A 110399-nucleotide genomic window follows, 5' to 3' on the forward strand; every position below is an offset into this window, starting at 1 on the left:
TGGACCGCCAGCTGATGCTCGACCAGGCTGCCGCCGAGCAGGCGAAGAAGACGATTTCGGAAGGCGTGGATATCGACGAGACGCGCCATATGGTGATCAATGGCGAGCGCCGCGCGATGCGTGTGCTGACCTTCCCGCTGTCGGGTGGGGCAGGGGCCATGGCCTTTGATGTCACCGCCCAGGAGGATGCCCGCGAGGAACTCAACCGCCACGTCCGCGCGCATGACGAGACGCTCAATCACGTTGCCGACGCGGTCGCGATCTTCGGAGCGGACCGGAAACTGACATTCTACAACAAGGCCTTCCGCGACATGTGGGATCTCGAAGAGAGCTTCCTGCTTGACCGGCCCAATCACGGCCAGCTGCTCGACCGCCTGCGCGAACGCAAGAAGCTGCCAGCCCGGACGAATTACGCCGAGTGGCGCGCCGAGGAATTGTCCTACTATCTCGATATTGACGGGGTGAAGGAAGACATCTGGTCGCTGCCCAATGACCGGACACTGTCTGTCACGCGCCAGCGCCACCCGATGGGCGGCCTGCTGCTGCTGTTCAAGGACATCACCGGCGAACTGGACCTCAAGACCAAGTTCAATGCGATCGTCAAGACGCAGACCTCGACGCTGGACAACCTGCATGAGGCGGTCCTGGTGTATGGCGGCGACGGGCGGCTGAAGCTGTTCAACCATGCCTTCGAGCGCCTCTGGGGCCTGTCTCACGACCTGCTGAAGGACCAGCCGGACTTTTCCACCGTGGTGGAGGCCTGCGTGCCGCTGTTCCACGACACCGAGATCTGGGATGCGATCAAGGGCCATGTCACGGACCCGTCGGCCAGGGCGCGGCAGTCGACAACAGGCGAGATGCGCCGCTCGGACGGGTCGATCCTGACCTACCTGACGCACCCCCTGCCGGACGGCAACACGCTGCTGGCCTTTGCCGATGTCACGGCGACGCGCCGGGTCGAATCCGCGCTGCGCGACCGCGCCGAAGCGTTCGAGGCGGCCGACCGGTTGAAGACCGAATTCGTGCGCAATGTGAGCTACCAGCTGCGCTCGCCGCTGACGGTGATCTTCGGCTATGCCGAGCTGCTGGAGACACAGCGCAATGGCGAGTTGACCGAACGCCAGTCAGACTATGTCAGCGCGATCCTGTCGGCGTCAGACCACTTGTCGAAACTGATCGAGAACATTCTCGACCTCGCAATGATCGAGGCCGGCCGGATGGATCTCGACCTCGAAGACGTCCACCTGCAGGACCTGATCGACGAGAGCATCGAAATGGTCGTCTCGAAGGCGGAAGACACGGAAGTCGCCGTGCGCGCCGAAGTGACCGGAAAGCTCGGCCTGATCCGCGCTGACCAGCGCCGGATCCGGCAGATCCTGTTCAACCTGATTTCCAACTCGCTGCGGTTCACCGAATCCGGCGGCGAGATCGTTGTCGCGGCGCAGCGGATCGGCGACATGGTGACCCTGTCGGTGCGCGACAATGGCAAGGGCCTGGTGGCGGAAAAACGTGCGACCAGCTTCGACAGTTTCGTTTCGGGCGACCAGCGCGGCGCCGGCCTGGGCCTGGCACTGGTCAAGCATTTCGTCGACCTGCATGGCGGCACGGTGGGCATGAAACCGGTCGATGGCGGCGGGCTGGAAGTCACCTGCTGGCTGCCGGCACAGGCGGTGGTGCATGCGAACGCACCGGACCTGATGCTGGCCGAAGGCGCACGGGCCTAGGCGGTCAGCCGGTCAGTGACAGGTCCGATCCGGTATCGACAATCGCCACATCGCCGCCGCGGACACGCTTGCGCGAAATCAGCGCATTGTCGGTTGCCACGAACATGTCGGATGCCGTCGCGAAAGAGGCAGAATAGAAGCCGACGCTGACACTGGACGGCGCCATCAGCGTGATGTCGCCATGGCTGTGAGGCGCGGCAAGGGCCTGCTTCAGGCCTGCTGCGAATTCGGCCACTTCGGCACCATCGAACGTGTCCCAGACCAGGAGCGCGAATTCGTCGCCGCCAAGACGGGCAGCGAGACCGGACCTGTCACCCAGCGAATTGCGGATTCGCATGGCGACCTGCCGCAGGACGGCGTCGCCGACATCGTGGCCGTGATCGTCGTTGATCTGCTTGAAATTGTCGAGATCGAACAGGATGAGCGTGAACGGCGCGCCGCCACGGACAGCCGTGCTGAACGCCTCCTCGAAAGACCGTTCGAACTTGCGACGATTGGCGAGCCCGGTCAGGAAGTCCGAATTGGCCAGCTCCGCCAGGCGCAGCTGGGCGACTTCGAGTTCCTGGTTCTTGTTGAGAACGTCTTCTGCATTGCGCGTCGCCATGCGATAGGCGCTGCGAAACTTGCGGGACAGGATGAGATTCTGGCGCAGGATGACCGAGTTGAACAGGAGCGCGGGACCGGCCACCAGTGTGCTCATGAGGACGCCGCTCAGCAAGGCCTTCCACAGCACGGTATCCAGGAGGCTCGCCATGACGAGCTCTCCGACCGCAACAATGGCGCCGATGAGCAGCGTGCCACCGATTGTGACGCGAATGACATCCGCGCGCGTTTCGAGGCGCGGGTTCATTCTTTCACCCACCCAGCGAACAATAATTCCCTTGCGCTCCAAGGTTCCCACCTCTCAGACCAGACAGGGGGGAATCTAGCTGATGTGCCTTCAAATGCGTTGAAGACATTGTCCGCGATTCCGCGACACCGGTTAAGCGACCGGAAAGCATGTCCCGGCGGACGCGGGGCTGCGGGGCGTCAGTTCTTTTCGAACTTCAGCAGGTAGCGGTCGGTCTTGCGGCGGATGGAGGGATCGAACACGTTGAGCGTGCCGTCATCGTCGGGATTGGCGAAGATGTCGCTCTCCTTGACGAGGCTGAATCCCGCCGCTTCGGCCAGGCCGACCGTGATGGCCCTGTCGAGCCGGTGCGTGGTGCCGCCTGTCGTTGCGGGGGAACCAGCCGGGGCGCTGTGCTCGAGGATCACGAGATGGCCACCCGGCCGGGTGACCCGCGCGATCTCGCTGAAGGTCGCTGTCGGATCGCCGAGCACGCCGGGCTCTGCGCCGTCCGGCGTGAACCAGAGTTCGTGCGGGCCGAGCAGCCAGGTGACGATATCCGCCGACGCATCCGGTATGTCTGACAGGTCGTCGAAGGCTTTCCGGACCTTGGTGACGTTGGCGAGCCGGCCGTCGACGCGCTTGGCAACGGAATCGCCGAGGAAGGCATCGAATTCCGGTGGGTTCTGCATGTACACGGTGCCGGTATCGCCGACGACGCGGGAGAACAGTTCAGTATAGAGACCGCCGCCCGCTTCGAGATCGACGACGGTCATGCCGGGAGTGACGCCGATGAATGCGAGGACCTGGCCGGACTTGCGGACGCCATAGTCGTCATAGTCGGCAGCGGGGCGGTCATCTGCGCCGAATACGGATGAATAATCGAACGCGGGCATTTCGGCGATCACCGGCGCGTCGAGGGACGCTGGTACCGGTGCTGCGCACGCGACCGCGATGGATCCAGCCAGGATGGCGCTGATGACATATTTCATGGTCGGTTCCTCCCGTGACCTGGTTCAGGCGTTTGCCAGCATTTTCTCGCTCATGTCCCAAAGACGCTCGGCCTTTTCATCGTCGCAGATCCACGGCCGCGCATGTTCCCAGCGCTGGCTGTCTGCCGTGGCCAGTTCGGCGATGTCGCAATTCTCGCAATAGACGCCGCCGCGGCCCTCGAGCGCCGGTGACGTGGCTGCCCAGACACTGGTGGCGGCACCCTGTTCCGGCGTCTTGAACATGGCCTGGACCTGCGGCGGGATTGTTCCGTCTTCGGCCTTCCAGCCGAGTGCGACCATTTCCTCGTCGGTGAGGTGGCGCTGGAGCGGGGTGAAGATGCCGCCGGGATGGACCGAGAAAGCCCGGACCCCGACATCGCGGCCACGATGGTCGACACCCAGCGCGAACAGGGCGTTGGCAGACTTGGCCTGCCCATAGGCATCCCATTTTTCATAGGGATGCTTGTTGAAGTGCGGATCGTCCCAATGCACGTCGGAACGGATATGCGCGGTCGATGACAGGGCGACGAGCCGGCTCGACTCGGCCCGCTGCATTGCCGGGGCGAGCGCGAGGCTCATTGCCATGTGGCCGAGATGGTTGACGCCGAACTGGCGCTCCCAGCCGGGGCCGACGCGGGCTTCCGGGCACGCCATGATGCCGGCATTGTTGATGAGGATGTCGAGACCGCGATTGGTGCTGTCATACGCGTGCGTGAATGCCTTCACGCTCTTCAGGTCCGCAAGGTCCATTTCCGCGATTTCGATGTCGCCGGGAATGTCGGCAAGCGCCGTTTCGGCGGCCTCCACGCGCCTTGCAGGAACCGTCACACGCGCGCCGGCACCAGCGAGCGCCCGGACGGTTTCGAGGCCAATTCCGGAATAGCCGCCGGTCACGATGACGTTCTTGCCCGACAGGTCTATCCCTTCGAGCACTTCGCGCGCGGTGGACTTGGCGTGAAAGCCAGACCCCAGAGGCAACTGATCTTTCGCGGCCATGGCACTTTACCTTCCGAATTGTCTGATTGAACTCGATCAGACTTTGCCCTTTGGGCGGAAGGCCCGCAAGGGCCGATGAAAATTCCTTGAGCAGTGGAACGGATGGACGCCTTCAGCGCTCAAGCCTATATTCAAAATGTTATATGTTATCACCCGGAGACTGTTCCATGCGCCTGATCACCAGCCTGCTTTGCCTCTCCATCCTCGGCTTCGCTGCAACGCCGTCTTTCGCGCAGTCCTCACGGGTGGAGCGGACACAGAACGAAATCCTTCTCCAGGACACCCAGAACAATCTTGAAGCCGACCGCGCCGCGCGGGCGGATGCGATCCGCCTGTGCGCCACGAAGGACTATGCCGCCTGCTGGCAACTCGGTGAATATTATCGCAAGGGCCGCGGCGGGCTGCAGGACTATTCTGCTGCAGTGAAAGCGTATCGCACGGCGTGCGACGGCCAGAATGCCGGCGCCTGCGCCGCGCTCGCCTATCTCGCCACCAAGGGCAACGGGATGGACCAGGACCTGAAAGAGGCGCGCCAGCTGTACAAGAGGTCATGTGACCTCGGCGAGGTCAGCGGCTGTGCGGGATACGGCAACATGCTGTTCACCGGCAAGGGCGGCGACAAGAATGTCGCGGAAGGCACGCGTGTGCTGCAGTCTGCCTGTGACGAGGGATACAAATGGGCCTGTGACCGGATTACCGGCCTTGCGGCCTATGATCCCAATGACAATACGTGGGAGCGCCTGAAGGACACTGCCGGTCGCTAGCCGTCAGAACCGGTCTTGCCCGGTGGAGTGAACATCGTGTTGACGAATGCCGGTATCGGTTCGGCGCCTGCCACGGGTGCCTGGTGCGTGGGCGCTGTTTCGACCGGAGACGCCCAGTCAGCCGGACGGGCCGGTGCGATCAGCAGGTCTGCAAGGACGCTGGCCCCTTCATCGATCCGCATGCTGGGCGCATAGGCGCGGCCTTCAAGGCGGCTACCCGGCCAGGCTTCGATGGTTTCGCTGGCGCTGACGGATCCCCTGATTTCGCCGTGAACGATGATCACGGTGCCGGAGACGTTGCCTTCGATGATGGCGTCGGCTTCGATGACCAGCAGGCTGTCAGTCGTAATCTCGCCCTTGAGGTGCGCCGAAACCATTGTTGGCCCCGAGAATGCGAGGGTGCCTTCAAGCACCGACCCCGCGGTGATGAAGCTGCCTTGCTGCGATCGGGCAGGGCGCGGAGGTGTGGGTTGATTGGCCAAGGTTGCGTCCCATGATGACTGTCATCCGGGAGATTCTGAGCAAAATACGTGCCACGCGAGAATTTTGCGCGGCGTAGTCACTTCTTGGGGATGCGGAACCGGAGCCGACGTGCCAGGCCGCGGCCGATGTCGTAGAAGACGGATTCCCCTGTCCTGGAAATGAATGATCCCTGCGTATCGGACCGAAAACCGGAGATGCCGAGGAAGAATGCTTTGAGGAATGTCGTATCCGGCGAATATCCCTAAGGTTGCAAGAATGGATTGCGGTTCTCAATCTATGGGACAACAGGTTGCATGCCTTGCGCGCAAAATGAGCCGCCATTTTGAATGAGCATCATGTTTGAAACAGTAGAGTTCATTACTGGATACGATTTTCGACATGACGCCGCCCAGATTGCGTGGCTCAATGGCGGCATGCGTCTGTGCATGTCCCTGCTTGCCTGCCTGTTCGTCGTGGCCGCGTGCCTGCCACGTGCGGACCCGGAGCCATCTGCGCGCGTCCTGCCGCCGGCGGCCGTGGGAATCGACCTGTCGCATCATAATGGCGCGGTGAACTGGAACGCGCTGGACGAGGAAGCGGTCGATTTCATCTACCTGAAGGCGACCGAGGGCCGCGACTGGACAGACCCGGATTTTCAGGACCACTGGATCGAGGCGACGCGGCGTGGCTATACGGTTGGCGCCTATCACTTCTACATCCTGTGCAAGCCGTGGGAGGCGCAGGCGGTCAATTTCATCCGGGCAGTCGAAGTGCGCAGCGGAACGCTGCCGCCGGCGGTGGACCTGGAGTACGCACACAATTGCGACCCCTTCAGGGACGAGGCAGGCACGAAGGCGGAGGTGCAGGCATTCCTCGACCGGCTCGAAGCCGAGTATGGTGCGGTGCCCGTACTCTACACGACGAAGGAATTCCATGCCGACTGGATCGCCGGATCATTCGACCGCTATCCGCTCTGGATACGCAGCATCGATGGCCCGCCGGGCATGCCTTATGCGATCTGGCAACATGACATGAAGGGGAAGATGGCGGGGATCGAAGGTGCGGTGGACCTGAATGTCGCTGCCGAGTGATGGATCAACCTGGTCCTGCGTGCCATTCGAAATCGACCAGAACGCCAAAGTGATCGCTTCTTGCCTTGCCCGATGCGTCCCGGCGGTCGAGCGCGCGAACATCAGTGGGCGATAGCGCGCCGCTGATCGCGACATGGTCGATCGTCATGGCGTCCAGTGGCGGCAGTGAGCCGCGCGTGACGATATCGAATCCTGTCATGGCTGCTTCCAGTTTCTCATATGAGCTGTGAGGGCCCCAGGACCTTGGCATGCGCCGATTGAAATCCCCGGCTACAATGAGGGGACGCAATCCATCAAGCGCCTGCAGCGCGGGACCGAGCTGTTCGAGGAACATTTCATGGCGCCTCCAGGGCCGGACCTTGTCGCGAGGTGGAGAGTCAGGCGCCATGTGCCAAGGGATGCAGAGGCCGAGACAGTGGACGTCGCGGCCCTCGACCCGTGTCCTCCCCAGAACTGCGCCGCCCAGGTCCGCGAGCGACTCCGGCAGGGGGATGTAGGTCCACGGTGTCCTGCTCCAGATCACCACGAGCTGTTCGCTGTCTGCCTTGGGGCCGCGGTTGTAACCGCGATGCGAAAGAATGTGGCCCCCCAGAGTGTCCAGTGAGGTTGTGTGAGCTTCCGTCAGGACCACGAGATCGGGGACGAGAGACCCGATCTCTGAAACAAGAGACGCGGCCTGCCATGTGTGCGGGCCGCGTCTCTCGATGTTCCAGTTTATCAGGCGCATTGTTGCCCGGAAGCTAGTTGCGGGCCTTGTCGACCAGACGGTCGTTCTGGGCCCAATGCATCATGCCGCGCAGTTTTTCGCCGATTTCCTCGATGAGGTGATCGTTCATGCGGGCGCGCTTGGCGTGGAAGCTGGGGGCACCAGCCTGGTTTTCCAGCACCCAGTTGCGGGCGAACGTGCCATCCTGGATGTCGGTCAGCACGCGCTTCATCTCGGCCTTGGTTTCCGCGTTCACGATGCGCGGGCCGGAAACGTATTCGCCATACTCGGCCGTGTTGGAGATCGAGTAGTTCATGTTGGCGATGCCGCCTTCATAGATCAGGTCGACGATCAGCTTGGTCTCGTGCAGGCATTCGAAATAGGCCATTTCCGGCGCATAGCCCGCTTCGACCAGGGTTTCGAAACCAGCCTTGATCAGCTCGACAATGCCGCCGCAGAGGACGGCCTGTTCGCCGAACAGGTCGGTTTCGGTTTCCTCGCGGAACGAAGTCTGGATGACCCCGGCGCGCGTGTTGCCGATGGCTTTCGAATAGGACAGGGCGACGGCCTCGGCGGTGCCGGACGCATCCTGGTGGACGGCGATCAGGCCCGGCAGGCCGAAGCCGCGCATGTACTGGTCGCGCAGGGTGTGGCCGGGGCCCTTGGGCGCGGAGAGGGAGACGTCCACGTCGGCGCGCGGGCGGATCAGGTTGTAGTGGATGTTGAAGCCGTGCCCGAACATCAGGTGCTGGCCGGCATGCAGGTGCGGTTCGATCTCGTTGGCGAATAGAACGGCCTGCTTCTCGTCGGGGACGAGGATCATCAGGACGTCAGCCCATTTGGCGGCCTCGACGACCGACGTGACTTCGAGATTCTCGGCTTCAGCCTTCTTGCGGCTGGCGGAACCTTCCTGCAGCGCGACCTTCAGCTGCTTGACGCCGCTGTCGCGCATGTTGAGGGCATGGGCGTGGCCCTGGCTGCCATAGCCGACGACGGCAACTTTCTTCTTCTGGATCAGGGAAAGGTCCGCGTCCTGCTCGTAATAAACTTTCATTGGCTTCAAAAAGCTCCGATTTGGGGTGGGGTGGAGGGGGGATATCAGTTGGTGTTGCAAACCCAGCCGTCGCTGACATTGGCAACACCGATAATCATCTGGTTGATGCCGGCGATTGCGTCTGACGCTTTTGCGTGACGCGAGAAATGCCGCGTCCCCTGGGTGGTTTCGATGGTGGTGATGATGTCGTGCGTGTCCAGCAGCAGGACGTGCCGCCGGGACCCGTCCGGATTGATCGAGACATCTTCGCGGGGGCCGTAATCCGGAATCGATTCAGATGCCGCAGTGGTCAAGGCCGACGTGACGCGGCTGGAAATGTCTTCGGGCAGGTTGGTGCCGAGCGAACAGATCGGTACGCGGCTGCGTTCCGATTCCTCGCCGGGCACGGTGTGCGCTGACAGCCAGTAGGACGGGCCGGTACCGATGACGTCATAGATGTAGGCCGCGCCGCTGGGCGAGGCCGTGTCGACAATGCGCATGACCGGTTTCGTCGTCGCCGGGGCCAGGCGCTCGGAGCGCTCGACCAGCTGGCTGGCGCGGTCGATGTCGCATTGCATCCGGGCCTGGTCGGCCTCGGCGGCCAGGGCAAGGGCTTCACCTGCCTTGGGACGGCAGCTTTCAGGCGGTTCTTCCGCTGTCGCCGTGGCGCCCGCCATGAGCAGGACGCCACAGGCAATGAGTGTGCGTGTCATCATCCCTGCTCCTTTCCGCGCTTGATCGACAGGACGCCGGTGCGGCTGACCTCGACGAGGCCGAGTGGACGCATCAGGTCGATGAACTGGCTGATCTTGTCGGACGTTCCCGTCAGTTCGAAAATGAAGCTCTCATTGGTTGTGTCGATCACCCGGGCCCGGAAGATCTCGGCGATGCGCAGGGCTTCGACGCGGACTTCGCCCGTGCCGGCGACCTTGACGAGCGACAGCTCGCGCTCGATGCCGCGCTTGGACTTGGTGATGTCGATGACTTCGCCGACCGGCACAATGCGCAGGAGTTGGGCCTCGATCTGTTCAAGAATGTGCGGCGTGCCCTGCGTGACGATGGTGATGCGCGACCGGTGCTGGCCGACATCGACTTCGGCGACCGTCAGGCTGTCAATGTTGTAGCCACGCCCCGAAAACAGGCCGACGACGCGGGCGAGGACGCCCGGCTCGTTGTCGACCAGAACGGCAAGTGTCCGCCGCTCGACCTCTTCGTCCGGGTGGGAGAGGAAATAGGCCGACTTCGGGCTGCCGGGGGGCTGGTCGTGGGATCCGTCGCTCATGATGCTTTTTCCGTGCTTGGGCGGGACGCCGGGGCGGGATCCAGGACAAGGCCTGGCCTGCGGGTCTGGAGCTGTGCTTTCAGGACCTGCGCGCGGTCAATCGCTTCGCGCCGGTTGCGGGCGCTCTGGTCGTCATACCGTTCTATGATCTTGTCGAGACGGCGCGGATCGAGGTGCGCCTGCAGTTCCGAGACCATCAGGCGCCGGCAATCGTCGATGAAATCCGCACTGCTGTCGCCCGTCGGGCCGGTGTCGCGGGTCATCGCGTTCAGTTCGAAATAGGCCCACATGATGGCATCGAGGATGGGGGGGCGGTGGCCGCGATAGGCGCCTTCCTTCTCGGCTCCCTTCATCTCGGCATCGACGTTGGGAAAGAACATGCGCCCGCGTTCGACCAGGGCCGACAGGCTGATCAGCAGCGATGTCTTGCCGCCGACAAAGGTGCCGTCATTGGCCTGAAGGTGGCGCGTGCGGGCAAACATGGCGGCCCGGCCAAGTGCTTCTATGGCCGTGGTGCCCCATTCGAGGCTGGCAGAATCAATCGTCTGGCGCAGGTGTTCGGTCTGCAGCCGCCGCTGGCGGCGGGTTTCGGCCCGCGACGCAACGGCGCTGACCAGCGCGACCAGGGCCGAGCTGATCGCCAGCACGACGTCGAGATGTTCGCGCATCAGGGCGAGGATGTCATTTGCCGTCATGTCGTCTCCCGGTCCTGAATCGAACGCCAGGCTGGCCATCAGACCAGACCTTTCCCCGCCTCATCGATTTCGTTACCAGTTATCTCGCCCAGGATCATCTCATTATGGGCAGAGCCTGATGGAATCATCGGCAGGCAGTTTTCGGCCTTCTCGACGCGGCAGTCGAACAGGACAGGGCCGTCATGATTGACCATTTCCATGATCTTCGCGTCCAGTTCGGCCGGCGAGTCGCACCGGATGCCGTAGCCACCGAGGGCTTCGGCCAGCTTCACGAAGTCCGGCAGGCTTTCGGAATAGGAGTGCGAATAGCGCTCGCCATGCAGCAATTCCTGCCACTGGCGCACCATGCCCATCCATTCATTGTTCAGGATGAACACCTTGACCGGCAGGTTATGCTGAACCGCGGTCGAGAATTCCTGCATCACCATCTGGATCGACGCCTCGCCGGCAATATCGATGACCAGGGCGTCCGGATGCGCCGTCTGCACGCCCACCGCGGCCGGCAGGCCGTAGCCCATCGTGCCGAGGCCGCCACTGGTCATCCAGTGGTTCGGTTCCTCGAAATGGTAGAACTGGGCGGCCCACATCTGGTGCTGGCCGACTTCGGTCGTGATGAACGTGTCCGGTCCCTTGGTCAGCTCGTACAGGCGCTGGACGGCGTGCTGCGGTTTGATGACCGTGTCGGAATTGGCATAGGCAAAGCAGTTGCGCCCGCGCCAGGCCGCGATTTCCCTTTTCCACTGGGCCAGGTCCGGCCGCTTGCCGCGCCGCCGGGCGAGTTCCTTCAGCAGGGCGTCCAGCGTTTCGGCGCAGTCGCCGATGACCGGGATGTCGACGCGGACGATCTTGTTGATCGAGGAAGCATCAATGTCGATGTGGACCTTTTTCGATTTCGGCGAGAAGGCGTCGATCCGGCCTGTCACGCGGTCGTCGAAGCGGGCGCCGAGGCAGATCATCAGGTCGCAATCATGCATGGCATTATTGGCTTCGAAACTGCCATGCATGCCGACCATGCCGAGCCAGTCGGGGTGCGATGCAGGGAAGGCACCAAGGCCCATCAGCGTCGACGTGACCGGAATGCCGGTGACGTCCTGCAGTTCGCGCAGCAGTGCGGAGGCGCGCGGACCGGAATTGATCACGCCACCACCGGTGTACAGCACCGGGCGCCAGGCCGTCATGATGAGGTCGGCGGTTGCCTTGATGGCGTCGGCATTGGGGATCGTGCGCGGCAGGTAGGTCGGCTTGTGCACACCCGCCTTGCCGACATAGGTGCCGGTTGCGAACTGCACGTCCTTTGGGATGTCGATGACGACCGGGCCGGGGCGTCCGGATGTCGCGATCAGGAAGGCCTCGTGGATGACTCGCGCCAGGTCGTTGACGTCGGTGACGAGGTAATTGTGCTTGGAGCAGCTGCGGGTGATGCCGGTCGTGTCGCATTCCTGGAACGCGTCCGTGCCGATCAGGTGGGTCGGGACCTGGCCGCACAGGACGACCATAGGAATGGAATCCATCATCGCGTCGGTGATCGGTGTCACCATGTTGGTCGCGCCGGGACCGGAGGTCACGAGCGCCACGCCGGGCCTGCCTGTCGAGCGGGCATAGCCTTCGGCCGCGTGGCCGGCGCCCTGTTCATGCCGGACCAGGATATGGCGGATGTCGGGCGCCCCGAAAAGCGCATCATAGATCGGCAGCACGGCGCCGCCCGGATAGCCGAACAGCGCGTCCACCCCCTGTTCGCGCAGGGCTTCGACGACCATTTGCGCGCCGGACATGGTGCGCGGTTCGGCTTTAGGCGCGGAACGGGACTTGGGCTTTGCTGTTGTGGTGGTCATCGGGGAACTCGGGATCTGGATTGATTGGGACAGGGTTGGAATTGAAAAAGGGCCCCCTTGAGGAGACCCTTTTGTGCGCGCACCCGCAACTGGCGATATGATCAGCCAGTCACGGGTGCCTAATTACGAGTACTTCAAGATTGCGCACTGTGCGTTTCCTCCAACGTCGACCTTAGGAATAATCTGCCTCTTTGCCCCTGTCAATCTCTCTATATAGGGCATGAATCACCCTTAGGCGCTGTTCTGCCTCGGGCGAGGGAATGCGTGGCCAGAATGGGAACTGCCGCCCGATCCAGGTAAATTGCCGCTTTGCATAGCGCCGCGTATCGCGTTTGGCGTTTTCGGCGGCCAGCTCCGCGCTGATCTCGCCGCGCGCGAAGGCGGTGAGCCAGGGCATGCCGTGCGCCTTCATGGCTGGCAGTTCCGGGTCGAGATCGCGTTCCATCAGGGCGCGCGCCTCGTCCATCGCGCCCTGCATCAGCATGCCTTCGAAGCGCCGGTCGATCCGCTGGTAGAGGCGCGACCGGGGCGGGGTAAGGGCGAAGCCGATCCATTCACCCTCCTTGAGCACGGGCGGCTGGCGGACCTCGTGAAAGTCTCCGAGCCGCCGGCCGGTTGCCAGCCAGACCTCGTAGGCGCGGGCGAGGCGTTGCCGGTCGCCGGTGCCGAGGCGCTCGGCGGTGTCGGGGTCAACCGGAGCGAGCCGGTCACGCAGGCCTTCGGCGCCTTCGGATTCGGCGATGGCGCGCACATCGGCGCGGACGTCTTCGGGAACCGGGGGGATATTGGACAGGCCCTGCGTCAGGGCCAGCAGGTAGAGGCCGGTGCCGCCGACAAGGATGGCGCGCTTGCCGCTGCGTTCGAGTCGTGTGATCTCGGCGCGGGCGTCTTCGAGCCATTCGCCAGTGGAATAACGGGTCGCCGCATCGACATGACCGAACAGGTGGTGCTGCACGCCGTCCATCTCTTCGTCATCGGGCCGCGCGCTGATGACTTTGAGATCGCGGTAGACCTGCATGGAATCGGCATTTATCACCTCGCCACCGAGGCGCTTGGCGAGACTTATGGCGAGGGCCGTCTTGCCGCTGGCCGTAGGGCCGTGAATGAGGATTGCCGGATGCATGGAGTAAGACCTAGAGGCTTGCCGCCGAAGTTGAAAGACATGATGGGATTGAAAGCATGAACCACGTACCGGATAAATCCCGCAATATCATGGCCGTTACAGCGGTGGCGGCGCCATCGCGCACCCGTCTTGCCGCAGAATTGGGGGACATCCTGTCGCGGGCTGGGCTGCAGGCTGGCGAGGTGCGCCAGCTGTGCGACGGCGCGCCGTGGCAGGCGTGCGAGTACCTGTGCGAAGCGGATGGTGAGGGTGCGGCAGAGGCGGTGCGCGATGCGGTGAAGGGGCTGGACGCGGATGTCGCTGTCCTGCCGGCAGCGGGCCGGCGCAAACGGCTGCTGATCTCCGACATGGATTCCACGATCATCGGCCAGGAATGCCTCGACGAACTGGCCGCCTATGCCGGCCTGAAGGCGGAAGTGTCCGCGATCACCGAGCGGGCAATGCGCGGCGAGCTTGATTTCGAGGGGGCCCTGACGACGCGGGTGGCGATGCTGAAGGACCTGCCCCTGGGCGCGCTGGAGGCGGCCTATCATGAGCGCATCCACCTGACGCCGGGCGCGCGTGTGCTGACCGCGACGATGCGGGCGCATGGTGCCTACCTCGTACTGGTGTCGGGCGGCTTCACGTTCTTCACGTCACGCGTGGCGGACGCTGCCGGTTTTGACGCGCACCGGGGCAATACGCTGATCGATGATGGCACGGTGCTGACCGGCGAGGTCGGCCGGCCGATCCTTGGGCGGGAGGCGAAACTTGACGCGCTGGACGAGACGGCCGCCGCGCGCGGCCTGACCCGCGCCGATGCGCTGGCCCTGGGCGACGGGGCGAACGATCTCGACATGATCCGGGCAGCTGGCCTGGGCATTGCCTATCACGCCAAGCCGGTTGTCGCCGCGCAGGCACATGCGGCGATCGTTCATACCGATCTCACGGCGGCGCTGTTCTTCCAGGGCTATTCGGCGGACGCGTTTGCGCCGGTCTGAGCGGTCTATTTCGACAACTGGACCGAGATGAACTGGTCGAACCAGCCGGCGTCACCGCGCCGCTTGACGCGCAGCAGAAGGGGCTGTTTGGGCGTCTTCATCGCGGTTTCGACCTTTGCGACCGTATCAGTCACGGTCGAGACCTTTGCGAAGTTCACCTCGATGATGACATCGCCGCGGCTGAGCTTGCCGAATGACCGGCCACGGGCACTGACACTGGTGACGACAACACCGTCGACGTCCTTCGGAATACCGAAGCGGCGGCGGATATCGTCATCCAGCGAGGAGAGTTCCGCGCCGAGATCGTTGCTGCTGGCAGGCAGGTCGGGCAGGGCGTTGGCGGCGGCCGCCGGATCCTCGTCCTGCAATTCGCCCAGCGTGACCGAGATGGTGCGCGGCTTGCCGTTGCGGATGATCGCCAGGGGCACGGTCTTGCCGATCGCGGCTTCGGAAATCAGCCGGGTCATCTCACGAACGCTTTCTATCCGCTGGCCGTCGAAGCTGAGGATGAGATCGCCGACTTCGAGACTGGCCTTGGCCGCCGGGCCGTCATCGGTGATGCGGGTGATGATCACGCCGCCCTTGCCGGTGGCCTTGTAGGCCTTGACCAGGGCCTCGTCGGCATCCTGCACGTTCACGCCGAGCCATGACCGGCGCACCTTGCCGTGGGCGATCAGCTGGCTGGAGATGCGCTTGACCAGATTGGACGGCACCGAGAAGCCGATGCCGACCGATCCGCCGGTGGGTGAAATGATGGCCGTGTTCACGCCGACGACTTCACCGCCGAGATTGAACAGCGGGCCGCCGGAATTGCCGCGGTTGATGGCTGCGTCGGTCTGGATGAAGTCATCCGAGCGGCCGGAATTGAGATCGCGGTTGCGCGCCGAGATGATGCCGGCCGAGACAGAGCCGCCAAACCCGAACGGGTTGCCGATCGCGATCACCCAGTCGCCGACTTCGGCGTGGTCGCTGTCAGCCAGGTCGACAAAGGGCAGGGGCGTGCGGCTGTCGACCTTCAGGACGGCCAGGTCGGTGTCGCGGTCACGGCCGACGAGCGTCGCTTCGAGCACGCGGCCATCGGAGAAATTGACCTCGATCTCGTCGGCATTGTCGATGACGTGATTGTTGGTGATGATGATGCCGTCCGGGCTGATCACGAAGCCCGAACCAAGCGAGCCCTGGCGCTGGAAGCCGTCTTCATCGCGGCCGAAGAATTCGTTGAAGCGCTCCATCGGCGAGCCTTCCGGGAAAGTCGGCAGGCCATTGGGGGCAATTGTCTGCTGCGTCGAGATGTTCACGACGGCCGGCATCAGGCGTTTCGACAGGTCGCGAAGGCTTTGAGGCTGGACTTTCTGGTCGATGGCCGTAACTGCCCGCGACAGGCTTTCCTGTGCCGAAACCGGCAGGGCAATGGCAGAAACAAGGGCAAGGGCGGCGAGTGCCGAAGTGCGCATGGGGCAGGGGGCTCCTGAGGGGCAGGTATTGCGTGTAGCCCGATCAGTATGGCGCTTTGGCCCCGTGTTGCAACAGGTTCAGGCCCCTCTGACTGCAAAGACAACCAGCACCGCGCCGATGACGGCGGAGGCCAGTCCCGCGAAAGCCACTTCGCGGCTGGACATGGCAGCAAGCCGAAGGGCCATCCGGCGCATGAAATCGGGGGCGACCGCGTAGATCGCCCCCTCAATGAAGAGCCACAGCCCGGCGCCAGCCAGCATCAGGCAGAGCATTGACACCCCGTCCGCCTAGCGTGCGCCGCCATTGACGCGGGCACTCTCGATGAACTCATCGCAAATGCCGAGGTTTTCCGGGCTGACAATGATTTGCGTGCCCTGCTGGATCGCCTTGTCGCACGCGATCAATGCCCGCTGGAAACGGAAGAATTCCGGGTCCTTGTTATAGGCATTGGCGTAGACTTCGGTCGACTTCGCATCGCCTTCACCACGGATGATCTCGGCCTGTTCACGGGCCTGGGCCTCGATCACGGTTTTCTCGCGGCTGGCCTGGGCACGGATCAGGCGGGCCTTCTCCTCACCCTCGGCACGGATGCGCTGGGCTTCCTGGAGACGGGCCGACTGCATCCGGCTGTAGACGCCTTCGGCCACTTCGCGCGGCAGGTCGGCCTGACGGATACGGACATCGATGATGTCGATGCCGTCATCGGTCAGGCGCTGGTTCACGTTGACCCGAATGCGGTCCATCAGTTGCGAGCGCTGGCCGGAAATGATTTCCGGAACAGGCACGTCACCGAGGGCTTCGCGGATTGTCGAGTTGGTGATCTGGTTGAGCTGGCGGGCTGCCGCCGTCTCGGTCCGGAAACGCTGGTAGAATTTCAGCGGGTCCTTGATCCGCCAACGCACGAAGGCGTCAACTGTCAGGCGGCGTTGGTCGGATGCCAGAACTTCAATGTTCTCGATATCAAGCCCGATATTCTTCTTGTCGAGCTTTTCCACCTGCTGCAGCAGCGGGATCTTGAAGTAGAGGCCGGCCTGATCCTGGCCGGGTGCATTGTAGACCTGCTTCGGTTCGCCGACCTGAAGCATCAGGGCCTGCTCGTCCTGACGGACAACGAAGAAGGAATTCAGGATTGCCATCAGGGCGATGCCCGCGATGACGACGATAAGCCATGCAAATGTGCGCATTATTGTTGCCCTCCACGGGGTTTCGGTGCGGTCCGTTCAAGCGGCAGGTAGGGCACGGCGCCAGAGTCCTGGTCCATGATCAGCTTGTCCGCACGCTCGAGCACCCGTTCCATGGTTTCGAGATACATGCGCTCCCGGGTCACGCGCGGTGCCTTGCGGTATTCGGCGTAGATCTGTTCGAAGCGCGAGGCTTCACCCTGCGCGTCGGCGAGAACCTGGTCACGATAGGCTTCGGCTTCCTGCAGGATGCGCTGGCCGGTACCGCGTGCTTGCGGAACCACCTCGTTGGCGAACTGGGTCGCCTGGTTGATGTTGGTCTCGGCGTCCTGTTCAGCGACGTTCACGTCGTTGAACGCTTCGATCACCTGTTGTGGCGGATCGGACCGGTCGATCGTGACAGCCAGGATCTCGATGCCGGCACGGTAGTCGTTGAGCAGGGCCTGGACTTGCTTGGCCACTTCCTGCTGCACGGTATCACGTCCGGTCGTGATGACGCTTTGCAGCGGCGTCTTGCCGACCACTTCGCGCATCACGGATTCAGATACCTGTTCGACAGCCTCGGCCGGGTTCTTCACGTTGAGGATGAAGTTCTCCGGATGTTCGGAATCCACCTTCCAGAAGATCGAGAACTGGATGTCGACGATATTTTCGTCCTGCGTCAGCATCAGGCTCTCTTCGAGATTCTTGCCGATCCGGGTTTCCTTGCGGTTCTCGACCTCGACCAGGTCGTGTTCCTCGAACGGGGCTGGCAGGTGGAAATGCAGGCCGGGGCCGAAATTCGTCTGCCACTTGCCGAAGCGGAATACGGCAGCCTGCTGGGTCGGGTCGACCATAACGACACTTGTCGACAGCCAGGCGAGCAGCGCGATGGCGATGATGACAATAATGCCGAGCGGGCCGAAATTGGCGCCGGAGCCACCGCGGCGACGTCCGCCACCGCCTCCACCGCCGCCACCGGAACGCTTGCGGAAGCGTTCCTGCATGCGGCGCATCTGCGACTCAAGGTCGCCGTTTCCATTGCCGGATCCACCGGGCCCGCCGGGTCCGCCGGTTGGACGGTTCCAGGGCGATCCCCCATTGTCCTTGTCGGAATCATCGTCCGATCCGCCGCCCCATGGGCCGCTGGACTTTGTCTTGTCATCCCAGGGCATGGCCCCTCCTGTGTTGATTTCTATGCTTCTATATAGGTGTTGGGGTGATATGTGCATGCCTCACGCAGTGCTTCAAGGACGTAGGAGTAGCAACGGGTGTTTGGGTCGAAAGAGAAATCGCGGAAAAAGCTCGCGGATCAGGTGCGCGAGGCGCTCGGATCGCCGGACTGGCTTGAATCCGTGACAGTCGACGAATCCGGCCGGGCGATCCTTGTCTTGCTCGCTGATCCGGCCGATCCGGCGGCCGCCGAAGCCCGGCGCATCGAATCGGAAGGCCGGGCAGAACTGGTGGCCGGCGTGCAGGCGGTGACCAGCATCCTGACAGCCCAGGCAGGGCAGGCGGCTCCTGCAGTGCCGGCAAAGACCAAGATCAACCTGATTCCGCAACGGACGCCCGCGCAGGTGCGCCCTGCGGACGGGGCGGCGAAAAAGGGCGGATCGCTGCACGCCTCGGGAGTTCCGCGCCGGGTATCCAAGGGTGCGCGCCTGTCCGACGAGGCCATGCTGCAGGGCGCGCCGTCGCAGGCCTCGGAGATTCCACCGATTCCGGGAATTGCGCGCATCCTGGTCGTGGCGAGCGCCAAGGGCGGCGTCGGCAAGTCGACCATCGCGGTGAACCTTGCCGCCGCGATGGCGAAGGCGGGCATGAAAGTTGGCTTGCTGGACGCTGATGTGTACGGCCCGTCCATCCCCACAATGCTGGGCATGCAGGACGCCCAGCCGAAGACGGCGGCCTCCAAGAAACTGTTGCCGGTCGAGGCGCATGGCCTGAAGACGCTGTCGATCGGGTACCTGTCCGATCCGGACGCGCCGATGATCTGGCGCGGGCCGATCGTGATGTCGGCGATCTCGCAGATGCTGAACGATGCCGAATGGGGCACCCCGGACGACCCGCTGGACATCCTGATCATCGACACGCCGCCCGGAACGGGTGACGCGCAACTCGCGCTCGCACAGCGTGTGCCGGTGACGGCGGCCCTGATTGTCACCACGCCGCAGGAAGTGGCGCTGGCCGACGTGCGCCGGGGCGCGGCGATGTTTGCGAAGACAGCCGTGCCGGTCCTGGGCATCGTCGAGACCATGAGCTGGTTCGAGGATCCGTCGGGCGAGCGGCACTACCTGATGGGCGAGGGCGGCGGGACGGCCATGGCGATAAAGCTCGGCCTGCCGCTGATGGCCGAGGTGCCGATGTTGCAGGCGATCCGCGAAGGTGGGGATGCGGGCACCCCGGCCGCGCTCGGCGGCGGCGAGCCGGAGCGCATCTTCCGCGCGCTGGCCCGCACGGTGGCCATCGGGCTCGACGCGCTGGAAACCAAGCCCGCCCCGCAAATCGTCTTCGAGGACTAGGCGCCTAGTCGAGCCGGGACCGTTTCATCTTCGACCCGTCGGCCGGCAGCGAGAAGACCATGCCGTCTTCGCCGAGGACAATCGGACCATCAAACGCCTTGTCGGTGCCTTTCAGGAACGCCGGATAGAGCGCCCGCGAAGGCAGGACCGGAATGATGTGTGTGAACACCAGGGCCTTGGCGCCGGCTTCCTGCGCGCTGGACGCGGCATCGACCGGGCTCGTGTGATAGGACGGGATATCCGCCATGATCTGCGCGATTTTCGGGCTACCGACCGCTGCCAGGTCAGCGCCGATGATGCCCACCATTTCCGTGTTCAGGGCTTCGTGGACGAGGATGTCGCTGTCGCGGGCAAGCGCGATCAGCGATTCACTGCGGGCGGTGTCGCCGCTGATCGTGACCGACCGGCCGGCATAATCGAACCTGTAGCCGACAGCCGGTTCGGCGGGCTGGTGGTGGACCGGAACTGCGGTGATGATCAGGCCATCTTCGTCAAGCACGCGCACCGTGCCGGCCGAAGCGTCAAACGGCATCGCCGTTGCGCCCTGGCCCGACGGGTTCATCACGACCGGGCCATGGTGCGCAATGCGATAGACGGTGTCCTGCGCATAGGATTCCTTCAGGCCACTGACGACCTGCTCAACACCGGTCGGGCCATACACCGGCAGTGGCGTCTCGCGTCCGCCGCCGCCCCAGGCCTGGAGGATCAGTTCGCCAAGCCCGTCGATATGATCCGAATGGAAATGCGTCAGCAGGGTTGCCTCGACCTTGTTCAGGGGCAGGCCGAGTTCCTGCATCTTGCGCACCGCTCCGCCGCCGGCGTCGATGACGAAGATCCGGTCGCCCGCAATCACGGCGGTCATCGGCCCGGCGCGGGTCGGGTCGGCCAGCGGAGATCCTGTCCCGACGAGGACTACGTGCAGGCCGTCCGGCAGGCGGGCGAGCTTGTCCTGGCTGATCGTGCGCTCGGCGACCCGCTTGAACAGGGCCATGCCGATCTGTTCGGCAAAGGCGGTGCGGATGACAGCGACCGCGAGCAACAGCGCGAGGCCGATGATGAGACCAATTCTCACAATCTTCATGGGCAAACCTTCAGGCGTTGAAATTCAGGACGAGGCCGGGCTCCGGCCACCGGCACTTGATCAGCTGCCCGGTGCTCGACAGCGTCAGCCAGGCATCCATCATGTCAGCGCCGCCAAAGGCGATATTGGTGACCAGGAGGTCCGGGAATGCCGTATGGCTGAACGCACCTTCCGGTGTGATCGTTGTGATCCCGCCATTCAGGATTGTCGCGACACAGACATTTCCCGCTGCCGTCATGGCCAGGCTGTCGAAATATTGAAGGCCCGGCATGGTGGCGACCACGCGGCCACCATTGAAGGGCGAGGCCGGCTTGATCTCGCCGGGCGCCGCCAGGTCGAATGCCCACATGCGTCCGGTCATGGTGTCGGCCATGAACACGGTCTGTTCGTCAGGCGACAGGCCGACGCCATTGGGCGAGGAATAGTGGAAGTCCAATTCCGTGGCTTCGGAGGCGCCCTTCGCGAGGAAATAGAGGCCGCCGAAGTCACGATGGCGGGAATAGACCTTGCCGTGATCGGTGAAATACAGGTTGCCGGCCTTGTCGAACACGAGGTCGTTCGGCCCCTTGAGCGGATGGCCGTCGACCGTGTCGAGGACACGCTCGACCTTGCCTGTGGAAAGGTCGATCCGTTCGATCCGGCCGCCGGAATAATCGTCTGCGGCATTTCCCGGAATCGTCAGTCCGTCGACCGAGGACCAGTTGAATCCGCCATTGTTGCAGCACCACAGGGCGCCGTCCGGACCGATGGCCAGCCCGTTGGGGCCGCCGCCGGGAATGGCGACAATTTCGCTCTTTCCGCCGCCCCAGTGACGCGAGATCACGCCTTTCTGGATTTCCACGACGATAACACTGCCGTCAGACATGACGACCGGACCTTCGGGAAACCCGAGTCCGCTGGAAATGAGTTCAAACTCCATGAGCGCCTCCCTGCCTTGGGGGCACCCTATGCACGTCCCGGCGGGCCTGCAACGTCTAACGCAACGTGAGGGCGAGTTTCAGGGGCGGGTGCTGGTGGCGCTGGCGTGGACACGGTCAAGCTGGCGGATCGTGAAGGCGTGGTTGTTGCCGTCACCCACGCCGAATGCCTCTGCCGTGCTTTCATGCCACTCCTGTGCATCGAGTGGCGGAAAATAGGCATCGCCTTCTGGCGCGGCATCGACATCGGTGAGGTAGACGCGGTCAGCCAGCGGCAGCGCGAGCGTGTAGATCGCTTCGCCGCCGATCACGAAGACTTCGCGCTTGCCGGTGCGCTTGGCGACGGCCTTGGCGGCATTCATCGCTGCCGGGAAGCTGGAATAGACCCGCGCGCCGGGCGCGTCATAGGTCCAGTCGCGCGTCATGACGATGTTCTCGCGGCCGGGCAGCGGGTGCTTCGGCAGGCTTTCCCATGTCTTGCGGCCCATGATGATCGGGTGGTCCATCGTGACCCGCTTGAAGAACATCATGTCGCTCTTCAGGCGCCACGGCAATTGCCCTGCCACGCCGATCACGTTATTGCGCCCTCGGGCGACAATCAGGCTGAGTTTGACTTCACTATGCATCGGACACGGCACCCGCCATTCAGGAAATTGTTTTCGCGAAACACTTTTTGTCTCGCCTTGCGGCTCGTTTGGAACACATTGTTCCCAGGACGACGCAACCTGAATTGTCAGTCCAGGCGTAACAATCACACTCTCGCAGGGATTCAACGTGTTCGATAGCTTCATTTCAATACTTACCAACGGTAATCCCGGCCTGCTCCTGCAAGTCGTGGTTGCGCTCGCACTGACTTTTGCGGCGATCTACCTTCTGAAGGGACGCAGCTGGGCGCTGATGTATGTCGCCTTGATACCTTTCCTGAACTGGTCGTTCGGGGTGATTCCGGAATTCGAGTTGGTCGGAAAAGACGCGACGTGGACACACGGAATTTCGCTGCATCCGATGACAATCATCACGGGCATGGTGTTCGTGATCCGTGATTTCGTTCAGCGCGAGATGGGCCACCGTGTGCTGGCCGTGATGGCGATGGCTGTGGCCTGGTCGTTTTTCTACGCCTGGCCGGTGATCGCGCTGGCCAGTGGCATCGCCTTCGCGATTTCCGAAGGTGTCGACTGGCTGATGTTCACATTCACCAAGTACCGCCTGTCGACGCGGATCCTGTTGTCGAGTGCGCTGGCCGCACCGGTCGACACGACGGTGTTCCTGTATGGCGCAGACCTTGCCAAGCAGATCGAGTTCGGCGCCGAGCCGGGCAATTCATTGCATATCGCGAACTGGGTCGTGTTCGTGATCGGCAAGATGGTCGGCGCGGTTGCCGTGTCGATGATCATGCGGCGGCGTGAAGACCTCGGCCAGTTGGACCCGGCCGAGGCCTGACGGGCCGCTAGGCGGCATCCTTCTCGAGGAAGCCGATGCGCGCTTTCATGCCGGCAAGGCCGGCACCGACAAGCGGGGCGATCAGGAACAGCCAGAGCTGTTCGATCGCGTGGCCGCCGACAAACAGCGCGGGCCCGAAACTGCGGGCCGGATTGACCGACACGCCGGTCACCTGGATGCCGAGAATGTGGATCGCCGTCAGTGTCAGGCCGATTGAAAGGCCTGCCATCGCGGTGGGCGCAGCGGCATGTGTCGAGCCGAGGATCACGACCACGAACAGGAATGTCGCGACGACTTCGAACACGAGGGCGGCGAGAAGGCTGTATTCGCCGAGATAGCCCGCGCCCCATCCGTTCTGGCCCAGTCCGTTGACGTCAATGTCGTAGCCGGCCTTTCCGCTGGCGATAAGGAACAGGATCGCGGCACCGATCGTTGCGCCGACAAACTGTGCCAGCCAATAGGTCAGCATCATCTTGCCCGTCATGCGGCCGGCGATGAATACACCGAAACTGACGGCGGGATTCACGTGGCACCCGGAAATGCTGCCAATGCCGTAAGCCATGGCGACAATCGCAAGGCCAAAGGCAAACGCGATGCCGAGTTGGCCGACAAATTCTCCGGCGAGCACGGCTGCACCGCATCCGAAAAGCACAAGCGTAAGTGTACCGACAAGTTCGGCGGCAAAGACTTTCATGTTCATTCCCTCCCAGTAAAAGACGACAGCATGCCGCCCCGCTGAAAATCTGGGCCAGTTTTCCGACTGAGGCAATTGACATGTTCCGACTGCCAGCTAAAACGCACTGCCGTTACAGTATAACATCCACAAGGTTCCTCCCATGAAATACCTGCTCCTCGCTGTCGCTGCGGCGCCACTCCTGTCGGGCATCGCTTCCGCCGAAACGGAAGACGCCGTCAAACGGGAAGCACCGGTCATTGTCACCCTGCCGGGGCCGCAACGCTCGGCTGGCGAACTGGTCAGCAATGTCGGCGCACTGGACCGCAACGCCATCGTTGCAAACCTGTCCGCGACGCTGGGCGATACGCTGGACAGCCAGCCGGGTGTCGCGTCCACGGCATTCGGGCAGGGCGCCAGCCGGCCCATCCTGCGCGGCCTGGGCGCCGAGCGGGTGCAGGTGCTGACCAACGGGATCGGGGTTATCGATGTCTCGGCGGCCAGTCCCGACCACCAGGTGGCGGCGGACGGGATCGATGCCCAGAAAGTGGAGATCCTGCGCGGCCCGGCAGCGCTCGTCTATGGCGGCCAGGCGATTGGCGGCGTGGTCAACGTGATCGACGGCCTGATCGTTGAAGACCTGCCGCAGCGCCCGTTTTCCGGCGAAGCCTACGCAGCCAGCAACAGCGTCAATGACGGCACAGAGGGCGGCGTTCGTGTGCAGGCCGTGACAGGCCCGCTTGTCCTGACCCTGACAGCATCGCAGCGAAACTTTGACGATTACGACTTTCCCGGCATGGCGGAGTCGGATCGCCTGCATGCGCTGGAGGAAGCCGGGGAAGGCGAAGAGCACGAAGAGGAGGCGCATGCCAGCGGGACCATGGAGAACTCCTTCGTCGACACAAACACCTATGCAGGCGGCCTGTCCTGGATCGGTGAGAACGCGTTTATCGGCGTAGCGGTGCGCCGGGCTGAATCACAGTATGGCCTGCCGGGCTCTTCGCATGACCATGAGCATGAGGAGGAAGAGCATGACGGCGCGGAGGAGCACGAAGAGGATCTGCCTTTCATTGACATGGAGCAGACGCGCTATGACTTGCGGGGCGGTATCTCGGTAAATCGCGGCTTCTTGACGGACCTGACCGTGTCGGCGTCCAAGGTGGACTATACGCACACGGAATTCGAAGGACCGGGTGAGCCGGGCACTGTTTTCGAGTCAGACGGCTTTGAAGGTCGGATTGAGGCCGGGCATGTGCTGGGTCCGCTGGAGGGCGAGTTCGGCATCCAATACGCGGACACGTCGCTGGATGCGATTGGCGATGAGGCGTTCATCACGCCAACCGATACGACAAGCGTCGGCGTGTTCCTGTATGAAACGAAGGATTGGGACAATGGTTTCGGTATAGAAGGCGGTATCCGGGCCGAGCAGGTCGATCTCGACAATCGCGACAATGGCTCGGTGAGTTTTGACCTGTTCAGCGCATCGGCCGGTGTGCACCGGCACTGGGCGTCGGGCTGGTTCGTTGGTGCGCAGGCCTCATGGGCGGAGCGTGCGCCGAATTCGAGCGAACTGTTCGCCGACGGGCCGCATCTGGCGACTGTGCAGTACGAAGTGGGGGATGTGACGCTTGGCAAGGAGCGCGGGCTGAACCTGGAAGGGACAGCGCGTTGGGAAAACGAGACGATGAGCGTCGGAGTCAACCTGTTCGTCACCGATTTCGCCGACTTCATCTACCTGACCCCCACGGGTGCGGAACTGGACGACTTGCCAGTCTTCGCGTTTAGCCAGCAGGACGCGCAGTTCACGGGCGGTGAAGCCTTTGCGGAATATCAATTGCTCGGCGGCCCGCTCAAGGCCGACTGGAAATTCGATGCCGGGCTCGATTTCGTCTCCGCTGAATTCGATGATGGCAGCGATGTGCCCTATATACCGCCGGTAACGCTGAATGCTGGGGCGGAGGCCGACTGGGGCGCGCTGGCCCTTGGTGCGAAGCTGACCTGGGCCGGCGATCAGGACTCACCGGGCACAGGCCTGCTGGAAACCGACGGCTACGTCACGGCCGACCTGCATGCCAATTTTGACATTGCGCGCTATGGCTTCGGTCGGCAGGGGACGAAACTGTTCCTTGAGGCCCGCAATGTGACTGACGAGGAGGTGCGTCCGGCCACATCCGTGCTGAAGGACATCGTACCATTGCCCGGCCGCAATATCCGCGCGGGTATCCGGTTCTTGTTCTAGCGGGGCCATTCGCAGCCGATCCCGTTATTGTTCCCGTCGAGGTGGGGACCGTAGCCGGACGCAGCGCCGGCCGTGAGGGAGGGACTGCGCTGCGGCTGCCAGTGGCCAGGCGGTAGCGAGTGACAGGGTGCAAAAAGGCCTGAGCATGGCGTCGGGTCTCCCGCGCTCCAGAACGGGAGGGCGGGATTAAACCTGCTTCAGCTTTGCACCAAACTTGCGCTGATCAGACCGCGACAGGCGCCTTGATGTGCGCGTGGGGCGTGTAGTTCTCGACCTTGAAATCCTCGTACTCCCAGCCGAACAGGTCGGTCTTTGCGGGATTGAGGGTGATCGAGGGCAGCGCGCGCGGGTCGCGGCTGAGCTGCAGCCTGGCCTGCTCGACATGGTTAAGGTAGAGGTGTGCATCGCCGAACGTATGGACGAATTCGCCGGCCTCGAGCCCGGTCGCGCGCGCCATCATCAGCGTTAACAGGGCGTAAGAGGCAATATTGAAGGGAACGCCGAGGAAGATATCGGCAGACCGCTGGTAAAGCTGGCAGTTGAGTTTGCCGTCCATGACATTGAACTGGAACAGGCAGTGGCAGGGCGGCAGGGCCATGTCGTTCACGTCGGCCGGATTCCAGGCCGACACGATCAGGCGCCGGGAATTCGGATTGGTGCGAATTTCGTTCAGCACCCACGCGATCTGGTCGATCACGCGGCCGTCGGGCGCTGCCCAGCTGCGCCACTGCTTGCCATAGACCGGCCCGAGGTCGCCATTCGCGTCAGCCCAATCATCCCAGATGGATACGCCGTTATCCTTGAGATAGCGGATATTCGTGTCGCCCTTCAGGAACCAGAGCAGCTCGATGATGATCGACCTGAGGTGCAGCTTCTTGGTGGTGACCATCGGGAAGCCGTCGGCGAGATTGAACCGCAACTGACGGCCGAACACGGCGCGCGTGCCCGTGCCGGTGCGGTCGGCGCGTTCGAACCCGTTGTCCAGGATGTCCGCCAGAAGGTCGAGATATTGTTTCATATCGGCCGATTTGCCCCGATTCGTTGGTTAAAACCATTAACGTAAGCTTGCGCGTTGGGCACAAAAATTGCGGCAACGGACAACCCATTCTTATGCTTATTGTGGGACCTTCCCCTTCGAACATCAAAGGTAAAATCCACCCGGGGGATCCGAAATTGACACGCAACGTAATCAGAACACTGGCCGGACAGTGGCGCAAAGAAGAGCGCGGCAACATCGCCATGATCACCGCCCTGTCGATCATTCCGATCCTTTCGATCGTCGGCGTGGCGATCGATGCACAGGTTACGATGACGCAGAAATCCAAGGTGCAGTCGATTATCGACAGCGCCGTCATCTTCGGATCGCGGGCAATGCAGGCCGGATCGCCCCGCACAGAGGTCGCCACCGACGTGAACGCCTATGTGAGGGCGCTCTTGAGAGAGCAGAGCACCAGCTTGAGCTGTACCGGCGTGACGCTGGAATTCACCGATGGCACGCAGGATCTTGACGCGAACATCTTTTGTTCGCAGCCGACCACCCTGTCGAACCTGTTCGGTCAGACGAAAATGGATTTCCGGGTCAGTTCCGGGTCGACCTACGGTATCGGCAAGGTCGAAATCGCGTTCATATTCGACGTGTCGGGCTCGATGGGCAGCAGCGGCAAGATGGGCGACCTGAAAGACGCGGCCCGCGAAGCGGTCGATACCCTGATGCCGGACAATTCCAACCTTGCGAATCCCGACGACGTCCGTATCGCGATGGTATCCTATGACACGATGGTCAACGCCGGCGATTATTTCACCGCCGTGACGGGCAAGAACAAGAAGCGGACTGAAACCGCGACCAAGACAGAATGGCAGCAGGTTTGCCAAGGTTGGAACAGGAAAGGCACCAAATGCAATGGTGGCTACAAATGGGAAGAGGTGGAAGTCAGCGATTCAGTCCAGGCCAACAATACATGCGTGCAGGAGCGGATTGGCGATGAGGCCTTTACCGATGCCGCACCGGGCGCTGGCCAATGGCTGGAATCAGGCGGGGCCGACCTCAACAGGTACGGCAATGCGTCGGCACGCTCGTGCAACAGCATCGGCCCGCTGCCACTGACGAGCAGAAAGAGCGATCTCGAAGACTATATCGACGATCTCAATGACTACAGCTCGACCGCGGGTCACATGGGTGTTGCGTGGGGCTGGTACCTGCTGGCACCGACCTGGAGTTCAGTCTGGCCTGCGGGCTCGAAGCCGCTGCCTTATGACGAGCCAGATGCTGCCAAGGCAATGATCCTGATGACGGATGGCGAATTCAACAAGGCCTTCGCCCCCAGTTCACAGGGCAACTCCTTCGAGCAGGCCCAGAAGCAGTGCGATGCGGTCAAGGCCACGGGCATCGTGATCTACACGGTTGCCTTCAAGGCGCCGCAACAGGGCAAGGATATCCTGAACTATTGTGCGACGAGCGCTGCACATGCGTTCAATCCCGAGAACGGCCAGGAACTGACCGAAGCGTACAGCCTGATCGCGCAGTCGATCTCTGACCTGCGGATCACCTACTAGCGCCGCGCTTGCCAGCTGCCGCAATTTGCGATTGATCCAGGTTAATCGTTTATTGCGGCGACTGGGCGAACTTTCCCGGCGCCCCTAACACCAAAAAAAACAATCTGTGCGATCCTGTCTGATGGGAGCAGCCAAATCGGCTGCCGTAGAGGCGACAGGGACATGTCACGCAACTTGGTGGGCCAGCTCGGCAAGAGATTCAACAGCGATAACAGCGGCAACATCGCCATGATTACGGCGTTGGCGATCATTCCGCTCATTTGTGTGGCCGGGGTGGCGATTGATGCCCAGATCACGGTCACCCGGAAGAGCAAGGTCCAGGCGATCGTCGACAGCGCGGTCATTGCCGGATCGAAATCCATGCAGTCCGGCAAGTCGCAGGCAGAAATCAAGACCGAAGTGAACAATTACGTCACCGCTTTCCTGCAGGACGGGAACGCCGGGCTTACCTGCCTGCCGGTCCAGCTCGACTTCCCGGTGGATTCCGAGGACATCGAAGCCACGATCAGCTGTTCGCAGAAAACGACCCTGTCGCAGGTCATGATGCGCGACAAGATGGACTTCAAGGTAACGTCCGGCACGACCTATGGTGTCGGTAATGTCGACGTGGCCTTCATCTTCGACGTATCCGGTTCGATGAACTCCAACAGCCGTCTCGACAACCTGAAGGATTCGGCCAAGGTGGCGTTTGACGAACTGCTGCCGGACTCGCGTCCGCGCGACGGCAGTGTCCGGATTGCGCTGACCACATACAATTCGAACGTCAATGCCGGCCCGTATTTCGACAAGGTGACGCGCAAGATCACGCTGGGAACGGATTCCGCCAGCGGTGCGAATTCTGCCAAGTCGCGGTACGACGCCTACAATAACCGTGTGCTGATAGACCAGGCGACCGGCAAGCGCTTTTTCTATTACGAAGATGCAGACTGCAGCAAGAACTGCAGCAAAAGCAGCAACTGGACGATCACGCCGAAGCGCCGCTGGTTCGAAACCAATATCGGCACGAATACGTGCGTGTCGGAGCGGGTTGGGGCAAACGCGTTCACCGATGCCGCCGGCGGAACCGGCGCGGCCGATTCCATGATTCCCGGCAACCCGCTGTGGAACTGGAATGACAGCAACAATGACAAGAAGAACGGCGCCAACGAGATCGAAAACGGCGGCGCGAACAGTTCGTCGGGCGCGTTCAACGTGATGCCCACGCAATGCGAGAATTCCTCGCCCCTGCCGCTGACCGAGAACAAGGCTGCGCTGAAGCAGTATGTCAACAACCTCCATGCCGGCGGCGGTACGGCAGGACATCTCGGGATCGCCTGGGGCTGGTACCTCATCTCGCCGAGCTGGGATTCGCTCTGGCCGGCAACGTCGCGTCCCTGGGACTGGGACGAGCCGGATACCGCCAAGGCCATCATCCTGATGACCGATGGTGAGTTCAACCAGTCCCACCCGTCGATCAGCCAGAATTCGATCGAACTGGCCATGCAGTTCTGCGACGCGATGAAGGCCAAGCCCTATGAAGTGCAGATCTACACGGTGGGCTTCCAGGTTCCCAATGGCGTGGCAACAACGCCGGGGGGCAAGACCATCCTCGATTACTGCGCGACCGATGCCGGGCATGCGTTCCTGCCAAGCAATGGCGAGGAACTGACCGATGCCTATACAGCGATCGCCCAATCGATTTCCGACTTGCGTATCACGCGCTGACGTCGCCCTCGCGGGCGCATCTTCCGGGGTAACACGATGACAAAGACATCCATTCAGGCGTTGCGAGACGACCAGCGGGGCAATGTCTTGATGATGAGCGCATTCATCATCCCGGTCATCATTGCGCTGGCGGGCATGGCGATTGACCTTCAGTTCACGCACCGCCAGCAGGCGCGTGCCCAGCACGCGATCGATTCTGCCGTGCTGGCTGGCGCACTGTCGCGCCAGGCTGGCGAGAGTGAAGAGGACGTGACTGCCGATGTGCGGGCGTATGCCAATGCGCTGATCGCAGAGCAGGGCGGCGATCTCGATTGCCGCGAAATCACCGTTACGTTCAACGCCTACAACAAGGACATCAGCGCCAATACGCGGTGCGACCAGCCGACGTTCATTTCCAGCCTTGTCGGCATGGACAAGCTGAGTTTCTCGGTGGATTCCACATCGACCTATTCCATCAACAACGCGGATGTGGCGTTCGTTTTCGACGTGTCCGGTTCGATGAACAGCTACAACCGACTGAGCCTGCTGAAGTCGGCGGCCGAAGTGGCGTTCGACGAATTGCTGCCGGACGACCGGCCGGACAATGGCAAGGTGCGTCTCGCGATTGCGACCTACAACAACGCCGTCAATGCCGGTTCGGTGTTCGAAAGTGTGACGCGCCGGCAGGAACTGATCCCCGATACCAGCAATGCCGAAGCCCAGGGGCGCTACAACAGCTATAACGGTGCCCGCATGATCGACGCGACGACCGGCAAGCGGTTCTTCTATTATGAGCAGGAATATTGCCCGGGGAGCGGCTGCACGGGGACGTGGAATGCCAAGCGGCGCAATATGGAGGATGCCGCCATCGGCGACACCTGCGTCTACGAGCGTACGGGTGGTGAGGCGGCAAGCGACGCTGCGCCGGGCTCGCTGGCCTGGATCGGCGCCGGCAATCCGCGCTGGGACTGGTCGACAAGCACCAACAGGAAACGTCAGGGTCAGGACGAGGTCGAGGATAGCTGGGGCAATTCCTCGAGAGGCGCGTATGATCCAAGCTTTGGCGGTTGCCGGGCGTCCGGGCCTGTGCCGCTGACATCCGACAAGACCGCGCTGAAGGCGCATGTCCAGTCGCTGACCGCAAATGGCGGCACGGCCGGCCACATCGGACTGGCCTGGGGCTGGTATCTCGTGTCGCCGAACTGGTCGGCCATCTGGCCGGAAGACTCCGAACCGCTGCCTTATGACAAGAAGCGCAACGTCAAGGCGGTGATCCTGATGACCGACGGCGATTTCAATACCAATCACCCGACGGCCGCCAAGAGCTCGTTCCGGCAGGCACAGGACCTGTGTGACACGATGAAGGCGGCGCCTTCCAATGTCCTCGTCTACACTGTCGGCTTCCAGGTGCCGAGTTCGGTCCAGAAGACCGGCGACGGTCGCACGATCCTCGAATACTGCGCCACCAGCCCGGCCTACGCGTTCAATGCCGACAATGGCGAGGAACTGGCCGAAGCCTATCGCACCATCGCGCAGTCGATTTCAGAGTTGCGAATCAAGCAATAGGGCCGGCAGGCGCTGCGATGTCCTGCGCCGGCTGGTCCAGCGGATAGGTCATCGCCACGTTGCACCGTTCGTAGCGCTTGCCGAACGTGGCAAGAATCCCGGCATCGTGCCGGAACCCCAGCTTTTCGTAGAGATGGATCGCCGATTCGCATTTGCGGCTGGTCAGCAGGAACAGCGTTTCCATGTCCATCGACCGCGCGCGGTCGAGCGTGGCGGCGAGCAGGTATTCCCCGGCCTTGCGGCCACGGGCCGTCTTCAGGACGCCCATCTTGGTCAGTTCGAACGTACCGTCTGCAACCGGCATCAGCGCGCAGGTGCCGACAATGCCGAGGCCGCCGGTACTGACAAACAGGATGGCGCCCCCCTTGTCGATGATGGCTTCACGCGGATGACTGAGGACATGGCGGTCTTCAGGTTCCAGCGAGAACATCTCGGTGATCCATTCCGCGTTGATCGTGTAGAAGGCGTCGGCCAGGTCGTCGGAATAGTCGACAATCGCGTGGCCGTCGCGGGCCCGCTCCGAAAGGGATCGTTCATCGAGCGCCGCTTCGACGCGCGCCAGCTGGTCCAGCAGGCCGGCATCCGGTCCTGCGGCCAGTTCCTCTGCGGCGCGGGCGACATGCGGCCAGACGTCCCGCTTCATCCGGGCAATTGCCGCAATCCCGTCCGGCGTCAGCGAGATCGACTTCTGACGCCGGTCCGTTTCGGAAACCGTCGTTTCAGCCAGGCCGAGATCGATGAGGCCAAGCAGGCTTCGCGTCACAGCCGGCTGGCTGACACCCAGAGCCGCGACGGCCTCGCCGACGGTTAACGGCCCATAGCGGTCGAGTGCTGCCAGGAGCGGGAAATGGCTCGGCTGGGTGACGAAACAGTTCTGTTCGAACACTTGCGTGGCGTCTGCCTGAAGGCGCTCGGCGAGCCGTTTCAGGCGGCTGCCCAGGGCCAGGTAGCCCAGATCCTGCAAAATGTCGGGCATGGCGTGCTCCCAGATATACATAACGTGTTATGTATATCCTCGGTATTGTCAATATGCCTGTGCGGAAAACAGGGTGATCGGCGCAAAAGCCTTTCATCCTGAGACAAACATCCCTATATTGGTCCTGTCTTCGGACTATGGCGATAAACGTACGTGTAATAAGCGGTTCGGACCCGGGGGCGGTACCCGGCGACTCCACCACAAGCAGGCTCAGGCACTCCTTGCCTGTTTCTGACGGGGTCGAAATAGGATCGACGGACGTCTAAAGACGATACTTTCGCCCGCATGAGCCCCGTCAGAAGCTCATATCAACATAGTTGCAAATGACAACTTTGCTGAAGGTGAACTGCTCGCAGCGTAGCTGTGCGTAGTATACCGAATTAACTCCTAGGGATTCAGCTCCCTAGGCGGGGCCCGGAGGCGCCTGGCAACAGAAGCCTCCACTTTCTCCTTCCAGTGCCGGCCTTCCCGCCTAGTCGCGGTAATCGAGCGGCGGGTCGCGGTCGCCCAGCAGCGACGTGTAGACATAGTTCTCGCCGCGCGCGGCCTCGAACTCTGCCCGCGCCGCCTCGCGCAGGTCGGCATTCTCGTACAGTTCGATGGCGGCCAGGGTCAGCGTCTTGGCCGCATTCTGTGCCCCCTTGAACCCGATCGACATGCCGCTGGCGGCGACGGCCTGCCAGCTGTGGGCGGCTGTGCCGGGAACCCATGTCGCCGTGCGCAGGCCGACTGTCGGCACGGCATAGGAGACATCGCCGACATCGGTCGAGCCATAGCCGAGCGACACGTCATAGGGCTGGACCTGCGTCTGGCTGCCGAGCGGCAGGCCGGGCTTGTCGAAGCTCTTGTAGATCTCCTCGGCGAAGGCTTCTTCCTCCGGCGTATAGGTCACGCCGCCAACTTCGCGCAGCTTCGCATCCATCATCTTTGCCAGCGTCTCGTTGACCAGCAGCGGGTTGTTGCCATGGATGACTTCCCAGTCGACCGTCGTGCCCGTGCCGAGCGCGGCGCCGCGGGCGGCGTCTTCCATGCGCGCCCAGATGTCCTCGACGCCCGCTGCGCTCGGATGGCGGGCATAATAGAACACTTCCGCAAAGTCCGGCACGACATTCGGGGCGATGCCGCCGGACGTGATGACATAGTGGATGCGTGCGTCCTGGGGAATGTGCTCGCGCATCATGTTGACCATCATGTCAAAGGCCTCGACGCCATCGAGGGCCGAGCGTCCGCGTTCCGGTGCAGCGGCGGCATGCGCCGAGACGCCGTGGAAGCGGAACTTGGCCGAGCGGTTGGCAAGCGACGTCGCGGCGGCCGCCGAGTTCTCGTCGTCGCCATGCCAATGGAGCGCGATGTCGACATCATCGAACAGGCCCTCGCGCACCATGTAGACCTTGCCGCTGCCACCTTCCTCGGCGGGCGTGCCGTAGAGGCGGATCGTTCCCGGCGTACCGGTCTGCTCCAGCCAGTCGCGGATGGCCAGTGCCGCGCCGACCGAGCCTGCGCCGAACAGGTTGTGGCCACAGGCATGGCCGGCATGCTTGCCTTCGATCGGCGAGCGGTCGGAGCTGGCATCCTGGTTGATGCCGGGCAGGGCGTCGAATTCGGCCAGCACCGCGATCACCGGGCCGCCATCACCATAGCTCGCCACGAACGCCGTCGGGATGCCGGCAACGCCCGCCTCCACCGTGAAGCCGGCATCGCTCAGTTTCGTCTGCAGCAGGCCGGACGACTTGTCTTCCTTGTAGCCGACCTCTGCCCAGTCCCAGATCTGTTTCGCCATCGCCGCCGTCTCGTCATAGCGTGCGTCGATACTGGCGAGCACCGCCTGGTCAGTCGGCGTCTGCGCATGGACGCAGGCGGACACGGCGAGGGCGGCAAGGCTGGTGGCAAGAAGGCGCATGGGGCAGGACTCCGAAGCAGGGGGATTCGTCTGCCCGGAGACTGCAACACCGCCACGGATGGCACAAGGCAGGGTGGAAAGCGGCGCTGGCCGCATCAGGCATCAGCGGCCGGGCGCAGTCAGAAGTTTCCGCGATAGTATTTGGACGCCGTGTCGCGGGACATGCAGGTACGGTAGGTGGAATTGCCCTGCCCATAGACGGTGCCGCAGACCGTGCCGCCTCCAGATTGGGTTGGTAGAGGCGGCGATTATACCGGGCCATGAGAATTAGCCATACGCTGTCTCAGGCAAATTTCTGACCGGCGAAGAGGCCAATCGCCTGACCTGGCAGCAGCTGACCGATTGGCGCGATATCGCAACCACGGCGTATTTCGACCAGTCCCATTTCATCCGGGAGTTCAAGCAATTCAACGGGCGAACCCCGAGCGAATTCATCAAGGGCGCGCACCTGCTCGTGCGCCTGACGCTGCAGGAGCGCCTGCAGATCGTTCACGACTCGCCCTTCAGCCTTGTCGGCTGATGTGTCAGCCGCGGCCCGTGGGAAGGCTTGCGTCCCGGCCTGGTTCGGGGCTCGTCAAAACGGCGATTTCGGCAGGGACAGCTGGAAGATGATGGCCAGGGCGCGGAGGGTGAAGGCGGCGGCGAGGCCGCCGATGAAGGCGGTGGTTTCGGCCAGGCCATAGGTGGCGAGCCCGAAATAAACCCCCGCGCCGAGCAGGGCAGCGGTGGCGTAGATGTCCTTCTTCAGCAGCAGCGGCTCCTCATTGGCGACAACGTCGCGCATCAGGCCGCCGGCGCTGGCGGTGAGGGCCCCCATGATCAGCACGACGGCCAGCCCGTGATCGAGGCTCATCGCCGTGGCTGCGCCGGTCACCGCGAACAGCGACATGCCAAACGCATCGGCCCAGCGCAGCGGGCGGAAGTTTTCCAGGAAGCGGTGAAACACGAACGCGGTCAGCCCGCCCGCGATGGCGAGCAGGAGGGTCGGCGTGTCGGACAGCCAGAACACGGGCTGGCCAAGGATCAGGTCGCGCAGCGTGCCGCCGCCAATTGCGGGCAGGAAGGCCAGCACGATGACGCCGAACAGGTCCATGTCCTTGCGCACGGCCACGATGCCGCCGGAAATCGCGAAGACGAACACGCCGACGCGGTCGAACAGGGTGAGGATGAGTTCGGCGGACATGGCGCCCCTTGCTGTGTTTGGTTATGCGACCTGCCTTAGCGGTCAGGTCACTTCACGGAAACCCTGTCCTGTTCCGTTTCCAGGCTGAGGATGTCTTCGGCCGCATCGCGGAACACGTCGGTCAGGATGGTCATGCGGTCGGCGATGTTGGAGGTGGGGCGCCAGATGAGCGCGATCTTGCGCCGGGCCGAGGGATGGTCGATGCGACGGATCATCAGGCCGGGGTCACGGCGGCGTTCGGTCAGGGCATAGAGACTGGGCAGCACGGCCACGCCCGCGCCCATCTCGGCCATCTGGCGCGCGGAATCGAGGCTGGAACCGTCATACTCGGCGCTGACATGCGCTTTGGCATCCCTGGCGATGGACTGGATCATCAGGTTCAGGCGGTGCCAATGGCCAAGGCTGAGCAGGGTGCGCCCTTTCAGGTCAGCCAGCTTGACGGGCCCCCGGGGATGGGCCAGCGGATTGTCGGAGGCCGTGCAGATCCACAGGTTCTCCTCGAACAGTGTTGCGGTCGCCATGCCCTCATGCGCATCGGGCACGGAGATGATGAAGTCGAACATGCCTTCGTTGAGGTGGCCGTAAAGATCGATTGTGCGCTCTTCACGGACATTGAAGCGCAGGTCAGGGAAGCGACCGTGCAGCTGGCGTGTCGCGTTGGGCAGCAGGTAGGGCCCGATCGTGGGCAGGACGCCGACGCGCATGCGCCCGGACAGGCCATCCGTGTCACGCCGGGCAACGGTCTTGAAGTCTTCCATGTCCTGCAGGATCAGGCGGGCGCGCCGCACGAGTTCCACCCCGATGGGGGTAAGCAGGGCGCCATGCCGGCCACGTTCGATGAGGGTTGCGCCGAGTTCCGTTTCCATCTCGGCAACCTGCGCCGACAGGCTGGGCTGGCTCACATTGACGCGCTTTGCAGCGTCACCGAACTTTCCCGTGTCGGCGATGGCGACGAGGTATTGCAGCTGGCGGAGCGTAGGCCTCATTCCATAGCCTTTAACTATCAATGTCAGACAAAATTTGGATTGGAACTATCTTATACGACGGCCCAACTCAAGCAGGAACACGCGGTTCACATCCAAACCGAAAGGAGGCCAATCGATGTATGCATTATCAGATATTCCGATTCTTATCCCCTCTGCTCCGGTGGTCATGCGGCGCACACGCCAGCTGGCGCGGATGACCCGTTTCGTTCCGCCGGAACGTCGCAAGGTACAGGCCTCGTGGCGGAGAGCTGGATGATGAATGAAGGCATATTCTCGCATCGCGGGCGGTTGCTTGATGAGCTTCGCCGCCGCGGCAACGAGATCGAATCCCAGATTTCCGAAGAGAGCCGCCGGGCCCGCCCAGACAAGCAATTGCTGCGGGCTCTCCTGGCCAAAAAGTTGGCTGTGAAGGACCTGATTACGCGCCGTTCGCGGCGCTGAACCTTCACGACCCCTGCCAGCCGGTCCAAGTGCGCCCCCCGCGTGGTGGCCCGGCTGGCAGAAATTTTTCCGCCACGTTTCAGATTGGACAGACATGACCGCCATGAATTTGCCCGGCGCGTACACACGCCCACCGGTCCACCTTATCGACAGCGAGTACGATGCGCTCAACGCGCTCGCCCAAGCGCTTGAATACAAGCACCCGCAGGTGTCGGCCCTGCTTCTGGCAGAGCTTGACCGCGCGCAGGTGCACGAGGCGGCCGACCTGCCGGAAGGCGTCGTCTCCATGAACGGTTGGGTCGAATTCATCGATGAACGCAGCGGGACACAGAGCAAGGTCCAGCTGGTCTATCCGCATCAGGCCGACATCGCCTTCGGGCGGATTTCGATCACCACGCCGGTGGGCGCATCACTGATCGGCCTGTCAGCGGGCGACGCGATCATGTGCCGCTATCATGACGGGCAACAACGCCTTCTGCGAATCGTCAGCGTTGAACGGTCGGGAGCCGAACAACGCGACGCCGCCGTGCGCTAGAAAGGGCGCCAATGGCCAGCCCTCACCCCACCCAGCGCCTCTCAGCGGGGGGTGAGGGCGTTGGCCTCAGGCCTGCGCTTCCAGCTTGTCCTGCGTCTTCGTATCGAAGTCGCTGGCGTCGTGGCGTTCGTGGAGTTGCGATTCCGGCTTGCCGAAGGTGCGGTTGACCATCTTGCCACGCTCGACGGCGGGGCGGGCACCGACCTGTTTCATCCAGCGGATGACGTTGGTGTATTCATGCACCTGCAGGAACTCGCCGGCATCATAGACCGCGCCGGTGACCAGCGCGCCATACCAGGGCCAGATTGCCATGTCGGCAATCGAGTATTCGTCGCCCGCCATGTAGTCATTTTCCGCGAGATGACGGTCGAGCACGTCGAGCTGGCGCTTCACTTCCATCGCATAGCGATTGATCGGGTATTCGTATTTCTCGGGCGCATAGGCATAGAAATGGCCGAAGCCGCCGCCGAGGAAGGGCGCGCTGCCCATCTGCCACATCAGCCAGGAAATCACTTCGGTGCGCTTGGCATGGTCGGTTGGCAGGAAGGCGCCGAACTTTTCCGCGAGATAGAGCAGCATCGAGCCGGATTCGAAGATGCGGGTCGGCGGATTGGTGGAATGGTCCATCAGGGCCGGGATCTTGGAGTTCGGGTTGACGGCGACAAAGCCGGAGCTGAATTGCGCGCCCTCGCCGATATTGATCAGCCAGGCGTCATATTCGGCGCCCTTGTGGCCGGCGGCCAGCAGCTCCTCAAACATGATCGTGACCTTCACACCGTTTGGTGTGCCCAGCGAGTAGAGCTGGAAGGGATGCTTGCCGACGGGCAATTCCTTGTCATGGGTCGGGCCGGCAATCGGGCGATTGATGGCTGCGAACCGGCCCCCGCTTTCCTTGTCCCATGTCCAGACTTTCGGCGGGGTGTAGGTTGGGTCCGTCATTTGCAATCTTCCTTACCTGTAGCGTGTCTCGGTCCGCTACATGTAGGGCCGCGCCATGAATATTGAACCGACAATATCGTGATCAGGCGTCCAGGCGCCTCAGCCGTTGCGGAATTCGGCCTATTCGATCGGCGGGACAGGCTGTGGCGGTGCATCCGGATCCAGTTCGTGCACTTCCAGGGTGCCGCGCCCGAGATGGCTGTGGCGGCGGCTGTACAGGAAGTAGACGAGAAGGCCGATCGACCCCCAGACCGGCAGCACCATCTTCGCGACGAATGGCAGGTTGAGGTACAGGCCCAGGCACCCCAGCGCGGCGATGGGCGCGATGATCCAGATCAGCGGCGTCCGGAAGGGGCGATGCCGTTCAGGGTCGGTCTTGCGCAGGATCATCACCGCCAGTGCGACCATGAAAAACGCAAACAGCGTGCCCGAGTTCGAGATGTCGGCGAGCTGGCCAACCGGAAAGAATGCGCCGGCGATGGCCACGCAGACACCGGTGAAGATCGTCATTTTCCAGGGCGTGCGGTATTTCGGGTGAACGTCCGCCATGCTTTCCGGCAGCAGGCCGTCGCGCGCCATCACGAAGAAGATGCGTGTCTGGCCGTAGATCATCATCAGGATCACCGAAGGAAGGGCGATCGAGGCTGCCAGGCCGACAAGGTTGCCGATCAGCGGGAAATTGATCCGCCGCAGCGTTTCGGCCAGTGCTTCCTTGGAGCAGACAATCGGGGCGACACCCTCCGCCGCCAGCGCCGCGCAGCGATTGGCAAATCCCACACCGTCCGGTGCCAGCACCATGCCGGCGGCATCCCGCACGGGTTGGGCCCCGACTGTTCCGACGACGCCTGCGGCAACCAGCAGGTAGAATATCGTACAGATCGCCAGCGACCCGATCAGGCCGATCGGAACGTTGCGTTGCGGATTCTTGGTCTCTTCCGCCGCCGTCGAGACAGCGTCAAAGCCGACATAGGCAAAGAAGATCGATGCCGCCGCACCAATCACCCCCAGTCCGTCATGACCGAGAATTCCGGTCGGCAGGAGCGGCGAGAAGTTTTCCCCCTTCAGAAGGGGCAGGCTGAGCGCGATGAACGCCGTCAGCGCAACGATCTTGATGGCCACCAGCACGGCATTCACCGTGGCGCTTTCACTCGTGCCCAGGACCAGCAGCCAGGTGACGGCGCCGGCCACGATGATGGCTGGCAGGTTGATGACGCCATGACTGAAATCCACCACCGGCATGAAGCCGTTCAGGCCCCAGGCCGGGCCGCTATTGAGGAATTCCGGTAATCCCAGCCCCGTCGTGCTGTGTATCAGGCCCATCACGTAGCCCGACCACCCGACGCAGACGGCCGAGGCGGCCACCGCATATTCAAGGATCAGCGCCCACCCGACCATCCAGGCCAGCAACTCGCCCATCACCGCGTAGGTATATGTGTAGGCCGATCCGGAAACCGGAACCATCGACGCCAGTTCGGAATAGCAGAGCGCCGCGACGGCGCACACGAACCCAGCAATCATGAAGGAAAACATCATCCCCGGCCCGGCCTTCTGCGCCGCGGCGGCCGTCAGCACGAAAATACCCGTGCCGATAATTGCGCCAATGCCCAGCATGGTCAGCTGGAAGGCGCCCAAGGAACGATGAAGTGATTTTTTCTCGGCCGTCGCCAAAATGGCGTCCAGCGATTTCACTCGGTCAAAGATCATGTCCGGAAATCTTTCTGGCCCCATGCCAATTCTGCGAGAATAGAAACATTCCGGAACGAGGCAAGCCAGATTTTTTGCGGGCCCCCGATCAGCAGCCGGGACGCCCTTGCGGCGGGCCCCAATCTCGCCGCTCGCAAATCCTGTGCGAACGCACTAGGGTCCCGCCTCCACCCCTTATCGGAGCCAGTTCATCATGCCCATCGTCAAGGCCAACGGCATCGACATCGCCTATGAAACGCACGGCCCGGACGACGGTCCGGTCGTCCTGCTCATCATGGGCCTGGGCGGGCAGTTGGCGATGTGGCCCGCCGCGTTCGTTGAGGACCTGGTCGGTGCAGGCTATCGCGTCGTGCGCTTTGACAATCGCGACATCGGCCTGTCGACCAAGTTCGAGGGCGAACGGACTCCGCCCATCGTGCCGCAAATGCTGCTGCGGCGCATCGGTGTGAAGCTGAAGACACCCTACCATGTGGCGGACATGGCCGACGACGCCGCCGCGCTGATGGAGGCGCTGGACATCGACTCGGCTCATGTCGTGGGCGTATCCATGGGCGGCATGATCGGCCAGTTCCTGGCCGCCAACCACCCGGCACGTGTCACCAGCTTCACCGCCATCATGTCATCGACGGGCAATCCGAAACTGCCGCGGCCCCAGCGCGAGGTGCTCAATGCCTTGCTCCGGCGCGGGCCGCCACCTGCAACGCGGGAGGATATCATCGACCAGACGGTGGCCGCCTTCACGGTCATCGGCACGCCCGGCGAGGACCAGAACACCAACGGGATGCGCGACATCATCGCGACCTGCGTTGACCGCGATCATACGCCGTCAGGCCGCGTTCGCCAGACGGCGGCCATCGTGGCGGCCGGTGACTTCCGGCATGTCACGCGCCGGGTCGCCGCGCCCACGATGGTTATCCACGGTTCGGCAGATCCGCTCGTCTCTCCGGAAGGCGGCCGCGACATTGCCCAGACCGTTCCGAACGCCCGCTTCGAGATCATTGACGGCATGGGCCACGACCTGCCGCCGCGCTTCCTGCCCCGCATCACCGAGCTGGTACTCGGGCACCTGGAACCCGCCTGAGACGGAAGACGCTGCCGGAAACGCCTACGCAGCCGCCGCAAAGGCGGCAATCGCTTCGGCGTTCACCTGGTTGTCCCTGGAATACATCTTGTGGAACTTGGCGACAAAGTTCCGTTGGCCATCAATGATCTTGATGTTGGTGAACAGGCCCGCCGAAGACGTCTTCACCTGCGCCCCGGCCAGTTCCTGACTGCTGAAACGCATCGCCTTCCTGACCGCCAGGTTCGTCATGCCCTTGATCTGCAGCACCGTCACGCCTGCCGCTGACTGGCCGATCAGGTAATGCTTCGTCATCACGACGACAACGATCAGGCCGGGCAGAATACCGGCCAGCATCAACAGCACAATCAGCAGGATATGCGGCTGCTTGATGCCATAGGCTGCGTGCGTGATCACCTCGCCGGCAGGTATGTGCGGCGTGAACGCGGTTTTCATCTCTGCGAGTGTCGGCTTGGCCATTTGTGTCGTCCCCTCTGGTTTGTCAGTCTAACCAGAGAGGCGCAGGAACCGCCGAATACGGATCAGAAGAGTTTAGCTGTACCGCGCCTCGACCTTCTCGCCGGCCGTCCCGCCGGCAACCGCTTTCACGCTCGCTTCAAGGTCGGCCAGGTAATCATCGACGACCTCGGCATGCTTGGGTGACAGCATCAGGTGCAGGCTCGGCGGCTCCTTGGTGACCGAGGTGAACCACCCGCGCCGGTAGATTTCGCCATAGATGGCAAAGGCATGATGGTCCGGGTGGCGGAAGGCCATCAGTCCCAGCATCGGATTGCCGAGCACCTCGAAACCGAGCCGCTTCACGCCTTCCTCCATCCGCTCGCGCGTGGCGCAGACGAGGCCCTGCTTTTCACGGTATCCATCGACGCCCAACGTGTTCATCACCGCCCAGGCCGCTGAAATGGCGCCGCCGGGGCGCGTGCCGGCCAGTGTCGGCGTCTTCATCGGTGCGCCAGACCAGCCGGCCATGTCGAACGGCATGTAATTGTAGAGGTCTTCGGACCGGAACAGCACGGTCGAGGCGCCCTTGGCGCAATAGCCGTACTTGTGCAGGTCGGCGCTCATCGAGTGGACCTGCGGCACTTCGAAATCGAAGGGCGGTACAGGCACGCCGTTCATCCGCGCGAAGGGGGCGAAATAGCCGCCGACGCAGGCGTCGACATGCAGCCAGACGTTCTTCTTCGCAGCGACATCCCCCAGGGCCGCAATGGGGTCGATGATGCCATGCGGGAAGTTCGGCGCAGAGCCGACCATCATGATGGTCGCTGCATCAACCGCCTCGCCCATCGCGTCCGGGTCGGCCTCGTACGAGCCGTCTTCCTTCAGTGGCACGCGGCGGATTTCGATATCCATCAGGTGCGCCGCCTTGTCGAAGGCGAGATGGGCCGACTGGGCCAGCACGATGTTGGCGCCCTCGCGCGGCTTGCCATTGGCGCGGGCATAATCGCGCGCCGTCTTGATCGCCATCGTGATCGAATCGGTGCCGCCGGACGTCATCGCCCCGGTCGCGCCCTCCGGCCCGTGCAGCAGGGACAGCCCCATGCCGATGACTTCCTTTTCCATCTTGGCCAGCGACGGGAAGGCGAGGGGCCCCAGGCCGTTCTCTGCCATGTAGAGACCATAGGCCTCGTGCTGGACCCTGGAGATGTCCGCGCCGGCATTGAAGACGTAGACGGCCGTGCGGCCGTCGCGCCAGGCGGCATCGCCTCCGCCGCGCGCCACCATCTCGGCCCGCAGGTCTTCCCAGTCGCGTCCATGCGCCGGCATTTCCATCATATGTCTCCCTTCGGCATCACTCCGGATTTTCCCGCAAGCCTATACACACGATTGCGTGAAGGCCAGCGCCAGGTATCCCACCTGCCTGCTGCTTGAGCGACTGCAGAAGGCGCAGCGGCAACATCACCCGGGAGGCGACAAGGCGAGGTGTAAAATAATCCTCGCCTGCTATGCGAAGCCCGTTGCGGCAGCCAAGCACGAGGCATAGTGTACGCGAAGATAACCAACAGCAGTTTCGAGGGGCAGGCGAGCCACATGACGGACTATATCGGATATGATGCGCTGACCCAGGCCGCGATGCGCGGTGTCGTGCGTGAGGCGCTGAAGCGGGCCCTGGCCAATGGCGGCCTCCCCGGCGACCACCATTTCTACCTGACTTTCCGCACCAAGGCACCCGGCGTCAAAGTGGCCGATTACCTGACCGAGCGCTTCCCCGAAGACATGACGATCGTCATCCAGCACCAGTTCTGGGACCTGGAAGTGGGCGAGGGGCATTTCGAGATCATCCTGAAATTCTCCGGCGTGCCACAGCACCTGTTCGTGCCCTATGCGGCGATCACGCGATTCGTCGATCCGTCAGTGAATTTCGGCCTGACGTTCGAGAGCCCGACCAAGGACGAGGCCGTCATCGCTCCGGCAGCGGATTTCTCCGAAGGCCAGCAAGGCCAGGCAGCGAACGCCGAAGGCACGGTGGTGAACCTCGACGCCTTCCGGCGCAAATAGGCCGCCGGACACTTGGCCGAGACTGAAAAACCCCGCATCAGCGATGCTGACATGCTGGCCCGTTTCCAGGGCTCGAAGAAGCGGCCGCCCTGTTCGGACACGCTCGGCATGACGCTCACCGAAGTCGAGCAGGACGCGATGCGCATCCGCATGGATTTCGACGTGCCGGGTATGTTTGCCAACCCGACCGGCGCCGTGCAGGGCGGTTTCATTTCCGCCATGCTGGACGAGGCGATGAGCACCTGCGTCATCATCGCCTCCAACGTGACAATGACTGCGCCAACGCTGGAAATGAAAACCAGTTTCCTGCGCCGCCTGATGCCGGGTAAGGCCCATGTCGAGGCGCGCATCCTGCGGCTCGGCAAGTCGGCGGCCTTCATGGAAGCCGACTGTTTCGGGCCTGACGGCGAACTCGTCGCAAAGGCGACCGCCACGGCCATCCCGATGCCGTTCAAGCGGCTCGGCTGACGCAAGGGTATCAGCGCAAATTTCGCTGGCCTGTGGTATTCTCCGGAAAACAGGGATTCCGGGAGGAACCAGATGGCAGACGACCAGAGCGCGGTGCCCGTGCCGCAGGGCATCATCGAAGTCACGGCATTCATGCCCGATGCCCGCAATGATCCGCACCCCAAGCTGAAGGCCCTGCGCGAGGAATGCCCCGTCATGCGTGATGACCTGGCCAAGGCGTGGTTCCTCACGCGCTACGGCGACATCCGCGAAACGGTCAACGACCGCACTTTTGTGCGCCATCCGCTGAGAGCGGAGGACGGCTCGATTTCCCGCCAGCTGGTCGACGATGAGGAAAATCCGCGCCGCACGAGCATCCTGTTCCTGGACGAGCCGGACCATTCCCGTGTCCGGCCGCCACTGGCCAGGGCGTTCTACACCCGCATCCAGAAGATGAAGCCGCAGATCGAAGCCATCATCGACGACACGATCAATGCCGCACCTGCCTCGGGACTCTTTGACCTGATGGCAGAGATCGCCGTGCCCATTCCGGTCCTCGTCATCGCCCGCATCCTTGGTGTCGACGAGCACCGCCTGCCGGAATTCCGCCAATGGTCGGAAGACGTGATCCTCGGCCTCAATCCCGTCCGCACCGCAGAGGAAACCGCCCGCATGGAATCCGGCTCGATTGCGCTGGATGGCTATTTCAACGAACTGATGGCGGCCCGCCGCACCACCCCGGGCGACGACCTGATCACCGACATGGTGCAGCTGCAGGCGAGAGGCGATGCGCCGTTGACGGACGATGAGATCGTCATCAATCTCGGCGCCCTTCTGGTCGGTGGCAACCTCACAACGACTGACCTTATCGGCAATGGCGTCTGGCTGTTCCTGAAGCACCCCGACCAGCTCGCCGCGCTGAAGGCTGATCCCGGCCTCGCCTCACAGGCCGTCGAGGAAGTGCTGCGCTACGAGGCGCCGGTCTCGGCCACGTCTCGCATCCTGGAACATGACCGCGATGTGGCCGGGTGTCCGATGAAGCAGCGCCAGGTCGTGTTCTGCTCGCTCGCCGCGGCCAACCGAGACCCGGAGACGTTCGCGGCGCCGGAAGCCTTCGACATCACGCAGAAACGCGCCAGCCACATCGCCTTCGGTGGCGGCCCGCACATCTGCATCGGCGCGCCGCTCGCCCGCATCGAGGCCCGCCGCGTCTACCTGAAACTGTTCGAACGCTATCCGGGCCTCGCCCTGCCGGAGCAGGACTTCACCTGGCGCGCGTTGCCCTTCTTCCGGGGACTCGAAACACTGATGGTGGAAGCCTAGAGCCGGGCCGTGTCACTCCATCGCTGCGGCGCTCAGCCAGATGCCCTCGCGTTCGCCGACCCGCCGTTCGACCAGCAGGCGGGCGACCTGGTGGTCGTCCTCGAACACGTTCCCCGTCAGTGAATCGAGCAGGGCCTTGGCCAGGTTGTCGAGGTCCATCCACGGTGCCTCGCCGGTATATTCCATCACGATGTGAACGCTGTAATCGCCAAAGCCGGGGCGCAGGGGCGGGAAGTCCTTGCGGAAGAATTCCTTGAGCAGGCCCTTGTAATATTTCGTCTGGGTAGTCAGGCCGTGGCAGCGCACTTCCAGTGCACCCGTATCGGTGATGCGGGCGCGGACCTTTCCGGCCGTGATCCAGGTGTCACTCAATGCCGCGTCATCCCGCGCGCGGCCATACGTGCCTCGATGGCGTCCTTGGACACTTTCAGGCCAAGGCCGGTCGCCTCTCGCAACAGCCTGATCGCGGCAATCTTCCGGCGCGCGTCGATCTCGGCGTCGATCTCGATCCATTTCGAAGCGGTAACGCGCTTGACCGCCTCGGCGATCTCCGCGTCTGTTGGCGGGGTAGGGGACAGCGAATTGCGTCCGCTGCCCCGGAACATGAACCCGAGCGCGAAGGCCAAGGCGAGGGCAAACAGGACAGTCGGGTCAGACAGCTTTTCCATCATGCCGGCATGTTAGGGTGCGTCGCCCGGTTTGGCATCCGATTTCGCAGAGGCTGACAACTGGCTGGACAGGTCTGCGGGGGCAACCCGCCGGACGAATTCCACCACGTCCTGGAAATCGACGCTGATCTGGCCCTTGGCGATGACGATGTCCATCCACGCGAACACCCGCCCCGTACTGGCACCCAGCACGAGATCCGGCGCCGGGCTGACCCGCAGCGACCGGGAACGCCCTTTCGTGTCGAGGCGCAGGGCGACGACATCGTCCCATGACAGCAATTGCTCGCGCCCGCCCATGCGCACCAGGATGCCCTGTGCGTCAATCACCATTTCCGGTACCGGCGACAGCATGCGCTGGACCCGCCAGTAGATCAGCGCCAGCAGGCCGACCAGCCCCATGCCGAGGCAGGCCTTCAGGAACCCGCCGACCAGCAGGGTCTGCTCGGCGTCCTTTTCATAGCTGACCAGCAACTCGCCGAAGTCGCGGGCGCCGACGCGGGCGAGCACCACCAGCCCGGTGAGGACCGCCGTGCCCAGCACGAAAAGGATCACCCCGTCGGCGTAACGCTTTTTGCGGATCTCGAGACGTTCGTTCATCAGTCTGGCCACCTTGCCCAACGCGGCCTGCATGCTAAACCGCGCCCAGCAACAATCCAGCGAATTTCACGGAGCCCGCATCATGGCCAAGACCCCCACCCGTACTGAAACCGACACAATGGGGCCGGTCGAGGTCGCCTCTGACCGTTACTGGGGGGCACAGGCCGAGCGCAGCCTCGGCAATTTCAAGATCGGCTGGGAAAAGCAGCCGGAGCCGATCATCCGCGCCCTCGGCATCGTCAAGAAAGCCGCCGCTGAGGCCAATATGGACCTCGGCAAGCTCGACAAGGCCCTCGGCAAGACCATCATCGCGGCGGCCGAGGAAGTGATCGACGGCAAGCTGGATGACCATTTCCCGCTCGTCGTCTGGCAGACGGGCTCGGGCACGCAGTCCAACATGAACGCCAATGAGGTGATCTCGAACCGTGCCATCGAGATGCTTGGCGGCGAGATGGGCTCGAAGAAGCCCGTCCACCCGAACGACCATGTCAACATGAGCCAGTCGTCGAACGACTGCTTCCCGACCGCCATGCACATCGCCGCCGCCGAGGAAGTGACGCATCGCCTGCTGCCCGCTCTGAAGCACCTGCACGCTGCGCTCGACACCAAGGCCAAGGCCTGGGCCGACATCATCAAGATCGGCCGCACGCACACGCAGGACGCAACGCCGGTGACGCTCGGCCAGGAATTTTCCGGCTATGCCCAGCAGGTCGAGAACGGTATCGCGCGGATCGAATCCACGCTGCCCATGCTGATGCAACTGGCCCAGGGCGGCACGGCCGTCGGCACCGGCCTCGCCTCGCCGGTCGGCTTTGCCGACAAGGTGGCCGAAAAGATCGCTGCCATCACGGGCCTCAAGTTCACCTCGGCGCCGAACAAGTTCGAAGCCCTCGCCGCGCATGACGCGATGGTGTTCACGCATGGCGCCATCAACACCGTGGCGATGAGCTGCTTCAAGATCGCCAATGATATCCGCTTCCTCGGCTCCGGCCCGCGCTCCGGCCTCGGCGAGCTGGCCCTGCCGGAAAACGAACCCGGTTCGTCCATCATGCCCGGCAAGGTCAACCCGACCCAGTGTGAGGCACTGACCCAGGTCTGCGCGCATATCCACGGCAACAATGCCGCCATCGGCTTTGCCGGCAGCCAGGGCCATTTCGAGCTCAACGTGTTCAACCCGATGATGGCCTACAATTTCCTCCAGTCGACGCGCCTCCTCGCCGACGCCGCAGTCAGCTTCACCGACAATTGCGTTGTCGGCATCGAGCCGCGCCTCGAGAACATCGAGAAGGGCCTGAAGAACTCGCTGATGCTGGTGACGCCGCTGAAGGAAAAATTCGGCTACGACCGCGCCGCCAAGATCGCCAAGACCGCCCACAAGAACGGCACGACCCTGCGCGAGGAAGCGATCAAGGACGGCATCCCGGCCGAAGACTTCGACATGATCGTCGACCCGAGCAAGATGATCTCGCCGGGGTGATCCCGGACCAAGGATGGAAACATGGCCGATACCGATCGCCTGGCGCGCCAAGTCGCGGACCTGATGGCGCGCGAAGCCATTCGCGATTGCCTGTTTCGCTATTGCCGGGGCATCGACCGCGCCGATGAAGCGATGCTGCGCTCCGCCTACTGGCCCGATGGTACGGACCATCACGGCCCATAGCAGGGCAGTGCAAGCGGGTTCGTTGACTGGGCCATGAAAGTGCTGCCGCATATCGAGCGCGGGATTCACCAGATTCACAACATCCTGATCGAATTCCGCGACGATGGCGCTGCCGTCGAGAGCTATTTCACGGCGTTCCAGCGCCAGCCCACCCAAAGTGGCGAGGTGGAGCAGGTCGACATGAAGGGGCGTTATCTCGACTGGTTCGTGCGGCGGGACGACGAGTGGCGCATCCTGAATCGCGTGGTGGTTTTTGATTGGGTAGAGAACATGCCCTTGCCCCCGGGCACCGAAGCCGAACGGTTTGGCAACAAGACACCCATTGGCGCTCCCTGTCCGAACGATCCCGTCTATACCGTGTTCTAGACGGATTTTTCTTGCTGTTGCGTGGCCGCTCCCGCACTAATAATGCCAAGATAGAAGCAGGAGATATTTCGTGAGCATGGATTTCAGCAATTTGTTTTCGGTGGCCGGCAAGACGGTCGTCATCACGGGCGGGTCGCGCGGCATCGGCGAGATGATCGCGGCGGGATTCCTGTCCAGCGGTGCGAAGGTCATCATCTCGTCGCGCAAGGCGAAGGCCTGCGAGGAAACGGTTGAACGCCTGAAGGCCCAGTATGGCGGCGAAATCTACGCCATTCCGTCGGACGTTTCCAATATGGACGGTGTCAACCATCTCGCCGGCGAAATCGCCAAGCGGGAAGACAAGGTCGACGTCCTGATCAACAATGCCGGCGTGGCCTGGGGGGCGACCCTGGAAGACTTCCCGGAAGTTGGCTGGGACAAGGTGATGGACGTCAACGTCAAGGGCCTGTTCTTCCTTACACAGAAGCTGATGCCGCTGTTGCGCAAGTCCGCCAGCGCCGCTGATCCCGCCCGCGTCATCAACATCGCCTCGATTGACGGCATGCACACATCGCCGATGAGCGGTTTTGCCTATGGCACGTCGAAGGCCGCCGTGATCCATCTGACGCGCTTCATGGGCGCACACCTCGCCGGCGAGCATATCCTGGTCAACGCCATCGCGCCGGGGCCATTCCCGACCTGGATGCTGTCGACCGGTGTTGGCTTCAAGGGCGAGACCGACGGTGTCGACTGGCAGTCGATCGGCGACCGTAACCCGTCCGGCCGTGTCGGCGCGCCGAGCGACATTGCCGGCCTCTCCATCTTCCTGTCCTCGAAGGCGGCGGCCTACATCACCGGCCACACGATTCCGTGCGATGGCGGTATCGTCGCATCGAGCTGAATCTGAGGGATGTCCGGCAAACGACCTGCCGGACATCATTCATGTCTGCAGGAAAGGCTGACGGCGCGCACGCGACGCACTATTGTCGCGCCAGAGAATCACTTCCGCCCAGAAAGGCAGACTTCCATGTCCAAACCTCCCGTCGGCTCCAAGGATAACCCGTCCCAGTTTGATGTGATCGGCAAGCTCGCCGATGACGAACCCTATTTCGTCATCCGTGCGCATGACCCGCTGTCATCCGCGCTGGTCGAACTGCACGCCTATATCGGGGCTGGCCAGTCGGGCGCCGCGCACAACAAGCTGGCCGAAATCATGGCGATGACGTCGGCCCGCGCGCCGCGGCCTGCCTCCAGCCCGAAATACCGCGAGACCTTCGCAATTTCGCTGGCCATGGAACAATGGCGGGACAATCACAAGGAATGAAGCTCGCGCCGGTGACCCTGGCGGACCCGCATGTCCGCCTTGTGCCCTTCGATGCAGCCCTGCACGGCGCCGACCTGCGCAGCATGGCGGAAGCGGCTGGCGACGAGCTGAAACACTGGCCGTATCGCGGGCCGGGTGACTGGATCGCCAACTGGCTCGCGAGTATCGCGCAGCGCACCGGCACCGGCCAGATGATCCCGTTCGCGGTGCTCAGCCCCGCTGATGGGGCGTTTCTGGGCCTGACCGCCTACCTGTCTCCAGACAGCCAGTCCCGTTCGGTCGAGATCGGCATGACGGTCTACGCCCCGTCGGTGCATGGAACGGCGATCAATCCCGCCGCCAAGCGCCTGCTCCTCGGCCATGCGTTCGAACAGGGCGCGATCCGGGTGCAGTTCAATATCGACGCCCGCAACAAGCGGTCGCAGGCGGCTGTCCGCAAGCTCGGTGCGGTGCAGGAAGGCGTCCTGCGCGACAATCGCATCCTGCCCGACAACTTCCTGCGCTCGACGGTGGTCTTCTCGATTCTCGGCCGCGAGTGGCCCGAAGTGAAAGCCCGCCTCGACGCTCGACTGGCGGCCTTGGGCTGACTATGTTTGCCCGATGACGACGCCGATCAATCTCAACAAGGCCCGCAAGGCAAAGGCGCGAGCCGAGAAGACGCAGAAAGCGTCCGAGAACCGGGCAAAGTTCGGCCGCACGAAAAGCGAGCGCCAGATGGCGGAGGCCCGCGCTGAAAAGCTCGCCCGGCTGACCGAAGGCCATCGCCTGGAGCCCGGCCCGGACGACCAGGGTTAACGACACCTTTCCGAGCGGCCCCCCGTTTGCACCTTGCCCTGGCAACGTGTTTCAAACCGGGAGAACCGTCAGATGAAGAATATCCTGTACAAGCTTGTGTTCTGCTCCATCGCATTTGCCGGCGGCATCGCCTGGGGCATTGCGGCAGAAGCCTCCGAATCCGGCGTCACGCTGGCTACCATGTTCGGCGGCTGATCGCTCAGGACCCTTCCGGCGCCATCATTCCGTCGATCACGGTCTGATCGACGCGGCGGCCCGAAACCCGCTCCAGGGCATCGAAGATCGGCCTGGCCTGCTTGGGTTTCAGCAGGGGAACGCCGCCCACCAGTTCTGCCGCGCGGGCATAACGGGCCTGCGCCGTTTCCATGTCGCCGCGCGCCTCCGCGCAGGCTCCCTGATTGTGCAGCACGGCCGGTGCGCGCGGGTATTCGCGGGCGATCGCGTCCCATTGCGTGCACGCGGCAATGAAATTGCCCTGCTTGGTCGCTTCAACCGCCAGCGCGAAGCGCGCATCATTCTGTTCTTCCGGCACCAGGCCATCGGTCATGATCTCGGCCCGGACCGTCTTGTTGTAGGGGGCGATATCGTAACGGAACCGGCGCACGGCCTCGGTCACCGCATCCTGCACCATGCCGATCGGCGCATTGTACGGATTATAGTTCGACTGGCGCGGGTCACGGTAGACGCCTTCAGGGCGGCCATCATCCGGGTACTCGGCAATGTCGATGCAGGTTTCCCGCGCGGCGCCGCCCGGCTGGCTCGCCGTGAACACGGTGCGATTGCTGGTGAGGTCGATCAATCGGGTGGTCACCGTCACCTCGACCGTCCCGGTCGTGCATTCGGTTTCCACCATTGCGTGCCGCTTGCAGTCGAACACGCCTTTGTGTTTCACGCAGCGGCGCTCGCGTTCGTACCGGACGTCCTCGTTCCAGGCATCGATCGACACGTCGCCCTCATAGACACTGTCCGGCCCGTCCGGCGATGCGGTGAACCAGGGCATCCCGTCGAGGCGCACGTCCGCCAGCATCGCGTCGAACTCGGCTTCTGCAACATCGCCTGCCGGGCCGCGGAACCGCCCGACAGCGGGGTCGCGATAGTCGGCGGCCTGCGGAAAGTTGGGGGCGATCCGGGCTTCGTATTCATAGCCCGGCGTGGCGCAGGCCACCAGCAGGCCCAGTCCCGCAAGGACAACAAGGTTACGCATCCGGATTCCTCTTCACACGTTGCATCGGTCACAGACTGGCAGGCATAGCTGAATACGCGGTGAACCGCCACTACAGCGGGAGACGCGACGTAAACGGTTGACGCAGGCGGGTGCTGTGGCCACTTCAGACCCTGTTTGCAACGGAGCCTGATGCATGACCCGCCCGCTATTTTCCCCCCTCAAGATCAAGTCCCTCAACCTGCCGAACCGGATCGTGATGGCGCCGATGACCCGCAGCTTCTCGCCCGGCGGCGTTCCCGGCGAGAATGTCGCCGAGTATTATGCCCGGCGGGCTGAAGGCGGCGTCGGCCTGATCATCACCGAGGGAACAACCGTCAAGCGGGGCGGTGCGTCGAATGACGTGAATGTACCGAACTTCCACCGGCCGGATTCGCTCGCCGGCTGGAAGCGTGTGGCCGACAGGGTTCACGCCAGCAACGGCCTCATCGCGCCGCAGCTCTGGCACCAGGGCATGTTGCGCAAGCCCGGTTCAGGCCCGGAGCCGGATGCGCCGTCTGACAGCCCGGCGGGCGTGACTCATACCGGCAAGAAGGTCGCCGAGGAACCGACCAGTGCCGAAGTCGACGACATGGTCATGGCCTATGCCAATGCCGCCGGCGAAGCTGCTCGCCTCGGGTTCGACGCGATCGAAATCCACGGCGCACACGGCTACCTGATCGACGAATTCTTCTGGGACGTGATGAACAAGCGCAATGACAGGTTCGGCGGGTCGCTGCCCGAGCGCGCCACGTTCGCTGCCGACATCATCCGCGAGACCCGCAAGCAGGTCGGCCCGGACATGCCCATCATCCTGCGTTATTCCCAGTGGAAGCAGCAAGACTATGATGCCCGGCTGGCGCAGAACCCGACAGACCTCGAAGCTTTCCTGAAAGTGTTTGTCGATGCAGGCGTCGACGTGCTGCACGTGTCCCAGCGCCGCTACTGGGAACCTGAATTCCCGGACGTCGACGGGGAAAACGGTCTCAACGGCGCCGGCTGGGCGAAGAAGCTGACGGGCCTGCCGACCATCACGGTCGGGTCGGTCGGCCTGTCGAGCGACTTCATTGGTGCCTTCCGCGGCGAAGATTCAAGCGTGCGCACGCTCGACGACCTGGAGGATCGCCTCAGTCGCGGTGAGTTCGACATGGTGGCGGTTGGACGTGCCCTGCTTCAGGACCCCGACTGGGTCGCCAAGATCCGCGACGGCCGCACCGACGAGCTGGCCAGCTATGATGCGAAGTCCCTGACCACCCTCTACTAGGCGGGGAGCTATCTTGAAATTCCTGCCAGAGTGTGCAAGGAAACAAGGCACGACGTAACGCTCGATTATCCGGCTGGGGTGGAAGAATTTCCGCTCCAGTCAGGCTCTCTATCCGGGATGCGCCACACCCGTATCCCCTTGACCCCGCAGGCACGCGCCGGTCCAATCCCGGCCTGTTCCTTCGGGGTTATTTTTGTTGTCGGGGCGCTGGCCGTCAGGCCCGTGCATAGGCCGCCTTCAGCCACGCCTTCACGTCAGCATCGACATCGGCCACCGTTTCCAGCCTGACCTTGTGCGTGCACATCGACCCCGGTTTTTCCGCCAGCAGGCGGTCTGTCCCGGGCTCGCCCTTCAGGTTGATGCCGAGGTCGATCCGGGTCTTTGTCGCCGGCACGATGACGGCGAAATTCTTGGAGCGGCGCAACGCCACGCTGGTCTTCTTCGGGTCGATGCTGACATCCTTGCCCAACGAAGCGGCATGTTTCACCAGCGCATCGTGAATGGGCCGCAGCGCCTCCTTGCCCTTGTACTGGGCCTCCAGCATCTCGCCCGGATCGGCATCCATCCGGCCCTTGGCAACCTGGCAGACGAAATTGGCGTGCCCGTGGCCCAGACCGTGCGCCGTCTTCAGCATGTTGACCTGTTCGCCATGCTTCTCGATGCCGCTTGCCTGGACAGTCTTGACCCAATGCGCCAGCGGCTTGCCGGTCTTTGCGAGCAGGCCCGCTTTCATGCTTTCGATCATGTCTTCGGTGGATTTTGCCATCTGTCCCCTCCGTCCTTCAGTTTTCAAGCGGCCAGTTTTCGCTGCGGCACTGCTTCGGCATCAGCGGCGTCATCAGGCTCATCATGCCCAGCATCAACTGGCTGGAAAAGGTGGCCTTGCCGGTTTCGGCAACCGACTTGATGTTCTTGAGGATGAAATCCGTGCCCTGTGCCATGCTTTTTTCCATCTTCGTGCCGACCGGTACGTTTTCGGTGATCAGCGAGAATTCGGTCCCTTCCGTCACTTCCTTCAACTCGTAGGACACTACGCAGGCGGGGTCGTCGTGCAGCGTGAACTGCAGCGTGTGGGAATAGCGGTTCGGCGGGCTGAACTCGAGCACCTTGCCAACCACGCTGGTGAACTTGCCGTTCGGCGTGCGCATCGCATAGGGCTGGCCCGGCGCAAGCCGCTCGCCGGTCGTCTTGCAATGGGCGCCGAAGAAGAACGGCAATGCCTCGTCCGTCTTCACCAGCGTATTCCATACCGTTTCGATCGGCGCGTTGATGACGACCCTGTAGATCTGCTTCTCGGCAAATGCCTGCGGTTTGGCCCCAGCCTCAACCATTGTCCTTGTCCTTCTGTTGGACGGCCGCTTCGGCCATCTGTTTCAGGGACGTCAGGCGCCCCGCGAATTGTTCGCTGTAGTCATCCATCCAGCGTTCCTGGATCATGCGGATCGGCACGGCGTTCAGGTACAGGTGCCGCGTGCGACCCCGCTTCTCGCTGGTCACGAGACCGGCCTTCTCCAGCACGGCCAGGTGGTTCATCACCGCGATCCGGCTGACATCGAACTGGCGTGCAATTTCGCCGACCGGGCAGCCCGGACTGGCCTTCAGGATATCCAGTATCTGACGCCGGCTCTCGTGGGCGAGGGCGTGGAACACGGCGGACATGGCTTCATCAGTAAACATGTAATTACATAATTACCTATTTGGGCATGAGTCAATCCCAAAGTTCCGGAAAGCGGTCATTCAGCCTAACACGCGGCCAACTTCCTGCTATATGTTCCCCATGAGTTCCAATCCGAATCGCCTGTCCATCAGCCAGATGGCTGCCGCGCGGCCGCCAGCGGCGGCAGGCGACGCCGCCTATCTGGCTGGCCTCAACCCCGAACAGCGCGAAGCCGTGCTGCACACCGACGGCCCGCTGCTCGTGCTGGCTGGCGCCGGCACTGGCAAGACGCGCGTGCTGACCACGCGCCTCGCCCACATCATCGCCACCAAGAAGGCCTGGCCCAGCCAGACCCTGACCGTGACCTTCACCAACAAGGCCGCCCGCGAAATGCGCGAACGGGCGCTGAAACTGATCGGGCCGGAGGGCGAGGGCCTGCGCTGGCTCGGCACGTTCCACTCGATCAGCGCGCAGATCCTGCGCAAGCACGCCGAACTGGTCGGCCTGAAATCCAGCTTCACCATCCTCGATACCGACGACCAGGTGCGCCTCTGCAAGCAGATCATCCAGGCCGAGAATATCGATCCCAAGCGCTGGACGCCGCGTTTCCTGGCCAGCCTCATCGACGGCTGGAAGAACCGCGCCCTGACGCCGGACCGCGTGCCGTCCGAAGATGCCCACCAGTTTGCCGACGGCATGGGCATCAAATGCTACGAAATCTACCAGAACCGGCTCAAGGTCCTGAACGCCTGCGACTTCGGCGACCTGCTCGTCCACAACATCACGCTCTTCCGCGACAACCCTGATGTCCTGAAGGATTATCACGCGCGCTTCAAATACATCCTCGTCGACGAATACCAGGATACCAACGTCGCGCAGTATCTCTGGCTGCGCATGCTGGCCCAGGGCAGCCACAATATCTGCTGCGTCGGCGATGACGACCAGTCGATCTATGGCTGGCGCGGTGCGGAAGTGGACAACATCCTGCGTTTCGAGAAGGATTTCGCCGGCGCCAAGGTCATCCGCCTCGAACGCAATTACCGCTCGACCCGCCACATCCTCGCCGCCGCCTCCAGCGTCATCAGCCACAATCGCGGCCGCCTCGGCAAGACGCTCTATGTCGGCGATGACAGCGCCGCCGACAGCGCCGATGCCGACAAGGTCAAGGTGCGCGGCCTGTGGGACGGGGAGGCCGAAAGCCGCCTCATCGCCGATGATATCGAAAGCTGGGTCCGCGATGGCGGCAAGCATGACGACTGCGCCGTGCTGGTGCGGGCCTCATGGCAGATGCGCGCCTTCGAGGAACGCTTCATCATGCTCGGCATCCCGTACCGCGTGATCGGCGGCCCGCGCTTCTTCGAGCGCGCCGAGATCCGCGATGCCATGGCCTACCTGCGCCTGATCCGGTCGCCCGACGACGATCTCGCCTTCGAACGCGTGGTCAACGAGCCGAAACGCGGTGTTGGCAACACGACACTGGCCAAGCTGCAGGCCTATGCCCGCGCCGATGGCCGCAGCCTCTACACATTGACGCCGATGGTCCTGCAGACCGACGAGATCAAGGGCGGCGCCAAGCGCGGCCTCACCGTCTTCATCGACCATCTCAACATGTGGCGCGACAAGCATGCCAATGGCCTGCCGCACACCGAACTGGCCGAGGTCATCCTCGAGGAGTCCGGCTATACCGACATGCTGCAGAAGGATCGCAGCCCGCAGGCCCAGACGCGGCTCGACAACCTCAAGGAACTCGTGCGCGCGATGAGCGAGTTCGACACGCTGGCGGGCTTCCTCGAACATGTCGAACTGGTGATGGATGCCTCCAGCGGCGGGGCAGGCGAGGACCAGGTCCAGATCCTGACCCTGCACGGCGCCAAGGGCCTCGAATGGCCGATGGTCTTCCTGCCGGGCTGGGAGGAGGAAATCTTCCCGTCGCGCCGCAGTCTCGACGAAAGCGGCCTGAAAGGCCTCGAGGAAGAGCGTCGCCTCGCTTATGTCGGCATCACGCGGGCGCGCCAGCGCGCCTATATCTCCTTCGTCGCCAACCGCCAGATCTATGGCCGCTGGCAGAATGTCATGCCCAGCCGTTTCGTCGATGAACTGCCCCACGACCATGTCGATGCCATGAGCGAGACCGGCTTTTCCGGCCTGCCGGGCGGCGAAGAGGCATTCAGCGGCACGATGGAAGACCTCGGCGCCCGCTCGTCCTATTCCAGCCCCGGCTGGAAGCGCCTGCAGGAGAATGCCTCGCGCACCCCCTCACGGCCCCCCGGCGAAGCTGGTCCGCTCAACGCCACATCCGGCGGCCCGGACACGTTCAAGACCGGGTCGCGGGTGTTCCATGACAAGTTCGGCTACGGCAAGGTCGCCTTTTCCGAGGGCAACAAGCTGACCGTCGATTTCGAGAAGACAGGCCGCAAGAAGGTCATTGCCACCTTCGTCACGGCCGCCTGAGGGAAACAAGCAGCACCGGCAGGAGGAGCCTGTCAGGGGCATGGCCAGGCGTCCAGCGCGGGTTTCAGGAGGTGCGCTTCCTATGGGGCCGTACCGGTGCTGCAAGCGGATAATCATCCCCACGCGCCGAACGGAGTCCGAACGCCGCATTCATCTTGCGCTCATCTTCGCGGCCCCGGATCGACGCATCCGGCCCGAAAAAATGCGTTCCCGGCGGGAATCGGGCGTGAAATTCTTGCCGCTGGAACCCCCACTTTCCTAACGCGCGAAAGAAATCGGTTTACCAAATCGGAACGCATCGTACCGTTAGATCGCCCTGATCGCTGCAGGTCTGATGGTAAATCCCAGTGAATATCGACTGTTTTCAATGACTGAACGGTTCGTACCGTTCATCTGCCGTGCACCGCTTGCATTAAACGGGCGTTAACGGCACATGAGGTATGGGGCTGTGTATAGAATTGCACAATTGTAACGGACGGAGAGTCCGTTGCGCATCAGAAAGAGCTCGTAGACGTCATGATTGGTAGCCTTCTCGGCATGTTGTCCACGGACATGGCCATCGACCTCGGTACGGCGAACACGCTGGTCTATGTCAAAGGTCAGGGCGTCAAGCTCGATGAGCCCTCGGTCGTTGCGTACATGACGCAAGGCGGGCGAAAGATCGTCTATGCGGTCGGCGAGCAGGCCAAGAACATGCTTGGCAAGACACCCGTCAACATGGAAGCCATCCGCCCGATGCGCGATGGCGTGATCGCCGACTTCGAAGTCGCCGAGGAAATGATAAAGCACTTCATCCGGAAGGTTCACAACCGCCGGGCGTTCGTGTCTCCCCTCATCATCATCTGCGTGCCCAGCTCCGCCACCAGCGTCGAGCGCCGCGCCATCCACCAGTCGGCCCTCGCTGCCGGCGCCCGCCAGGTCGAGCTGATCGAAGAGCCCATGGCAGCCGCCATCGGCGCCGGCCTGCCGATTGACGAGCCGGCCGGCTCGATGGTCGTCGATATTGGCGGCGGCACGTCCGAAGTGGCCGTCCTGTCGCTCGGCGGCATCGTCTATTCGCGCTCCGTGCGCGTCGGCGGCGACAAGATGGACCAGGCCATCGTCAACTACCTGCGCCGCGAACAGAAGATCCTGATCGGTGAAATGTCCGCCGAGCGGATCAAGAAAGAGATCGGCACCGCCATGGCGCCGGAAAACGGGGCCGGCATGGCACTGACCGTCCGTGGCCGCGGCACGCTGGACGGCGTGCCCAAGGAAACCGAGATTTCCGAGGCCATGATCGCCGAAGCCCTGCGCGAACCGGTGACCGACATCATCGACGCCGTGAAGATCGCGCTCGAGGCCATGCCGCCAGAACTGGCCGCCGACATTGTCGACCGGGGCATCGTGCTGACCGGTGGTGGTGCCCTGTTGCGCAACCTCGACACGGTCATCCGTCAACAGGCGCAATTGCCTGTGATGATTGCAGATGATCCGCTGAAATGCGTCGTGAACGGCTGCGGTTATGTGCTAGAAAACTACTCGAAAATGAGAACGGTCCTGTCTCCGGAAGTGTAGGAAAAGCGGGCCCCAGAAAACGGCAAGGAAACAAGGCGAATGGCGCGCCTCAGCCGATCAGGACAGAAAACGGGGAAACGCTCAGCCAAGCGTCTGATTCTCTTTGTGCTCATTTTTGGCGCGGCCGCTCTCGTGGTTTCGCAGTCTGCGCCCCAGATCCGGCGCGTTTTCGACCCCGTCCGCACCACTGCAGGCGACCGGCTCGGCGGTGGCAATGATATCAGCCTGTGGGCCCGGATGTCCGGCCAGGTCGCCCGCGAGCGGCGGATTCGCGATCTCGAGGCCGAAGTGCGCGAACTGTCCCGCTACAAGGCCGCCGCCATTTCGATGGCCGAGCGGCTCGAAGCCTACGAAAACATCCTCAACCTGGTGGGCGAACCGCCCGTGCGCGGCGTCACCGCCCGCGTGACGGCTGAAAGTGATGGCCCGTTCTCCCAGACACTCCTGGCCAATGCCGGCCGTTCGCAGGGGGTCGAGCCCGGCGCAATCGCGGTCAATGAAGGCGGCCTCGTCGGCCGGGTCATCCAGTTGGGCGAGCATTCCGCCCGTGTCCTGCTGGTGACGGACTTCAACAGCCGCGTGCCGGTGATGGGCGAAGTCAGTGGCGTGCGCGCGATCCTGTATGGTGGCCGCGACGGCATGGGCAGCCTGACCGACCTTCCCGAACGCAGCGAGTTCATCGAAGGCGAACGGATCCTGACATCGGCCGAGGGCGGCGCCTTTCCGCGCGGCCTGGTCGTCGGCGAGGCCCTCCGGTCCGGCGACGACTGGCGGGTGCGCTTTGCGATGGCCGAACGCGATGGCGGATATGTCCAGATGGTGCCGCCGCCCGTGATCGAAATTCCGGAGCCGATCGAGGAAATCCCCGCAGCCGGTGAAACAGGGAATCCGGTACAGGCCAGTGCTGCCCAGGGGGTGCGCCAGTAATGGCCAGCCGCAAGTCAGGCCGCCAGCGCAAGAGCCTCTGGTCCCAGACCGGCCCGACACTGCGCCTGCTGTTCGGCGCATTCGCGATTGCCGCGATCGGGCTGCTCGGCCTGACACCGAAAACCCTGTTCGGCCTGTCCATCGCCTGGCCCTATGCTGCCCTCTGGGGCGCCATCGGCTGGGGGCGGGTCGGCCTGTCGATCCGGCCCATGGTCATTCTCATCGTGTTCGGCCTGATCCAGGATATCAGTTTCAATGCGCCGCTCGGCTGTTTCGTGATCGTCAACCTGATCGTCTACGGCCTCAGCGCGGCGATTGCCGAAACCTTTGACGTGATGAACGAGCCGCTCGTGGCGGTTGTCTCGCCCGTGCTTCTCTTCATCGCCGGGTTTCTTGTCCTGTGGCTGCTTGCCAGCAGCCTCGAAGACCATGCCGTGCGGGCCACGCCGCTGTTTGCGGCCTTCCTGACCACCGGCCTGATCTACGCCCTCGGGCACAAGGTGTTCGACCTCGGGCGGGCACCCGGCCAGTCTGCGGGGCAGGGCGCATGACCCAGGACCGCTCGATCGAGGACGATTTCACCCGCCGCATGCTCATCGCGGCCGGCGCGGGCGGTGTCGTCTGGGCCGGGCTCGTTGCACGCCTGTTCCAGCTTCAGGTCGTCGAGCGCGAGAAGTACGAGGCCGCCGCCGAAGACAACCATATCAAGCTCGCCCTCGCCCCGCCCCAGCGTGGCAGCATCCTCGACCGGTTCGGCAAGCCGCTCGCCTCGCACCGCCGCGCAGGCCGCGTGTCGATCATTCCGGAACAGACCCGCGATGCAGCCGACACGCTCGCCAGGATCGCCGCGCTGATTGATGTCCCCGACGAACGCCTCGCCCGGCTCACGCGGGAAATCAGCACCAGCCGCCGGCGCAACGCAGCCTTCGTGCCGATCATCGTTGCGCATGAACTGACCTATGAAGACTTCGCGCGCATGAATGTGCACGCGGCCGAGATTCCCGGCGTTCAGGTCGAAATGGCCTCCACCCGGTCCTATCCCCGCGGGCGCGATTTCGCCCACGTGCTCGGCTATGTCGCACGCGCCAGCCAGGACGACCTGCACCGCCTGTCCAACGGCATGCCGGCGGACGAGGCCAAGCGTCTGGAAAACCTGTTTCGCCACCCGGACATGCGCACCGGCCGCCAGGGCATGGAGCGGTTCGCCGAGGAATGGCTGCGCGGCAAGCCCGGTTTCCGCAAACTGGTCACCAATGCGGCTGGCCGCGTGATCGAGGAAATTCCGGACGACAAGTTCGCGCCGGTTCCCGGCAAGGACGTCTACGTCACGATCGATTCCGAGCTCCAGCGCGCAGCCATCGAGCGGTTCGGCGACGAGAGCGGCGCAGCCGTCGTGCTCGATGTCGAGACCGGCGACGTCCTCGCCATGGTGTCGACCCCGGCCTTCGATCCGAACGATTTCGTCAACGGCATTTCCGGCGCCGACTACGCCCTGCTGCGCGACAATCCGCGCTCGCCGCTCTACCCGCGCGCGCATGGCGGCGTGTACCCGCCGGGCTCCACCTTCAAGATGGTCGTCGCCACCGCCGCGCTCGAATCCGGCGCCGTGAAGCCGACCGACCGGGTGCATTGCAACGGCTACTACCGTTTCGGCAACCGCACCTGGCACTGCTGGAAGAAGGGCGGCCACGGCTCGGTCGACATGCACAATGGCATCAAGGGGTCGTGCGACGTCTATTTCTACGAGACGGCCCGGCGCACCGGCGTCGAGGCGATTGCCGCGACGGCCCGCAAGTTCGGCTTCGGCGAGGCCTGGACGCTCGGCATGACCGGTGCCCGCGGCGGCCTCGTGCCGGACAGTGCCTGGAAGCAGCGTGTCATGGGCGAGCAATGGTACGAGGGCGAAACGCTCAATTTCGGCATCGGCCAGGGCCAGCTCGGCGTCACCCCGCTCCAGCTTGCCCTGATGACGGCGCGGATCGCCTCCGAAGGGCACAGCTACAAGCCGAGACTGGTCGGCCTCGGCCCGAAATCGGACGAAGACGGCGTGCTCGACGCCCCGCTCGATGCCGAGATCATGAAGCGCATGAAGGCCGGCATGTACGGCGTCACCTCCGAGGCTGGCGGCACGGCCTACCGGTCCGGCGACCTTGGCCTTGGCGGCCCGCGCCTGGCTGGCAAGACCGGCACCGCGCAGGTCCGCCGCATCACCATGGCCGAACGCGACAAGGGGGTCCGCAAGGGCCTCAATATCGAGCGCGAGCTGCGCGACCACGCCCTGTTCGTGGCTTATGCGCCGTCCGACGATCCGAAATACGCCATCGCCGTCGTCGTCGAGCACGGGGAAGGCGGCTCGTCCACGGCCGCGCCACTGGCCCGCGACATCCTCCACTTCGCGCTCAAGAATGACAGCCGCCGCAAGCCAGCCTATTCCCAGACCGCCTCGGTCGCGCCAGCCACCGCCGGTGAGCCGACATGAGCCGCGACGGGTATACCGGTTTCAGCCGGGGCGAGGCGCGCACCCGCACCGCCACGTCACTCTCGTTCGAGACGATGGGGCCGCTGCGCAAGCTGGCGAAACTGCCCTGGGGCTTCATCCTGCTGATCGTCGCCATGGCGCTGACCGGCGCGGCGATGCTGTATTCCTCGGCGCACACCAATCCCGGCGAATCGGACCTCTGGTTCCTCCAGCTGTCGCGCTTCGGGCTGACCTTCGTGATGATGCTCGTCATGGCGCTGTTCCCGCTGTCGCTGTGGCGCACGCTCGCGCTGCCGGCCTACGCGTTCACCGTGCTGCTGCTTGTCCTGGTCGAAGTGGTCGGTGTCACCGGCGGCGGCGCCCAGCGCTGGCTTCAGGTCGGCCCCGTCGCGGTCCAGCCGTCGGAATTCGCCAAGCTCGCCGTCACGCTGGCGCTGGCCTGGTATTATGACCGCGTGATCACGCCGCGGTCCGGCCGCTTCGTGATCCATCTCGGTGCGCTGGTCATCATCCTCATTCCCGCCGTGCTGATCTTCAAGCAGCCGGATTTCGGCACCACCCTCGCGCTGATCGCCTCCGGCGGCGTGGTGATCTTCCTCGCCGGCATGTCAATGCGCGTGATCCTCGGCGGCGTCGTCGCCGGGATTGCCGCCATCCCCGCCATCTATTTCAGCCTCGCCGCCTACCAGCGCGAGCGGGTCGACACATTCCTTTCCCAGCTGTCGGGCGATGCCACCAATGCGCTGGGCGAAAGCTACCAGATCGAACAGGCCAAGATCGCCATCGGGTCCGGCGGATGGAACGGCAAGGGCTATCTCGCCGGCATCCAGTCCCAGCAGGACTATGTGCCGGAACAGCATACCGACTTCATCCTGACGGTGATTGCCGAGGAATTCGGCTTTCTCGGCACGACAGCGCTGCTGCTCGGTTTCGCGGTGATTCTCGGCTGGGCGTTCTATTCGGCGTCGCAGTCGCGCAGCTGGTTCGGGCGACTCGCCGGGGCGGGTGCGACGGCGACCGTCGCGTTCTATATCGTGTTCAATGTCGGCATGGTGATCGGGCTCCTGCCCGTCGTCGGCATGCCGCTTCCGCTGATTTCGTATGGCGGCACCGCCCTGCTGACGACGATGGCCTGTTTCGGCCTCATCCTGTCGGCGCATATGCACCGCGACGACAAATTATCGTCGACGGGGCTCATCTGACCCGCTAGCAGGGCCCACAATTGATTTTTATGCCGCGCCCGCTAGGGTCGCGCGAAATGAATCACCCGGGGAGGGGCAACATATGGCAGGCGTCGGTCGCAAGACAGATACGTGGAGTTCGCGTTTTGGATTCATCATGGCCGCGGTCGGCTCGTCCGTCGGTCTCGGCAATTTCTGGCGGTTTCCCTATACCGCAGGCGAAGAGGGCGGTGGCGCCTTCATCATGATCTACCTGTTCTGTGTCCTCCTGATCGGCCTGCCGCTCTTGATGGCGGAATATGCCATGGGCCGGAAATCCGGCATGTCGGCCATTGAAGGGTTCCAGTCGCTCGCCCGCGCCGAAAGCAAGAGCCAGAACTGGGGCATCGCGACCTGGATCGGCACGCTGACGGCCTTCTTCATCAGTACATTCTATGTCGTGATCTCGGCCTGGCTCCTGGCCTTTTTCGTCCAGTCCTTTGGCGGCTATTCCGGCATGGATGCAGCTGCGTCCGGCCAGAACTTCAACGACATGATCGGGCAGGGAGAACATCCGCTTCGTTCGAAATGGTATATTCTCTTCCTCCTGGCCTGTTTCATTGGCGCAAATGTTTTCGTGGTCGGGCGCGGGGTCAAAGGCGGCATCGAGCGCGCTTCGACGATCCTGATGCCGGCCTTCTTCGTGATGCTTGTCATCGTCGTCGGGTTTGCAGTGATGAATGGTGACACGGCCCGTGCCGCTGCCTTCATCCTTGAACCGAAATGGGAAGATGTCGGCTTCGGCACATTCCTCGCCGCCCTCGGTCAGGCCTTCTTCTCGATTGGTGTCGGTGTCGGCCTGATGGTCACCTACGGCGCCTACCTGTCGCGGGACACCAATATCCCGCGCTCCTCGCTGATCATTGTCGGGTCCGACACGCTGGTCGCGATGATTGCCGGCTTCGCCATCTTCCCGATCGTGTTTGCTGCCGGGCTTGATCCGGCGGGCGGGCCCAGCCTGTTCTTCGTGTCGATGCCGGTCGCGTTCGGTGCCATTCCGGGCGGAGGAATATTCGCCACGGTGTTCTTTGCGCTCGCCCTTTTCGCGGCGTTCACATCGGCGATTTCGCTGATGGAAGTCAGCGTCTCATGGCTCGAGGAACGCCAGGGCGTCACACGCTTCGGCGCGGCGCTCGGCATCGGTTTCTCGATGTTCATGATCGGCGCGGCCTATGTCTTCTCGCTCGAATATCTCGACTTCATGGACTTCATGACCGAAGGCCTGCTGTTGCCGCTGGGCGGCTTGCTGACGGCAACTTTTGCCGGCTGGGTTCTCAGCCGGGAAATGCTCACGTCAGAACTTGGTGAAAGCACCCTGATGAACGCATGGCGATTTACCATGCGCTGGGTGGTGCCGCCATTCATCGCGATCATCCTGGTCTTCGGGTTCATGGACAAGATCCAGGACCAGTACCATGTGCCGCTTCCCGGCGTGATGACCAAGCTGCTCGGTCCGAACTGGATTCCGCCGGTCGACTAGCCGCTCTCGGCGGTCCGCTTATCCAACCCCTCCGGCATTCGGCGTATACTGACGCCGATGCCAGCCTTCTCCCTCCTCACCCCCATGCAGGGGCTGCCCTGGTACCTGTTGCCGCTCTGGCCACTGATCTTCTGGCGCATCCAGCGCCTGAAGGCATGGTTCAGGGCGGCGGGGCATCCCGGTGCGCAGATGCTGTGGGGCGTGATGTGGAACGGGCGGGTCGTGCTCATCCGGCTGTCTGACGACATGTCCGTGCAGCGTTCGGGCTGTTTCCGTGCACCTGTGTCGGATCGGCTGCGGCTTGCCCTCACAGACATCCAATGCCCGCGCCCTCGGTTCACTCCGGGGCTGCGAAGGGACCAGCAATCGCATTGCGATTGCCCCGCAGCAGGCCCAAGCGCAGGGCTGGTCCGGATCGGCCCCATCCCCGACACCTGACCCGAACGCCCGACTCGAAAATCTGGTTTCACCCACAAGCGCCCTCACAGGCGCCGCAGGTGCTGGAATCAGGCCTTCACGGTTGGCAGGAACTGTTCGGCGAACATGTCGGTCGCCGCGATCAGCCGGTCGACAATGCCGGGCTCCATCGAGGAATGGCCGGCATCCGGGATGATGTGCAACTCGGCTTTCGGCCAGGCTTTCGACAGCGCCCAGGCCGTGGAAAGCGGCGTCACGACATCATATCGTCCGTGGACGATCACGCCGGGGATGGACTGCAAGGTGCGCTCGGCTTCCTCGAGCAGCCAGGAATCGTGCGCGAAAAACCCGCGATTGATGAAATAGTGGCACTCGATCCGCGCGAAGGCGTCGACGAAATCATCCTCGTTGAAGCGCGGCGGCGTGGTCACCGGGCCCTTGATCGAAAGGGTCTCGCCCTCCCACCGTGCCCAGGCGCGGGCCGCTTCGATGCGGGCATTCTTGTCGCTGCCGATCAGGCGCTTGTGGAAGGCATTCAGCAGGTCGCCGCGCTCGGCCTCGGGAATCGGCGCGATGTAACGGTCGTAGGAATCCGGGAACAGACGGCTCGCGCCGGATTGGTAGAACCAGCTGATCTCCGATTTCGAGACAAGGAAGATGCCGCGCAGCACCAGGCCCAGCACGCGGTCCGGATGGGTCACGGCATAGGCCAGCGACAGGGTCGACCCCCAGGAGCCGCCGAAAACGACCCATTGGTTCACCCCGACATGCTCGCGCAGGGCCTCGATATCGTCGACCAGGTCCCAGGTCGTGTTCTCGCGCAGTTCGGAATGCGGGGTCGACCGGCCACAGCCGCGCTGGTCGCACAGGAAGATGCGATAGCGCGCCGGATCGAAGAATCGCCGCATTTCGGGGTTGGAGCCGCCCCCCGGCCCACCGTGCAGGGCAATCACCGGAACACCGTCCGGATTGCCGGATTCCTCCCAGAATATCTCGTGAATGTCTGAAACACGAAGGCGACCGGTGCGCCTGGCCTCGTGGCGGGGATACAAAGTACGGCGATTTTGGCGTTTATTCATTGGGTCTTCACTATTTGTCAGTCAAATCGGGAACTACTACTGGACTTGGCATAGTACCATTCGTAGAACTTATTACGGGTGGGGACCCAAACAGGTTTTGCAGGTGGCCGTTTGATGCGTAGCGTAGTTCTGGGTTTATCCCTAAGTCTTCTCGCCGGTTGTGCAACCGTTTCGATGGTGCCCGGTGAAGCGACGGTTGAAAGCGGCCTCTCGCACAACCAGTCGGTCCTGCGCAAGGTTTCTGCTGAATATTGTGATGGCGCCGTTGAGGCTGGATGGGTTGAAGCGTCAGGCGGTCTCGCAGGTCTCGCCAGCGCCCTGATCAATGGCCGGGCAGAGCCGGGTGAGAACTATGCCGCCCGCATCGGCGCTGCCACAGACGCCCCCGCCCTCGTCCTGTCCCGCATTTCGTCAGACGCCCAGGCCGCCAGGGCCGGCCTCGCCGGTGTCAGCGATGAAGCCCGTACAGTCCTGTCCAGCGATGACAAGAATGCCGCCACCCGCACCGATGTCATGAGCTACGAGCGTGCGCTGGTGCGTGCGCAGATGGCCTATCGCAGCTTCCAGGCCGCGCTCAGCGAAGTCTCTGCGCGCGATGACATGGATGTCGATACGGCCCCGGTGGACCTGGAACTCGAAAGCTTTGCCGGCACGATCGACGACGCCCGCAAGACTGCCGACGGCCTGGCCGACAAGTACGCCTCGCTGAATACCAAGGCGTCCTAGCGCCGAGTCGCGCCTGCCGCGACCAGTGCCCACCCTGCCAGAAACATGAGGCCGCCCAGCGGCACGACTGCGCCCAGCCAGCGCGGTGCGCCCAGCGCCATCGCGTAGAGGCAGCCTGAAAAGACCAGAGCCCCCAGAATAAAGGCCCATCCGCCCCGGCGCACCAGCCCGGCGCGATCAGACAGGGCAACCGCCAGCGCCGCGACCGCATGCACCAGTGCATACAGAGTCGCTGTCTGCCACCAGCCGGCGGCCTCTGCGTCGAGGTTCAGGCCATGCGCGCCGAACGCGCCCAGGGCGACGCCGGTAAAGCCCGTGAGGCCCGCCGCCAGCGCCAGCCGGTTCATGCCGCACGTCCATCCGGCTTGCGGGGCAGGGCGTACGTCACCACCGCGTGGCTTGCCGGCTTGTCGGCACCCTCGATCCGCACATCGACATCCATTACGGCCAGGGCCTGCCCGATTTTCATCACCCGGGCATCGGCGACGACAACATCGCCAATGCAGGGCCTGAGGAAATTGATGCTCAGATTGCTCGTCACCGTCATCGGCTCGTGCCCGGTATACGTCATCACCGCCATGTAGGCTGCCGAGTCGACAAGGCTCATCTGGGTCGGTCCCGAAATGTAGCCACCCGGACGCAGGTGCGTCGCGTCGGCCACCAGCCGCATCACGGCCCGGCCTTCTTCCATCAGCGTCACCTCGCTGCGGCGTCCGGTGCCGACGAATGCGGCCGACAGGAATGTATTGGCTTCGTCCGCTGTCATGCGTGTGGTCAATTGATGGCCTCCCTTGGCGTCACCCCTTGATGGGCTTCGCGGCATCGTTCAACCTACTTGGCAGATGTCGCCCGCCAAGAGGTGACGCCAAGGAAGGACCTGCCATGCTGAGCGCCGGAGACGAATACCCGATCCACCAGACGCCCGAACCTGTTGCCTATTCCGGGTCCGACCGGAATTTCTACGACCGGTATTTCTTCAATGGCTACAGCGCGGACGGGGCGACCTTCTTCGCCGCGGCGATGGGGGTCTATCCTCACCTCAACATCATCGATGCGTCTGTCTCGATCCTGCGCGACGGCAAGCAGTCCAGCGTCTATTTCTCGCGCCCGCTCAACATGGAGCGCATGGACACCCATGTCGGCCCGTTCTCGGTTGAAGTCCTGGAGCCGCTGAAACGAATCCGCCTGCGCCTCGAGGAAACCGAGGGCCTGGCGCTCGACCTTGAATTCGAAGGCCGGGCTTTCCCGATCGAGGAACCTCGCTTCACCCGTCGCCAGGGCCCGCGCATGATGATGGACCTGACCCGGATGACTCAGAACGGCCGCTGGTCCGGCAGCCTGCGGATAGACGACACCCGGGTCGAGGTCCGGCCGGATGACTTCACCGGCACGCGTGACCGGTCCTGGGGCGTCCGTCCGATTGGCGCGCCGGATGCGCAGCCGCTGAACCCGCCGCTGCCGCCGCAATTCTACTGGATCTGGACGCCGACCAATTTCCCGAACCTGTCGATGTTCTATCACGTCAACCACGACGAGACCGGCACGCCCTGGAACACGCGTGCTGTGATCGTTCCGGACGGGGTCGCGCAGGGCGGCGGCCTCCACCTGTCCAATGCCAGCATGAACATTACCTATGCGCCCGGCACACGCCGGATGGCGGCTGCGCAGCTTGATGTCGAAGACAGCGGCGGGCGGCCCCACAAGGTGACGTTCGAACCGATCGGCACCTTCCTGATGAAGGGGATCGGCTACGGCCATCCCAAATGGCGCCACGGTGCGCATCATGGCGACCAACTGGCCTTTGCCCGTGAAGACTTCGATCCCAATGCGTCATGGCAGGAACTGGAAAACCTGCACATCCAGGAAATTGTCCGCGCACGGCACGAAGGCCCCGATGGCCTCGGGTCGGAAGGCATCGGCACGTTCGAGCAGCTTTTCCTCGGCCCCCACGCGCCGAGCGGCTTCAAGGATATCCTTGACCCGGCGAAATAGGCGGCCGCCTCAGCTGTTGAGTCCCTGCCACGCCTGCATGGCCAGGGTGATCGCCCGCATGTCGCCGGTCGTCGTGCCCTGCATCAGGTTCATGGTGTAGGACATGGTCGTGTGCGCCTGCATGTCGATCAGGGCGATCGACCCGCCATAGCCGCCCCAGAACATGGAATGCTCGTTCAGTGCTGGCGACATCGGGCCGGACAGGCCGAAGCCGAGGCCATAGCGGACCGGCATGCCAAGGATCAGGTCGGTGCCCTGGATCTGTTCTTCCAGCGCCTTGCGGCACCCGGCCTCGCTCATGAACCGCTTGCCCTTTGCCATGCCGCCATTGGCGAGGATCGTGTGAATTTCGGCCACCGCCCGCGCATTGCCGGTGCCGCCCGCTGCCGGGATTTCCGCGCCGCGCCATGCCCGCGTCCGCGTTGCGCTGACATCGACGACCGGGTTCGTCAGCGTCAGTTTCTTGATGTCGGTCATTGTCGGATCGGCCGAAATGCTGGCATCGGCCGGCGGTTTCAGGTCGGCGACGCGGTGATCTTCGGAGGCAGGCAGGCCGATATGGAAATCGGCGCCAAGCGGCCCTGCAATCTCTTCCCGGAACACGGTGCCCAGCGACTTGCCGGCGATGCGGCGAACCACTTCACCGACAAGGAAGCCTTGCGTGATGGCGTGATAGCCGGCCGCAGACCCTGGCGCCCATAGCGGCTCCTGCGCGGCGAGATGGCTGGTCACCTTTTCCCAGTCATACATGTCTTCGGTGGTCATCGGATCACGCCAGCCTGACAGCCCGGCCGAATGGCTCATCAGGTGGCTGACCTTGACGTCTGCCTTTCCGCCGGCCGCGAAGTCCGGCCAGTAATGGGAAACCTTCTCGTCAAAATCGAGTTCGCCCCGGTCCGCGAGCAACAGCGCCGTCAGGGCGGTCATCGTCTTTGTCGTCGAATAGACGTTGACGATCGTGTCCTTTTCCCAGGGCCGCGTGCGGTCGACGTCGGCATGGCCGCCCCACAGGTCCACGACCGTTTCGCCATCCTTGGTCACGCAGAATGCTGCCCCGATGTCGGCGCCTGTGTCGAGATGTGTCTGGAACTGGTCCCTGACGCCTTCAAGTTTGTCGTGCACGAATCCCTGCACCTCGGCTTTCGCCATGCGATATCCTCCCGCTTGTCTTGCTGCGCCAACCCTAGGTGGTCGCTCGCAGGTCGGCAACGGGCGGAATTAGAGACGGACAGGCATCGTCACCGTATCGGGCACAGGCACGCGGGGCGAATCGACGAACACGCTCGGCTTCAGCCAGGACTTGATGTTCCGCGTCAATGCCGGCTCGCCCTGGACATAAAGGTCACCCGACCTGATCGCGTCCTGATAGGTCCGCTCTCCCATCCACACATCATGCATCGTTCGCACGGTGCAGGTGAGGTAGACATCGACGTCCTTGCCGGGGTCTTTCAGGCAGAGATCGACGGTGTCGTGCTTGACCAGCAGCCACCAGTCGCGCTGTTCCTCAAGGTCCGTGAACTTGAACCGGATCACGCTCTCATTGCCGATCAGCTTGGTCGGGTCGATGCTGCGCTCGAGATAGAACATCAGGAACTCGACGTCGAAATCCGCGTCGAGCACGGTATGCCGCGCCCAGCACAATCCCCATTCACCCAGTGAAATCAGGACCGGCAGCAGCGCCCGGCAGGCTTCCGTGGGATAATATTCATATCCCTTCTGACCGGAGATCTTCTTGCGCGCCAGCATGCCCTGTTCTTCGAGCGATTTGAGGCGGCTGGTCAGCAGGGCAGGGGAGATATCGCCAAGCCCCCGCTGCAATTCATTGAATCGGCGGCGCTCCATGAGAAGCTCGCGGATGATGAGGATTGTCCATTTTTCGCCGAGTATTTCCGTCGCCTTGGCGATCGGACAAAATTGACCGTATTGCATGTGACACCTCCCAAGGTGCTGTCAGACGGGCATGATGGCTTCTGAAGTGGGTTACTTTACATTCTGAAGTGGTCCGCTTCAACGCCTGAACTATGAGGAGAGACAAAACAATCGCATTGATTGCCCGTCGCCGGATCATCCGGCCACAATCAAAAACGGAGAAATGCAATGCCACTCGTCACGATTGATCTCATCAAGGATGTCTTTTCGCCCGCCCAGAAAGCGGACATTATCAGCAAGGTTACCGAAACCATGGTTGCCATCGAAGGTGAGGCGCTGCGGTCGGTCACCTGGGTGCGTATCCATGAAGTGGAACAGGGCGACTGGGGCATTGGCGGCCAGTTGCTGAGGGCCGCGGATGTGCACGCCATGGCAGCTGCCGGCGCGAAGGCCCCCGAGCCTGCATGAATTTCAACAGGAGGCGCCGCATCATGCGGCGTCTCCGGCCCCGCTCCCGTGGAGGTGAGCCATGCCTTTCCACCCGCTGCTGAAAGGCGTCGGCAGGCTTTGCCTGCAGGCAGATCCCGTGCCTATACTGATGAAAGGATATCATCAGGGAGGGGCAGACAATGATGTACCGGATCGGAGCGGTGTTCTACGGCCTGTGGGGGGTGCTGCACCTGCTCGCGGCGCTGGATGGGTTCCGGCTGGCCATGAGCGTGGAGGCCGGCCTGGTCCAGGGCCGATTGATGCAGAATTCGTGGAACCTTGCCTTCGTCTCGCTCGTGGCGATTGGCGTTGCTGCGTTCATGAACTGGCGCAACAGCCAGACCGGCTACTGGATCAACCTCGTCGCAGTTGCGCTCGCCGATATCGGGTTCATCATATTCATCCTGGTGCCGGGCCTGATCCCGCTCTGGCCGGCAATGCTCGGGCCGGTGCTGTGGCTACTGGCGGCACTCTTCTCGACGCTTGGCCTGCGTTCAGCGCTGAAAGGTGGCTGAACGCAGGCGTCAGGCGTCGTCTTGCGGGCCTATTCCTCGGTCACGGTTTCGAGGAAGCTGATAATGGCCGCGCGATCTTCCGGCTTGCGGACGCGAAAGCCCATCGAGGTGCCTTTCGCGACCGCGCTGGGGTTTTCCAGCCACGTGTCCAGCGTCTCCGCGGTCCAGACCAGATCCAGCTTTTGCAAGGCCGGGCTGTAGCGGAAGTCGGGCACACCGCCCGCCTTGCGGCCGACAACCCCACGATGCAGTGGGCCGACCCTGTTCTGGTCCAGCGAGTGGCAGGCACCACATTGCGCCTTGTACAGCTTCTCGCCACGTTCGGCGTCTGCTGCCTGGGAGGGTCCAGTCCCGGCCGCCCTTTGGACGGGGTCTGCACGTGTCGCTCCTGAGGGGGATACAAGAGGTGCAGTGGGCGTGGCTTGAATAGCCGGGACTGGATTCGGTGATGCGGTACTGTCCTGTGGGCTACAGGCCCACAGGAGAGCCGCAGCGCTGGCGAAGCAGGCAATGCTGCCCCACCTGCGCGATATTTGCGTCTTCATTGGTCTAGCCGAAGATCAGTGCGTTCTTCGGGATTGGCTCGCCGAGCGCGTTCGCCAGGATTGCGGCGTGGAAGGCTTCGTCGCCAGCCATGCGTGCAGCAACCTGGTGGAAGTCGACGCCAAGGGACGGGATCAGGCCGAGATAGGCGTTAGCGGCGCCACGCTCGAGACCGAGAGCGAGTTTCAGGACGTCTGTCTGGTTGGTCAGCGAAGCGGCGTTCAGCGACTTGGCATAGTCGTCGAGCGACTTTTCCTCGACCGGCGTTCCGCCGAGCGTGCGGACAGCTTTCACCAGCTCGTCACGGTGGCCTTTGTGGTGCCCCTGGAACGTGACGCCAATGTCAACGACAGCCGGGTCAAGCAGGCCGCTTGTGGCAGCAATCTGATAGGCGGCGATGCCCTCATGTTCCAGCGCAATCGCGGCGTTCAGGATCTGCACATCGCTGGAGAGTTCCTCAGCCGAAGCACGCATGATGCGGGGGGCGTATCCGCCGACCATCATGGCAACGCCGGCGATCGAAAGCGTCTTTCCGGCACTTCCGAGCAGGGCTCGGCGGGAAGGGAGTGGAACGGTCTTGTCAGTCATTGGGAGTTTGTCCTTTCAGGGTCAATTCAGGGTTAGTCCAAGAGAATCGAGGATACGGGCCGTCATCGCGTCGCAATCTGCGCCGGCGAATGCGATGGAGTCGGAAAACAGGTCGGTCAGGTCTGGCTCGAGCGCCTCGCGCAACAGGCGCCGGGCGCGGAACAGGCGGGTCTTCACACTGGCTTCGCTCATGTTGAGCGCGTCGGCCGTTTCCCGGACCGACATGTCTTCCACATCGCGCAGGACGAAGACGCTGCGATAACCGTCCGGCAATCCGGCAACAGCCTCTTTCAGGGTGCGTGACAGTTCGGCGCGCGCCACCTGCCGTTCCGGAGACTCGGCACTGCGGCTTGCTGCGCGGTGATCCTCAATCATCGAGATATTTTCCTGTGACAGGGCTGCCCGACGGCGATCGGCAGACCGCTTGTGATCAAAGGCAGTATTCAGCACGATCCGGGTGAGCCAGGTCGACAGGCTCGATTGACCGGAGAAGGTGCCGATCGCGGCAAATGCCTTCAGATAGGCATTCTGCACGATGTCTTCGGCATCGGCGTGACTGTGCACGACGCTCCATGCCGCGCGGAACAGGCGCTGGTTGTTGCGTGTGGTGATGGTGCGAATGGCATAGGCATCGCGTGCCGCGGCGAGTTCGGCCAGGGCGATATCCGGCAGGGTTTCGTAAGCGGCTTTGGCGGCGTGCATCTTTCCATCCTTTCTGCCCGATTGGACGGCAGGACCGGAGAAAGGTTACAACAATTTTCAAATTTTGTTTTGAGGCCCTGCCGGATCAGCCCCAAAGCGCTGTCGACGGCGGCTCGACCCAGCCATCGCGATAGGCGAGTCCGTCGGCCACATCATCGGTCAGCCATAGCGGTCCATCAAGGTCGGCGGCCTCGCAGGCACCTGCCAGCAATACCGCAGGCGCCATCGAGATCGAACCGGCCACCATGCAGCCGACCATCACACCGAGACCGCAGGCATGTGCGGCCTGCACCATTTTCAGTGCCTCCGTCAGGCCGCCCGCCTTGTCGAGCTTGACGTTCACTGCATCATAGCGCTGGGCAAGGTCCTGCATGTCGGCGGATGTGTGCGCACTCTCGTCGGCGCAAATCGCGACCGGGCCGGGGCGCCGGATCAGCGCGTCGTCCTTCAGGGCCGCGAAGGGCTGTTCGATCAGGACGACACCAAGATCGGCCGCCGCCCGGGAAATGGCCGGAAATTCCGCAACGACGAGCCCTTCATTCGCGTCGACAATCAGGCGTGCATCCGGCCGGGCCGCATGCACCGCCTCGATCCGCTTCAGGTCCTCGGCGCCGCCAAGTTTCAGTTTCAGCAATCGTCCCTGTATTCGCTTCGCCGCTTCCGCCATCGCTTCCGGCGTATCGAGGCTGACGGTGACCGCCGTTTCCACGGCGCGTGGCGCCGGCAGGCCGGCAAGTTGCCAGACAGGTGTGCCGCTGAGCTTGGCTTCAAGGTCCCACAGGGCGCAGTCGACGGCGCAGCGGGCGGCACCCGCGGGCAGCTTTTCCTGCAATGCGGCGCGTGTCAGCCCGGCCTCGATCGCGTCACGCACGGAGTCGATGGCCGCGATGACGCTTTCCACGGTCTCACCATACCGGGCATAGGGAACGCACTCGCCCCGCCCCATCGCGCCCGCCTTGCGCACCGTTACCAGCACCGTGTCGGCGCAGGTCTTCGATCCCCGTGAAATCGCGAACGCGGCCTTCAGGGGCGATGATACGGCGGTGACTGCAAGCTGCGTGTTGCCCATGGGTGATCCTGGTCGGTCAAATTTGATCTATTCCACTGCTCTTGCCTTAAGCATGTTTTGCTAGGCAAGTCAGGTAGTTACACACGCATGGCAGACACATTTCCCCCCGAGTTCGCGCTGGAAGACAGCGACGAATTTTCCACGCTCCGCCTCGCGGGCGACTGGACCGTCGCACATGTGCAGGACGTTGACGAGGCATTGCGCCAACTCGCCCCGGCCAAGCCCATGCGGATCGATGTATCCGGTCTCGGCCGCATCGACACGGCCGGCGCCTTTGTCATCGACCGCACGTTGCGGGCCGCCGCATCCGGCGCCGGCAGCGACGCCGTGATTGTCGGCGAGCATGCGACAGCCGGCCGCCTCATCGCACAGATCCATGCAGTCTCCGAACCGGTGCCAGCGCCACCTGCACATGAAGGCGGTGTCTATGCCTTGCTGGAGCGGACCGGGAAGGGGTTCATGGGCATCCTCGCGGAAAGCGTCGCGACACTCGCTTTCCTCGGAGAAACGCTGATCACCTGTGTCCGGCTTCTCAGCCAGCCCTGGAAACTGCGCTGGACCAGCATTGTGGCCGTCATGGAAGAGGCCGGCCTCGACGCCTTGCCGATCATCGCCTTCCTCTCCTTCTTTGTCGGCATGGTCGTTGCCTTCATCGGCGCCACCACGCTCAGCGACTTCGATCTCGAAATCTACACGGTCGAACTGATCGGCTATTCGGAGTTGCGCGAATTCGGCGTCGTGCTGACCGGCATCGTCCTCGCCGGCCGCACCAATTCGTCGTTTACCGCGCAGATCGGTACGATGAAGATGCGCCAGGAAATCGATGCCATGAAGACACTCGGCCTGAAACCGATGGAAGTGATCGTGGCACCGCGCGTTATCGCGATGGTGGTGATGACACCCGTGCTCGCCTTCGTCGCCACGCTGGCCGGCATTGCGGGTGGCATCATGGTTGGCTGGCTCGCGCTCGACATCAATCCCGCCGTCTTCATCGAGCGCCTGCGCAATTCCGTGCCGATCGACCAGTTCTGGGTCGGCATGTCGAAGGCGCCCGTGTTCGGCCTGGTCTGCGTCCTCATCGCCTGCCGGCAGGGCCTGAATGTCGGGGGCAGTGTCCAGTCCCTCGGCCGCGCCACGACGACCTCCGTCGTGCAGGCCCTGTTTTCGATCATCGCCATCGATGCGCTGTTTGCGGTCTTCTACATGGAACTCGGCATATGAGCGCCGAACCCATCATCCGCATCCGGGACCTGAAAACCGCCTATGGCAGTCACGTGGTCCACGAACACCTCGACCTCGATATCCGGCGCGGTGAGATCATCGGCATCATCGGCCCGTCGGGCTGTGGCAAGTCCGTTCTGCTGCGTGCGATCGTGGGCCTGAAGCAACCGGCCGCCGGCAGTATCGAAGTCTTTGGCGAGCGCCTTGAAAAACTCGATCCTGACGAACGCCGCACCCTCGAGCGCCGCTGGGGCGTGATGTTCCAGGATGGCGCGCTGTTCTCGAACCTGACGGTGCGCGAAAACGTCATGGTGCCGATGAAGGAACACACCTCGCTCGGCCCGCAATTGCGCACGGAACTGGCGGACATGAAGATCCGCCTCGCAGGCCTGGAGCCGGACGCCGGTTTGAAATATCCCTCCGACCTGTCGGGCGGCATGCGCAAGCGCGCCGCGCTCGCCCGGGCGCTGGCGCTTGACCCCGAGCTGCTCTTCCTGGACGAACCGACAGCCGGTCTCGACCCGATCACGGCGGCCGGGTTCGACACGCTCGTACGCCAGCTGCAGAAATCACTTGGCCTCACGGTCTTCCTAGTCACGCATGATGTGGATACGTTGTATGCGACCTGCGACCGGATTGCCGTGCTCGGCGAGAAGCACGTGCTGGCAGTTGGCACGATCGATGAACTACGAAAAGTCGATCACCCCTGGGTGCAGGAATATTTTGGCGGGCCGCGCGGGCGGGCCGCTACGGGACACTAGAATGGAGGCCCGTCATGGAAACGCGCGCTAATTATGCCCTGATAGGGGCATTCGTCCTGCTCGCAGTCGTGGCGATTGCCGGCTTCGTCATGTGGCTGGGCCAATCCCAGTTCCGGCAGGACTTCAAGACCTATGACATCGTGTTCGACGGGCCGGTCTCGCTCGAAGAAGGTTCGCAGGTCCGCTATATCGGTATCAAGGTGGGTGAAGTGTCGACCGTCCGGATCGACCGTGCCGATCCATCCAAGGTCCGTGCCCGGATTCGCATCGACCGCGAGACGCCCGTGCGGACCGACTCGACGGCTTCGATCCAGCTTGCGGGCATCACCGGCATCACCTTCGTCCAGATCACGGCCGGCACGGGCCAGCCGCTTGAAGCGCGGCCCGGTGAACCAGTGCCGGTCATCCGGGCCGAGCGGACACAGCTCGACCAGTTGTTCTCCGGCGGCGCTGAAGTGCTCGGCAATGCCAACCGCGCCATCGAGCGGGTGAACCTCCTCCTGACGGACGAAAACATCGCATACTTCACAACCACGCTTCGTAACGTGGAGACAGTCAGCGGCAAGCTGGCGCGCGACGACGGACTGATCGACCAGGCCTCCATCACGCTCGCCAATGTGTCGGACGCCAGTGTCCGGCTGGCGGCCGCCTCGTCTTCCTTCGAGCATTTCAGCAATTCAGCCGACGCGCGCATCGCCGAATTCGCCGAACAGATAAATGGCCTGGTGGGCGATGTCCGGGGCGTCACGCAATCGGCTCACGAAACGATTGCGCAGAGCACGCGCGCTGCCACCGCCGCCGCCGATGCGATCGAAGGCCCGGCGACCGACGTCATGGAAGATGCCCGCCTCGTCAGCCAGGACCTGCGCGTGCTGATCAACCGGCTTGACCGGCTTACTCGCGAGTTCGAGCGGAACCCCAAAGGTTTCGTCGTTGGCGACCCTATTCCCTATGAAAGCAAGTAATCATGATCCGGTCCCTGATCCTGGCCCTTTCGGCCGCCACCCTCGTCGCCTGCGTCTCGATCCTGCCTGAGCCGAAGGCGCCGGAGGGGCTCTACCGGTTCGGCCCGATGGACGCGATGTATCGCCTCGAGGCGTCGATCGTTGTGCGCGAGCCTGAAGCGTCGCGCCTGATCGGCGGGCGCGCGATCGCCGCTGAAGACGGCGACGGCGCACTGCACCTGGTGCGGAATGTCGAATGGGCCGAGAGCGCAACGCGGATGATGCAGATGGCCCTGCTGGACACGCTCGGCGGTGGCAATGCCGGCATGGCGGTGGCCTCAGAGACCGGCGCCCCGACGGATTTCGAGCTCGTCTGGCGTGTGTCCGACTTCACCTTGTCTGGTACGATGGCCCGCTGCCGGATGGAGGCGACCCTCTTGCAGGGGCGCACGCGCAAGGTGCTCGCGCAGGTCAACGTCTCCACGACAGCGCTCGCCCTGACGCCCAGGAACGCGTCGCGTGCCAAGGCGCTGACCGATGCCGGCCGCGCCTGCATCAGTGATGTCGCCGCCTTTGTCGCCGAGAAGACAGCGGCCGTTCCCGAACCCGACGCCTGATCCTATTCCTGGCGTGTCGGGGCTGGCGACCGCGCGGCGCGCAGGACTGCGGCAAAGGCCACGATGCCAGCCAGAACGACCGTCGAGAACGGCAGGAATGGCGTCACCAGGCTTGCCCCGGCGGCCAGCGGCAGGATCGCGGCATCCCGGAAGGGCAGGTTGAACTGGTCCCGCACCAGCCATAGTCCCCCCAGGTAGATCGCAACCGGCACCGCGATGGCAATATTGCCAACGAAGGCAGACACATGGGCATGGTGGCTCAGGATTTCGGTCATCACGGCAAACCCTGCGCCCGTCGCTGCGCCGGCCGCGAATATGAAGACGTGCCCATAGCCCCAGAGGAATGTGCGATGGGGTGCCCGGGATTGCAGGTGGTCTTCGCGCGAGAAGTAGAGACTCCAGAGCGAGAAGGTTATCACCGCAGCGCTGGCCGCAAGCTGGATGATCTCGGCGTTCATCGTCCCGCCTGAAATCGCGGCGTAGATCGCATGGGCAATCGCCAGCAGCATTTCGCCCATCACGATGATGTTGAGCAGGCCGTAACGCTCGATCATGTGATGGCGGTGCCATGGTGTCGGATTGGCCTTCTCAGCCCAGTAGGGCACGCCCAACTCGATCAGGATGCCGAGACAGAACAGGCCGATCATCACGCCTGTCCACTGCCAGAGGACGATTCCGATAGCGATCCAGTAAATCTGGGCGAGGCCGATACCAACGGCATAGCGGCGGCACGTGGCGCCATGGGTGGCATTGTCCCTGGCCGCCGACAGCCACAGCCACACCATCGCCAGCCGCATGATGACATAGCCTGTCACCACCAGCGTCAGTGTGTGGGTGTCCATGAATTCCATGATGCCGGCTGCAAGCACCAGCGCGCCGGAGAGGAAGGCAAATGTCGCCAGCTTGAACAAGCGGCTATCGTCGTCATAGGCCGACGCGAACCATGTATAGTTCATCCAGGCCCACCAGATGCCGAAAAACGCCAGCAGGAATGACAGGATCGCTTGCTGGAAATGGCCTTCCGCGATGCCGTGGTGCAGTCCGGTTGCGGCGGCTGCGATCGCGATCACGGATGCAAGATCGACGAACAGTTCCAACGGAGTCGAGGCCCTGTGCGCCTCGTTCGGATCGCGGTGTTTCAGTGCCTTGATCATGATGCCCCACCCTCGCCCAGACCGGATGGGAGACAGGACTAGGGTGCTCCCCGGGGCCGATCAAGTCCAATCGGCCCCGCAGGGATGGTGGGGTGCTAGCCCGCTTTCAGTTCGTCGAACGGCAGCGTCTTGTCGACACGCACATCCTGCGGAAGGCCCAGCACGCGCTCGGCAATGATGTTCTTCAGGATCTCGTCCGTGCCGCCGGCGATCCGCAGGCCCGGCGCCCACATGAAGCTCTGCTGGAAGATCGCATCGCCTGGCATCATCTCGGGATCATTGATGATGCCGTAATGGTCCTGCATCTCGATCGCCGAGTTGCAGATGTCCTGCAGGTGGTTGGCCGTGATGATCTTGCCGATCGAGTTTTCCGGTCCCGGCGTCTGGCCACGGGACAGGGCCGTCATGGTGCGGAACTTGGTCAGCTTGTAGCCCTGTGCGGCCACATACCAGTCAGCAAGTTTTTCACGGAACGCCTGATCGGACATGGTGCCGGATGTCTTGGCATAATCCATGATCTCGCCCCAGTCCGGGCCGGGTGAGCCGCCGACTGCGAGTCGTTCATTCATCAGCGTGACCAGCGCGACCTTCCAGCCGGCACCGACGTCGCCGAGACGGTCTGAATCCGGAATACGGACGTCCGTGAAGTAGACTTCGTTGAATTCGCGGCCGCCCGAGGCCTGGTGGATCGGACGAACCTCAACGCCGGGCTGCTTCATGTTGATGATGAACATGGTCAGGCCCTTGTGCTTGGGCACTTTCGGGTCGGTTCGCACCAGCACGATGCCGTAGTCGGAATAGTGCGCGCCGCTGGTCCACACCTTCTGGCCATTGATCACCCACTCGTCCCCGTCCTTGACGGCACGGGTCTTCAGTCCCGCCACGTCGGAACCGGCCGACGGTTCGGAGAACAGCTGGCACCAGATTTCCTCGCCCATCAGGGCCTTCTGGACATAGCGCTCCTTGTGGGCGTCGGATCCGAACGCGATGACGGTCGGCACGCACATGCCGAGGCCGATGGCGAACGGGCCGGTCGGGGCATCGAACTTGGATTCTTCCTGGCCCCAGATGACAGACTGCATGGACGTGCCGCCGCGGCCGCCCCATTCCTTGGGCCAGGTGATCTGGGCAAACTTGTTCTCGGCCTTGATCTTCTGCCAGTCCTTGGCCCGTTGCAGGGCGTCCTTGCCAGACCCCGGCCGGGGACGGGCGCCGCTTTTCGGCTGCAGGTGCTTTTCAAGGAACGCGCGCGCCTCGGCGCGGAATTCTGCTTCTTCCGGTGTGTCGTTGAAGTCCATGTGTCTGATCCTTCCCTTACGCTGCGTTCTTGGTTTCGAGAGCGCGGACGAGTTTTTCTTTCCACACCTTTGGGCTGCCGGCCTGCACAGCCAGCAGCTTGGCACGGCGATAGTACAGGTGGCAGTCGACTTCCCAGGTGAAGCCCATGCCGCCATGTGTCTGGATGTTTTCCTTTGACGCGAACCAGAAGGCTTCCGATGCCGCCACGCGCGCTGCCGCTGCCGCTTCCGGCAGCTCGGCCGCATCGGTCGACACGGCCCAGGCACCGTAGAAGCAGTTGGACCGCGCGACTTCGTTCTTCACGTACATCTCGGCCAGCTTGTGCTTGATTGCCTGGTTGCCACCGATCGGGCGGCCGAAGGCATAGCGCTCCAGCGCGTATTCCTTCGCCATCTCCAGGCAGCGCGAGGCCCCGCCCAGCTGTTCGAAGGCGATCAGGACCGCAACCCGGTCGAGCAGCGCATCGTTGAGACGTGCACCGTCACCAGCCTTGCCGAGACGCACCGCCGGAGCATCCTTGAAGGTCAGCTCTGCGTGGCTGCGGGTCGGGTCGAGTGTGGACAGCACCTTTTTCGAGACGCCCTTCGCTGACAGGTCGACCAGGACCAGGCTGGCGCCCTTGCCCTCCTTCGCCAGGACCACGGCATGTGTTGCCACATCGCCGTCCGTCACCGGCACCTTGGTGCCGCTCAATGTCTTGCCGTCGAATGTGGTCGTCAGCGATCCGGCATCCGGATTGCCCGGGCCCTCGCTCGCTGCGTAGCAGCCGACCACTTCGCCGGACACGACGCCGGGGAACAGTTCGGCCTGCTGGGCCTCGGACCCTGCGAGCTTCAGCGCTTCGGTAAAGAAGTACGCGGTCGACGCATAAGGCACCGGCGCCAGCACCCGGCCCATCTCTTCGGCCAGCACACACATTTCCAGCATGCCCAGCCCCAGCCCGCCGTGCTCTTCGGGAATGGCGGTGCCCAGCCAGCCCATTTCCACGATCTTTTTCCAGACGCCTTCATTGAACGCCTTGGAATCGTCATTCAGCACTGCGCGCACTTCAGCCATCGTGCATTGGCTCTCGAGGAATTTCCGGGCCTCGTTCCCGAGAAATTTCTGGTCTTCGGAAAAATCGAAGTTCATCGCGCAACTCTCCCTGGCCCCGAACGGGCGGTTGTTTCTGTGTGGCGCCAAGATAACGCCCTTTACGTGCGCGGAAAGCCGTGACCCAACGGAAATCGTGATTCTGGCCGATTTGGCCGGTGCGATCTGTCAAATTTCACGGATCGGTTTCAGCCGATTTAAAGCTTGATGGTGCAAACAAGGCTGACGGTATGAGGGAATGAATTCATGGCGAAGGCAATCTTCCACAAATCCCAACGGGTGTTCGTGAAACCCGTCGGAACCTGGGCGCTGATCGAACAGGTGATCCCGCATTGGGTCAAGGACGTCGACGAGCCTCTGCGGGTTTCGTACGACTGTGGTCTGGGCCGCCGGTTCGAGGCATTTGAACTCGTCTCAGAGCAGACCATGCGCCAGAACGATTCGTCGCCCGAAGACGACAACGAAGACGACCTCATGCTCGAGCAGTGGCGGATCGACCGCAAGCTGGTCAAATGGCGCTCGGACATGCTCGTCGGAACCAATCCGAACCCGGAAACCTATCCCGTCGTCGTCACCGATGATGGCGACTGGGGTGGCTGGCGCGTCACGGGCAGCGAATTCGATCGCGATCCGCAGCGTGTCGAGCACCAGGCGCGCATGATTGTCCACACGCCGGACCTGTTGCGGGTTGCCAGCCGCCTTGCGGATTTTGCCGGCACGAACCCGGATGACCTGCCCGAGGAGCTGCGCCCGCTGGCCCAGCGCTGCGCGCTGATCCTGCGCCAGGTTTACCAGATCGACCGGGACCAGGTCGAAGCAGCCGCCGAATAGGCTGCGTCAGCCGGCGACGGCGAACCGGTCCACCAACATCGCAACCCCGATCCCGATGCCGGCCCCGACAAGATCGGCGCCGGCATCGAGAACGGACGGCGTGCGTCCGGTTCCGATCAGGGCCTGCGCAACTTCCATCCCGACGCCATACGCCATGACAACCAGCAGGGCGCGCCCCGCCCGGCGCGGCCCCAGCCACAAGGTGACCAGGGTGGCCAGCACGGCATAGGCGATGACATGTTCCACCTTGTCGGACAGGTGAACCTCCGGAAGCTCGTCGCCGGGCAGCAGTGACAGGACGGCAATGGCCGCCGCGACCAGACCGGCGCCCGGTCCGGCTGCGCGCCGGATGAGGGGGTAATGGCGGGAAAGGAATGTGCGCATGTGATGGTCCTGCAAATCTCGGACGTGTCATTCGCACGTGCGCCGCCCCTTGGAAACGTGCCGGTCTCTCCCGATGTGACTGAGGCCTGCTCTCGACGCAGGTCCGCCCGGCCGGTATCGTCGGTCAATTCCGCTCCCACCCTCAGGAGACTTCATGCGCACTGAAACGCCCGTCGCCGTCAAGCTTGCCGACTATTCGCCCTATCCTTTCGAGATTGAACAGGTCGATCTTGCGTTCGACCTTGACCCTGACGCGACGAAAGTCTCCGCCACCCTGAAGATATCCCGCAAGCCGGGCGGGGGTACGGCCGCGCTCGTCCTCGACGGCGAGGCACTGGACCTCAAGTCGATCCATCTTGACGGGCGCCTGCTTGGCCCTGAAGATTACGCGCTGACCGAAAAGGCGCTGACGCTGCCTGACGTTCCGGACGCCTTCGAACTGAAGACAATTGTCGAGATTTCCCCGGCGAAGAACACGGCCCTGTCCGGCCTCTACATTTCCGGAGGCCGTTTCTGCACCCAGTGCGAGTCTGTCGGTTTCCGCCGCATCACCTTCTATCCCGACCGGCCCGACGTGATGAGCCGCTTCTTCGTTACCCTGACGGCCGACAAGGCCGCCTGTCCGATCATGTTGTCGAATGGCACGCCCGGCGATGTGCAGGATGCCGGGAACGGCCGGCACACGATCACGTGGGACGATCCCCACAAGAAGCCGTCCTACCTGTTCGCGCTTTGCGCCGGCGACTATGATGTCTACCGCGACACGTTCACCACGATGAGCGGCAGGGAGATCGCGCTCGCGGTCCATGTCGACAAGGGCGACGCTCCACGCGCGGCCTGGGCCATGGACAGTCTCAAGCGCTCCATGAAGTGGGATGAAGACACCTATGGCCGCGAATACGACCTTGGCGTGTTCAACATCGTTGCCGTGCGCGACTTCAATTTCGGCGCCATGGAGAACAAGGGCCTCAACGTCTTCAACTCCGCCTATGTGCTGGCCGACGAGGACTCTGCCACCGATGCCGATTTCGAGGCCATCGAGAGCATTGTCGGCCACGAATATTTCCATAACTGGACCGGCAACCGCATCACCTGCCGTGACTGGTTCCAGCTTTGCCTGAAGGAAGGCCTCACCGTCTTCCGCGACCAGAACTTCTCCGCCGACATGCGCTCGCGCCCCGTGCAGCGCATCAAGGACGTGATCCGCCTGCGCGGGCGCCAGTTCGCCGAAGATGCCGGCCCGCTTGCCCACCCTGTCCGTCCGGACACCTATGGCTCGATCGACAACCTCTATACTGCGACGGTCTATGAGAAGGGCGCCGAAGTGATCGGCATGCTCCGCCGGATCATCGGTCCGGAAGCCTATCGCAAGGGCATGGACCTCTATTTCGAGCGCCATGACGGGCAGGCGGTCACGATCGAGGATTTCTACGCCTGCTTCGCTGACGTAACAGGCAGGGACTTCACCCAGTTCCGCCGCTGGTATTCGCAGGCCGGCACACCGCAGGTGACGGTCGCGGAATCATGGAATGCCGATGCGGGCGAACTGACCATTCAGCTGTCGCAGTCCACGCCGCCGACACCCGGCCAGAAGGACAAGCTGCCGGTGCCGATCCCGCTCGAACTCGCCCTGCTTGACGGCACGGGCGGGACCGATGCCTGGACGGTGGTGCTTGACCAGCCCGAAATGACCCTCACCCGCAAGGCAACCGGTGCCCGGCCGCTGTTGTCGGTCAACCGCGATTTCAGTGCCCCCATCCGCGTCGAGCGCGATCTCACGCGCGACCAGCGCATTGCGCTCGTCGTTGCCGAGACAGACCCGTTCAACCAGTGGGACGGAGTCCAGACGCTGGTGACCGAAGAGATACTCAAGCTTTCCGAAGGCAGCCAGGCCCAGCCGGATGACCAGCTCGTCGACGCCGTCGCCTCGGCGGTGCGCAAGGCGGCCGGCGATCCTGCCTTCGCCGCGTTGCTGACCCGCCTGCCGGAAGTCGGTGAACTGTTCCTCGAACGCTCGCCGGCCGAACCGGTGGCGCTCCATTCCGCCCGCAAGCGCCTGCAGGCCGCCCTCTCCCGCGCCCTGTCCGACACCATCACCACCACGCTCGCCGCCCCCTCACCAACCCCCTACGAACCCTCCGCCGAGCAGGCCGGGATCCGCGCCCTCCGCGCCGCCTTCATCACCCTGCTCGGGGCGTCCGGTGCACCGGACGCAGGTGACACGTTGCTGGCGCTCTACAATGCCGCTCCCAACATGACGGAACGCCTCGCCGCCATGCGGGCGCTCACCGCGCTCGGGACATGCCAGGCCCGCGACACGGCGCTTGCCGATTTCGAGCAGCGCTGGAAGCACAATGCGATTGTCATGGACAAGTGGTTTGCCGTTCAGGCCGGGCAGGGAACTGCAGCAACTGTTGCAGAACTGGCTGCCCACCCGGATTTCGACCTGAAGAACCCGAACCGGGTCCGCTCTGTCGCCGGCGTGTTTGCCTCCGCCAATCTCGCCGCCTTCCACGCACCGGACGGGTCAGGCTACAAGGCGGTGGAGGACATCATCCTGAAAGCTGACGCGGCCAACCCGGCCCTGGCGGCCCGCCTCCTGACCGCGTTCGAACAGTGGCGTCGCCTCGAACCGAAGGCGCGCGCGGCTGCCGAAGCGACCCTGAAACGCCTTCAAAACGCGAAATTGTCCGAGAATTCCGCAGACATTGTCAGCCGCGCGCTAGGCTAGGCTCGCGCAAGGTTAACAATTCTGTCAGAATCGTTAACGCTTGGGCAATGATTCCCGCCGAAAACGGTAGCTGGGTACATGCGCCCGCGTGGCACTTGGTGGATATTGCGTGACGGAAGACGGCGTCAGTTCAGGAGAGGAGTCAGTCGCAGGCAAGGCGGCTGAGCGTGTTTTCACGCGCCTCAAATGGATGATCGGCGCAATCATGCTGCTGATGGCCTGCGCGCTCGGTCTCAAGGCGTGGGAAGAACACCAGAGCGCCGACATCGCCGTACTGTCGATCATGGATGCAGAGGCCCGTGCTGTAGCAGCGCGTGTCCAGGGCCGCATGGAAGCCACCGAAGCGGCGATCCGCCTTGTCGGTGCGTCGATTGCGTCACGGTCTGAAATTTCGGGTGTGACACACGCGATCGATGCCATCGTAACACTCAATGATGCACGCCAGTCCCCGGACGGCAGCCGTCTCGCCGAAGCCGCAGCAACAGCGTCCGGCATGCTGGAGCGTGATGAACACGTTGGCCTGTCGCGCCAGGGTGACATCGTGCTTGTCTCCGAGCAACGCAACGGCTCCGCGCTGATGGCGATTGCGCCGGCCGGCGTCTGGCTGCCATCTGCCGAGGCGGGTCGGCGGATCACACTCGTTTCAGGCAAGAACATGGTCGGGACGGGTGACCCGGCGCTGGCGCTGACCGCAGCTGACCTACCGGATGGCGCAAGAGGCTACAGGTCGACCGAGGGGCTGAACCGGATCGCGACAGTCTGCGTCCCGCTCGAGAGCAGCAGCATTTCCGTCTGCGAATCCGTTTCGCACCCGCTGTTCACCACCGACGATATGGTCCGGTTGCTCATTTTTGCCCTGCTCCTGGCCGCGCCGGTGCTGGCGATCCTGGGCTTGATGAACCGCCTGTCCCGCGAGGAGACGACCCGGATCATCGAGGACACGCGCGAAGCGGAAGCCGACCGGATCATGAGCCTGGTGATGCGTGGCGCGAAAGCCGGCTATTGGGAATGGGCCGCGGAATCGAAATCGCTGTTCCTCAGCGACGCCGCCGCTGAACTGCTCGGCCTGGACGGGGCAGGTCTCATCTCAGTCGACGATCTGATGGGCCGGATTCATCCCGAGCACCGCCCCCGCATGGAGGACACCATGCTCCGCGCCCGCAGCATCGGTTGGGTCCAGACCAGCTTCCTCACCACGACATCGCCGTCGCGCTGGATCGAACTGCGCGGCAGCGCGACCACGGACGAAATCGACGACGCCAAGCTGTTTGGCGGCATCCTGCTGGACATCACCGAGCGCAAGCAGTCGGAAGACCGGGTCAAGGACGCCGAGCGCCGCCTGCGCACCGCCATCGAAAGCTTCAACGGCCCGTTCGCGCTGTGGGATCACCGCAAGCGGTTGCTGTACTGGAACCGGGCCTTCGCGCTTGATTTCGGCCTGCAGGATACGCTGCGTCCGGGCATGGCTCATGACACGGTCGTGATTGCCCGCGCCGGAGCTGTGCGCATGGAAAAGCAATCCGTCGAAGATGCGCGTACCAACCTGCTCGAACTGCAGACCGGACGCTGGCTCAAGATGGTCGAGCGCTCGACACCCGACGGCGGCCTCATCACGGTCGGCGTCGATGTCACCGAAAACGTCAACAATGAAGACGCGCTCAAGCGGCAGAAGCAGGAATTGCGCAAGGCGATGCAGGATCTCGAACGGTCCAAGGGCCGGTCCAGCGAATTGGCGCGCAAGTATTCTGAGGAAAAGGCCAAGGCCGAACACGCCGCACATACCAAGTCCGCCTTCCTGGCAAACATGAGTCACGAACTGCGCACCCCGCTGAACGCCATTAACGGGTTCTCCGAGATCATCGCGAACGAACTCTACGGGCCGCTCGGCGATACCCGGTACAAGGGCTATGCGCTGGATATCCTGACCTCCGGCCAGCACCTGCTCGACATGATCAACGACATTCTCGACATGGCGAAGATCGAGGCGGGCAAGATGACCATCAACCCGCAGCCCATCGACCCGGTCGATCCCGTCGACGCAGCGGTACGGATGATACGCCGCAAGGCGGAAGAGAAGGGCATCGAGATTGTCCTCGACACCCAGCCCCGCCTGCCGGATATCGATGCAGACCACCGTGCGATCCGCCAGATGGTGCTTAACCTCGTGTCCAATGCCATCAAGTTCACCGATTCCGGCGGCACCATCACCGTGACCGTCCAGCAGCGCGGCGCCGACATCTACATCGCAGTCACCGATACCGGCATCGGCATCCCGATCGAGGATCTGCCCCGTCTCGCCAAGCCGTTCGAACAGGTTTCGGGAACGCGCGACCGCAATTATGAAGGCACCGGGCTCGGCCTCGCACTCACCAAGTCCTTCGCTGAAATGCATGGCGGGCACATGTCCCTGTCATCCATCGAAGGTGAAGGCACGACCGTGGCGATCACCCTGCCGATATCGGGTGCCAGCGAATTCGTTGCAGAGACGGCCTCGCGCGAGGTCGCCTGAGCGGATCAGGGACGCAGGTTCCATTCCGTGATTGCGGCGCGGTCGCCCGAAATCTCGACACACCCCCAGGCCCCCGTCTTCAGCTTCCGGTCCAGCCCGGCCGGTGCTGCGTCAACGACATCCGGCAGGAAGCGGGCAATCCCGTTACTGGTCACGATCAGCACGGTTGCGTCCGGCCCGAGGGCGCGCGCCCTGACCAGCAGCCCGGCCCATGCGGCCCGCAGCGCGCCGGGATCGACATGCCATCCCGGTGGCGGCACAGCGTCATTGTCCCAGGCTGCAAGCGCCGGCGCACCAACGCGGGCGATGACTGCGTCCTCCGGCTGGTTCTCGTCCGGGCCATAGTCGATCTCGGTCAGGAATGGCAGGACCAGCAGCGCGGGAGCGTGCGGCCGCGCTGCGAGGATTGCCCGGGCAGTCTGGCGCGTGCGTTGCAGCGGCGAGCAGAAGGCCGCGAGGAAATTCGTATCCCGAAAATGCGCTGACAGGTTTGCCGCCTGTGCGAGGCCGGAGGATGACAGCGGCAGGTCCGTCCGGGCACCGACCCGTGTGGGCGTATCACCCGCGTCGAACGTGTTGCCATGGCGCACGATGATCAGGCGGGTCACGGTATCAGCCCTCTGCCGGGTCGCCATGCTGCAGGATCAGCCTTTCGGCCAGCGCGACGTCTTCCGGCGTGTCGATGCCCGGAATGGCAATCGGGTCCGGTTCGACTTCAACGCACTGGATCGACATGCCGTTTTCAAGCAGGCGCAACTGCTCCAGGCCCTCGAGCTGTTCGTAATGGCCCTCCGGCAGGCTGACATAGCGGCGCAGGGCCGCAAGCCTGAAGGCATAGAGTCCGATATGGCGGCAGACCGGCGACAGTGGGCCAGCCGCGCGCAGGGCGGCTTCCTTGCGGATTGCCGGCAAGATGATCTTCGAGAACCAGAGGGCGCGGCCGCCCGCGTCATGCACCAGAGTCGTGCCTGAAAAGGGCGTCTCGCGCTTGTGGGCCCTGAGCGCGTCGAGCGCCTCCCAGGTCAGGCGGACATAGGGTGTTGCTGCGTCCGCGCCTGAAGACAGCGCTGCCTGCGCAACGGCGGCGACATGCGATGGTGGCGTGAACGGCGAGTCACCCTGCAGGTTGACGATGATCTCCGGCGCAACGCCCAGCGCGTCGGCGGCGGCGAGGGCGCGGTCACTGCCGGACGGCAGGGCCGGATCGGTCATCACGACCGGGACGCCAAGCGCACTGCAATGGGTTTCGATCCGCGCATCGTCTGTCGCGACGACATAGGTGGCGTCTTCAAGGGCCTGCGCCGCCTTGCCAGCCATTGCGGCGACGCGGCTGACCATCGAACGCCCTGCGATCAGTGTCAGCGGCTTGCCGGGGAACCGGGTCGAGCCGAAGCGGGCGGGAACAACGATGAGTGTTTTCATGTCCGGACCCCTCGCTGGCGGCGCCTAAAGGCGTTCCTGCGCAGCGTCATCGGCCTCGCGCATGTCCTGCATCAGGCCGATCACCGGGCCGATCCATTCCAGCGTCTGCTCGCCGACGCCTTCATCCCGGAGAAACTCGGTGAACGCCGGCACGAGATTGTCGGCACCGCCACACTGGTCGACCGCGGATTCAAGCTCCGGCACGACGATCGACTGGAACGTGTCGGCAAACCGCTGGATCTGCTTGCGGTTGCCGATCAGCTGCATGGCCACCACCGGATTGATGTCGCCCTCGCTGTCCTGCAGGCGCCGCAGGTCGCCGATCATGCCCCGGTTGTTCGAGGCAAATCGATTCAGCACTTTCTCGGTCCGGAAATCGACCCATTCGGACGTGCACGGTTCCGGCTCCACCGAGGCGCAGGCGGACAGGGCCACGAGGCCGGCAATGGAAAGCAGGAAAGTCTTGATGGTCATGGTGCGCTCCCGTCAGGACCCGGCGAGGCGAATCTCAGGATTCCATCCTAATCGGCGCAGGCGGACGCGCAAAGCGGCAATTCAGCGGCCCGGAAACAGTCGACCCCGGCGCTGTAGGGGTACGCACCGGGGCCGCGTCAGGACAGGGTGCGGGCGCACCTCGTCCCTATTTGGTGATTTCGATGACCCGGCGCGAACTCTTGGTCTTGCCAAACGCCTTCTTCTCTTCGTCGCACAGCTGGTCGCTGCCTTCGATGACGGCGAGCGTTTCAGGGGCGCTGAGACGGGTTGCATCGCCCTGGACGCAGACGACACTGAGCGCTTCGCCGCCGGCGACGGCCTGATTCATTATCCGGGCTTCACCCTTGGCGAGATTGGCGTCGCGGCAGCTGACGGCGAGCGTTTGAAGCGATGCGGCCACATCGTCCATGCGGCTCTCGAAGGAGTTGCCATAGGCCGCATCGACGCGCATCTCCAGGTCCTGGGTCAGGCCGTCGATACGGGCCTCGAGCTCAGCATTGGCGGCGTCTGACTCGTCACCATATTGCTCTTCCCAGGCTGCGACACGCTGGTCGACCACCTTTTCCCATTCCGTCATCCGGGCCTCGTAGGCCTGTGCCCAGGCATCCCATTCCGCTTCGTTGGCGTCCGACATGTCTTCGCTGCGGTAGATGAAGACATGCTGCTCGTCGGAGCCGTCGCCGCCGTCCAGGTGGGTGCCGTGGACGCCGGCGGGCACGTGCGGCGTGGCCGGCATTGCGGGCATTTCCGGCATCGGGGGCAGCGGCGGCATCGGTGGTGGCACCACGAACTTGCGCGTCTCCATGCTGATCTTCTCGCTGAGGTGGCGGATCTCGTCATTGGCCATCGGGTCCGGATGGTTGAACGGCTCTCCCAGCACCACGAACTGGCGGTCCTTCACTTCCGCGCCATCAATATAGAGCGTCGCATTTTCGATCTTGAGCCGGACCGGCTGTCCATCCAGCCGTTCATCGGCATTTGCTGTCACGGAAGCAGTCGTGACGAGTGCCGCCGAGCCGAGCAGCGCTGTCAGGCCAAGACCTGCCAGGCGGCGTGCACGGGTCGGCACGGGATAGGCAAGCAGGCGCATGCGTTCCTTCAGCGAGTGCGTCAGGGGCAGGCTGGCAGCAGACGGCAGGCGCTCGGGGAAAGACAGGCGGACCGCTTTCAGCAGTGTTGCGCCGTATTCGTGCGGGCTGGCGGCGCCGGAGCGCAGCACATCGCTGTCGCAGGCGGCTTCCTGGTCGGTGCGGAACGCCCGGCGGCCGACATGGGCCAGCGGGTTGAACCACAGGCAGGCGACGAACAGTTCAGCCACTTGCAGGGCCCACAGGTCGCCGCGCCGGATATGCGTCAGCTCATGGGCAAGCGCGGCGCGTTGCTGGGCCCGGTCATAGTCGTCTTCGAACCAGGCGGGCAGCAGCACGACAGGGCGCAGCAGGCCGGTAACCAGCGGGCCGGTCGAGATCAGGCTCGTCGCAACCCGCAGCTTGCCTTTGACTCCGACCTGGCGGGCCACATCCTCGGCGAGCGCCTGCAGCCGGGGCGACACTGGCGATTTCTCGCGGTCGACCACTGCCATGAAACTGGCCTGCGCCCAGACATTGCGAAGGATCATGCAGGCGGCGCCGATCACCCAGATCGCCAACAGGCCGGGAACGATCATCGCGGCCAGGTCAGGCCCGCCCAGCACGGATGCTGCGGGCGCCGCAACCTCGGTATCGAATGTCGAAGACCGGATCACGTTGACGACCGTGCCGGCGGCCTCGCCCGGATGTGTGACGAACGCCATCCCGGCATGCGCAGCGGGCGCAGGTGCTGCCGCTTCAGCAGCCGTTGACATGGCCGTGGTCGGCGCGAGACCCAGGACACTCATCCAGGAAACCGGGCCGGAAAGGGGAGGCATCACCATGCGGGCCAGCGGGACCAGCCACAGCGCATAAGCGATACCGGCGCCAAACCTGCGGGCCACCGGCTTTCGGCCGACCAGCACCAGGCCGATCAGGATCGATACCGCGATGACCATCTCGATCAGCGCTTTCGGGTCGGGTGTCAGCAGTTCGGCGCTCATTTCTTCAGGTCCCCCAGGAGTTTTTCCAGCTCGGCAATGTCTTGCTTGGTCAATCCGCGGCTGTCGGCGAGGTGGGCAACCAGCGGTGCGGCGCGGCCTGAAAACACGCGGTCAATGAATTGCCCCGCCGCCTTCGCCTTGTAGGAATCTTCGTCGATAGCCGGAAAGTAGAGATAGCGGCGGCCGTCTTCGGTGGTCACAACGGCGCCTTTCTCGACAAGGCGCGCGAGCAGGGTCTTCACGGTCCTGCTCGTCCAGTCTTTCTCCGCGCCGAGCGCGTCGTGAACGTCGCTGGCGGCGATGCCCGGGCGTTCCCAGAGCACGCCCATGACGTCGAGTTCTGCAGCAGATATTTTCATGCCGAGGCTCTCCCAAGCTTGGACTACAAGCGTAGTCTTAATCCGGGACTACGCTTGTGGTCAATAAGTTTCTCGTGACAATGTCGTAACCCCGGCCTTGATGTCGCGCGGGTGATCTTGTCCCTTCTATTCGGACAAGCCGTCCTGTAGGGTCAGCCGGAGCGCCCGCCATGGAGCGCGACAGGGAGATGTCGATGAACAAAGGCATGTTGGGCGCACTGGCGCTGGTACTGGTGCCGGTCGGCTGTGCAACGGACGGCACCCCTGGCGAATATGGTGCGATCCTCGGTGAGGTCTTCGGCTCGCAGACGGCGACGGCCGGCACGCTCAGCCAGGCTGAAATCGATGCCGGCCTGCGCGAAGCGCTGACGGTCGGCACCAATCTCGTCGCCGCCCGGCTCGGCCAGCCGAATGGCTATTTCAGCGATCCGCGCGTGCACATCCCGCTGCCCAACACCTATCGCGACATCCAGAAAAATCTCAGCCTGATTGGCGCAAGCGGGCCTCTCGACGATCTCGAACTGCGCATGAACCGTGCCGCCGAAGCCTCCGTTCCCGAAGCCAAGGCCCTCGTCCTCGGCGCCATCCGTTCGATCACGATCGAAGATGCGCTCCAGATCCTGAATGGCGGCGACACGGCAGCGACGGACTTCCTGCGCAACAAGACACAGGCACAGCTGCGCCAGGCATTCACGCCTTATGTCAGCACCGCCCTTGCCCAGTCCGGCGCCTTCACATCCCTCGAACAGGCAGCCAGCCAATACAATCTCGGCGGCGTGACGACAAAACTGCAGGGCGACCTTACGACACACGCCGTTGATCTCGGCCTGGACGGGCTTTTCCTCTACGTCGCGGATGAGGAGAAGAAAATCCGCGAGAACCCCGTTGCACGCACGACCGACATCCTGCGCCGGGTATTCGGGAACAGGACCTGATGCGAAGAATACGCAGTGAACTGAAGGCCGGCGGGGAGATTGCCGGAATAGAATTTGGCGACCCCATCAAGCCCTACGCCGCCATCTGGCTGCATGCGACCGGCTTCAACGCGATGACCTACCAGTCACTGCTGGCCCCTCTCGGCCTCCGGGCACGGGTTGCGGCACTCGACATGCGCGGGCATGGCCGCTCGACGCTGCCGGCCCGGCCAGGCGGCCTTGCCTCATGGGCGCGCTTCCGCGATGACATCATCGAGTGGCTGGACAAGGAAGCGCCCCAGGGCGTCGTCCTCGGCGGGCACTCCATGGGCGGATGCGTTGCGCTTCTTGTCGCCGGAAAACGCCCGGACCTCGTGAAGGGCCTTGTCCTGGCCGACCCGGTCATCCTGTCCCGCCGGATATATTTCTGGAACCACGTCCTGCCGCTCGTTTCCAGTCTGATATCCCGCAACCACATGGCCAAGCGGGCGCGCAAGCGCAAACCGGTGTTCAAGTCGTTCCGCGACGCGCTGGAATCCTATACCGGCCGCGGCGCCTTCAGCACCTGGCGCGAGCCCTTCCTGGCGGACTACCTGCTGGATGGCATCGAACGGGTCGACTCTGGCTCGGCCGACGATGCCGAGCAGACATGGCGGCTGCTGTGCGAACCGAAATGGGAGGCGGCGGTCTTCGCGGCGCAGCGCAACCGGCCCTGGGGCGCCATGCGCAAGGTCAAGAAAAAGCGCATTCCGATCTCTGTCCTTCGCCCCAACTCGGATTCCGTCATCAGCGGCAAGGTGCGCGCCAAGCTGATCCAGCTGAACCCGAACATGGTGATGAAACAGGTGCGCGGAACCTCGCATTTCCTCCCCATGGAGGCCCCTTACGAAGTCCGCGACCAGCTTTCGGCCTTTATCGCGCGTCTCGTCGAAGGGTTTACCGTCGAAGAGGACGGCCCCGTTGTCCGTTCGCTGTATGCCCGCCGGCGGCGTGTCAGCTAGGCCCGGCAGGCCCCTCGGCCCGGCCTGATAGAATTTCTGATCTGACTTTCGTGTTCGGTACGCACAGGATCGATTGCGCTTGAGGCGCGTTCAGGTCTAATCGCCCCGCAATCCTGGAGCAGGTCGCATGGTGGAATTTCTGCATTCTTCGCCCGTGCAGATCGCGGTGGTGCTTTTCCTCGTCGGAATCGTCTTTTTCGGGTTCGTGCGCGAGTCCCTGCCGGCGGATGTCATTGCCCTGATGGCGATGGGCACGTTGATGCTGACCGACATTCTCAGTGTGAAGGAAACACTGGGCGTGTTTTCCAACGCCGCGCCGCTGACCATCGCGGCGATGTTCGTCCTCTCGGCCGCGCTCGACCGCACGGGCGTCATCGACCTGGCCGGGCGATGGGTCTGCCGGCTTGCCGAGAACTGGCCCCCCATCGTTGCCGTGCTCGCCATGATGGTCTGCGTGATCGTCCTGTCGGCCTTCATCAACAACACGCCGGTTGTCGTCGTCCTGATCCCGGTCGCGATCCGGCTGGCCAAGGCGCTGGACATTTCGCCGTCGAAACTGCTGATCCCGCTGTCCTTCGCCTCGATATTCGGTGGCACGACGACGCTGATCGGCACATCCACCAACCTGCTGGTCGATGGCGTGGCGCAGGATGGCGGCCTTGCCCCGTTCGGCATGTTCGAGATCACGGCGGCGGGCAGCCTGATGGCGCTGGCCGGCATGGCCTATTTCGTTATTGCCGGCTGGTGGCTGCTGCCGGCGCGCACCACCCTGGCCGGCATGCTGCCGGACCAGCGCGAGCGCCGTTTCATCGCCCAGATCCTGATCCCCATCGATTCGATCCTCGTCGGGCGGCCGCTGTCCGAGACCGGATTTTCGGCGCAACGCGGATTCAAGATCATCGACGTGCTGCGCGAAAGCGTGTCGCTGAAGGCATCCCTCGGCAAGCTGGTGCTGCGCGGCGGCGACCGGATCGTGCTGCGCTCGCCGGTCTCGGAAATGCTGACTCTCAAGGAACTCGGCCATGTGGCGATCGGTGCGGCAGCCACCGACCCGACCGCGTTCGAGCCGGTCCAGGCGTCCGAAGTGATCATCGCGGAGGGCGTCATCGGCCCGCAATCGCGCCTCATTGGCCGCCGTCTTGTCGGCCTCGGCCTCGCCCGCCTCTACGGCGTCTACATCATGGCGGTCCACCGGCATGGCGAGAACATAACCGACAAGCTGGACGAGATGCGCCTCGATGTCGGCGACACGGTGCTGGTCGAAGGACCCGCGACAGGCATGCGCCAGATGTTCGAGGACGGCGCGCTCAACAATCTCACCGCCACCAGCGACCGTGCCGTCCGGCGCGGCAAGGCGTGGATCGCGGTCCTGGCGGTCCTGCTGGTAATGGGCCTGGCTGCAGTCGAGCTGTTGCCGATTGCCGCGCTTGCCATCATCGCTGCCACGGCCGTTGTCGCGCTCGGCTGTCTTGACCACCAGGAAGCCTACCAGTCGATCCGCTGGGACATATTGATGCTGATCTTCGGCATGCTGGCGCTTGGCCAGGCCATGGAGAAGACCGGCGCGGTCAGCCTGTTGATCGACAGCGTGGCCGGTCCGATGGGCCAGCTCGGTCCGTTTGCGCTCCTGGCCATGCTCTACCTTGTCACCTCCGCCCTCACGGAGATTATCAGCAACAACGCCGCCGCGATCCTTCTCACCCCCATCGCGATCGGTTTCGGCACGCATCTCGGCATCGACCCGCGGCCGTTCGTGGTCGCGGTCATGTTTGCAGCCAGCGCCAGTTTCGCAACGCCGATCGGATACCAGACGAATACGCTGGTCTACACGGCAGGCGGTTACAGGTTCACGGACTTCATCAAGGTCGGCCTGCCGCTGAACCTGCTCCTGTTCGGCGTGGCGATGGTCGTGATCCCGCTGTTCTGGCCGCTCGCCTGACGCCTACCAGAGGTCCCGGTCGGGCGCGGCGGCGCGGGCCAGCTTCTCCATCAGGCCGTCTAGCTGGGCGTGTTCCTCTGCGCTCAGCGCGCTGACAAGGTTGCGTTCGGCGCCAAGCGCGATCGGCACGATCTGCTCATACACGTCCTTGCCTTTCGCCGTCAGCGACAGGAGGGCGCGACGTCCGTCCTCGAGCGAGGCCTCGCGGGCGATGTGGCCGCTGTCCAGCAGGCTGGCGACGGCCCGGCTGACGGCCACCTTGTCCATCGCGGTGAACTGGCCGATCTCGGTTGCCGTGATCGCGGCATTCTCGCCCAGCACGGCCATGACCCGCCACTGCCAGATTGAAAGCCCGAACGCGCGGTCGTACAGATCGGCTATGCCGCGTGACACCGTATTGGACAGGACCGACAGGCGGTAGGGCAGGAATTCGCGCAGGCGAAGGACGGTTTTGTCGGCAGGATCAGGCATGGCTTTGGTCCGGATATAGGCTTGCAATCGGGCGAAATATAGTTACATATGAAACTATATTAGTCCACCGCAATCGGGAGTGAACCATGGCCGACTTGTTTGACAACCCCGCCGGGCTCGACGGATTCGAGTTCATCGAATTTTCGGCGCCGAAAAAAGGCATTCTCGAGCCTGTGCTCGAAACCATCGGCATGACCCGGGTGGCGCGCCACCGCTCGAAGGATGTCGAACTCTGGCGTCAGGGCGGCATCAACCTCATCACCAATTACGAGCCGAAATCGCCGGCCTGGTATTTCAGCCGCGAGCATGGCCCGTCGGCCTGCGGCATGGGCTTTCGCGTCAAGGACGCCCGCAAGGCGTATGAGCACCTGCTGAAACAGGGCGCCGAGCCGGTCGAGATGACCACCGGCCCGATGGAACTGCATATCCCCGGCATTCGCGGCATCGGCAACGCGATCATCTATCTCATCGACCGTTACGATACCGGCCAGAATGAACTCTCGATCTATGACATCGATTTCGAATACCTGCCGGGTGTCGACCGCAATCCTGTCGGCGCGGGCTTCAAGCTGATCGACCACCTGACCCACAACGTCTATGGCGGCCGCATGAAGTACTGGGCAGACTTCTACGAGAAGCTCTTCAACTTCCGCGAAATCCGCTATTTCGACATCAAGGGCGAATATACCGGCCTCACCTCCAAGGCGCTGACGGCACCGGACGGCAAGATCCGCATCCCGCTGAATGAAGAAGGCGAAGGCGGCAAGGGCCAGATCGAGGAATTCCTGCGTGAGTTCAACGGCGAGGGCATCCAGCACATCGCCCTCATCTGCGACGACCTCGTCGCCTGCTGGGACCGCCTCAAGAAACTCGGCGTGCCGTTCATGACAGCGCCGCCGAAAGCCTATTACGACATGCTCGACGCCCGCTTGCCGGGTCATGGCGAGCCGGTCGAAGACCTCAAGATGCGCGGCATCCTGCTCGACGGCACGACCGAGGGCGGCGAACCGCGCCTCCTGCTGCAGATCTTTGCGCAGGCCCAGGTCGGCCCGGTCTTCTTCGAATTCATCCAGCGCAAGGGCGACTACAAGGACGGCTTCGGCGAGGGCAACTTCAAGGCCCTGTTCGAAAGCATGGAGCGCGACCAGGTCGAGCGCGGTGTGCTGAAGGTCGAGGAAAAGGTGTGAAAGACGACAGCCCAGTGAACGGACTCATCCTGAGCGAAGTCGAAGGATGCGCCTCCCGGAACGAATTCCGCCACGGCCCGCGCCCGCCCTTCGACTTCGCTCAGGGTGAGCGCTCATGAGTGAGGTTTCCATGACTGATGCCCCAAATCTTCAAGGCGTCCACCACGTCGCCTATCGCTGCAAGGATGCCAAGGAAACGGTCGAGTTCTACCACGACGTTCTCGGCATGGATTTCCAGCTTGCCATCGCGGAAGACCATGTGCCCTCGACCGGGGCCTATGACCCCTACATGCACATCTTCCTCGATGCCGGGAACGGCAACGTGCTCGCCTTTTTCGAGCTGCCCGAACAGCCGGCCATGGACCGCGACCACAACACGCCGCAATGGGTCCAGCACATCGCCTTCAAGGTCGCCACGATGGACGACCTGACGGCCGCCAAGGCGCGCGCCGAGGCGCATGGGCTGGATGTCGTCGGCCCGACCAATCACGGTATCTTCCGCTCGATCTATTTCTTTGACCCCAACGGCCATCGCCTGGAACTGGCCTGCAATACCGGCACGCCGGAACAGATGGCCGAGCTGAAACGCGTCGCGCCCGAGATGCTGGAAGAGTGGAGCCGCACGAAGAAAGCGCCAAGACATGCGGCCTGGCTGCACGAAAAGATCGCGACGGAAAACCACTGAGAGGCGCTGCGATGCTTCGCGCCGTTTCCAACGACTCCTTGAGCAAGGAAGATAGTGTTCCTGCTCTGGCTAGCCTATATCATGGCTTTCATGGCTCTAGCGATGGTGAGCCGGTTGCTTCATTTTGAGCCCCGATATTTTGTCCCTGTTCCTGACCTTCCCTGCCGTTGTGCACAGCCTGGTCCAGCGCCAGTCCGAGAAATCCAGTAAGGACGAAGACATGAAACGCGTCACGCTGAAACATGGCACTGCCTGGGTCGCATCGGTCCTGCTCGCCGCATTCGCATCCCCCCATGCCTATGCTGACAGGCTGGTGATCCCGCTGACAGACACGGAAAGCCTGACACATATCGAGGAGTTCAACTGGTTCGGCGGCGAGGATGATTTCACCGCCGGAATCAGTTTTGCGGATTTCGATGGCGATGGTGATCTCGATATTGCCGCGGTAAACGGGCGCCACTGGCCGGTTGCGGACATGTTGCTGCTCAATGATGGCAAGGGCCATTTCCCGATGGCGGCCGAAATCGGCGAATGGCGCACCACCGGCTATGGCGGGTGCCCGGCGGATATCGACAAGGATGGCGACATGGACTTGCTGGTGCCGCGTGACTGGCTGCCCGTCGCCGTATTCCGCAATGACGGCGCAGGCCGCCTTGCTGACGCTGGCGAGATTGGCGAGGCCGGCGCGGCACGCGGCTGTGCGACGGCGGACATCAACAATGACGGTGCGACCGACCTGGTCATTGCAGACCGCAGGGGCGGGTCCTTCCTCGCCCTCGGGCCGCTCGGGCCGGACGCCAGAACGGTTCCGCTGTCAGACCTGCCGGCCGTTGGAGTGACCCTTGGTGACCTGAACGGTGACGGCGAGGTCGACACGGTGCTGGCCCTGCGCGGCGAGGCGACGCTTGCGGTCTTCCTCAGCAATGGCGACGGTTACGCCGCCCCGGATCTCGTCGGCGACGCAGAGTGGGAGTCCCGTTCCGTGGCGCTGGCCGACTGGGATGGCGACGGAGACCTGGATCTTGTCACCGCTATCCTGTCCGGCGCGAACCGTGTGTTCCTCAACGATGGTGGCAAGTTCACCCGCTCAACACCGATCGGCCCGGAGGACGAGGTATCACAGGGCGTGCGTGTCGCTGATCTCAACGCCGATGGGCGCCCGGATGCCATCTTCGCCAATGAAGGCCCGAACGCGGTTGTGATGAACATTGAAGGCCCGCCGCAGCGGACCCTGTTGCCGGGCGACAGCGACACTTACGATCTCGCCGTGGGCGACCTGAATGGCGACGACCTGCCGGATATCGGCTTTGCCAATTCGGACGCCTCCAACACCCTCTTTTTCCTGAAACGCAGCGGAGATACTGAATGAAACTCGCCACACTGAAGAATGGCGCCCGAGATGGCCGCCTCGTCGTCGTTTCCAAGGACCTGACAAAATGCACCGACGCCGCGCGCATCGTGCCCACCTTGCAGGCCGCACTCGACGACTGGGCCGACTGCGCGCCCCGGCTGCAGCAGCTCGCCGACCAGGTCGAGATCGGCTCGGTGCCGACCTTCCGCTTCCATGAGCATGACTGCGAAAGCCCGCTGCCGCGTGCCTATCAATGGGCTGACGGCTCGGCCTATATCAACCACGTCGAACTCGTCCGCAAAGCGCGCGGCGCCGAAGTGCCGGAAAGCTTCTATGATGACCCGCTGATGTACCAGGGCGGCTCCGATGCCTTCCTTGGCCCGCGCGATGACATCCCCCTCGCCGATGTCGCCTGGGGCTGTGACATGGAAGGCGAGATCGCCGTCATCACCGATGACGTGCCCGCCGGTGTGTCCGAGAAGGACGCTGCCGGCCATATCAAGCTCGTCCTCCTGTGCAATGACGTCTCCCTGCGCGGCCTGATCCCGGGCGAACTTGCCAAGGGCTTCGGCTTCTTCCAGTCGAAACCGCCCAGTGCGTTCAGCCCGGTCGCCGTGACGCCCGACGAACTCGGCACGGCCTGGAAAGACAGCCTCGTCCACCTGCCGCTGCGCATCGATTATAACGGCAAGCCCTTCGGCCGCGCCGAAGCCGGACAGGACGCCACGTTCAGCCTCGCGCGGCTTGTGTCCCACGCCGCCAAGACCCGCCCGCTCAGCGCCGGTACGGTCATCGGATCGGGCACGGTCTCCAACAAGGGCGAGGATGGCGGCCCCGGAAAACCGGTCAGCGAAGGCGGTCGCGGCTATTCCTGCATTGCCGAAATCCGCATGATTCAACAATTGTTGAAAAATGCGCCTGAGACCCCCTTCATGTCTCCGGGAGATGTGGTACGAATTGAGATGCTGGATGGCGAAGGCCATTCGATTTTCGGTGCAATTGAGCAAAAGGTGACATCGGCCTGATGGCAAGCAAGGTCTACAACAACGCGAGCGAGGCGCTGGACGGTCTCACATTCGACGGCATGACCGTCATGTGTGGCGGCTTCGGCCTCTGCGGTATCCCGGAAAACCTGATCGCGGCCCTGCGCGACAGCGGCGTGAAGGGCATTACGGCGATTTCCAACAATGCCGGTGTCGATGGCTTCGGCCTCGGCCTGCTGCTCGAAACGCGCCAGATCCGGAAGATGATCTCGTCCTATGTCGGCGAGAACAAGGAATTCGAACGCCAGTACCTTTCCGGCGAACTCGAGCTGGAATTCAATCCGCAAGGCACGCTGGCCGAACGCTGCCGGGCAGGGGGCGCGGGCATTCCCGGCTTCTATACCAAGACCGGCGTCGGCACGATCATCGCCGATGGCAAGGAACACCGCGAGTTCAATGGCGAGACCTACATTCTCGAAACCGGTCTCGTTGCCGACGTCTCGCTCGTGAAGGCCGAGAAGGCCGACACCCAGGGCAACCTGATCTTCAACAAGACGGCCCGCAACTTCAATCCGCCGATGGCGATGGCCGGCAAGGTCACGATTGCCGAAGTGGAGGAAATCGTCCCCACCGGCGATCTCGACCCGGATGAAATCCACCTGCCGGGCATATTCGTGCAACGCATCCTCAAAGGCAGCTTCGAGAAGCGCATCGAACAACGCACCACACGCAAGCGGGAGAGCATCTGATGCCCTGGACACGCGATGAAATGGCGGCCCGCGCCGCGCAGGAACTGCATGACGGTTACTATGTGAACCTCGGCATCGGCATTCCCACCATGGTGGCAAACCACATTCCGGAAGGCGTCGACGTGACGCTGCAGTCGGAAAACGGCATGCTCGGCATGGGCCCGTTCCCTTACGAGGGCGAGGAAGACCCGGACCTCATCAATGCCGGCAAGCAGACGATCACCACGCTGAACCGGACCAGCTTCTTCGACAGCGCCACCAGCTTCGCGATGATCCGCGGCGGCCATATCAACCTCGCCATCCTCGGCGCGATGGAAGTGGCCGAGAATGGCGATCTCGCCAACTGGATGATCCCCGGCAAGCTGGTCAAGGGCATGGGCGGGGCGATGGACCTGGTTGCCGGTGTCCAGCGCATCGTTGTCGTGATGGATCACGCCAACAAGAAGGGCGAAACCAAGGTCCTGAAGGCATGCTCCCTGCCGCTGACCGGCAAGAATGTCGTTGACCGCATCATCACCGATCTCTGCGTGATGGACGTTGTCCCCGGCGGCCTCAAGGTCATCGAACTTGCGCCCGGCGTCACGATGGATGAAGTAAGGGCGAAAACCGAAGCAACCCTGGTTGAATAAATGAACCCCGCATTCGAATCCCTCAACGCGCTTCCTTCGGACTCGCTTCTCGGTCTCATGACCGCCTATCGCGAAGACACCCGTGCCGAAAAGTTCGACCTTGGCGTCGGCGTCTACAAGGATGATTCAGGCCACACGCCGATCATGTCGGCGGTCGCAAAGGCCGAAGCCGTCATTCTCGAACAGCAAACCACCAAAGTGTATGAAGGCCCGCGCGGCAATCCGGATTTCTGCGCCGCCATCGAGCGGTTCGTGTTCGGTGACAGCTCGCACCTGATCGAGAAAGGCCGGCTCATTTCGATGACCACGCCCGGCGGTTGCGGCGCGCTCTATCTCGGCGTCGGCCTGATGAAGCGGCTTGGCGTCAAGACCGTCTGGCTCAGCCGGCCGACCTGGCCGAACCATTCGAACCTTGTGAAGAATACCGGTCTGGCGATCGCCGAATATGATTATGCCAACCCTGAAACCGGCACGGTCGATTTCGAAAGCCTGATGGCCAGCCTGTCGCGGACAAAGCGCGGTGACGGCATCATCATCCAGGGCCCGTGCCACAATCCGACCGGCATCGACCTCAGCGTCCAGCAGTGGATCGACCTGGCCATGCTCACTGTCGAGCGCGGCGTCATCCCGATGCTCGACATTGCCTATCACGGTTTCGCCGGTGGCCTCGAGACCGACATGGAAGGCGCGCGGCTGTTCCTCAAGATCGCCGAAGACTCGATGGTCTCCTATTCCTGCTCGAAGAATTTCGGCCTCTACCGCGAGCGGACAGGCTGCTTCCTCGGCCAGGCCTATACGAAGCGGGCCGCCGAAGCCGTGATGACCCACGTCGCAGACATTTCCCGCACCAGCTATTCCATGCCGCCTGCCCATGGCGCGGCGATCGTCGCCACCATCCTGGGCGACCCGGCTTTGCGCGCGGAATGGGAAGCTGAACTGACCGGGATGCGCGACCGCATGATCGGCCTGCGCAAGGCACTGGCTGACGCGCTCGTCGCAAAGACCGGGTCGAACCGTCTGGCGGCGCTTGCTGATCAGAACGGCATGTTCAGCCAGATCCCGGTCACGCCGGAAGCGACGAAAGACATGCGCGAGACACACGGCCTGTACCTGCCGGCATCCGGCCGCATCAACATTGCGGGCCTGCGTCAGACCGACATTCCGCGCATCGCCGAAATCATGGCGGAATATCTCTAGAGGCTCAGGCCCCGCGGCGCGAGTGTTTCAAGTTCAGCCAGCATGTCCGGCGGGGTCGGCATGGCCTTGCGCTTTTCGAGGTCCAGCGTGATCGCGACGACCTGGCTTGTCGCCCATGGCTTGCCGGTAGCCGGGTCCATCATCCAGTGCACCAGCGAATGCGTCTTCTCGGCCGTGCCGCCAAGCGACGTGTAGATCTCGAACAGGTCACCCGCCTTGGGCCAGCGATGGTAGCGCAGGCGGTTTTCCAGCACGGCTGCGCCCATCCGCCGGCCTTTGTCCGCACCCGCAACGCGGTTGCGCCAGTCGAACAACAGGTTCGGCACGCTGTCGGAAATGCGCCCGATGATCCAGGGCGGGGCCATGCGGCCATGCATGTCGAGATGGTGCTGCGGCACAGCGCCCTTGCCGATCAGCGGCATGCCAAGGTCGCGGGCCTGTTCGATCCCGATAGCGGCGGTTGCCAGGGTCGGCGCGTCCGGATCAAACGAGCGCGGCGCAGCTTCTGCCGGTGGTGTATCGATATGCGCCTCAAGGGCAGCACGGGCGCGGCGGCTCCACCCGAAAGTCTCGCGCGCCTTGGTGTCGATATGGGCCACGCGGGTCAGGAAGGCGGCTGACAGCAAGCCGTCGCTGTGGCGCAGTTCCTGGTAGATCACGGCATCGCTCTCGCCGATGCTGACAACACAGCCCTGCATGGTCAGGGGGCGTCCCGGCAGCACTTCGCGGATGAAGCGCACGTGCTGGTCGACCGGCACCAGCGTTGACGGCGCATTCTCCTGGAACGCGTAGGGCATCGCCAGCGCATGGCTGAAGGCCGCGAGCCCCTCCATCTGCTTCTCGACATAAAGGCGCACATTCATGTGCCCCATCTCGTCGCAATCCCATTGGTTGCAACTGCCTCGCCAGAGAGTGATCACGCAGCACAATCCCGGCAGGTGCCGCGCACTTCGATGACAGCGCGCGTCATGTTGAATCCGGCTGCGGCGGTTTCGACCTTGAGGGCCTGGCTGGTCGACACCGCGTGCAGTTCCTCGGCGCCGCCGCAGCTGTCGCAGATCAGGAACACGGCAGAGTGGCTGTGGCTCGCATGGCCGCAGGCAACATAGGCGTTGAGGCTTTCGATCTTGTGCGCCAGGCCCGATTCCTGGAGGAAATCGAGCGCGCGGTAGACTGTCGGTGGCTTTGCAGAGCCCTCGCCGTCAAGATTCGCAAGCAGGTCGTAGGCCTTGGCTGGTTCGGCACTTTCCAGCAGGAGGCGCAGCACCTTGCGGCGGATACGCGTCATCCGGGCGCCGCGGCGCATGACCAGGGCTTCGGCATCGTTCAGGAACGTGTCCACATCCTGCGGGCTGCAGGGCGTGTTGGCGTGAACGTGCGCAGATGAGGGTTGGCTAGCCATGTACGCAATGTCGGGTGTTTTGGGCCTGATGTGAAGGGGTAAGTGTCTGGCAGGGTCCTTCAGGGCCTAGACGGCCCGGGCAAATCACCTGAGATTCGTTTCTGAGGCGAATCGAGAGGATGTGTAGATGGAATTGTCGGAACGCGGTGGACTGGAGCTCTGGCGCCGGGCAGTTACGGCATCCGTGCGCTCGGATGCCCCTGACCTGACGGCCCGCCAGCAAGCCATCCTGATGACCATTGCGTTGACCCCGGGGCCACATACCGTGCGCGGCCTGGCCGACCATCTCGACATTGCCAAGCCTGCCGTCACGCGGGCGCTGGACACGCTGTCCCGCCTCGATTTCGTCCGCCGGGTGAAGGATGACAACGACCTGCGCAACATCTTCATCGAGCGCACGTCGGCCGGAATGTCGTATTTGCGCACCTTTGCCGGCCTTGTTCTCGCCGCAGCTTCGGGCAAGGATGAAGACACGCTGGCGCCGCGCACCGGAAAATCATCAAGCGCGGTTGCCTGATCCGAAACGCTGTCCAGGCTGGCTGATACAATGCCCGACTATTCCGATCCCAGACTGGCTCTCCCTCCGGGGGAGGGCGCTGCCTGGCAGGTCAGCGCCGGTATGGCGCCGGTATTCGAGACGCCAGCGCCGGATGCGCGCCTGGCGACCCAGGCCCTGCACGGCGAAATCCTGGACATATTCGCCCAAGACGGCGCGTTCGGCCTCGCCCGCTGCCGGCGCGACCACTATGTCGGCTGGGTCCCGATGGCGTCGCTCTCCCAGCCGGTGCATGCGCCGACTCACAAGGTCAGGACGCTGCGGACGCACGCCTATTCGGCGCCCGACCTGAAATCACCCCCGCAGACCGTGCTGTCCCTGGGCGCCCACGTGACGGCGTCCGGTACGCAAGGCGACTATGTGCAGTGCGAACACGCCGGATGGGTCCACACGCGCCACCTGGCGCCTCTGGGCACCATGGAACCCGATCCTGTCACCACCGCAGAGCGCTACCTCCACACGCCCTACCTGTGGGGCGGGCGCGACAGCCTTGGCCTCGACTGCACGGGGCTGACGCAGCAGGCGTTCGAAGCTGCCGGCGTCCTCCTGCCGCGCGACAGCGACATGCAGCTGGCCTGGGCCGGCGACGAGATTGTCGACTGGAAAGTGTCCGGCGCGCTGAAACGCGGCGATATCCTCTTCTGGAAGGGGCATGCGGGCATCATGACCGACACCCACCACCTGCTGCACGCCAATGCCTGGCACATGGCCGTGGCGCGCGAGCCGCTGGAAGACGCGATCACGCGGATCAAAACCTATTACGCCGAGCCCGTTGGGGCCCGGCGCATTGATATCGGGAAACTTGCCGGCCGTGTGCCGGACTGGATGGCCGAACCGGTCGCCTAGTCGTGCGACTCTTCGGCTGGGGCTGCCTCTGCAGGCGCGTCAGGGGCCTCGGCAGCGTCGGCTGGTGCTTCGCCCTCGGTGACCACCGGTTGCGCGTCTTCAGCGGGCGCAGCGCCGTCTGCAGGCACCGCTTCACCCTCGGCCGGGGCCGCTGATTCGCCTTCAACAGCTTCACCTTCAGCTGGCGCAGCCGCTTCATCAGCCGCCGCCATCGGCGCCGGGAAGGCCGGTGCGTTCGGGGAATTCGCTGCCAGGTAGGCAATGACGTTCACGCGATCAGAATCGCGGCGCAGGCCGGCAAACGACATCGACGTGCCGCGTGCGAACGCGCCCGGATTGGTCAGCCAGTGATCCATGTCTTCATAGGTCCAGTTGCCGCCAACCGCAGGAAGGGCCGCGGAATAGGTGAATCCCGGGTGCGCAGCCTTCGGTGCGCCGATCACCCCGTGCAGGTTCGGGCCGGTGCCATTGGCGCCGCCATCCGTGATATTGTGGCACGTCGTGCACTGGGCCTTGAATGTGCGTTCGCCTTTCGAAGCGTCTGCGCTGGCAAGCGCCGCGCCGAGGTCGAACACGTCTTCAACGACTTCAGCACCGCCACCACCGCCGTCGGCGACTTCAACACAGTACGCAAATTTGGCGCACATCTGTTCGCTCATCGAGGTCGCTTCAGCGTGCTCTTCGCCGTGGTGGCCTTCACCGCCACCCTGGCTGAACACGATGCCTGAAAGCTGATGCAGGCCCAGAAGGCCGAGTGCGGTGGCTAACAGTGCGCCGAGGATCTTGTTGGCACCGAGTTCTCCCATGGGGGCATTCCTTCGAATCTGTCTGGTCATGTGTCTTGGCGCGCGCCTTTTGGCACGCTAACGGGGTGCAGACAACATAAAGGCTGTGAGGAACGGGCGCTTCCCCTTTCGTCGCGGCGATCCGACGCATGCTGGACCGGAAGAGAAGGACGCCGAATGGCCAGGAACATCGCTTATCAGGGGGAACCCGGGGCAAATTCGCATATCGCCTGTAATGAGGCCTATCCAGACTATACGCCGCTTGCCTGCCGGACATTCGAGGATTGCTTCACCGCCGTCGAAAAGGGCGATGCCGATCTCGCCATGATTCCGGTCGAAAACACGATTGCCGGCCGGGTCGGGGACATTCACTACCTGCTGCCAACGACGAAGCTGCAGATTGTCGGCGAGCACTACCTGCCGATCCGCTTCCAGCTGATGGCCCTTCCGGGCGCCACACTGGACGGGATCCGCCGGGCCCGCTCGCACATCATGGGGCTCGGCCAGTGCCGCAACTTCCTGAAGGCCCACCAGATCGAGCCTGTGACGGCGGCCGACACGGCCGGCGCGGCCCGCGAAGTGGCCGAGAGCGGAGACCTGTCGACGGCGGCCATCGCGCCCCGGCTGGCGGCAGGCGTCTACGGCCTGAACATCCTGGCCGAGGATATCGAGGACGCGGCCCACAACACCACCCGCTTCGTCATCATGGCGCGCGAGGCCACTGATGTCGAAGCCGGGCAGGGGCCGGCCAAGACGGCGTTCCTGTTCGAAGTACGCAACATCCCGGCTGCCTTGTTCAAGGTCATGGGCGGTTTCGCCACCAATGGCGTCAACATGACCAAGCTCGAAAGCTATCAGATCGGCGGGTCGTTCACGGCAACCCAGTTCTATGCGGAAATCGAGGGCCATCCCGACGAGCGCCCGGTCCAGAATGCGCTCGAGGAGCTCGGCTTCTTCTCCCAGTCGCTGAAGATTCTCGGCGTCTTCCCGTCAAGTTCGCAGCGCGAGTCCTAACAGGGGTCCTCGTAGGATTTCAGCGCCTCGGCGACATGGTCGGCGAACAGCTTGGCCTTGCCGCGCAGCTTGCCCGATGCCCAGACGAAATAGATCGGGCTCGGCGCTGCCGTCCATTCCGGCAGGACACGGACAAGGCTGCCATCATTGATGCAGTCGGAGACGAGCCAGCTTGCTGACAGGAACAGGCCGAGCCCGTTCTGCGCGGCCTGCAGCAGCAGGTCACCCGAGGATGCCTTGAACCGTCCGTCGACCTTCACGTTCACCGTCTCGTCATTGCGCGTCAGGGTCCATTCCGTCTGCGTGATCTGACGGAACATCACCGCGTCGTGCGAGGCCAGGTCGTTCGGGTGCTGCGGCGTTCCGCGCGCTGCGAGATATTCAGGCGAGGCCCAGAGTGCGCGTGGCGCTTCGGCCACCTTCTTCGCCATCAGGCTGGAATCAGTCAGCGAACCGATCCGCACCGCCAGGTCGACGCCCTCACCGACGAGGTCGGTATAGGTATCATCCGTCAGCACATCGACGCGGACATGCGGGTGCAGTTTCATGAAGCTCGAAATGCGCGGCCCGATAACCAGCCGCGCCATCGAGGACACGCAAGAGATCCGCAACAGGCCGACCGGTTCATGGTCCAGTCCCCGCGCTTCGGCTTCGGCATCGTCGAACTCGACGAGGATGTCGGCGGCGCGTTTGTAGAAACGCTCGCCTGCCTCGGTCAGGCTCAGCGAGCGCGTCGTGCGCATGAACAATGTCGCATCCAGGCTGGCTTCCAGGTCCTGGATGCGCCGCGAAACGGTGGGCTGGCCCAGCCCGAGATCATTCGCGGCCTTTGAAAAGCTGCCTGCATCCGCAACGCGGATAAACAGGCGCATGGCATCAATCCGGTCCACCCCAGGGCCTCCTATGCAGATTTCGAATGAAGCATATGGGGTCTGTCTGCGTTCTGCGAAGGGGAAAAGCGCCTAGGTTCCTTCACAGCAGGCCAGAAATGCTTCCGGCCGACACCGATTGACCCGAAAGTGTGCACCATGAGTGAATTCCCGATCCTTGACGAGCATGCTGCCCCCCCTGCGGCCCGCGACGCCCTTCAGCGCGAGCGCGAGGCGAACGGCGACATCCCGAACCTCTACGGCATCCTGGCGGCCAACCCGGCGGCGCTGGAGGCCTATCTCAGCCTGTCACGGATATTCGAGAGCGCGGGCTTCACCCCGCTCGAACGCCAGGTCGTGCTGATCGCGGCGAGCGTGGAGAATGCCTGCCATTTCTGCGTTGCGGCACAGACAGCTGCCGCCAGCGAGGAAGGGCTCGACATGAGCGTCATCGAGGCTGTCCGCGAAAGCCGGCCCGTGGCGGATGCCCGGCTTGAGGCGCTGCGCC

At 63.3% G+C, this 110399-nt stretch carries 115 protein-coding genes, 1 other RNA gene and 2 pseudogenes (2 of these 118 cut by a window edge); 59 read left to right on the forward strand and 59 right to left on the reverse strand.

What is annotated here, in order from left to right:
• A protein-coding gene (locus tag HJO_RS07565) for a sensor histidine kinase (RefSeq protein ID WP_241764695.1) crosses the window boundary here: on the forward strand, nucleotides 1-1724 show its 3' portion. 727 nt of this gene lie to the left of the window's left edge; only the last 1724 of its 2451 coding nucleotides appear in the window; its start codon lies beyond the left edge, outside the window; its stop codon occupies nucleotides 1722-1724.
• A gap of 4 nt (nucleotides 1725-1728) precedes the next feature.
• Here the strand turns inward: HJO_RS07565 and HJO_RS07570 are convergent, their stop codons facing one another.
• The 3 genes from HJO_RS07570 to HJO_RS07580 all read right to left on the reverse strand — a co-directional run bounded on the left by HJO_RS07570 (nucleotide 1729) and on the right by HJO_RS07580 (nucleotide 4541).
• A complete protein-coding gene (locus tag HJO_RS07570; RefSeq protein WP_035615675.1) occupies nucleotides 1729-2574 on the reverse strand; it encodes a GGDEF domain-containing protein in 846 nt (281 codons plus the stop codon).
• Between the two features lie 179 nt (nucleotides 2575-2753).
• Complete coding sequence (locus HJO_RS07575; protein ID WP_051618396.1) at nucleotides 2754-3545, reverse strand: methyltransferase domain-containing protein; 792 nt, start codon at nucleotides 3543-3545, stop codon at nucleotides 2754-2756.
• Nucleotides 3546-3569: 24 nt separating this feature from the next.
• Nucleotides 3570-4541, reverse strand: a complete 972-nt coding sequence (locus tag HJO_RS07580; RefSeq protein WP_035615676.1) for an oxidoreductase — start codon at nucleotides 4539-4541, stop codon at nucleotides 3570-3572.
• 167 nt (nucleotides 4542-4708) lie between these two features.
• Here HJO_RS07580 and HJO_RS07585 point away from each other — a divergent pair, with 167 nt between their 5' ends.
• Nucleotides 4709-5305: a tetratricopeptide repeat protein gene (locus tag HJO_RS07585; RefSeq protein ID WP_035615678.1), complete on the forward strand. Its 597-nt coding sequence runs from the start codon at nucleotides 4709-4711 to the stop codon at nucleotides 5303-5305.
• On the opposite strand, the gene HJO_RS07590 is transcribed toward HJO_RS07585, so the two are convergent.
• Nucleotides 5302-5787 (reverse strand): bactofilin family protein, encoded by a 486-nt coding sequence (locus HJO_RS07590; protein ID WP_084141752.1) that lies wholly within the window; start codon nucleotides 5785-5787, stop codon nucleotides 5302-5304. The two genes, HJO_RS07585 and HJO_RS07590, sit on opposite strands and share 4 nt — an antisense overlap.
• Before the next feature lie 327 nt (nucleotides 5788-6114).
• On the opposite strand from HJO_RS07590, the gene HJO_RS07595 reads away from it, so the two are divergent.
• The gene (locus tag HJO_RS07595) at nucleotides 6115-6858 is read left to right on the forward strand and encodes a GH25 family lysozyme (RefSeq protein WP_051618397.1); all 744 of its coding nucleotides are present in this window, start codon (nucleotides 6115-6117) and stop codon (nucleotides 6856-6858) included.
• A 4-nt stretch (nucleotides 6859-6862) separates the two neighbouring features.
• Here HJO_RS07595 and HJO_RS07600 read toward each other — a convergent pair whose 3' ends face one another.
• The 7 genes from HJO_RS07600 to miaA all read right to left on the reverse strand — a co-directional run bounded on the left by HJO_RS07600 (nucleotide 6863) and on the right by miaA (nucleotide 13529).
• Nucleotides 6863-7585, reverse strand: coding sequence for an endonuclease/exonuclease/phosphatase family protein (locus tag HJO_RS07600; protein WP_035615680.1), 723 nt, complete (start codon nucleotides 7583-7585; stop codon nucleotides 6863-6865).
• A 13-nt stretch (nucleotides 7586-7598) separates the two neighbouring features.
• A complete protein-coding gene (gene ilvC / locus HJO_RS07605) occupies nucleotides 7599-8618 on the reverse strand; it encodes a ketol-acid reductoisomerase (RefSeq protein WP_035615681.1) in 1020 nt (339 codons plus the stop codon).
• 44 nt (nucleotides 8619-8662) lie between these two features.
• On the reverse strand, nucleotides 8663-9310 hold the full coding sequence (locus tag HJO_RS07610; protein ID WP_156945487.1) for a hypothetical protein: 648 nt from the start codon (nucleotides 9308-9310) through the stop codon (nucleotides 8663-8665).
• Nucleotides 9310-9879, reverse strand: coding sequence for an acetolactate synthase small subunit (ilvN, locus tag HJO_RS07615; RefSeq protein ID WP_035615685.1), 570 nt, complete (start codon nucleotides 9877-9879; stop codon nucleotides 9310-9312). The genes HJO_RS07610 and ilvN overlap by 1 nt, the downstream gene beginning before the upstream one ends.
• Nucleotides 9876-10574 (reverse strand): hypothetical protein, encoded by a 699-nt coding sequence (locus HJO_RS07620; protein WP_156945489.1) that lies wholly within the window; start codon nucleotides 10572-10574, stop codon nucleotides 9876-9878. The genes ilvN and HJO_RS07620 overlap by 4 nt, the downstream gene beginning before the upstream one ends.
• 38 nt (nucleotides 10575-10612) lie before the next feature.
• On the reverse strand, nucleotides 10613-12406 hold the full coding sequence (locus HJO_RS07625) for an acetolactate synthase 3 large subunit (RefSeq protein WP_035615688.1): 1794 nt from the start codon (nucleotides 12404-12406) through the stop codon (nucleotides 10613-10615).
• A 172-nt stretch (nucleotides 12407-12578) separates the two neighbouring features.
• Entirely contained in the window at nucleotides 12579-13529 is a 951-nt protein-coding gene (gene miaA, locus HJO_RS07630) for a tRNA (adenosine(37)-N6)-dimethylallyltransferase MiaA (protein WP_035615689.1), read from the reverse strand.
• A 56-nt stretch (nucleotides 13530-13585) separates the two neighbouring features.
• Between miaA and serB the strand changes: the two genes are divergently transcribed.
• Nucleotides 13586-14509 carry a phosphoserine phosphatase SerB gene (serB, locus tag HJO_RS07635; protein WP_241764696.1) on the forward strand — a complete coding sequence of 308 codons (924 nt, stop codon included), beginning with the start codon at nucleotides 13586-13588 and terminating at the stop codon, nucleotides 14507-14509.
• A gap of 5 nt (nucleotides 14510-14514) precedes the next feature.
• Here serB and HJO_RS07640 read toward each other — a convergent pair whose 3' ends face one another.
• From HJO_RS07640 to hflK, 4 genes are all read right to left on the reverse strand, one after another.
• Nucleotides 14515-15963: a Do family serine endopeptidase gene (locus HJO_RS07640; protein WP_035615691.1), complete on the reverse strand. Its 1449-nt coding sequence runs from the start codon at nucleotides 15961-15963 to the stop codon at nucleotides 14515-14517.
• 78 nt (nucleotides 15964-16041) lie between these two features.
• Nucleotides 16042-16236: a DUF2065 family protein gene (locus tag HJO_RS07645; protein ID WP_035615693.1), complete on the reverse strand. Its 195-nt coding sequence runs from the start codon at nucleotides 16234-16236 to the stop codon at nucleotides 16042-16044.
• 15 nt (nucleotides 16237-16251) lie between these two features.
• On the reverse strand, nucleotides 16252-17148 hold the full coding sequence (gene hflC, locus HJO_RS07650; protein ID WP_035615695.1) for a protease modulator HflC: 897 nt from the start codon (nucleotides 17146-17148) through the stop codon (nucleotides 16252-16254).
• Nucleotides 17148-18299, reverse strand: coding sequence for an FtsH protease activity modulator HflK (gene hflK, locus HJO_RS07655; protein WP_035615696.1), 1152 nt, complete (start codon nucleotides 18297-18299; stop codon nucleotides 17148-17150). Before hflK ends, hflC begins: the two co-directional genes overlap by 1 nt.
• Before the next feature lie 96 nt (nucleotides 18300-18395).
• On the opposite strand from hflK, the gene HJO_RS07660 reads away from it, so the two are divergent.
• Complete coding sequence (locus tag HJO_RS07660) at nucleotides 18396-19646, forward strand: Mrp/NBP35 family ATP-binding protein (protein ID WP_035615698.1); 1251 nt, start codon at nucleotides 18396-18398, stop codon at nucleotides 19644-19646.
• Nucleotides 19647-19650: 4 nt separating this feature from the next.
• On the opposite strand, the gene HJO_RS07665 is transcribed toward HJO_RS07660, so the two are convergent.
• The 3 genes from HJO_RS07665 to HJO_RS07675 form a co-directional block, all read right to left on the reverse strand.
• Nucleotides 19651-20727, reverse strand: coding sequence for an MBL fold metallo-hydrolase (locus HJO_RS07665; RefSeq protein WP_035615701.1), 1077 nt, complete (start codon nucleotides 20725-20727; stop codon nucleotides 19651-19653).
• A 10-nt stretch (nucleotides 20728-20737) separates the two neighbouring features.
• Nucleotides 20738-21646: an SMP-30/gluconolactonase/LRE family protein gene (locus HJO_RS07670; protein ID WP_035615703.1), complete on the reverse strand. Its 909-nt coding sequence runs from the start codon at nucleotides 21644-21646 to the stop codon at nucleotides 20738-20740.
• Nucleotides 21647-21724: 78 nt separating this feature from the next.
• Nucleotides 21725-22270 (reverse strand): dihydrofolate reductase, encoded by a 546-nt coding sequence (locus HJO_RS07675; RefSeq protein WP_035615705.1) that lies wholly within the window; start codon nucleotides 22268-22270, stop codon nucleotides 21725-21727.
• Between the two features lie 148 nt (nucleotides 22271-22418).
• Here HJO_RS07675 and HJO_RS07680 point away from each other — a divergent pair, with 148 nt between their 5' ends.
• Nucleotides 22419-23084 (forward strand): hypothetical protein, encoded by a 666-nt coding sequence (locus HJO_RS07680; RefSeq protein ID WP_035615706.1) that lies wholly within the window; start codon nucleotides 22419-22421, stop codon nucleotides 23082-23084.
• A gap of 7 nt (nucleotides 23085-23091) precedes the next feature.
• Here the strand turns inward: HJO_RS07680 and HJO_RS07685 are convergent, their stop codons facing one another.
• The gene (locus HJO_RS07685; RefSeq protein WP_035616124.1) at nucleotides 23092-23778 is read right to left on the reverse strand and encodes an aquaporin; all 687 of its coding nucleotides are present in this window, start codon (nucleotides 23776-23778) and stop codon (nucleotides 23092-23094) included.
• Nucleotides 23779-23920: 142 nt separating this feature from the next.
• Here HJO_RS07685 and HJO_RS07690 point away from each other — a divergent pair, with 142 nt between their 5' ends.
• Nucleotides 23921-25996, forward strand: a complete 2076-nt coding sequence (locus HJO_RS07690; protein WP_035615709.1) for a TonB-dependent receptor — start codon at nucleotides 23921-23923, stop codon at nucleotides 25994-25996.
• On the opposite strand, the pseudogene HJO_RS18930 reads toward HJO_RS07690, so the two are convergent.
• Nucleotides 25993-26064 (reverse strand): annotated as a pseudogene (locus HJO_RS18930) (excalibur calcium-binding domain-containing protein); the annotation flags it as partial. The gene HJO_RS07690 and the pseudogene HJO_RS18930 sit on opposite strands and share 4 nt — an antisense overlap.
• Before the next feature lie 155 nt (nucleotides 26065-26219).
• Nucleotides 26220-27014: a thymidylate synthase gene (locus HJO_RS07695; protein WP_035615711.1), complete on the reverse strand. Its 795-nt coding sequence runs from the start codon at nucleotides 27012-27014 to the stop codon at nucleotides 26220-26222.
• A 155-nt stretch (nucleotides 27015-27169) separates the two neighbouring features.
• Here HJO_RS07695 and HJO_RS07700 point away from each other — a divergent pair, with 155 nt between their 5' ends.
• From HJO_RS07700 to HJO_RS07710, 3 genes are all read left to right on the forward strand, one after another.
• Nucleotides 27170-28549, forward strand: a complete 1380-nt coding sequence (locus HJO_RS07700) for a pilus assembly protein (RefSeq protein WP_035615713.1) — start codon at nucleotides 27170-27172, stop codon at nucleotides 28547-28549.
• 162 nt (nucleotides 28550-28711) lie between these two features.
• Nucleotides 28712-30253, forward strand: a complete 1542-nt coding sequence (locus HJO_RS07705) for a pilus assembly protein TadG-related protein (protein WP_035615715.1) — start codon at nucleotides 28712-28714, stop codon at nucleotides 30251-30253.
• Nucleotides 30254-30289: 36 nt separating this feature from the next.
• Nucleotides 30290-31798: a pilus assembly protein gene (locus HJO_RS07710; RefSeq protein WP_035615718.1), complete on the forward strand. Its 1509-nt coding sequence runs from the start codon at nucleotides 30290-30292 to the stop codon at nucleotides 31796-31798.
• Here the strand turns inward: HJO_RS07710 and HJO_RS07715 are convergent.
• The gene (locus tag HJO_RS07715; RefSeq protein ID WP_035616126.1) at nucleotides 31788-32774 is read right to left on the reverse strand and encodes a bifunctional helix-turn-helix transcriptional regulator/GNAT family N-acetyltransferase; all 987 of its coding nucleotides are present in this window, start codon (nucleotides 32772-32774) and stop codon (nucleotides 31788-31790) included. The two genes, HJO_RS07710 and HJO_RS07715, sit on opposite strands and share 11 nt — an antisense overlap.
• 87 nt (nucleotides 32775-32861) lie before the next feature.
• Between HJO_RS07715 and ssrA the strand changes: the two genes are divergently transcribed.
• Nucleotides 32862-33219, forward strand: a transfer-messenger RNA (tmRNA) gene (ssrA, locus tag HJO_RS18155).
• Nucleotides 33220-33246: 27 nt separating this feature from the next.
• Here the strand turns inward: ssrA and HJO_RS07720 are convergent.
• The gene (locus tag HJO_RS07720; protein WP_035615720.1) at nucleotides 33247-34674 is read right to left on the reverse strand and encodes an amidohydrolase; all 1428 of its coding nucleotides are present in this window, start codon (nucleotides 34672-34674) and stop codon (nucleotides 33247-33249) included.
• Nucleotides 34675-35062: 388 nt separating this feature from the next.
• Between HJO_RS07720 and HJO_RS18935 the strand changes: the two genes are divergently transcribed.
• Nucleotides 35063-35194: a hypothetical protein gene (locus HJO_RS18935; protein ID WP_422120072.1), complete on the forward strand. Its 132-nt coding sequence runs from the start codon at nucleotides 35063-35065 to the stop codon at nucleotides 35192-35194.
• A gap of 54 nt (nucleotides 35195-35248) precedes the next feature.
• Here HJO_RS18935 and HJO_RS07730 read toward each other — a convergent pair whose 3' ends face one another.
• Both HJO_RS07730 and HJO_RS07735 read right to left on the reverse strand, forming a co-directional pair.
• Nucleotides 35249-35857 carry a trimeric intracellular cation channel family protein gene (locus HJO_RS07730; RefSeq protein ID WP_035615726.1) on the reverse strand — a complete coding sequence of 203 codons (609 nt, stop codon included), beginning with the start codon at nucleotides 35855-35857 and terminating at the stop codon, nucleotides 35249-35251.
• Between the two features lie 47 nt (nucleotides 35858-35904).
• The gene (locus HJO_RS07735; protein ID WP_035615728.1) at nucleotides 35905-36843 is read right to left on the reverse strand and encodes a LysR substrate-binding domain-containing protein; all 939 of its coding nucleotides are present in this window, start codon (nucleotides 36841-36843) and stop codon (nucleotides 35905-35907) included.
• A gap of 252 nt (nucleotides 36844-37095) precedes the next feature.
• Here HJO_RS07735 and HJO_RS07740 point away from each other — a divergent pair, with 252 nt between their 5' ends.
• Nucleotides 37096-37284 carry a hypothetical protein gene (locus HJO_RS07740; protein ID WP_156945493.1) on the forward strand — a complete coding sequence of 63 codons (189 nt, stop codon included), beginning with the start codon at nucleotides 37096-37098 and terminating at the stop codon, nucleotides 37282-37284.
• A gap of 94 nt (nucleotides 37285-37378) precedes the next feature.
• Nucleotides 37379-37819 carry a nucleoside diphosphate kinase regulator gene (gene rnk / locus HJO_RS07745; protein WP_206741827.1) on the forward strand — a complete coding sequence of 147 codons (441 nt, stop codon included), beginning with the start codon at nucleotides 37379-37381 and terminating at the stop codon, nucleotides 37817-37819.
• 66 nt (nucleotides 37820-37885) lie between these two features.
• Here the strand turns inward: rnk and yghU are convergent, their stop codons facing one another.
• A complete protein-coding gene (yghU, locus tag HJO_RS07750) occupies nucleotides 37886-38758 on the reverse strand; it encodes a glutathione-dependent disulfide-bond oxidoreductase (RefSeq protein WP_035615733.1) in 873 nt (290 codons plus the stop codon).
• 120 nt (nucleotides 38759-38878) lie between these two features.
• Nucleotides 38879-40462, reverse strand: coding sequence for an amino acid permease (locus HJO_RS07755; RefSeq protein WP_035615737.1), 1584 nt, complete (start codon nucleotides 40460-40462; stop codon nucleotides 38879-38881).
• A 193-nt stretch (nucleotides 40463-40655) separates the two neighbouring features.
• Between HJO_RS07755 and HJO_RS07760 the strand changes: the two genes are divergently transcribed.
• Nucleotides 40656-41543: an alpha/beta fold hydrolase gene (locus HJO_RS07760; protein WP_035615739.1), complete on the forward strand. Its 888-nt coding sequence runs from the start codon at nucleotides 40656-40658 to the stop codon at nucleotides 41541-41543.
• Nucleotides 41544-41567: 24 nt separating this feature from the next.
• On the opposite strand, the gene HJO_RS07765 is transcribed toward HJO_RS07760, so the two are convergent.
• On the reverse strand, nucleotides 41568-42002 hold the full coding sequence (locus HJO_RS07765; protein WP_035615741.1) for a hypothetical protein: 435 nt from the start codon (nucleotides 42000-42002) through the stop codon (nucleotides 41568-41570).
• Nucleotides 42003-42074: 72 nt separating this feature from the next.
• Nucleotides 42075-43316, reverse strand: a complete 1242-nt coding sequence (locus tag HJO_RS07770) for a pyridoxal phosphate-dependent decarboxylase family protein (RefSeq protein ID WP_035615743.1) — start codon at nucleotides 43314-43316, stop codon at nucleotides 42075-42077.
• 255 nt (nucleotides 43317-43571) lie between these two features.
• Here HJO_RS07770 and HJO_RS07775 point away from each other — a divergent pair, with 255 nt between their 5' ends.
• The 3 genes from HJO_RS07775 to HJO_RS07785 all read left to right on the forward strand — a co-directional run bounded on the left by HJO_RS07775 (nucleotide 43572) and on the right by HJO_RS07785 (nucleotide 45809).
• Entirely contained in the window at nucleotides 43572-44039 is a 468-nt protein-coding gene (locus HJO_RS07775) for an SspB family protein (RefSeq protein WP_035616130.1), read from the forward strand.
• A 12-nt stretch (nucleotides 44040-44051) separates the two neighbouring features.
• A complete protein-coding gene (locus HJO_RS07780) occupies nucleotides 44052-44507 on the forward strand; it encodes a PaaI family thioesterase (RefSeq protein WP_035615745.1) in 456 nt (151 codons plus the stop codon).
• A 72-nt stretch (nucleotides 44508-44579) separates the two neighbouring features.
• Nucleotides 44580-45809: a cytochrome P450 gene (locus tag HJO_RS07785; RefSeq protein ID WP_035615747.1), complete on the forward strand. Its 1230-nt coding sequence runs from the start codon at nucleotides 44580-44582 to the stop codon at nucleotides 45807-45809.
• A gap of 12 nt (nucleotides 45810-45821) precedes the next feature.
• On the opposite strand, the gene HJO_RS07790 is transcribed toward HJO_RS07785, so the two are convergent.
• The 3 genes from HJO_RS07790 to HJO_RS07800 are packed head-to-tail and all read right to left on the reverse strand — an operon-like array spanning nucleotide 45822 to nucleotide 47074.
• The gene (locus HJO_RS07790) at nucleotides 45822-46181 is read right to left on the reverse strand and encodes a RusA family crossover junction endodeoxyribonuclease (protein ID WP_035615749.1); all 360 of its coding nucleotides are present in this window, start codon (nucleotides 46179-46181) and stop codon (nucleotides 45822-45824) included.
• Nucleotides 46178-46480, reverse strand: coding sequence for a hypothetical protein (locus HJO_RS18675; protein ID WP_035615752.1), 303 nt, complete (start codon nucleotides 46478-46480; stop codon nucleotides 46178-46180). The genes HJO_RS07790 and HJO_RS18675 overlap by 4 nt, the downstream gene beginning before the upstream one ends.
• A 9-nt stretch (nucleotides 46481-46489) precedes the next feature.
• Entirely contained in the window at nucleotides 46490-47074 is a 585-nt protein-coding gene (locus HJO_RS07800; RefSeq protein ID WP_162173799.1) for a PH domain-containing protein, read from the reverse strand.
• Nucleotides 47075-47156: 82 nt separating this feature from the next.
• Between HJO_RS07800 and fumC the strand changes: the two genes are divergently transcribed.
• From fumC to HJO_RS18810, 7 genes and pseudogenes are all read left to right on the forward strand, one after another.
• Nucleotides 47157-48551, forward strand: coding sequence for a class II fumarate hydratase (fumC, locus tag HJO_RS07805; RefSeq protein WP_035615756.1), 1395 nt, complete (start codon nucleotides 47157-47159; stop codon nucleotides 48549-48551).
• Between the two features lie 21 nt (nucleotides 48552-48572).
• A pseudogene (locus HJO_RS18635) lies at nucleotides 48573-49100 on the forward strand (nuclear transport factor 2 family protein).
• Between the two features lie 76 nt (nucleotides 49101-49176).
• Nucleotides 49177-49980, forward strand: coding sequence for an SDR family oxidoreductase (locus tag HJO_RS07815; RefSeq protein ID WP_035615758.1), 804 nt, complete (start codon nucleotides 49177-49179; stop codon nucleotides 49978-49980).
• A gap of 126 nt (nucleotides 49981-50106) precedes the next feature.
• Nucleotides 50107-50403, forward strand: a complete 297-nt coding sequence (locus HJO_RS07820) for a hypothetical protein (protein WP_035615761.1) — start codon at nucleotides 50107-50109, stop codon at nucleotides 50401-50403.
• A complete protein-coding gene (locus tag HJO_RS07825) occupies nucleotides 50400-50990 on the forward strand; it encodes a GNAT family N-acetyltransferase (RefSeq protein WP_035615763.1) in 591 nt (196 codons plus the stop codon). The genes HJO_RS07820 and HJO_RS07825 overlap by 4 nt, the downstream gene beginning before the upstream one ends.
• A 13-nt stretch (nucleotides 50991-51003) precedes the next feature.
• The gene (locus HJO_RS07830; protein WP_035615764.1) at nucleotides 51004-51198 is read left to right on the forward strand and encodes a DUF4169 family protein; all 195 of its coding nucleotides are present in this window, start codon (nucleotides 51004-51006) and stop codon (nucleotides 51196-51198) included.
• A gap of 72 nt (nucleotides 51199-51270) precedes the next feature.
• A complete protein-coding gene (locus HJO_RS18810; protein ID WP_277813160.1) occupies nucleotides 51271-51393 on the forward strand; it encodes a hypothetical protein in 123 nt (40 codons plus the stop codon).
• A gap of 4 nt (nucleotides 51394-51397) precedes the next feature.
• Here the strand turns inward: HJO_RS18810 and HJO_RS07835 are convergent, their stop codons facing one another.
• A complete protein-coding gene (locus HJO_RS07835) occupies nucleotides 51398-52402 on the reverse strand; it encodes a tetratricopeptide repeat protein (RefSeq protein ID WP_035615766.1) in 1005 nt (334 codons plus the stop codon).
• Nucleotides 52403-52556: 154 nt separating this feature from the next.
• Between HJO_RS07835 and HJO_RS07840 the strand changes: the two genes are divergently transcribed.
• A complete protein-coding gene (locus HJO_RS07840) occupies nucleotides 52557-53663 on the forward strand; it encodes an NADH:flavin oxidoreductase (protein WP_035615769.1) in 1107 nt (368 codons plus the stop codon).
• Between the two features lie 214 nt (nucleotides 53664-53877).
• Here the strand turns inward: HJO_RS07840 and HJO_RS07845 are convergent, their stop codons facing one another.
• From HJO_RS07845 to HJO_RS07855, 3 genes are read right to left on the reverse strand one after another with little or no spacing between them, the layout of a single operon-like run.
• Nucleotides 53878-54429: a DUF5655 domain-containing protein gene (locus HJO_RS07845; protein WP_035615772.1), complete on the reverse strand. Its 552-nt coding sequence runs from the start codon at nucleotides 54427-54429 to the stop codon at nucleotides 53878-53880.
• A gap of 16 nt (nucleotides 54430-54445) precedes the next feature.
• Nucleotides 54446-54994, reverse strand: a complete 549-nt coding sequence (locus HJO_RS07850) for an SRPBCC domain-containing protein (protein ID WP_035615774.1) — start codon at nucleotides 54992-54994, stop codon at nucleotides 54446-54448.
• Nucleotides 54987-55340 carry an ArsR/SmtB family transcription factor gene (locus HJO_RS07855; protein ID WP_035615775.1) on the reverse strand — a complete coding sequence of 118 codons (354 nt, stop codon included), beginning with the start codon at nucleotides 55338-55340 and terminating at the stop codon, nucleotides 54987-54989. The genes HJO_RS07850 and HJO_RS07855 overlap by 8 nt, the downstream gene beginning before the upstream one ends.
• 91 nt (nucleotides 55341-55431) lie before the next feature.
• On the opposite strand from HJO_RS07855, the gene HJO_RS07860 reads away from it, so the two are divergent.
• From HJO_RS07860 to HJO_RS07895, 8 genes are all read left to right on the forward strand, one after another.
• Nucleotides 55432-57771 (forward strand): ATP-dependent helicase, encoded by a 2340-nt coding sequence (locus HJO_RS07860; RefSeq protein WP_035615777.1) that lies wholly within the window; start codon nucleotides 55432-55434, stop codon nucleotides 57769-57771.
• Between the two features lie 516 nt (nucleotides 57772-58287).
• Nucleotides 58288-59328, forward strand: a complete 1041-nt coding sequence (locus HJO_RS07865) for a rod shape-determining protein (RefSeq protein ID WP_035615780.1) — start codon at nucleotides 58288-58290, stop codon at nucleotides 59326-59328.
• 39 nt (nucleotides 59329-59367) lie between these two features.
• Nucleotides 59368-60255, forward strand: coding sequence for a rod shape-determining protein MreC (locus tag HJO_RS17645; RefSeq protein ID WP_051618399.1), 888 nt, complete (start codon nucleotides 59368-59370; stop codon nucleotides 60253-60255).
• The gene (locus HJO_RS07875; protein WP_035615783.1) at nucleotides 60255-60806 is read left to right on the forward strand and encodes a hypothetical protein; all 552 of its coding nucleotides are present in this window, start codon (nucleotides 60255-60257) and stop codon (nucleotides 60804-60806) included. Before HJO_RS17645 ends, HJO_RS07875 begins: the two co-directional genes overlap by 1 nt.
• The gene (mrdA, locus tag HJO_RS07880; RefSeq protein ID WP_035615784.1) at nucleotides 60803-62734 is read left to right on the forward strand and encodes a penicillin-binding protein 2; all 1932 of its coding nucleotides are present in this window, start codon (nucleotides 60803-60805) and stop codon (nucleotides 62732-62734) included. Before HJO_RS07875 ends, mrdA begins: the two co-directional genes overlap by 4 nt.
• Nucleotides 62731-63936 carry a rod shape-determining protein RodA gene (gene rodA / locus HJO_RS07885; RefSeq protein ID WP_241764698.1) on the forward strand — a complete coding sequence of 402 codons (1206 nt, stop codon included), beginning with the start codon at nucleotides 62731-62733 and terminating at the stop codon, nucleotides 63934-63936. Before mrdA ends, rodA begins: the two co-directional genes overlap by 4 nt.
• Before the next feature lie 82 nt (nucleotides 63937-64018).
• Entirely contained in the window at nucleotides 64019-65434 is a 1416-nt protein-coding gene (locus HJO_RS07890) for a sodium-dependent transporter (protein WP_035615786.1), read from the forward strand.
• A gap of 57 nt (nucleotides 65435-65491) precedes the next feature.
• Nucleotides 65492-65872: a hypothetical protein gene (locus HJO_RS07895; protein WP_035615789.1), complete on the forward strand. Its 381-nt coding sequence runs from the start codon at nucleotides 65492-65494 to the stop codon at nucleotides 65870-65872.
• A 68-nt stretch (nucleotides 65873-65940) separates the two neighbouring features.
• On the opposite strand, the gene pip is transcribed toward HJO_RS07895, so the two are convergent.
• Nucleotides 65941-66930: a prolyl aminopeptidase gene (gene pip / locus HJO_RS07900; protein ID WP_035615791.1), complete on the reverse strand. Its 990-nt coding sequence runs from the start codon at nucleotides 66928-66930 to the stop codon at nucleotides 65941-65943.
• Nucleotides 66931-67044: 114 nt separating this feature from the next.
• On the opposite strand from pip, the gene HJO_RS07905 reads away from it, so the two are divergent.
• Nucleotides 67045-67656: a hypothetical protein gene (locus HJO_RS07905; RefSeq protein WP_156945495.1), complete on the forward strand. Its 612-nt coding sequence runs from the start codon at nucleotides 67045-67047 to the stop codon at nucleotides 67654-67656.
• On the opposite strand, the gene HJO_RS07910 is transcribed toward HJO_RS07905, so the two are convergent.
• On the reverse strand, nucleotides 67653-68003 hold the full coding sequence (locus HJO_RS07910) for a DUF423 domain-containing protein (protein WP_035615796.1): 351 nt from the start codon (nucleotides 68001-68003) through the stop codon (nucleotides 67653-67655). The genes HJO_RS07905 and HJO_RS07910 overlap by 4 nt on opposite strands.
• The gene (locus HJO_RS07915) at nucleotides 68000-68434 is read right to left on the reverse strand and encodes a PaaI family thioesterase (protein WP_241764699.1); all 435 of its coding nucleotides are present in this window, start codon (nucleotides 68432-68434) and stop codon (nucleotides 68000-68002) included. Before HJO_RS07915 ends, HJO_RS07910 begins: the two co-directional genes overlap by 4 nt.
• A gap of 104 nt (nucleotides 68435-68538) precedes the next feature.
• Here HJO_RS07915 and HJO_RS07920 point away from each other — a divergent pair, with 104 nt between their 5' ends.
• Nucleotides 68539-69648 (forward strand): Rv3169 family protein, encoded by a 1110-nt coding sequence (locus HJO_RS07920; RefSeq protein ID WP_035616135.1) that lies wholly within the window; start codon nucleotides 68539-68541, stop codon nucleotides 69646-69648.
• A gap of 9 nt (nucleotides 69649-69657) precedes the next feature.
• Here HJO_RS07920 and HJO_RS07925 read toward each other — a convergent pair whose 3' ends face one another.
• Together HJO_RS07925 and HJO_RS07930 are read right to left on the reverse strand one after the other, a co-directional pair.
• Entirely contained in the window at nucleotides 69658-70797 is a 1140-nt protein-coding gene (locus HJO_RS07925) for an EstA family serine hydrolase (protein WP_035615800.1), read from the reverse strand.
• A gap of 69 nt (nucleotides 70798-70866) precedes the next feature.
• Complete coding sequence (locus tag HJO_RS07930; RefSeq protein WP_051618401.1) at nucleotides 70867-71577, reverse strand: winged helix-turn-helix transcriptional regulator; 711 nt, start codon at nucleotides 71575-71577, stop codon at nucleotides 70867-70869.
• A gap of 168 nt (nucleotides 71578-71745) precedes the next feature.
• On the opposite strand from HJO_RS07930, the gene HJO_RS07935 reads away from it, so the two are divergent.
• Together HJO_RS07935 and HJO_RS07940 are read left to right on the forward strand one after the other, a co-directional pair.
• Entirely contained in the window at nucleotides 71746-71985 is a 240-nt protein-coding gene (locus HJO_RS07935) for a tautomerase family protein (protein ID WP_035615803.1), read from the forward strand.
• A gap of 161 nt (nucleotides 71986-72146) precedes the next feature.
• A complete protein-coding gene (locus HJO_RS07940) occupies nucleotides 72147-72521 on the forward strand; it encodes a hypothetical protein (RefSeq protein ID WP_035615806.1) in 375 nt (124 codons plus the stop codon).
• Nucleotides 72522-72550: 29 nt separating this feature from the next.
• Here HJO_RS07940 and HJO_RS18165 read toward each other — a convergent pair whose 3' ends face one another.
• The 4 genes from HJO_RS18165 to dgcA all read right to left on the reverse strand — a co-directional run bounded on the left by HJO_RS18165 (nucleotide 72551) and on the right by dgcA (nucleotide 75423).
• The gene (locus HJO_RS18165) at nucleotides 72551-73066 is read right to left on the reverse strand and encodes a c-type cytochrome (RefSeq protein WP_084141763.1); all 516 of its coding nucleotides are present in this window, start codon (nucleotides 73064-73066) and stop codon (nucleotides 72551-72553) included.
• Between the two features lie 4 nt (nucleotides 73067-73070).
• On the reverse strand, nucleotides 73071-73652 hold the full coding sequence (locus tag HJO_RS07950) for a ferritin-like domain-containing protein (RefSeq protein WP_035615808.1): 582 nt from the start codon (nucleotides 73650-73652) through the stop codon (nucleotides 73071-73073).
• A 21-nt stretch (nucleotides 73653-73673) separates the two neighbouring features.
• A complete protein-coding gene (locus HJO_RS07955; protein ID WP_035615810.1) occupies nucleotides 73674-74354 on the reverse strand; it encodes an RNA polymerase sigma factor in 681 nt (226 codons plus the stop codon).
• A gap of 85 nt (nucleotides 74355-74439) precedes the next feature.
• Nucleotides 74440-75423, reverse strand: coding sequence for an N-acetyl-D-Glu racemase DgcA (gene dgcA, locus HJO_RS07960; protein WP_035615812.1), 984 nt, complete (start codon nucleotides 75421-75423; stop codon nucleotides 74440-74442).
• 87 nt (nucleotides 75424-75510) lie between these two features.
• Here dgcA and HJO_RS07965 point away from each other — a divergent pair, with 87 nt between their 5' ends.
• From HJO_RS07965 to HJO_RS07980, 4 genes are read left to right on the forward strand one after another with little or no spacing between them, the layout of a single operon-like run.
• Complete coding sequence (locus HJO_RS07965; RefSeq protein ID WP_051618402.1) at nucleotides 75511-76644, forward strand: ABC transporter permease; 1134 nt, start codon at nucleotides 75511-75513, stop codon at nucleotides 76642-76644.
• A complete protein-coding gene (locus HJO_RS07970; RefSeq protein WP_035615814.1) occupies nucleotides 76641-77405 on the forward strand; it encodes an ABC transporter ATP-binding protein in 765 nt (254 codons plus the stop codon). Before HJO_RS07965 ends, HJO_RS07970 begins: the two co-directional genes overlap by 4 nt.
• 14 nt (nucleotides 77406-77419) lie before the next feature.
• Nucleotides 77420-78370 carry an MlaD family protein gene (locus HJO_RS17650; RefSeq protein WP_051618403.1) on the forward strand — a complete coding sequence of 317 codons (951 nt, stop codon included), beginning with the start codon at nucleotides 77420-77422 and terminating at the stop codon, nucleotides 78368-78370.
• Nucleotides 78371-78372: 2 nt separating this feature from the next.
• Nucleotides 78373-78966 carry an ABC-type transport auxiliary lipoprotein family protein gene (locus HJO_RS07980; RefSeq protein WP_035615817.1) on the forward strand — a complete coding sequence of 198 codons (594 nt, stop codon included), beginning with the start codon at nucleotides 78373-78375 and terminating at the stop codon, nucleotides 78964-78966.
• Nucleotides 78967-78968: 2 nt separating this feature from the next.
• On the opposite strand, the gene HJO_RS07985 is transcribed toward HJO_RS07980, so the two are convergent.
• From HJO_RS07985 to HJO_RS07995, 3 genes are all read right to left on the reverse strand, one after another.
• Nucleotides 78969-80120, reverse strand: coding sequence for a low temperature requirement protein A (locus HJO_RS07985; RefSeq protein ID WP_035615821.1), 1152 nt, complete (start codon nucleotides 80118-80120; stop codon nucleotides 78969-78971).
• Between the two features lie 95 nt (nucleotides 80121-80215).
• Complete coding sequence (locus tag HJO_RS07990; protein WP_035615823.1) at nucleotides 80216-81418, reverse strand: acyl-CoA dehydrogenase family protein; 1203 nt, start codon at nucleotides 81416-81418, stop codon at nucleotides 80216-80218.
• A 16-nt stretch (nucleotides 81419-81434) separates the two neighbouring features.
• On the reverse strand, nucleotides 81435-82550 hold the full coding sequence (locus HJO_RS07995; protein ID WP_035615825.1) for an acyl-CoA dehydrogenase family protein: 1116 nt from the start codon (nucleotides 82548-82550) through the stop codon (nucleotides 81435-81437).
• Between the two features lie 207 nt (nucleotides 82551-82757).
• Between HJO_RS07995 and HJO_RS08000 the strand changes: the two genes are divergently transcribed.
• Nucleotides 82758-83342, forward strand: coding sequence for a hypothetical protein (locus tag HJO_RS08000; protein ID WP_035615827.1), 585 nt, complete (start codon nucleotides 82758-82760; stop codon nucleotides 83340-83342).
• 6 nt (nucleotides 83343-83348) lie between these two features.
• Here the strand turns inward: HJO_RS08000 and HJO_RS17655 are convergent, their stop codons facing one another.
• Complete coding sequence (locus tag HJO_RS17655) at nucleotides 83349-83726, reverse strand: VanZ family protein (RefSeq protein WP_051618404.1); 378 nt, start codon at nucleotides 83724-83726, stop codon at nucleotides 83349-83351.
• A gap of 154 nt (nucleotides 83727-83880) precedes the next feature.
• On the opposite strand from HJO_RS17655, the gene pepN reads away from it, so the two are divergent.
• Nucleotides 83881-86457: an aminopeptidase N gene (gene pepN, locus HJO_RS08010; RefSeq protein ID WP_035615830.1), complete on the forward strand. Its 2577-nt coding sequence runs from the start codon at nucleotides 83881-83883 to the stop codon at nucleotides 86455-86457.
• Between the two features lie 109 nt (nucleotides 86458-86566).
• Complete coding sequence (locus HJO_RS17660; protein ID WP_051618405.1) at nucleotides 86567-88966, forward strand: sensor histidine kinase; 2400 nt, start codon at nucleotides 86567-86569, stop codon at nucleotides 88964-88966.
• A gap of 5 nt (nucleotides 88967-88971) precedes the next feature.
• On the opposite strand, the gene HJO_RS08020 is transcribed toward HJO_RS17660, so the two are convergent.
• The 5 genes from HJO_RS08020 to HJO_RS08040 form a co-directional block, all read right to left on the reverse strand.
• The gene (locus HJO_RS08020; RefSeq protein WP_035616150.1) at nucleotides 88972-89574 is read right to left on the reverse strand and encodes a histidine phosphatase family protein; all 603 of its coding nucleotides are present in this window, start codon (nucleotides 89572-89574) and stop codon (nucleotides 88972-88974) included.
• Between the two features lie 4 nt (nucleotides 89575-89578).
• Entirely contained in the window at nucleotides 89579-90388 is an 810-nt protein-coding gene (locus HJO_RS08025) for a 3-deoxy-manno-octulosonate cytidylyltransferase (RefSeq protein ID WP_035615832.1), read from the reverse strand.
• Nucleotides 90389-90412: 24 nt separating this feature from the next.
• A complete protein-coding gene (locus tag HJO_RS08030) occupies nucleotides 90413-90862 on the reverse strand; it encodes a hypothetical protein (protein ID WP_035615834.1) in 450 nt (149 codons plus the stop codon).
• Between the two features lie 166 nt (nucleotides 90863-91028).
• Nucleotides 91029-92954, reverse strand: coding sequence for a M56 family metallopeptidase (locus tag HJO_RS08035; protein ID WP_035615836.1), 1926 nt, complete (start codon nucleotides 92952-92954; stop codon nucleotides 91029-91031).
• Nucleotides 92951-93313 carry a BlaI/MecI/CopY family transcriptional regulator gene (locus HJO_RS08040; RefSeq protein WP_035615839.1) on the reverse strand — a complete coding sequence of 121 codons (363 nt, stop codon included), beginning with the start codon at nucleotides 93311-93313 and terminating at the stop codon, nucleotides 92951-92953. Before HJO_RS08040 ends, HJO_RS08035 begins: the two co-directional genes overlap by 4 nt.
• A gap of 194 nt (nucleotides 93314-93507) precedes the next feature.
• Here HJO_RS08040 and HJO_RS08045 point away from each other — a divergent pair, with 194 nt between their 5' ends.
• The 3 genes from HJO_RS08045 to HJO_RS08055 all read left to right on the forward strand — a co-directional run bounded on the left by HJO_RS08045 (nucleotide 93508) and on the right by HJO_RS08055 (nucleotide 97167).
• Nucleotides 93508-94248: a DUF4197 domain-containing protein gene (locus tag HJO_RS08045; protein ID WP_035616152.1), complete on the forward strand. Its 741-nt coding sequence runs from the start codon at nucleotides 93508-93510 to the stop codon at nucleotides 94246-94248.
• Nucleotides 94248-95228 carry an alpha/beta fold hydrolase gene (locus HJO_RS08050; protein ID WP_035615841.1) on the forward strand — a complete coding sequence of 327 codons (981 nt, stop codon included), beginning with the start codon at nucleotides 94248-94250 and terminating at the stop codon, nucleotides 95226-95228. The genes HJO_RS08045 and HJO_RS08050 overlap by 1 nt, the downstream gene beginning before the upstream one ends.
• A gap of 127 nt (nucleotides 95229-95355) precedes the next feature.
• The gene (locus HJO_RS08055) at nucleotides 95356-97167 is read left to right on the forward strand and encodes an SLC13 family permease (protein WP_035615844.1); all 1812 of its coding nucleotides are present in this window, start codon (nucleotides 95356-95358) and stop codon (nucleotides 97165-97167) included.
• Nucleotides 97168-97170: 3 nt separating this feature from the next.
• Here the strand turns inward: HJO_RS08055 and HJO_RS08060 are convergent, their stop codons facing one another.
• Nucleotides 97171-97638: a MarR family winged helix-turn-helix transcriptional regulator gene (locus HJO_RS08060; protein WP_035615846.1), complete on the reverse strand. Its 468-nt coding sequence runs from the start codon at nucleotides 97636-97638 to the stop codon at nucleotides 97171-97173.
• Between the two features lie 86 nt (nucleotides 97639-97724).
• Between HJO_RS08060 and hppD the strand changes: the two genes are divergently transcribed.
• The 7 genes from hppD to HJO_RS08095 all read left to right on the forward strand — a co-directional run bounded on the left by hppD (nucleotide 97725) and on the right by HJO_RS08095 (nucleotide 104419).
• On the forward strand, nucleotides 97725-98825 hold the full coding sequence (hppD, locus tag HJO_RS08065) for a 4-hydroxyphenylpyruvate dioxygenase (RefSeq protein ID WP_035615848.1): 1101 nt from the start codon (nucleotides 97725-97727) through the stop codon (nucleotides 98823-98825).
• 130 nt (nucleotides 98826-98955) lie between these two features.
• The gene (locus tag HJO_RS08070) at nucleotides 98956-99510 is read left to right on the forward strand and encodes a VOC family protein (protein ID WP_035616153.1); all 555 of its coding nucleotides are present in this window, start codon (nucleotides 98956-98958) and stop codon (nucleotides 99508-99510) included.
• Nucleotides 99511-99730: 220 nt separating this feature from the next.
• Nucleotides 99731-100879 carry an FG-GAP repeat domain-containing protein gene (locus HJO_RS08075; protein WP_156945499.1) on the forward strand — a complete coding sequence of 383 codons (1149 nt, stop codon included), beginning with the start codon at nucleotides 99731-99733 and terminating at the stop codon, nucleotides 100877-100879.
• Complete coding sequence (locus tag HJO_RS08080) at nucleotides 100876-101886, forward strand: fumarylacetoacetate hydrolase family protein (protein WP_035615852.1); 1011 nt, start codon at nucleotides 100876-100878, stop codon at nucleotides 101884-101886. The genes HJO_RS08075 and HJO_RS08080 overlap by 4 nt, the downstream gene beginning before the upstream one ends.
• On the forward strand, nucleotides 101886-102593 hold the full coding sequence (locus tag HJO_RS08085) for a CoA transferase subunit A (RefSeq protein WP_035615854.1): 708 nt from the start codon (nucleotides 101886-101888) through the stop codon (nucleotides 102591-102593). Before HJO_RS08080 ends, HJO_RS08085 begins: the two co-directional genes overlap by 1 nt.
• Complete coding sequence (locus tag HJO_RS08090; RefSeq protein ID WP_035615856.1) at nucleotides 102593-103222, forward strand: CoA transferase subunit B; 630 nt, start codon at nucleotides 102593-102595, stop codon at nucleotides 103220-103222. The genes HJO_RS08085 and HJO_RS08090 overlap by 1 nt, the downstream gene beginning before the upstream one ends.
• Entirely contained in the window at nucleotides 103223-104419 is a 1197-nt protein-coding gene (locus HJO_RS08095) for an amino acid aminotransferase (RefSeq protein ID WP_035615858.1), read from the forward strand.
• Here the strand turns inward: HJO_RS08095 and HJO_RS08100 are convergent.
• Both HJO_RS08100 and HJO_RS08105 read right to left on the reverse strand, forming a co-directional pair.
• Nucleotides 104416-105339 carry a thioesterase family protein gene (locus tag HJO_RS08100; RefSeq protein ID WP_084141766.1) on the reverse strand — a complete coding sequence of 308 codons (924 nt, stop codon included), beginning with the start codon at nucleotides 105337-105339 and terminating at the stop codon, nucleotides 104416-104418. The two genes, HJO_RS08095 and HJO_RS08100, sit on opposite strands and share 4 nt — an antisense overlap.
• Nucleotides 105336-105821 (reverse strand): Fur family transcriptional regulator, encoded by a 486-nt coding sequence (locus tag HJO_RS08105; RefSeq protein ID WP_035615862.1) that lies wholly within the window; start codon nucleotides 105819-105821, stop codon nucleotides 105336-105338. The genes HJO_RS08100 and HJO_RS08105 overlap by 4 nt, the downstream gene beginning before the upstream one ends.
• A gap of 127 nt (nucleotides 105822-105948) precedes the next feature.
• Here HJO_RS08105 and HJO_RS08110 point away from each other — a divergent pair, with 127 nt between their 5' ends.
• Nucleotides 105949-106338, forward strand: a complete 390-nt coding sequence (locus HJO_RS08110; protein WP_035615864.1) for a MarR family transcriptional regulator — start codon at nucleotides 105949-105951, stop codon at nucleotides 106336-106338.
• A gap of 30 nt (nucleotides 106339-106368) precedes the next feature.
• Entirely contained in the window at nucleotides 106369-107223 is an 855-nt protein-coding gene (locus tag HJO_RS08115; RefSeq protein ID WP_035615866.1) for a C40 family peptidase, read from the forward strand.
• On the opposite strand, the gene HJO_RS18815 is transcribed toward HJO_RS08115, so the two are convergent.
• Nucleotides 107220-108029: a c-type cytochrome gene (locus tag HJO_RS18815; RefSeq protein WP_035615868.1), complete on the reverse strand. Its 810-nt coding sequence runs from the start codon at nucleotides 108027-108029 to the stop codon at nucleotides 107220-107222. The two genes, HJO_RS08115 and HJO_RS18815, sit on opposite strands and share 4 nt — an antisense overlap.
• 156 nt (nucleotides 108030-108185) lie before the next feature.
• On the opposite strand from HJO_RS18815, the gene HJO_RS08125 reads away from it, so the two are divergent.
• Nucleotides 108186-109022 carry a prephenate dehydratase gene (locus HJO_RS08125; RefSeq protein ID WP_035615870.1) on the forward strand — a complete coding sequence of 279 codons (837 nt, stop codon included), beginning with the start codon at nucleotides 108186-108188 and terminating at the stop codon, nucleotides 109020-109022.
• Here HJO_RS08125 and HJO_RS08130 read toward each other — a convergent pair.
• Entirely contained in the window at nucleotides 109019-109912 is an 894-nt protein-coding gene (locus tag HJO_RS08130; protein WP_035615872.1) for a LysR family transcriptional regulator, read from the reverse strand. The genes HJO_RS08125 and HJO_RS08130 overlap by 4 nt on opposite strands.
• A 138-nt stretch (nucleotides 109913-110050) precedes the next feature.
• On the opposite strand from HJO_RS08130, the gene HJO_RS08135 reads away from it, so the two are divergent.
• Nucleotides 110051-110399, forward strand: partial view of a carboxymuconolactone decarboxylase family protein gene (locus tag HJO_RS08135; protein ID WP_035615875.1) — the 5' portion only. Its footprint extends 230 nt past the window's final position; 349 of the gene's 579 nt are visible here — the first part of the coding sequence; the start codon lies at nucleotides 110051-110053; the stop codon falls past the right edge of the window.

It is taken from the genome of Hyphomonas johnsonii MHS-2, assembly GCF_000685275.1.
Lineage (GTDB): Bacteria > Pseudomonadota > Alphaproteobacteria > Caulobacterales > Hyphomonadaceae > Hyphomonas > Hyphomonas johnsonii.

Bases quoted from the DNA above. Each gene is read 5' to 3' on its own strand.
- HJO_RS07570 (WP_035615675.1), bottom strand. From the start codon at position 2,574: ATGAACCCGCGCCTCGAAACGCGCGCGGATGTCATTCGCGTCACAATC.
- HJO_RS07575 (WP_051618396.1), bottom strand. From the start codon at position 3,545: ATGAAATATGTCATCAGCGCCATCCTGGCTGGATCCATCGCGGTCGCG.
- HJO_RS07580 (WP_035615676.1), bottom strand. From the start codon at position 4,541: ATGGCCGCGAAAGATCAGTTGCCTCTGGGGTCTGGCTTTCACGCCAAG.
- HJO_RS07585 (WP_035615678.1), top strand. From the start codon at position 4,709: ATGCGCCTGATCACCAGCCTGCTTTGCCTCTCCATCCTCGGCTTCGCT.
- HJO_RS07595 (WP_051618397.1), top strand. From the start codon at position 6,115: ATGAGCATCATGTTTGAAACAGTAGAGTTCATTACTGGATACGATTTT.
- HJO_RS07600 (WP_035615680.1), bottom strand. From the start codon at position 7,585: ATGCGCCTGATAAACTGGAACATCGAGAGACGCGGCCCGCACACATGG.
- ilvC (WP_035615681.1), bottom strand. From the start codon at position 8,618: ATGAAAGTTTATTACGAGCAGGACGCGGACCTTTCCCTGATCCAGAAG.
- HJO_RS07610 (WP_156945487.1), bottom strand. From the start codon at position 9,310: ATGACACGCACACTCATTGCCTGTGGCGTCCTGCTCATGGCGGGCGCC.
- ilvN (WP_035615685.1), bottom strand. From the start codon at position 9,879: ATGAGCGACGGATCCCACGACCAGCCCCCCGGCAGCCCGAAGTCGGCC.
- HJO_RS07620 (WP_156945489.1), bottom strand. From the start codon at position 10,574: ATGACGGCAAATGACATCCTCGCCCTGATGCGCGAACATCTCGACGTC.
- HJO_RS07625 (WP_035615688.1), bottom strand. From the start codon at position 12,406: ATGACCACCACAACAGCAAAGCCCAAGTCCCGTTCCGCGCCTAAAGCC.
- miaA (WP_035615689.1), bottom strand. From the start codon at position 13,529: ATGCATCCGGCAATCCTCATTCACGGCCCTACGGCCAGCGGCAAGACG.
- serB (WP_241764696.1), top strand. From the start codon at position 13,586: ATGAACCACGTACCGGATAAATCCCGCAATATCATGGCCGTTACAGCG.
- HJO_RS07640 (WP_035615691.1), bottom strand. From the start codon at position 15,963: ATGCGCACTTCGGCACTCGCCGCCCTTGCCCTTGTTTCTGCCATTGCC.
- HJO_RS07645 (WP_035615693.1), bottom strand. From the start codon at position 16,236: ATGCTCTGCCTGATGCTGGCTGGCGCCGGGCTGTGGCTCTTCATTGAG.
- hflC (WP_035615695.1), bottom strand. From the start codon at position 17,148: ATGCGCACATTTGCATGGCTTATCGTCGTCATCGCGGGCATCGCCCTG.
- hflK (WP_035615696.1), bottom strand. From the start codon at position 18,299: ATGCCCTGGGATGACAAGACAAAGTCCAGCGGCCCATGGGGCGGCGGA.
- HJO_RS07665 (WP_035615701.1), bottom strand. From the start codon at position 20,727: ATGAAGATTGTGAGAATTGGTCTCATCATCGGCCTCGCGCTGTTGCTC.
- HJO_RS07670 (WP_035615703.1), bottom strand. From the start codon at position 21,646: ATGGAGTTTGAACTCATTTCCAGCGGACTCGGGTTTCCCGAAGGTCCG.
- HJO_RS07675 (WP_035615705.1), bottom strand. From the start codon at position 22,270: ATGCATAGTGAAGTCAAACTCAGCCTGATTGTCGCCCGAGGGCGCAAT.
- HJO_RS07685 (WP_035616124.1), bottom strand. From the start codon at position 23,778: ATGAAAGTCTTTGCCGCCGAACTTGTCGGTACACTTACGCTTGTGCTT.
- HJO_RS07690 (WP_035615709.1), top strand. From the start codon at position 23,921: ATGAAATACCTGCTCCTCGCTGTCGCTGCGGCGCCACTCCTGTCGGGC.
- HJO_RS07695 (WP_035615711.1), bottom strand. From the start codon at position 27,014: ATGAAACAATATCTCGACCTTCTGGCGGACATCCTGGACAACGGGTTC.
- HJO_RS07705 (WP_035615715.1), top strand. From the start codon at position 28,712: ATGTCACGCAACTTGGTGGGCCAGCTCGGCAAGAGATTCAACAGCGAT.
- HJO_RS07710 (WP_035615718.1), top strand. From the start codon at position 30,290: ATGACAAAGACATCCATTCAGGCGTTGCGAGACGACCAGCGGGGCAAT.
- HJO_RS07715 (WP_035616126.1), bottom strand. From the start codon at position 32,774: ATGCCCGACATTTTGCAGGATCTGGGCTACCTGGCCCTGGGCAGCCGC.
- HJO_RS07720 (WP_035615720.1), bottom strand. From the start codon at position 34,674: ATGCGCCTTCTTGCCACCAGCCTTGCCGCCCTCGCCGTGTCCGCCTGC.
- HJO_RS07730 (WP_035615726.1), bottom strand. From the start codon at position 35,857: ATGTCCGCCGAACTCATCCTCACCCTGTTCGACCGCGTCGGCGTGTTC.
- HJO_RS07735 (WP_035615728.1), bottom strand. From the start codon at position 36,843: ATGAGGCCTACGCTCCGCCAGCTGCAATACCTCGTCGCCATCGCCGAC.
- HJO_RS07740 (WP_156945493.1), top strand. From the start codon at position 37,096: ATGATGAATGAAGGCATATTCTCGCATCGCGGGCGGTTGCTTGATGAG.
- rnk (WP_206741827.1), top strand. From the start codon at position 37,379: ATGACCGCCATGAATTTGCCCGGCGCGTACACACGCCCACCGGTCCAC.
- yghU (WP_035615733.1), bottom strand. From the start codon at position 38,758: ATGACGGACCCAACCTACACCCCGCCGAAAGTCTGGACATGGGACAAG.
- HJO_RS07755 (WP_035615737.1), bottom strand. From the start codon at position 40,462: ATGATCTTTGACCGAGTGAAATCGCTGGACGCCATTTTGGCGACGGCC.
- HJO_RS07760 (WP_035615739.1), top strand. From the start codon at position 40,656: ATGCCCATCGTCAAGGCCAACGGCATCGACATCGCCTATGAAACGCAC.
- HJO_RS07765 (WP_035615741.1), bottom strand. From the start codon at position 42,002: ATGGCCAAGCCGACACTCGCAGAGATGAAAACCGCGTTCACGCCGCAC.
- HJO_RS07770 (WP_035615743.1), bottom strand. From the start codon at position 43,316: ATGATGGAAATGCCGGCGCATGGACGCGACTGGGAAGACCTGCGGGCC.
- HJO_RS07775 (WP_035616130.1), top strand. From the start codon at position 43,572: ATGACGGACTATATCGGATATGATGCGCTGACCCAGGCCGCGATGCGC.
- HJO_RS07785 (WP_035615747.1), top strand. From the start codon at position 44,580: ATGGCAGACGACCAGAGCGCGGTGCCCGTGCCGCAGGGCATCATCGAA.
- HJO_RS18675 (WP_035615752.1), bottom strand. From the start codon at position 46,480: ATGATGGAAAAGCTGTCTGACCCGACTGTCCTGTTTGCCCTCGCCTTG.
- HJO_RS07800 (WP_162173799.1), bottom strand. From the start codon at position 47,074: ATGAACGAACGTCTCGAGATCCGCAAAAAGCGTTACGCCGACGGGGTG.
- fumC (WP_035615756.1), top strand. From the start codon at position 47,157: ATGGCCAAGACCCCCACCCGTACTGAAACCGACACAATGGGGCCGGTC.
- HJO_RS07815 (WP_035615758.1), top strand. From the start codon at position 49,177: ATGGATTTCAGCAATTTGTTTTCGGTGGCCGGCAAGACGGTCGTCATC.
- HJO_RS07820 (WP_035615761.1), top strand. From the start codon at position 50,107: ATGTCCAAACCTCCCGTCGGCTCCAAGGATAACCCGTCCCAGTTTGAT.
- HJO_RS07825 (WP_035615763.1), top strand. From the start codon at position 50,400: ATGAAGCTCGCGCCGGTGACCCTGGCGGACCCGCATGTCCGCCTTGTG.
- HJO_RS07830 (WP_035615764.1), top strand. From the start codon at position 51,004: ATGACGACGCCGATCAATCTCAACAAGGCCCGCAAGGCAAAGGCGCGA.
- HJO_RS18810 (WP_277813160.1), top strand. From the start codon at position 51,271: ATGAAGAATATCCTGTACAAGCTTGTGTTCTGCTCCATCGCATTTGCC.
- HJO_RS07835 (WP_035615766.1), bottom strand. From the start codon at position 52,402: ATGCGTAACCTTGTTGTCCTTGCGGGACTGGGCCTGCTGGTGGCCTGC.
- HJO_RS07840 (WP_035615769.1), top strand. From the start codon at position 52,557: ATGACCCGCCCGCTATTTTCCCCCCTCAAGATCAAGTCCCTCAACCTG.
- HJO_RS07845 (WP_035615772.1), bottom strand. From the start codon at position 54,429: ATGGCAAAATCCACCGAAGACATGATCGAAAGCATGAAAGCGGGCCTG.
- HJO_RS07850 (WP_035615774.1), bottom strand. From the start codon at position 54,994: ATGGTTGAGGCTGGGGCCAAACCGCAGGCATTTGCCGAGAAGCAGATC.
- HJO_RS07855 (WP_035615775.1), bottom strand. From the start codon at position 55,340: ATGTTTACTGATGAAGCCATGTCCGCCGTGTTCCACGCCCTCGCCCAC.
- HJO_RS07860 (WP_035615777.1), top strand. From the start codon at position 55,432: ATGTTCCCCATGAGTTCCAATCCGAATCGCCTGTCCATCAGCCAGATG.
- HJO_RS07865 (WP_035615780.1), top strand. From the start codon at position 58,288: ATGATTGGTAGCCTTCTCGGCATGTTGTCCACGGACATGGCCATCGAC.
- HJO_RS17645 (WP_051618399.1), top strand. From the start codon at position 59,368: ATGGCGCGCCTCAGCCGATCAGGACAGAAAACGGGGAAACGCTCAGCC.
- HJO_RS07875 (WP_035615783.1), top strand. From the start codon at position 60,255: ATGGCCAGCCGCAAGTCAGGCCGCCAGCGCAAGAGCCTCTGGTCCCAG.
- mrdA (WP_035615784.1), top strand. From the start codon at position 60,803: ATGACCCAGGACCGCTCGATCGAGGACGATTTCACCCGCCGCATGCTC.
- rodA (WP_241764698.1), top strand. From the start codon at position 62,731: ATGAGCCGCGACGGGTATACCGGTTTCAGCCGGGGCGAGGCGCGCACC.
- HJO_RS07890 (WP_035615786.1), top strand. From the start codon at position 64,019: ATGGCAGGCGTCGGTCGCAAGACAGATACGTGGAGTTCGCGTTTTGGA.
- HJO_RS07895 (WP_035615789.1), top strand. From the start codon at position 65,492: ATGCCAGCCTTCTCCCTCCTCACCCCCATGCAGGGGCTGCCCTGGTAC.
- pip (WP_035615791.1), bottom strand. From the start codon at position 66,930: ATGAATAAACGCCAAAATCGCCGTACTTTGTATCCCCGCCACGAGGCC.
- HJO_RS07905 (WP_156945495.1), top strand. From the start codon at position 67,045: ATGCGTAGCGTAGTTCTGGGTTTATCCCTAAGTCTTCTCGCCGGTTGT.
- HJO_RS07910 (WP_035615796.1), bottom strand. From the start codon at position 68,003: ATGAACCGGCTGGCGCTGGCGGCGGGCCTCACGGGCTTTACCGGCGTC.
- HJO_RS07920 (WP_035616135.1), top strand. From the start codon at position 68,539: ATGCTGAGCGCCGGAGACGAATACCCGATCCACCAGACGCCCGAACCT.
- HJO_RS07925 (WP_035615800.1), bottom strand. From the start codon at position 70,797: ATGGCGAAAGCCGAGGTGCAGGGATTCGTGCACGACAAACTTGAAGGC.
- HJO_RS07930 (WP_051618401.1), bottom strand. From the start codon at position 71,577: ATGCAATACGGTCAATTTTGTCCGATCGCCAAGGCGACGGAAATACTC.
- HJO_RS07935 (WP_035615803.1), top strand. From the start codon at position 71,746: ATGCCACTCGTCACGATTGATCTCATCAAGGATGTCTTTTCGCCCGCC.
- HJO_RS07940 (WP_035615806.1), top strand. From the start codon at position 72,147: ATGATGTACCGGATCGGAGCGGTGTTCTACGGCCTGTGGGGGGTGCTG.
- HJO_RS18165 (WP_084141763.1), bottom strand. From the start codon at position 73,066: ATGAAGACGCAAATATCGCGCAGGTGGGGCAGCATTGCCTGCTTCGCC.
- HJO_RS07950 (WP_035615808.1), bottom strand. From the start codon at position 73,652: ATGACTGACAAGACCGTTCCACTCCCTTCCCGCCGAGCCCTGCTCGGA.
- HJO_RS07955 (WP_035615810.1), bottom strand. From the start codon at position 74,354: ATGCACGCCGCCAAAGCCGCTTACGAAACCCTGCCGGATATCGCCCTG.
- dgcA (WP_035615812.1), bottom strand. From the start codon at position 75,423: ATGGGCAACACGCAGCTTGCAGTCACCGCCGTATCATCGCCCCTGAAG.
- HJO_RS07965 (WP_051618402.1), top strand. From the start codon at position 75,511: ATGGCAGACACATTTCCCCCCGAGTTCGCGCTGGAAGACAGCGACGAA.
- HJO_RS07970 (WP_035615814.1), top strand. From the start codon at position 76,641: ATGAGCGCCGAACCCATCATCCGCATCCGGGACCTGAAAACCGCCTAT.
- HJO_RS17650 (WP_051618403.1), top strand. From the start codon at position 77,420: ATGGAAACGCGCGCTAATTATGCCCTGATAGGGGCATTCGTCCTGCTC.
- HJO_RS07980 (WP_035615817.1), top strand. From the start codon at position 78,373: ATGATCCGGTCCCTGATCCTGGCCCTTTCGGCCGCCACCCTCGTCGCC.
- HJO_RS07985 (WP_035615821.1), bottom strand. From the start codon at position 80,120: ATGATCAAGGCACTGAAACACCGCGATCCGAACGAGGCGCACAGGGCC.
- HJO_RS07990 (WP_035615823.1), bottom strand. From the start codon at position 81,418: ATGGACTTCAACGACACACCGGAAGAAGCAGAATTCCGCGCCGAGGCG.
- HJO_RS07995 (WP_035615825.1), bottom strand. From the start codon at position 82,550: ATGAACTTCGATTTTTCCGAAGACCAGAAATTTCTCGGGAACGAGGCC.
- HJO_RS08000 (WP_035615827.1), top strand. From the start codon at position 82,758: ATGGCGAAGGCAATCTTCCACAAATCCCAACGGGTGTTCGTGAAACCC.
- HJO_RS17655 (WP_051618404.1), bottom strand. From the start codon at position 83,726: ATGCGCACATTCCTTTCCCGCCATTACCCCCTCATCCGGCGCGCAGCC.
- pepN (WP_035615830.1), top strand. From the start codon at position 83,881: ATGCGCACTGAAACGCCCGTCGCCGTCAAGCTTGCCGACTATTCGCCC.
- HJO_RS08025 (WP_035615832.1), bottom strand. From the start codon at position 90,388: ATGAAAACACTCATCGTTGTTCCCGCCCGCTTCGGCTCGACCCGGTTC.
- HJO_RS08030 (WP_035615834.1), bottom strand. From the start codon at position 90,862: ATGACCATCAAGACTTTCCTGCTTTCCATTGCCGGCCTCGTGGCCCTG.
- HJO_RS08035 (WP_035615836.1), bottom strand. From the start codon at position 92,954: ATGAGCGCCGAACTGCTGACACCCGACCCGAAAGCGCTGATCGAGATG.
- HJO_RS08040 (WP_035615839.1), bottom strand. From the start codon at position 93,313: ATGAAAATATCTGCTGCAGAACTCGACGTCATGGGCGTGCTCTGGGAA.
- HJO_RS08045 (WP_035616152.1), top strand. From the start codon at position 93,508: ATGAACAAAGGCATGTTGGGCGCACTGGCGCTGGTACTGGTGCCGGTC.
- HJO_RS08050 (WP_035615841.1), top strand. From the start codon at position 94,248: ATGCGAAGAATACGCAGTGAACTGAAGGCCGGCGGGGAGATTGCCGGA.
- HJO_RS08055 (WP_035615844.1), top strand. From the start codon at position 95,356: ATGGTGGAATTTCTGCATTCTTCGCCCGTGCAGATCGCGGTGGTGCTT.
- HJO_RS08060 (WP_035615846.1), bottom strand. From the start codon at position 97,638: ATGCCTGATCCTGCCGACAAAACCGTCCTTCGCCTGCGCGAATTCCTG.
- hppD (WP_035615848.1), top strand. From the start codon at position 97,725: ATGGCCGACTTGTTTGACAACCCCGCCGGGCTCGACGGATTCGAGTTC.
- HJO_RS08070 (WP_035616153.1), top strand. From the start codon at position 98,956: ATGACTGATGCCCCAAATCTTCAAGGCGTCCACCACGTCGCCTATCGC.
- HJO_RS08075 (WP_156945499.1), top strand. From the start codon at position 99,731: ATGAAACGCGTCACGCTGAAACATGGCACTGCCTGGGTCGCATCGGTC.
- HJO_RS08080 (WP_035615852.1), top strand. From the start codon at position 100,876: ATGAAACTCGCCACACTGAAGAATGGCGCCCGAGATGGCCGCCTCGTC.
- HJO_RS08085 (WP_035615854.1), top strand. From the start codon at position 101,886: ATGGCAAGCAAGGTCTACAACAACGCGAGCGAGGCGCTGGACGGTCTC.
- HJO_RS08090 (WP_035615856.1), top strand. From the start codon at position 102,593: ATGCCCTGGACACGCGATGAAATGGCGGCCCGCGCCGCGCAGGAACTG.
- HJO_RS08095 (WP_035615858.1), top strand. From the start codon at position 103,223: ATGAACCCCGCATTCGAATCCCTCAACGCGCTTCCTTCGGACTCGCTT.
- HJO_RS08105 (WP_035615862.1), bottom strand. From the start codon at position 105,821: ATGGCTAGCCAACCCTCATCTGCGCACGTTCACGCCAACACGCCCTGC.
- HJO_RS08110 (WP_035615864.1), top strand. From the start codon at position 105,949: ATGGAATTGTCGGAACGCGGTGGACTGGAGCTCTGGCGCCGGGCAGTT.
- HJO_RS08115 (WP_035615866.1), top strand. From the start codon at position 106,369: ATGCCCGACTATTCCGATCCCAGACTGGCTCTCCCTCCGGGGGAGGGC.
- HJO_RS18815 (WP_035615868.1), bottom strand. From the start codon at position 108,029: ATGGGAGAACTCGGTGCCAACAAGATCCTCGGCGCACTGTTAGCCACC.
- HJO_RS08125 (WP_035615870.1), top strand. From the start codon at position 108,186: ATGGCCAGGAACATCGCTTATCAGGGGGAACCCGGGGCAAATTCGCAT.